The sequence below is a fragment of the Methylomonas defluvii genome (assembly GCF_033949435.1).
Taxonomy (GTDB): Bacteria; Pseudomonadota; Gammaproteobacteria; order Methylococcales; family Methylomonadaceae; genus Methylomonas; species Methylomonas defluvii.
Map to the genome: position 1 here is coordinate 115,343 of NZ_JAXARY010000007.1, position 109,207 is coordinate 224,549.

97 protein-coding genes and 1 tRNA gene (1 of these 98 only partly in view) are annotated in these 109,207 nt (G+C 52.7%); 52 read left to right on the plus strand and 46 right to left on the minus strand.

The genetic code is table 11. The annotated features are described in order from the left end of the window. The 4 genes from QLH52_RS09495 to rpoH all read right to left on the minus strand — a co-directional run. On the minus strand, positions 1–1,055 hold the 5' portion of the coding sequence (locus QLH52_RS09495; protein WP_319961375.1) for a YihY/virulence factor BrkB family protein. Its footprint begins 244 nt before the window's first position; only the first 1,055 of its 1,299 coding nucleotides appear in the window; the start codon lies at positions 1,053–1,055; its stop codon lies beyond the left edge, outside the window. Positions 1,056–1,207: 152 nt separating this feature from the next. Next, positions 1,208–3,007, minus strand: coding sequence for an ABC transporter transmembrane domain-containing protein (locus QLH52_RS09500; protein ID WP_101055746.1), 1,800 nt, complete (start codon positions 3,005–3,007; stop codon positions 1,208–1,210). Positions 3,008–3,122: 115 nt separating this feature from the next. After that, positions 3,123–3,207: transfer RNA gene (locus QLH52_RS09505), tRNA-Leu, on the minus strand. A gap of 48 nt (positions 3,208–3,255) precedes the next feature. Then, the gene (gene rpoH, locus QLH52_RS09510; protein ID WP_319961376.1) at positions 3,256–4,110 is read right to left on the minus strand and encodes an RNA polymerase sigma factor RpoH; all 855 of its coding nucleotides are present in this window, start codon (positions 4,108–4,110) and stop codon (positions 3,256–3,258) included. Positions 4,111–4,350: 240 nt separating this feature from the next. Between rpoH and QLH52_RS09515 the strand changes: the two genes are divergently transcribed. The 3 genes from QLH52_RS09515 (at position 4,351) to QLH52_RS09525 (ending at position 7,771) form a co-directional block, all read left to right on the plus strand. Beyond that, positions 4,351–6,012, plus strand: coding sequence for a glutamine--tRNA ligase/YqeY domain fusion protein (locus tag QLH52_RS09515; protein ID WP_319961377.1), 1,662 nt, complete (start codon positions 4,351–4,353; stop codon positions 6,010–6,012). Between the two features lie 14 nt (positions 6,013–6,026). Then, on the plus strand, positions 6,027–6,911 hold the full coding sequence (locus tag QLH52_RS09520) for a fructosamine kinase family protein (RefSeq protein ID WP_319961378.1): 885 nt from the start codon (positions 6,027–6,029) through the stop codon (positions 6,909–6,911). Between the two features lie 215 nt (positions 6,912–7,126). Beyond that, positions 7,127–7,771 (plus strand): response regulator transcription factor, encoded by a 645-nt coding sequence (locus QLH52_RS09525; RefSeq protein WP_319961379.1) that lies wholly within the window; start codon positions 7,127–7,129, stop codon positions 7,769–7,771. 17 nt (positions 7,772–7,788) lie between these two features. Here the strand turns inward: QLH52_RS09525 and QLH52_RS09530 are convergent, their stop codons facing one another. The 13 genes from QLH52_RS09530 to ilvA all read right to left on the minus strand — a co-directional run bounded on the left by QLH52_RS09530 (position 7,789) and on the right by ilvA (position 23,842). After that, positions 7,789–8,238 (minus strand): hypothetical protein, encoded by a 450-nt coding sequence (locus QLH52_RS09530; RefSeq protein WP_319961380.1) that lies wholly within the window; start codon positions 8,236–8,238, stop codon positions 7,789–7,791. Beyond that, entirely contained in the window at positions 8,239–9,462 is a 1,224-nt protein-coding gene (locus QLH52_RS09535; RefSeq protein WP_319961381.1) for a type II secretion system F family protein, read from the minus strand. A 1-nt stretch (position 9,463) separates the two neighbouring features. Beyond that, positions 9,464–11,116: a GspE/PulE family protein gene (locus QLH52_RS09540; RefSeq protein ID WP_319961382.1), complete on the minus strand. Its 1,653-nt coding sequence runs from the start codon at positions 11,114–11,116 to the stop codon at positions 9,464–9,466. Positions 11,117–11,120: 4 nt separating this feature from the next. Next, positions 11,121–11,846, minus strand: coding sequence for a hypothetical protein (locus QLH52_RS09545; protein ID WP_319961383.1), 726 nt, complete (start codon positions 11,844–11,846; stop codon positions 11,121–11,123). Next, the gene (locus QLH52_RS09550) at positions 11,824–13,638 is read right to left on the minus strand and encodes a hypothetical protein (RefSeq protein ID WP_319961384.1); all 1,815 of its coding nucleotides are present in this window, start codon (positions 13,636–13,638) and stop codon (positions 11,824–11,826) included. The genes QLH52_RS09545 and QLH52_RS09550 overlap by 23 nt, the downstream gene beginning before the upstream one ends. A 288-nt stretch (positions 13,639–13,926) precedes the next feature. Continuing rightward, entirely contained in the window at positions 13,927–15,033 is a 1,107-nt protein-coding gene (locus QLH52_RS09555; RefSeq protein WP_319961385.1) for a type II secretion system protein, read from the minus strand. Beyond that, a complete protein-coding gene (locus tag QLH52_RS09560; RefSeq protein WP_319961386.1) occupies positions 15,030–15,671 on the minus strand; it encodes a type II secretion system protein in 642 nt (213 codons plus the stop codon). Before QLH52_RS09560 ends, QLH52_RS09555 begins: the two co-directional genes overlap by 4 nt. Before the next feature lie 168 nt (positions 15,672–15,839). Further along, positions 15,840–17,582, minus strand: coding sequence for a PglL family O-oligosaccharyltransferase (locus QLH52_RS09565; protein WP_319961387.1), 1,743 nt, complete (start codon positions 17,580–17,582; stop codon positions 15,840–15,842). 291 nt (positions 17,583–17,873) lie between these two features. Beyond that, complete coding sequence (locus QLH52_RS09570; protein WP_319961388.1) at positions 17,874–18,812, minus strand: type II secretion system protein; 939 nt, start codon at positions 18,810–18,812, stop codon at positions 17,874–17,876. Between the two features lie 282 nt (positions 18,813–19,094). After that, on the minus strand, positions 19,095–19,298 hold the full coding sequence (locus QLH52_RS09575) for a hypothetical protein (RefSeq protein ID WP_201799028.1): 204 nt from the start codon (positions 19,296–19,298) through the stop codon (positions 19,095–19,097). A gap of 32 nt (positions 19,299–19,330) precedes the next feature. After that, positions 19,331–19,810, minus strand: a complete 480-nt coding sequence (locus QLH52_RS09580; RefSeq protein WP_319961389.1) for a tetratricopeptide repeat protein — start codon at positions 19,808–19,810, stop codon at positions 19,331–19,333. Then, positions 19,807–21,699: a hypothetical protein gene (locus tag QLH52_RS09585; RefSeq protein WP_319961390.1), complete on the minus strand. Its 1,893-nt coding sequence runs from the start codon at positions 21,697–21,699 to the stop codon at positions 19,807–19,809. The genes QLH52_RS09580 and QLH52_RS09585 overlap by 4 nt, the downstream gene beginning before the upstream one ends. Positions 21,700–22,303: 604 nt before the next feature. Beyond that, on the minus strand, positions 22,304–23,842 hold the full coding sequence (gene ilvA / locus QLH52_RS09590) for a threonine ammonia-lyase, biosynthetic (RefSeq protein WP_319961391.1): 1,539 nt from the start codon (positions 23,840–23,842) through the stop codon (positions 22,304–22,306). A 190-nt stretch (positions 23,843–24,032) separates the two neighbouring features. Between ilvA and rpiA the strand changes: the two genes are divergently transcribed. From rpiA to QLH52_RS09610, 4 genes are all read left to right on the plus strand, one after another. Then, positions 24,033–24,710, plus strand: a complete 678-nt coding sequence (gene rpiA, locus QLH52_RS09595; protein ID WP_192395538.1) for a ribose-5-phosphate isomerase RpiA — start codon at positions 24,033–24,035, stop codon at positions 24,708–24,710. A gap of 206 nt (positions 24,711–24,916) precedes the next feature. Next, the gene (locus QLH52_RS09600) at positions 24,917–26,590 is read left to right on the plus strand and encodes a formate--tetrahydrofolate ligase (protein ID WP_171694890.1); all 1,674 of its coding nucleotides are present in this window, start codon (positions 24,917–24,919) and stop codon (positions 26,588–26,590) included. 134 nt (positions 26,591–26,724) lie between these two features. Next, the gene (locus QLH52_RS09605; protein ID WP_319961392.1) at positions 26,725–28,602 is read left to right on the plus strand and encodes a methyl-accepting chemotaxis protein; all 1,878 of its coding nucleotides are present in this window, start codon (positions 26,725–26,727) and stop codon (positions 28,600–28,602) included. A gap of 24 nt (positions 28,603–28,626) precedes the next feature. After that, positions 28,627–29,010 (plus strand): bacteriohemerythrin, encoded by a 384-nt coding sequence (locus QLH52_RS09610; RefSeq protein ID WP_033156654.1) that lies wholly within the window; start codon positions 28,627–28,629, stop codon positions 29,008–29,010. A 110-nt stretch (positions 29,011–29,120) separates the two neighbouring features. Here QLH52_RS09610 and QLH52_RS09615 read toward each other — a convergent pair whose 3' ends face one another. From QLH52_RS09615 to QLH52_RS09640, 6 genes are all read right to left on the minus strand, one after another. Next, positions 29,121–29,666 carry a chemotaxis protein CheW gene (locus QLH52_RS09615; RefSeq protein ID WP_319961393.1) on the minus strand — a complete coding sequence of 182 codons (546 nt, stop codon included), beginning with the start codon at positions 29,664–29,666 and terminating at the stop codon, positions 29,121–29,123. A 17-nt stretch (positions 29,667–29,683) separates the two neighbouring features. Continuing rightward, positions 29,684–31,324, minus strand: a complete 1,641-nt coding sequence (locus QLH52_RS09620) for a methyl-accepting chemotaxis protein (RefSeq protein WP_033156656.1) — start codon at positions 31,322–31,324, stop codon at positions 29,684–29,686. Positions 31,325–31,444: 120 nt separating this feature from the next. After that, positions 31,445–33,637, minus strand: coding sequence for a chemotaxis protein CheA (locus QLH52_RS09625; protein WP_319961394.1), 2,193 nt, complete (start codon positions 33,635–33,637; stop codon positions 31,445–31,447). Then, a complete protein-coding gene (locus tag QLH52_RS09630) occupies positions 33,634–33,966 on the minus strand; it encodes an STAS domain-containing protein (RefSeq protein WP_033156658.1) in 333 nt (110 codons plus the stop codon). Before QLH52_RS09630 ends, QLH52_RS09625 begins: the two co-directional genes overlap by 4 nt. A 31-nt stretch (positions 33,967–33,997) precedes the next feature. Beyond that, positions 33,998–34,366 carry a response regulator gene (locus QLH52_RS09635; RefSeq protein WP_033156659.1) on the minus strand — a complete coding sequence of 123 codons (369 nt, stop codon included), beginning with the start codon at positions 34,364–34,366 and terminating at the stop codon, positions 33,998–34,000. Positions 34,367–34,386: 20 nt separating this feature from the next. After that, positions 34,387–35,595 carry a methyl-accepting chemotaxis protein gene (locus QLH52_RS09640; RefSeq protein WP_033156660.1) on the minus strand — a complete coding sequence of 403 codons (1,209 nt, stop codon included), beginning with the start codon at positions 35,593–35,595 and terminating at the stop codon, positions 34,387–34,389. Between the two features lie 182 nt (positions 35,596–35,777). Here QLH52_RS09640 and QLH52_RS09645 point away from each other — a divergent pair, with 182 nt between their 5' ends. The 3 genes from QLH52_RS09645 to QLH52_RS09655 are packed head-to-tail and all read left to right on the plus strand — an operon-like array spanning position 35,778 to position 38,286. After that, complete coding sequence (locus tag QLH52_RS09645) at positions 35,778–36,569, plus strand: CheR family methyltransferase (RefSeq protein ID WP_319961424.1); 792 nt, start codon at positions 35,778–35,780, stop codon at positions 36,567–36,569. Continuing rightward, positions 36,566–37,162, plus strand: coding sequence for a chemotaxis protein CheD (locus QLH52_RS09650; protein ID WP_033156662.1), 597 nt, complete (start codon positions 36,566–36,568; stop codon positions 37,160–37,162). Before QLH52_RS09645 ends, QLH52_RS09650 begins: the two co-directional genes overlap by 4 nt. A 29-nt stretch (positions 37,163–37,191) precedes the next feature. After that, a complete protein-coding gene (locus tag QLH52_RS09655) occupies positions 37,192–38,286 on the plus strand; it encodes a protein-glutamate methylesterase/protein-glutamine glutaminase (protein WP_033156663.1) in 1,095 nt (364 codons plus the stop codon). 13 nt (positions 38,287–38,299) lie between these two features. Here the strand turns inward: QLH52_RS09655 and fucP are convergent, their stop codons facing one another. The 3 genes from fucP to nhaR all read right to left on the minus strand — a co-directional run bounded on the left by fucP (position 38,300) and on the right by nhaR (position 43,021). Then, entirely contained in the window at positions 38,300–39,556 is a 1,257-nt protein-coding gene (gene fucP / locus QLH52_RS09660) for an L-fucose:H+ symporter permease (protein ID WP_319961395.1), read from the minus strand. A 21-nt stretch (positions 39,557–39,577) separates the two neighbouring features. After that, positions 39,578–41,770: a glycoside hydrolase family 3 N-terminal domain-containing protein gene (locus QLH52_RS09665; protein WP_319961396.1), complete on the minus strand. Its 2,193-nt coding sequence runs from the start codon at positions 41,768–41,770 to the stop codon at positions 39,578–39,580. A gap of 348 nt (positions 41,771–42,118) precedes the next feature. Beyond that, positions 42,119–43,021: a transcriptional activator NhaR gene (nhaR, locus tag QLH52_RS09670; RefSeq protein ID WP_319961397.1), complete on the minus strand. Its 903-nt coding sequence runs from the start codon at positions 43,019–43,021 to the stop codon at positions 42,119–42,121. A gap of 112 nt (positions 43,022–43,133) precedes the next feature. On the opposite strand from nhaR, the gene ppc reads away from it, so the two are divergent. From ppc to QLH52_RS09695, 5 genes are all read left to right on the plus strand, one after another. Continuing rightward, positions 43,134–46,055 (plus strand): phosphoenolpyruvate carboxylase, encoded by a 2,922-nt coding sequence (gene ppc, locus QLH52_RS09675; RefSeq protein WP_033156667.1) that lies wholly within the window; start codon positions 43,134–43,136, stop codon positions 46,053–46,055. Positions 46,056–46,164: 109 nt separating this feature from the next. Beyond that, on the plus strand, positions 46,165–46,605 hold the full coding sequence (locus QLH52_RS09680; RefSeq protein WP_033156668.1) for a hypothetical protein: 441 nt from the start codon (positions 46,165–46,167) through the stop codon (positions 46,603–46,605). Positions 46,606–46,626: 21 nt separating this feature from the next. Beyond that, positions 46,627–48,720, plus strand: a complete 2,094-nt coding sequence (locus QLH52_RS09685; protein WP_319961398.1) for a peptidase domain-containing ABC transporter — start codon at positions 46,627–46,629, stop codon at positions 48,718–48,720. Further along, positions 48,713–50,023, plus strand: coding sequence for an HlyD family secretion protein (locus QLH52_RS09690; protein ID WP_319961399.1), 1,311 nt, complete (start codon positions 48,713–48,715; stop codon positions 50,021–50,023). The genes QLH52_RS09685 and QLH52_RS09690 overlap by 8 nt, the downstream gene beginning before the upstream one ends. A 6-nt stretch (positions 50,024–50,029) precedes the next feature. After that, positions 50,030–51,841 (plus strand): TolC family protein, encoded by a 1,812-nt coding sequence (locus QLH52_RS09695; RefSeq protein WP_319961400.1) that lies wholly within the window; start codon positions 50,030–50,032, stop codon positions 51,839–51,841. Between the two features lie 75 nt (positions 51,842–51,916). Here the strand turns inward: QLH52_RS09695 and QLH52_RS09700 are convergent, their stop codons facing one another. Beyond that, positions 51,917–52,393 (minus strand): FKBP-type peptidyl-prolyl cis-trans isomerase, encoded by a 477-nt coding sequence (locus tag QLH52_RS09700; RefSeq protein ID WP_033156671.1) that lies wholly within the window; start codon positions 52,391–52,393, stop codon positions 51,917–51,919. A 57-nt stretch (positions 52,394–52,450) separates the two neighbouring features. Between QLH52_RS09700 and greB the strand changes: the two genes are divergently transcribed. From greB to QLH52_RS09730, 6 genes are all read left to right on the plus strand, one after another. Beyond that, positions 52,451–52,942 carry a transcription elongation factor GreB gene (greB, locus tag QLH52_RS09705; protein WP_319961401.1) on the plus strand — a complete coding sequence of 164 codons (492 nt, stop codon included), beginning with the start codon at positions 52,451–52,453 and terminating at the stop codon, positions 52,940–52,942. 1 nt (position 52,943) lies between these two features. Beyond that, the gene (locus tag QLH52_RS09710; protein ID WP_319961402.1) at positions 52,944–53,108 is read left to right on the plus strand and encodes a hypothetical protein; all 165 of its coding nucleotides are present in this window, start codon (positions 52,944–52,946) and stop codon (positions 53,106–53,108) included. Continuing rightward, positions 53,105–53,515, plus strand: coding sequence for a gamma-glutamylcyclotransferase family protein (locus QLH52_RS09715; RefSeq protein WP_205453982.1), 411 nt, complete (start codon positions 53,105–53,107; stop codon positions 53,513–53,515). Before QLH52_RS09710 ends, QLH52_RS09715 begins: the two co-directional genes overlap by 4 nt. Further along, the gene (gene dtd / locus QLH52_RS09720; protein WP_205453981.1) at positions 53,512–53,958 is read left to right on the plus strand and encodes a D-aminoacyl-tRNA deacylase; all 447 of its coding nucleotides are present in this window, start codon (positions 53,512–53,514) and stop codon (positions 53,956–53,958) included. Before QLH52_RS09715 ends, dtd begins: the two co-directional genes overlap by 4 nt. Positions 53,959–54,270: 312 nt before the next feature. Further along, a complete protein-coding gene (locus tag QLH52_RS09725) occupies positions 54,271–54,840 on the plus strand; it encodes a hypothetical protein (protein ID WP_205453980.1) in 570 nt (189 codons plus the stop codon). A 263-nt stretch (positions 54,841–55,103) separates the two neighbouring features. Next, on the plus strand, positions 55,104–55,616 hold the full coding sequence (locus tag QLH52_RS09730) for a hypothetical protein (protein ID WP_205453979.1): 513 nt from the start codon (positions 55,104–55,106) through the stop codon (positions 55,614–55,616). A gap of 62 nt (positions 55,617–55,678) precedes the next feature. Here the strand turns inward: QLH52_RS09730 and QLH52_RS09735 are convergent, their stop codons facing one another. Next, positions 55,679–56,074 (minus strand): CBS domain-containing protein, encoded by a 396-nt coding sequence (locus tag QLH52_RS09735; RefSeq protein ID WP_033156676.1) that lies wholly within the window; start codon positions 56,072–56,074, stop codon positions 55,679–55,681. A gap of 410 nt (positions 56,075–56,484) precedes the next feature. On the opposite strand from QLH52_RS09735, the gene QLH52_RS09740 reads away from it, so the two are divergent. Then, the gene (locus tag QLH52_RS09740; RefSeq protein ID WP_319961403.1) at positions 56,485–58,515 is read left to right on the plus strand and encodes a methyl-accepting chemotaxis protein; all 2,031 of its coding nucleotides are present in this window, start codon (positions 56,485–56,487) and stop codon (positions 58,513–58,515) included. 30 nt (positions 58,516–58,545) lie between these two features. Here the strand turns inward: QLH52_RS09740 and QLH52_RS09745 are convergent, their stop codons facing one another. Next, a complete protein-coding gene (locus tag QLH52_RS09745) occupies positions 58,546–58,902 on the minus strand; it encodes a hypothetical protein (RefSeq protein WP_101051892.1) in 357 nt (118 codons plus the stop codon). A 208-nt stretch (positions 58,903–59,110) separates the two neighbouring features. Here QLH52_RS09745 and QLH52_RS09750 point away from each other — a divergent pair, with 208 nt between their 5' ends. Further along, positions 59,111–60,280 carry a right-handed parallel beta-helix repeat-containing protein gene (locus QLH52_RS09750; RefSeq protein ID WP_101051891.1) on the plus strand — a complete coding sequence of 390 codons (1,170 nt, stop codon included), beginning with the start codon at positions 59,111–59,113 and terminating at the stop codon, positions 60,278–60,280. A 3-nt stretch (positions 60,281–60,283) separates the two neighbouring features. Here the strand turns inward: QLH52_RS09750 and QLH52_RS09755 are convergent, their stop codons facing one another. Beyond that, entirely contained in the window at positions 60,284–60,412 is a 129-nt protein-coding gene (locus QLH52_RS09755; protein WP_256438971.1) for an MFS transporter small subunit, read from the minus strand. Positions 60,413–60,431: 19 nt separating this feature from the next. Beyond that, the gene (locus tag QLH52_RS09760; protein WP_033156678.1) at positions 60,432–61,826 is read right to left on the minus strand and encodes an L-lactate MFS transporter; all 1,395 of its coding nucleotides are present in this window, start codon (positions 61,824–61,826) and stop codon (positions 60,432–60,434) included. A 298-nt stretch (positions 61,827–62,124) separates the two neighbouring features. Between QLH52_RS09760 and QLH52_RS09765 the strand changes: the two genes are divergently transcribed. From QLH52_RS09765 to QLH52_RS09820, 12 genes are all read left to right on the plus strand, one after another. Beyond that, positions 62,125–64,476, plus strand: a complete 2,352-nt coding sequence (locus tag QLH52_RS09765) for a TonB-dependent receptor (protein ID WP_101051890.1) — start codon at positions 62,125–62,127, stop codon at positions 64,474–64,476. Beyond that, positions 64,476–65,972, plus strand: a complete 1,497-nt coding sequence (locus QLH52_RS09770) for a PepSY domain-containing protein (protein WP_319961404.1) — start codon at positions 64,476–64,478, stop codon at positions 65,970–65,972. Before QLH52_RS09765 ends, QLH52_RS09770 begins: the two co-directional genes overlap by 1 nt. A 192-nt stretch (positions 65,973–66,164) precedes the next feature. Further along, on the plus strand, positions 66,165–66,689 hold the full coding sequence (locus QLH52_RS09775; protein WP_101051888.1) for a hypothetical protein: 525 nt from the start codon (positions 66,165–66,167) through the stop codon (positions 66,687–66,689). 358 nt (positions 66,690–67,047) lie between these two features. Beyond that, positions 67,048–67,530, plus strand: a complete 483-nt coding sequence (locus QLH52_RS09780; protein ID WP_205453973.1) for an MSMEG_0572/Sll0783 family nitrogen starvation response protein — start codon at positions 67,048–67,050, stop codon at positions 67,528–67,530. Positions 67,531–67,685: 155 nt separating this feature from the next. Beyond that, the gene (locus QLH52_RS09785) at positions 67,686–68,681 is read left to right on the plus strand and encodes a Nit6803 family nitrilase (RefSeq protein ID WP_319961405.1); all 996 of its coding nucleotides are present in this window, start codon (positions 67,686–67,688) and stop codon (positions 68,679–68,681) included. Next, positions 68,659–69,771, plus strand: a complete 1,113-nt coding sequence (locus tag QLH52_RS09790; protein WP_319961406.1) for an MSMEG_0568 family radical SAM protein — start codon at positions 68,659–68,661, stop codon at positions 69,769–69,771. The genes QLH52_RS09785 and QLH52_RS09790 overlap by 23 nt, the downstream gene beginning before the upstream one ends. Before the next feature lies 1 nt (position 69,772). After that, the gene (locus tag QLH52_RS09795) at positions 69,773–70,315 is read left to right on the plus strand and encodes an MSMEG_0567/Sll0786 family nitrogen starvation N-acetyltransferase (RefSeq protein ID WP_319961407.1); all 543 of its coding nucleotides are present in this window, start codon (positions 69,773–69,775) and stop codon (positions 70,313–70,315) included. Continuing rightward, the gene (locus QLH52_RS09800; protein ID WP_319961408.1) at positions 70,312–71,361 is read left to right on the plus strand and encodes a sll0787 family AIR synthase-like protein; all 1,050 of its coding nucleotides are present in this window, start codon (positions 70,312–70,314) and stop codon (positions 71,359–71,361) included. The genes QLH52_RS09795 and QLH52_RS09800 overlap by 4 nt, the downstream gene beginning before the upstream one ends. Before the next feature lie 2 nt (positions 71,362–71,363). Beyond that, positions 71,364–72,539: an MSMEG_0565 family glycosyltransferase gene (locus QLH52_RS09805; RefSeq protein WP_319961409.1), complete on the plus strand. Its 1,176-nt coding sequence runs from the start codon at positions 71,364–71,366 to the stop codon at positions 72,537–72,539. Then, on the plus strand, positions 72,532–72,819 hold the full coding sequence (locus tag QLH52_RS09810) for an MSMEG_0570 family nitrogen starvation response protein (protein WP_319961410.1): 288 nt from the start codon (positions 72,532–72,534) through the stop codon (positions 72,817–72,819). Before QLH52_RS09805 ends, QLH52_RS09810 begins: the two co-directional genes overlap by 8 nt. A 34-nt stretch (positions 72,820–72,853) precedes the next feature. After that, on the plus strand, positions 72,854–74,125 hold the full coding sequence (locus QLH52_RS09815) for an MSMEG_0569 family flavin-dependent oxidoreductase (protein WP_319961411.1): 1,272 nt from the start codon (positions 72,854–72,856) through the stop codon (positions 74,123–74,125). Between the two features lie 117 nt (positions 74,126–74,242). Then, a complete protein-coding gene (locus tag QLH52_RS09820; protein ID WP_319961412.1) occupies positions 74,243–75,676 on the plus strand; it encodes an aminotransferase-like domain-containing protein in 1,434 nt (477 codons plus the stop codon). Positions 75,677–75,794: 118 nt separating this feature from the next. On the opposite strand, the gene QLH52_RS09825 is transcribed toward QLH52_RS09820, so the two are convergent. The 6 genes from QLH52_RS09825 to QLH52_RS09850 form a co-directional block, all read right to left on the minus strand. Then, positions 75,795–76,469 (minus strand): hypothetical protein, encoded by a 675-nt coding sequence (locus QLH52_RS09825; RefSeq protein ID WP_319961413.1) that lies wholly within the window; start codon positions 76,467–76,469, stop codon positions 75,795–75,797. A 14-nt stretch (positions 76,470–76,483) separates the two neighbouring features. Next, on the minus strand, positions 76,484–77,038 hold the full coding sequence (locus tag QLH52_RS09830; RefSeq protein ID WP_033156690.1) for a cyclin-dependent kinase inhibitor 3 family protein: 555 nt from the start codon (positions 77,036–77,038) through the stop codon (positions 76,484–76,486). Between the two features lie 36 nt (positions 77,039–77,074). Further along, complete coding sequence (gene rlmN, locus QLH52_RS09835; RefSeq protein ID WP_319961414.1) at positions 77,075–78,136, minus strand: dual-specificity RNA methyltransferase RlmN; 1,062 nt, start codon at positions 78,134–78,136, stop codon at positions 77,075–77,077. Positions 78,137–78,202: 66 nt separating this feature from the next. Further along, the gene (locus tag QLH52_RS09840; protein ID WP_253734398.1) at positions 78,203–78,898 is read right to left on the minus strand and encodes a copper resistance protein B; all 696 of its coding nucleotides are present in this window, start codon (positions 78,896–78,898) and stop codon (positions 78,203–78,205) included. After that, positions 78,885–80,585, minus strand: a complete 1,701-nt coding sequence (locus tag QLH52_RS09845) for a copper resistance system multicopper oxidase (RefSeq protein ID WP_319961415.1) — start codon at positions 80,583–80,585, stop codon at positions 78,885–78,887. The genes QLH52_RS09840 and QLH52_RS09845 overlap by 14 nt, the downstream gene beginning before the upstream one ends. 161 nt (positions 80,586–80,746) lie before the next feature. After that, positions 80,747–81,154: a DUF2750 domain-containing protein gene (locus QLH52_RS09850; RefSeq protein WP_240348278.1), complete on the minus strand. Its 408-nt coding sequence runs from the start codon at positions 81,152–81,154 to the stop codon at positions 80,747–80,749. A gap of 255 nt (positions 81,155–81,409) precedes the next feature. Here QLH52_RS09850 and QLH52_RS09855 point away from each other — a divergent pair, with 255 nt between their 5' ends. Then, complete coding sequence (locus tag QLH52_RS09855) at positions 81,410–81,673, plus strand: RNA recognition motif domain-containing protein (RefSeq protein ID WP_319961416.1); 264 nt, start codon at positions 81,410–81,412, stop codon at positions 81,671–81,673. After that, entirely contained in the window at positions 81,666–81,899 is a 234-nt protein-coding gene (locus QLH52_RS09860; protein WP_205453960.1) for a VF530 family protein, read from the plus strand. The genes QLH52_RS09855 and QLH52_RS09860 overlap by 8 nt, the downstream gene beginning before the upstream one ends. 134 nt (positions 81,900–82,033) lie before the next feature. Here the strand turns inward: QLH52_RS09860 and QLH52_RS09865 are convergent, their stop codons facing one another. Both QLH52_RS09865 and QLH52_RS09870 read right to left on the minus strand, forming a co-directional pair. After that, the gene (locus QLH52_RS09865) at positions 82,034–82,843 is read right to left on the minus strand and encodes a bestrophin-like domain (protein ID WP_205453959.1); all 810 of its coding nucleotides are present in this window, start codon (positions 82,841–82,843) and stop codon (positions 82,034–82,036) included. A gap of 296 nt (positions 82,844–83,139) precedes the next feature. After that, positions 83,140–84,042, minus strand: a complete 903-nt coding sequence (locus QLH52_RS09870; RefSeq protein WP_101051880.1) for a MerR family transcriptional regulator — start codon at positions 84,040–84,042, stop codon at positions 83,140–83,142. Between the two features lie 91 nt (positions 84,043–84,133). On the opposite strand from QLH52_RS09870, the gene QLH52_RS09875 reads away from it, so the two are divergent. The 15 genes from QLH52_RS09875 to QLH52_RS09945 all read left to right on the plus strand — a co-directional run bounded on the left by QLH52_RS09875 (position 84,134) and on the right by QLH52_RS09945 (position 97,903). After that, positions 84,134–85,393: a sigma-70 family RNA polymerase sigma factor gene (locus tag QLH52_RS09875; protein ID WP_205453958.1), complete on the plus strand. Its 1,260-nt coding sequence runs from the start codon at positions 84,134–84,136 to the stop codon at positions 85,391–85,393. Positions 85,394–85,443: 50 nt separating this feature from the next. After that, positions 85,444–86,607, plus strand: coding sequence for an FtsH protease activity modulator HflK (gene hflK / locus QLH52_RS09880; protein ID WP_205453957.1), 1,164 nt, complete (start codon positions 85,444–85,446; stop codon positions 86,605–86,607). Then, entirely contained in the window at positions 86,604–87,470 is an 867-nt protein-coding gene (gene hflC, locus QLH52_RS09885) for a protease modulator HflC (RefSeq protein WP_033156700.1), read from the plus strand. The genes hflK and hflC overlap by 4 nt, the downstream gene beginning before the upstream one ends. A 17-nt stretch (positions 87,471–87,487) precedes the next feature. After that, entirely contained in the window at positions 87,488–89,392 is a 1,905-nt protein-coding gene (ftsH, locus tag QLH52_RS09890) for an ATP-dependent zinc metalloprotease FtsH (protein WP_033156701.1), read from the plus strand. Between the two features lie 68 nt (positions 89,393–89,460). Next, complete coding sequence (locus tag QLH52_RS09895) at positions 89,461–89,880, plus strand: hypothetical protein (protein WP_240348277.1); 420 nt, start codon at positions 89,461–89,463, stop codon at positions 89,878–89,880. Between the two features lie 165 nt (positions 89,881–90,045). After that, entirely contained in the window at positions 90,046–90,531 is a 486-nt protein-coding gene (locus tag QLH52_RS09900; RefSeq protein ID WP_205453956.1) for an SRPBCC family protein, read from the plus strand. Between the two features lie 42 nt (positions 90,532–90,573). After that, positions 90,574–91,029, plus strand: a complete 456-nt coding sequence (locus tag QLH52_RS09905) for a PAS domain-containing protein (RefSeq protein WP_101051876.1) — start codon at positions 90,574–90,576, stop codon at positions 91,027–91,029. A 38-nt stretch (positions 91,030–91,067) separates the two neighbouring features. Then, positions 91,068–91,898: a sterol desaturase family protein gene (locus tag QLH52_RS09910; protein ID WP_033156705.1), complete on the plus strand. Its 831-nt coding sequence runs from the start codon at positions 91,068–91,070 to the stop codon at positions 91,896–91,898. 35 nt (positions 91,899–91,933) lie between these two features. Continuing rightward, a complete protein-coding gene (gene msrP / locus QLH52_RS09915; protein WP_205453955.1) occupies positions 91,934–92,890 on the plus strand; it encodes a protein-methionine-sulfoxide reductase catalytic subunit MsrP in 957 nt (318 codons plus the stop codon). Next, positions 92,890–93,531, plus strand: a complete 642-nt coding sequence (locus QLH52_RS09920) for a protein-methionine-sulfoxide reductase heme-binding subunit MsrQ (protein ID WP_205453954.1) — start codon at positions 92,890–92,892, stop codon at positions 93,529–93,531. The genes msrP and QLH52_RS09920 overlap by 1 nt, the downstream gene beginning before the upstream one ends. Positions 93,532–93,590: 59 nt before the next feature. Then, the gene (locus tag QLH52_RS09925) at positions 93,591–94,502 is read left to right on the plus strand and encodes a TIGR01777 family oxidoreductase (protein ID WP_205453953.1); all 912 of its coding nucleotides are present in this window, start codon (positions 93,591–93,593) and stop codon (positions 94,500–94,502) included. A gap of 20 nt (positions 94,503–94,522) precedes the next feature. Then, positions 94,523–95,032: a hypothetical protein gene (locus tag QLH52_RS09930; RefSeq protein ID WP_205453952.1), complete on the plus strand. Its 510-nt coding sequence runs from the start codon at positions 94,523–94,525 to the stop codon at positions 95,030–95,032. Between the two features lie 4 nt (positions 95,033–95,036). Then, positions 95,037–96,428: a cryptochrome/photolyase family protein gene (locus QLH52_RS09935; RefSeq protein WP_205453951.1), complete on the plus strand. Its 1,392-nt coding sequence runs from the start codon at positions 95,037–95,039 to the stop codon at positions 96,426–96,428. Positions 96,429–96,431: 3 nt separating this feature from the next. After that, positions 96,432–96,950: a lipocalin family protein gene (locus QLH52_RS09940; RefSeq protein ID WP_319961417.1), complete on the plus strand. Its 519-nt coding sequence runs from the start codon at positions 96,432–96,434 to the stop codon at positions 96,948–96,950. 11 nt (positions 96,951–96,961) lie between these two features. Beyond that, on the plus strand, positions 96,962–97,903 hold the full coding sequence (locus QLH52_RS09945; protein WP_205453950.1) for a YbgA family protein: 942 nt from the start codon (positions 96,962–96,964) through the stop codon (positions 97,901–97,903). A 3-nt stretch (positions 97,904–97,906) separates the two neighbouring features. Here the strand turns inward: QLH52_RS09945 and QLH52_RS09950 are convergent, their stop codons facing one another. The 7 genes from QLH52_RS09950 to QLH52_RS09980 form a co-directional block, all read right to left on the minus strand. Then, a complete protein-coding gene (locus QLH52_RS09950; RefSeq protein ID WP_101051867.1) occupies positions 97,907–98,107 on the minus strand; it encodes a hypothetical protein in 201 nt (66 codons plus the stop codon). Positions 98,108–98,281: 174 nt separating this feature from the next. Continuing rightward, positions 98,282–100,780, minus strand: a complete 2,499-nt coding sequence (locus QLH52_RS09955; protein WP_205453949.1) for a GGDEF domain-containing response regulator — start codon at positions 100,778–100,780, stop codon at positions 98,282–98,284. Positions 100,781–100,796: 16 nt separating this feature from the next. Continuing rightward, positions 100,797–103,100, minus strand: coding sequence for a PAS domain S-box protein (locus QLH52_RS09960; protein WP_319961418.1), 2,304 nt, complete (start codon positions 103,098–103,100; stop codon positions 100,797–100,799). Between the two features lie 243 nt (positions 103,101–103,343). Beyond that, positions 103,344–105,524 (minus strand): EAL domain-containing response regulator, encoded by a 2,181-nt coding sequence (locus QLH52_RS09965; protein WP_319961419.1) that lies wholly within the window; start codon positions 105,522–105,524, stop codon positions 103,344–103,346. Between the two features lie 17 nt (positions 105,525–105,541). Further along, positions 105,542–107,395 (minus strand): ATP-binding protein, encoded by a 1,854-nt coding sequence (locus QLH52_RS09970; protein WP_319961420.1) that lies wholly within the window; start codon positions 107,393–107,395, stop codon positions 105,542–105,544. A 13-nt stretch (positions 107,396–107,408) separates the two neighbouring features. Further along, positions 107,409–108,221: an HDOD domain-containing protein gene (locus QLH52_RS09975; RefSeq protein ID WP_319961421.1), complete on the minus strand. Its 813-nt coding sequence runs from the start codon at positions 108,219–108,221 to the stop codon at positions 107,409–107,411. Between the two features lie 42 nt (positions 108,222–108,263). Next, the gene (locus tag QLH52_RS09980; RefSeq protein WP_319961422.1) at positions 108,264–109,076 is read right to left on the minus strand and encodes a response regulator; all 813 of its coding nucleotides are present in this window, start codon (positions 109,074–109,076) and stop codon (positions 108,264–108,266) included. Between the last annotated feature and the right edge of the window lie 131 nt (positions 109,077–109,207).

A 109,207-nucleotide genomic window follows, 5' to 3' on the forward strand; every position in this document is an offset into this window, starting at 1 on the left:
AGCACTTCCTGAATGATCGCTATAGGTATGGCCAGCTTGCCGGCGATGTCGGCTGCACTTAAGGGAGTCTGCAACTGGCTAAAGTTTTTGACTATCAAATGCATGACTTGTAAAGCCACCAGTTTTTTCAGCGCAAAACTTAAATGGGCAAAGCGATTATTGTTTCGATAGGTTTGGTAGTTTTGGGTAAAAAAAGCCATCTCGCAGCCGAACAAAACAATCATCCAGCAGCTTTGCAGCCAAACCACAAACAAGGGTAGCGCCGCAAAACTGCCGTAAATGGCGTTATAACTCGACACGCCGATCTGCAAGCTTAAATACGCCCATTGCAACAAATGATAACTAACGCCCGTCACTACACCGGCGATAATGCCGGCGCGAACGTGTATTTTATGATTAGGCATAAAAATAAACGTAAAGGAAAACAAGGCAATCATCAGCAGCACCGGCGACAAACTCAGCGCTTTGACCACCAGCCAGCTGGCAAACGCCGGCAATTGCATGACGGTAATAAACCAAGTGATTTGCGTACTAACAAAGACGGTGATGCTGCTGGCGGCGATCAGCAACACCGGCGCCAACAACATCAGCGACAAATAGTCACTAAATTTGCGGCCCAACGACCGGCTCTTGCCGATTTTCCAGATGTAGTTGAAAGACTCTTCGATATTGCCTATCAAGCTGATCACGGTCCAAAACAGCACGACAATCCCTATCCCGGCCACCACTTCACCCTTGGCGCTTTCCAACAGGTTTTTGGCAAAACCGATTAGCTGCACCACTAGCGCATCTCGCTCCGGCATGCGCTGCAACAGTTCTTGCTCCAGCATGCTTTCAAAGCCAAAGCCCTTGGCAATGCCAAACAACATGGCAATGACCGGCACTATCGACAAGATGCTGTACAAGGTTAAAGCCGAGGCACGTAGCTGACAAAGATCCAAACCAAAACTTTGCCAGGACAAAATAACGATTTTTAAATACTTGATCAGTTTTTCTTGAACATAAGGCAGATCTTGCTCGTGCAACAACCAAATATCGTCTCGGACAAACGTCATTAATTTGTGGTGCATGGCTGAACTTGACGGGTGGCGGTAACTGGGAAGATAGAATCCGTTCTCCGCTGACAGTATAAATTGAAAAAGCCAAGTTGATGGCTATACATCTTCTACCGCAACAGGTTCGCCCCAGGCATTAGGCTTATGCAGACTTATTGCACATCGAACTGTAGATTCGCCAGCCTAGCATAGAGTCCGCTTTGTTTGCGCAAATCCTCGGGCGATCCGGTTTCGACGATGCGTCCTTGATCCAACACCACGATGCGGCTGACCTTATTCACGGTGGCCAAACGGTGCGCGATAATCAGGGTGGTACGACCCTGCATGGCGGCATTTAAACCCCGTTGCACCAACACTTCCGATTCTGCATCCAGCGCGCTGGTCGCCTCGTCCAGCAACAACAGCGGTGCGTTTTTCAGAATGGCCCGAGCGATGGCGATGCGCTGTCTTTGCCCCCCGGATAAACGTGTACCGCGCTCGCCGAGAAAAGTTTGGTAGCTGTCCGGCAAGCGGTCGATGAACTCCGCCACCTGTGCCAATTGCCCGGCCGCAATAACTTCCTCGTCGCTGGCGTCGGGCCTGCCGTAACGAATATTCTCCAGCGCGGTGGTCGAGAAAATCACAGCATCCTGCGGCACAATGGCAATTTTGCCGCGCAGTTCCTGTAAGGATAGGTGACGAATATCCTGACCGTTAAGGCGGATGGTACCGTGGGTGACATCGTAAAAACGTAACAGCAATTGGAATAATGTGGTCTTGCCGGCCCCGGACGGGCCGATAAAGGCGACGCTCTCACCTGCGGCTATGCTCAGATCTATACTATCCAGTGCGGCGGTTTGTAAGCGCGAAGGGTAACTGAAGCTGACTTGTTGAAATTCAATCGCCGCTTTATCGCCATTTGCCAAAGGCTGAGGTCTGGCAGTATCGATGATCGCCGGTTGGGCATGTAGCAATTCCAGCAAGCGCCCGGTTGCGCCGGTTGCCCGCATCACGTCGCCCCAAACTTCCGCTATGGTGCTGACCCCGCCGGAAACCAGCGTGGCATAGAGCACGAAAGAAGCCAGTTGCCCGCCGGTCATGACACCCGCGTTGACCTGGTTGGCGCCTATCCACAACACGAAAATAATGGAACCCATTACGGCCATGATGACGATGACCGTCAATGCGGAACGAAACCGGCTGCGGCGAACAGCAGTGAGGAAACTGATTTCGGCGCGCTCGCTAAAACGTTTCGCTTCGCAGCTTTCTTGGGTATAGGCTTGCACGGTAGGCACCGCATTGAGAATCTCGCCGGCCAACGCCGAGGCATCGGCAATCTTATCCTGCGATTCCCGCGATAGCTTTTTCACTTTCCGGCCCATTGCCAGAATCGGCAAGGTCAGCAAGATCATCAAGCCCAATATCAATGAGAACAGATGCAGGCTAGTCACCGCCAGCATAATCATGCCGCCGACAAACTGGAATACGCTGCGTAAGCCCATGGAAATCGAACTGCCCACCACGGTCTGAATCAGCGTGGTATCGCCGGTCAGTCGTGACAACACTTCCCCGGTTTGCAAGGTTTCGAAAAACTGCGGAGACTGCGCCAAGACCCGTTCGTAAACCGCGCTGCGCAAATCCGCCGTCACCCGTTCGCCAACCCAACTGACAGTGTAATAACGTGCGGCTATCGTCACCGCCCACAGGCAGGCCAAGGCAAATAGCGCCAGAAAGTGTCCATCCATGCTCAGCGCACCTAACAACCCACCCTGCTCTGCCTGTCGCTGCCCAAATCCAAAATCAATCAGATCGCGGAACGCCAAAGGTACTAACAGAATCGTCGCCGAGCCGAGACACAATAGGCAAAAGGCTACCAGCATTCTAGCGCGATAGGGACGGATAAACGGCCATAACGCCTTTAAGGTTGATATTTTTCGGGTGGGATCGGTTTGCTTAGAACGGGAGAAAGGCATATCAATACCTCGTGGAGAACCTTGGCGCGAAAATGCATCGCTTGAAAATAAAAAACCCGCTAAGCCTTGCGGCTAGCGGGTTTTTTGAATTTCTTTGACTACCTTAAAAGGTAGATGGTACCGAGGGTCGGAATCGAACCGACACTCCTTTCGGAACCGGATTTTGAATCCGGCGCGTCTACCAGTTTCACCACCCCGGCAAAGAAAGCGTCATTATACTGATTTTTGCAGAAATGCCAAACTATTTTTTACGCTGCCAATATTACCGCTGCTTTCAGCTTTTTCATGGCGTTTTGTTCAAGCTGTCTGATACGCTCAGCCGACACTTGATAACGATCCGCCAATTCGTGCAAAGTGGCTTTTTCTTCCACCAGCCAGCGGCTAGCCAGAATATCGCGGCTTCTATCGTCCAAGCCGGCCATGGCGTCCATCAGCAACTCTTCCTTGCGGTCTTCCCAGTCGCTATTTTCCAGCAATAAAGCCGGATCGGCACCATGCTGTTCCAGATAAGCGATAGGCGCTTGCACATGGTCTTCGCTGTCGTCGCCCGTTGGCTCAAGTCCTATATCGCGACCATCCAAACGCCGTTCCATTTCGTAAACCGTTTTGACGTCCACGTCCAGGTTCTCTGCTATCGCTTCCGCATCGTCTTGCGATAGATAGTTCAAGTCGTTTTTAAACTTACGCAGATTAAAAAACAGTTTGCGCTGCGCTTTAGTGGTGGCAACTTTAACGATGCGCCAGTTTTTAATCACATACTCGTGAATCTCCGCTTTGATCCAATGTACGGCAAACGACACCAAGCGCACGCCCATGTCGGGGTCGAAACGTTTTACCGCTTTCATCAAGCCGATATTGCCTTCCTGGACAATGTCCGCCAACGGCAAACCATAACCGGCATAGCCTCTGGCTACATGCGCCACGAAGCGCAAATTGGACATCACCAGCTCACGCGCAGCATTCAGGTCGCCTTCATCCCGGTAACGTAACGCCAAGTCCTGCTCCTGCTCGACGCTGAGTTTGGGCATTTGGGCGACTAAGTTCAAGTAAGAATCAAACGTCCCAACCGATAAATTGATCGGCAAAGCCAAGCTGTTGTTCATATCACCCTCGTTTCCGCGGAATAAATTAACGTTAACCGAATTCTAGCACTCGAAACACGAGAGTGCTAATAATTTAGTAAAAATCTTTTGATACAGATAGTTACACTGACTTTTGCTTCAATTTTGCTGTGTAACCAGCTAACGATGCCGCCTTTACGAATTCCGGCCAAACTCGTTAAAATGCCGATTAAGTCAGAAATCTCCGCCTAACTCATCAAAACCACAGCCATTTACTCAAACATGTCAGCTTCCGATAGCCCCGTTTCATCCAACTTTATTAGACACATCATTGCCGCCGATCTGGCCGCCAACAAAAACAACGGCAAAGTTGCCACCCGCTTTCCCCCCGAACCCAATGGCTATCTGCACATCGGCCACGCCAAATCGATCTGCCTGAATTTCACCCTAGCCGCCGAAAACAACGGTACCTGTAATTTACGCTTCGACGACACCAACCCGGAAAAAGAAAGCGTCGAATACATGGAAGCCATCGAACGCGACGTGCAATGGTTAGGATTTAAATGGGCCGGCAAATATCACGCTTCCGACTATTTCGAACAACTCTACGCTTACGCGGTGCAGTTGATTAAACAAGGCGATGCCTATGTCGACAGCTCAACGCCTGAACAAATGCGCGCCGACCGCGGCACCTTGACCGAACCCGGCAAAGAAAGCCCTGACCGTAGCCGCTCCATCGAAGAAAACCTGGATTTGTTCACCCGGATGCGCGCCGGCGAATTCGCTGACGGCCAGTATGTGCTGCGCGCCAAAATCGATATGGCCTCGCCCAACATTAATATGCGCGACCCGACCATTTACCGTATCCGCCGCGTGCATCATCAACGTACCGGCGACGCCTGGTGTCTGTACCCCATGTACGACTACACCCATTGCATTTCCGATGCTTTGGAAGGCATCACCCACTCAATCTGCACCTTGGAGTTTGAAGATCACCGTCCGCTGTACGACTGGGTGCTGGACAAATTGCAAACCCCTTGCCATCCACAGCAAATCGAATTCGCCCGCCTGCAATTGGAATACACCATCGTCAGCAAGCGTAAATTGCTGCAACTGGTCATGGAAAAACATGTCAATGGCTGGGACGATCCACGCATGCCGACCATTTCCGGCCTGCGCCGGGCCGGTTTTACGCCGGAAGCGATTCGCGATTTCTGCGAACGCATCGGCGTCACCAAAAACGATTCCTGGATCGAAATGGGTGTTTTAGAAAATTGCATTCGTGAAGACTTGAACGAACGCGCTCCGCGAGCGATGGCCGTGTTAAGGCCGTTAAAAGTGGTGATCAGCAACTGGGAAGACGGTAAAACCGAAACCTACCAAATCGCCAACCATCCGCAAAAGCCGGAAATGGGCAGCCGTGAAGTCAGCTTTTCCAAAACCATTTTGATCGAACAAGACGATTTCATGGAAAACCCGCCTAAAGACTTTAAGCGTTTGGTGCCGGGCGGTGAAGTGCGCTTGCGCGGTTCTTATGTGATCAAATGCGAGGAAGTGATTAAAGACGCTGCCGGCAATGTCATAGAACTGCATTGCAGTTACGATCCGGCCACCTTGGGCAAAAACCCGGAAGGCCGCAAAGTCAAAGGCGTTATTCATTGGGTATCTGAACAACATGCCGTGCCTGCCGAGTTACGTTTATACGACAGGTTATTCAGCCATCCCAACCCGGACACGCTGGATAATTTTCTGGACGGCATCAATCCCAATTCGTTGGAAGTGTTGACTGATTGCCGGGTGGAAGCCAGCCTGGTCAATGCCACGCCGGATACCCGTTATCAATTTGAGCGCACCGGCTATTTTTGCCTGGACTATGCCGACAGCACCGCGGAAAAATTGGTGTTTAACCGTACCGTGACCTTGCGCGACAGTTGGGCAAAGTAGCAAGGTAATTAACCATGGCCGCGCTGCAACCCTTAGTTAGCCATCTCGAAACCCAAACCGGCCAGTCTCTTAACAACCACCGCCTCAGCACTATCGGCGGTGGCGACATCAATAGCGCTTACCGGCTGCAAGCCGCCAATATCGACTGGTTTATCAAATTAAACCGGGCAAGCCTGGCAGAGATGTTTGTAGCAGAAGCGGCCGGTTTACGCGAATTGGCCGACATTGGCGCGGTGCGCGTGCCCAAGGTGATTTGCTTTGGCGAATGTCAACAACACGCTTATCTGGTGCTGGAATTCATCGAATTGGGCGCGTTGCATAGCCGCAGCGCCAGCTTATTCGGCGAACAACTGGCCTTGCTGCACCAGCGGCCGCAAGCCTATTTCGGCTGGCACATCGACAACACCATAGGCTCCACGCCGCAGTACAACGCCAGACACGACGATTGGGTCAGTTTTTGGCAGCAACAACGCCTGGGCAAACAATTACAGTTTGCCGCCGCCAACGGTTATCGCGGAGCGCTGCAGAGCCAAGGGGGAAAACTGCTGGAAAGAATTGGCGATTTTTTTAGCGCTTACCGCCCACACCCATCCTTACTGCACGGCGACTTATGGGGCGGCAATGCTGCCTCGGATAAGCAAGGACAACCGATAATCTTCGACCCGGCTTGCTATTACGGCGACCGTGAAACCGATCTAGCCATGACCGAATTATTCGGCGGTTTCAGCCGCGATTTTTATGCGGCTTATCAAGCCCAATACCCACTGGACCCTGGCTACAAAACCCGTAAAACCCTTTACAACCTTTACCATATCCTCAACCATCTCAACCTGTTCGGCAGCGGTTACTTGAACCAGGCCAACAGCATGATCGCTCAGTTATTGGCCGAATTAAACTAATCGCGTTCAGCACCGAATGGCCAACCAAAGCGATAGGTTGACATAGCCAGTTGCAATTCCCCATCCTCCATTTTCCCGGCTCATAAAAAGAATTTTTCCCGCCTCAATCCAGGAATTTCCTCCTAGATAATAGCCGTCAATTTTAAGGCCGAAACAGCAGCTTATATCCAGAGCCGCGTTTCGAAATTTATGACACCACCCATTCCACCGCTGCCATGAGCAACACCCTAAAAATATTGTTAGTCGACGACCATGCCGTGGTACGCGCAGGTTTTCGCATGCTGTTGTCGGTTAGAGGCAATGTCGAAGTCATCGCCGAAGCGGAACGCGGCGAACGAGCGATTCAGCTTTATTGCGAGTCCAAGCCTGATCTGGTGGTCATGGATTTATCCATGCCGGGAATCGGCGGTCTGGAAGCCATTCGCCGGATCGTCGCGCGGGATGCTAATGCGCGGATTTTGGTATACAGCATCTATCACGAACAAGTTTACGTGCGGCGCGCCTTGGATGCCGGCGCGCAAGGGTACATCACTAAAAACATGGCGCCGAATCTATTGTTACCGGCGATAGAAAGCATTATGCAAGGTAAAGGTTATACGGAACCCGGCCTGCTTAAACCCGCGGACGAGCCGTCCGCCAATGCGCAATATCAAGCGCTGATCGATGCATTCTCGCCGCGCGAGTTCGATATTTTCCGGCTACTGGCCCAAGGCCTGACGGTCTCGAAAATTTCCATTCACCTGTGTTTGGGCAATAAAACCATCGCCAACTACGCGACGCAAATCAAGAAAAAACTGCAGGTGCAGACCACCACCGAATTGGCCCACATTGCCGTCAACCTAAACATACTCAATCAGTAAACCCTATCTAAAACCGCTCAGCGCAATACTCTGATCGAACCCAAGGTACCGGTTTCAACGGTCACACTCAGCCGGGTAATTTTACTGACGCGGATGGCGTTCTTGGGTTGCGAGGGGTCGAAATTGAATTCATCGCCCTCGCGCACCATAAAAGTACCGACACCGCTGACTTCCAACAGAGCAATAAAGGCCTTGCCGGTCGGATTCAATAAGCCGCGTAGTTTAAGGTTAGGCACCTTCATGGTTTCTTGATTCGGCATAAACCCATAAGCGCCAGCGGCGGTACCGCCCTGCGCGCCAGCCGTTTCGTACATCAGTTCGCTGGGCGTGAACGGATCGCGCAACTGCTTCGGCGCCGCAGGTGTCAACGGCAGCGGCGTGGCCGGCGCTTCCAGAGCCTGCGCGGCTAGTGCCGCCATTGAAAAAAAAAGGCCGGCAATCGGCTTGATTGAATTCGACAAACTCATTTAATGCCCCGATACCAAAGAGAATAAGGCTTGAAAGAATGCATAATAGACAAAGCCCACCATCAAGCCTATGACCAAAATCATCACCGGCTCGATCAAGGCCGACAGACGCTTGATCGCAATTTCCAACAGCTTTTCGTAATAAAGCCCCAGTTCCTGTAACACCTCGTCCAGCGCCCCGGTCCCTTCGCCAACTGCGACCATCTGCACCACCAGCGGCGGAATGCGCGGATGATCGATGCTGCGCGCAATATCCCGCCCCTCTAAAATCTGGTTCGATGCGGCCAGCAACTGATCGACATAAACCCGGTTGCCCAGCAAATTAGCGGTAATTTTCAACGCTTCAAACACGGTGACACCGCTGCGCAGCAGAATCGACAGCGCCCAGTTCATCTGCGCCATGGCACCGGTCACCAGCAGCGAGCCGATCACCGGCAGCCGCAGCAACAGCCGGTCTATCCACAAGCGGCCGTTACGGGTTTGATAAATCAACATCACCAGCAGCAGAAAAGCCGCCACACCACCTACCAGCCACAGGCCATGCTGGCGCACGAAGTCCGATATATCCACCAGCAACTGGGTAGACGGCGGCAAGGCTTTACCTTTGCCCATCAAAAACTTGCTGAATTTGGGGATGATTTTCACCACCATGAAAATGCCGACGCCGATTGCCGCCAGCACCACAATCGCCGGATAAATCATCGCGTTGATGGTCTGCGCCCGCAATGCGGCTCTTTTATCCAGATGTATCGCCAACCTTTCCATGATTTGGTCCAAATCGCCCGTGGTTTCACCGGCAACCACCAAATTGATCGCCATTTCCGGAAACACCGCCTTGTGCTTACTCATCGCCGACGACAGCGATTGGCCCACCCGAATGTCTTTCAGCATCAGGCGTAAAGTCAAATTCAAGCGCGGATTGGTCAATTGTGCCTGGGCCAGCTCTAAAGCCTGCGCCACCGGCAAGCCCGCCCGCAGCATAAAACTCATTTGCCTGAAAAAGAAAATCAGCGCCGTGTTCGTTACCGAACGTTGCGAGGCCAACCAGTCCGAGAAATTAGCCTGGCCGAGAAAGCCGCTGCTGCCGCGTCCCTGGCGCAACGCCAATACTCGCAAACCGCTCTGGCGCAATTGTGATGCTGCATTACCCATATCGTCGGCTTGCAAGCGGCCACCAATCTCGTTGCCTCGCTCATCCAAGGCGGTGTAAACAAATTCAGCCATCTCAGTTTACGCCGCGCATACCGCGGGTTTTGTGGACCGCTACATCGCGTAACTCGTCGAGCGTGGTCATGCCCAGCAGCACTTTACGGCAGCCGTCCTCCCACATAAAACTCAGACGCTCACCGGCACTGGCTTCCAAGGTTTCCTCATCGGTGCCGCGGGCCACCAAGCGGGCGAGGGTTTCATCCAGCCACAGGGTTTCGAACAATCCTAGCCGGCCGCAAAAACCGCTGCCCTGGCAGATCACGCAACCGCCCGGTTCGTATATTTGCACTGCATCGTCGTCCCGCCCCAATTCCGCCAGCTCGGCAGGCGTCGCCGAGCGTGGTTTGCGGCAATGCCCGCATAAGCGGCGTACCAAACGCTGCGCGATCACCGCCGCCACCGTGGAACCGATCAGGAATGGTTCGCAACCGATGTCGATCAAGCGCGTGACGGCGCTCACCGCGTTGTTGGTGTGCAGCGTCGAAAACACCAAATGCCCGGTCATTGCCGCTTTTACGGCCACATCGGCAGTTTCCGGATCGCGGATCTCGCCCACCATCAGCACGTCCGGATCGTGCCGCAGAAACGAGCGCAGGGCGTCAGCAAAGCTGACTTTCGGCCCGGTCTGCAATTGAGAAACCCCGTGCATCACATATTCAATCGGGTTCTCCACGGTCATGATGTTGATGTCGGCGCGGTTGATTTCTTGGAGCGCGGCGAACAAGGTGGTCGATTTACCGCTCCCGGTCGGACCGGTCAGCAGCACCATGCCGTAGGGGCGGTGTATCACCTTGCGAAAATGCTGCAAATCTTCTTCCATCATGCCCAGATCGGCCAGCGTCAAGCCAAACGCCTCTTGGCCGAGCAGCCGCAGCGTCATCCGTTCGCCCAGCCGGGTCGGCGCGGTCGCCACCCGAATGTTAAAGCCCTTGTCGATGGGCCGGGGCAAATGATAAGAAAAACCGCCGTCCTGCGGCATGCGCTGTTCGGCTATATCCAAGCCGGCCAGCACCTTGACCCGCGACACCAAAGCAGCCGCCGCGCCGGCGTTGGCGACCAACGGAAAGTCGCGCAATTTGCCGTCCACCCGCAAACGAACCCGCAGACCTTGCGCATCCGGCAATAAGTGAATGTCCGAGGCCCGGTAAAAATAGGCTTCGCGGATGATGCCGTCCAGCATGGCCACCAAATCGGTATCGGTCTCCGCTGTCACCGCGCCGCTTTGCTCGGGCGCCGATTTTCCGGCCAATGCCTGCTTTACCTTTAATTGCAATAGAGCCAGATCGGCCATTGCCAGCGGCAATACCTGCCCCAACAAGCGTTGCACCGAATCGATGCCGCCCCGGTCGCCCGGATCGCCGCAGATCAGTAACACCTGTTCGCCATCACTAACCGGCAACAGCAATTTGCGCTGTACCAGACTGGGCGGAATTTTTTTTAACAAGGTGTTTTCCACCTGTAGCGTATCCAGATCGACATACGGCACACCGTATTGCTCGGCCACCGCCCGGTGCAAGGCCGATAACGGAAAACGATAATGGGCCTGAACCATGCTTAGCAAACTCAAGCGTTGCCGGCGAGCTTCCAGACGTAGGCGTTCCAATTGCGCAGCTTCAATCAAGCCACAGCGCACACCGGCTTCCAGGAGATGTTCGTCATTGATAGCCATACGCTTACAACGCCAAAATCACTTCGGCCAACAAAGATTGCGGATAGCCGGGCATCGCCAACACCGGCATGCGCTCGACACTGATCCGCAGCACCGCCACTTGAAACGGCAGCCGATCCAAATCGTGAATGAAGCGGTTCAAAGCCAGATAGGTACCCTCCACCTCCAGGCGCCGCAACGGCCTTTCCAACAAGGAACCCGGCGACATCCGCGCCACCCAACCAGCACTCAGCGGCGGAATCACGGCAGCGATGGGCGCAGCGGCAGCGGCCGGCGTTACCGTCGCCGGTTTGTTTTTCCGGCTTTTCTTGGTGGTTGCCGGTGCCGCCGCTACCGGCGCGGCATTGTTGCTTACCGCCGCTTTGAAAACCTCGTTGGCGCGCACATGAATCTGCGCATCCCGCGCCACTTTGGAAATATTCACAATCAGAAACTGCGAGTCGTCCGGCGCCAGATGTTTTTCCACGCTGTCCGACTGCTCCTTGATAGCCGCCAGCAAACGCTCTTGTTCCGCTAATTGGCTCTTCAAACGCTCGATGTCCTCATCCGGTTCTTCCGGGATCTCGGCGGTACGCAGGCGCTTATCGGTGGCTTCCGCCGTTTGTTGCAATTGGCCGATTTCCCGGTTGGCCGGCACCCAGCGCAACCAGGCGTAAGCGCCGATAACGATCACGCCGATAGCCAAGGCCGACAACCATTGTTCGCGCTTACTCAAAGGGGGTAGTTTCATGGGTATTTGGATTGGATAAACGAATGATTTTGCCGTCCGGCTCGGCCAATTTGACCAGCCGCAAGGAAATACTGAAGCCGTTGCTCTGCAGCGGCCCTTTGCCGAAAGTCACTTTGGGCTCGCGAACCTGCAAATCCCAGCGGGCTGCGGCATCACCCACCCGTTTGATAAAGGTCTGCGCGGCGCTGTCGCTGAGCGCCCAGGCTTCCAGCACCAGGTTTTCCGCTTCGATGCGTTTGGCGTCGATAGGGTTGGGCGCCGCCGCGTTCGCTGCCGCGGCCGGTTTTAATGCCGACTTGTCCGGCTCATCCAAACGCTCGATCACCACCTCATTGTCAACCAGCGTTTGCAGCATACCCAACACGCCTTTCACCAAATCCATGCGCTCCGGAATATCTTCGTCGTAGAAGCGGGCCAGATTTTCCAGACGCGACTGTTCGGTGCGCAAACTCTTGATTTTGTCCTTGATCTGGGCGATTTCAGCCGCTTGGGCGTTGATGCGCTTAATAGCCTCATCGATACTTTGCCAGCTGGCGTCCACCTGCTGTTTGTAGCTCTCGACGCTACTTTTGCGCGCCCACAACGACAGCTCAGCCACGCCGACCACCACCAATAACAGCAGCACCAGCGCCGCGGCCCGCACCTCCAAGCGATCACGCAGTGCCGGCAACGGGCCGCCCAAGCGCACCCCCACGCAACGCTCAGATTCGGCCAAACCCAGTGCATGGTAAGCCGCTCCGGCCATGCCCGGCGAGACCTTATCGCCAACGGCAGCATGGCTTAGAGGATGCAAGTCCAGTTCCAGCATGTGTTCCAAATTGGCGGCCAGCTCCGGTGCCGGCGGCCAACTAGCCAGCCAGACCGGCTCGCGCGGCGGCGCATGCAGCGCGTGATAGCTTTCCAGACAAATATCCAGCGGCGCTTTGTGCAGATTCAAATAGTGGCGCAAGGCCGTAATCCCGCCAGCGGCTAGCCGCGTGCTAAACCCCAGACCGGGTTGAGTCTCCAGCAGCACGGCGTGGGTTTCTGTCGGGGGCAATAAGGCCGCGCTGCAACCGGTCAAGGGATACATGGTTTGCAATTTCACACCCTGCCGCGCGAAAGCGTCCGACCAGCGCTGCAATAAACTTTGATGCACGCAACTAATCAGCCAGTTAAAAGTACCGGGTATATCGTCCACCGCACTCTGCGCCGCCCAGCCGACTTCGATGGCCTCGTCGGCGGCTTTCAGCCACTCCTGCCCGGTCAAGCAGGCATTGAGCTGGCTGCGTTTGATATAACCCAACTCCACCGCCAGATCGCCGAAACGCCGTAACGAAAACTGCTCGGCCAACGCCAAACCTCCGCCGGCTCTGGATTTACCTTGCTGCAAATCCATCACCGCCCGCGCTTGTTCCTCGGTCATATAACCTTGGCCCACCAATAAATGCCCCACCGACCAGCGGGTGACGTGTTGCAACAACAGCGGCTCCGCTTCCCAGCGCGCCAGCTCCAACATCTGCAACAACGGCCGGGGTTTGCGGGGATTGACCGGTAACTCCACCAGCGTGGAAAACACCGCCGGCGACAACAGAATCGCCGAACCGCCGCCCTGCCAACCCTGGCTTTTTAGCGTAGTCAGCACATCGCTCAGGCCTTCGGCCATATCCACCTGCTCGGTTTTGGCCTGATACAGCAATTCCATATCCTGATCGGCACGGCGCAGCACGGCGGCGCGCAAGGAAAAACCGTCGGTCTCGCAGACCAATAACTGCGACGGGATAGCAAAAGGGATAAAACGGTTAAATTTCATGGATGCTTGGCATTTGAGATTGTTTAGCGGTTTCCGGACTGTGGCTTTTTCGGCGCTGCCGCTTAGCGCCCCGACGATCCTCGGTCATTGCCATTAAATTAGCAGCAGGTGATTCCCTCTCCCCCAGGGAGAGGGTTAGGGTGAGGGGAATAAATAAGGGAAAAAACGATATTTTGATCCCCTCATCCCAACCTTCTCCCGGAGGGAGAAGGAGCTTTTTCCTTAGCGTATTGGCAGTGACGGCCCGCACTGAAAGCACATGGCGAGACGGATTCGGACAAAGTGGACTCATGGAATGATCCAATTAAGGGCCAAATTCAGTGTCTGGCGGGGTGAGACGCTGAAACTGCGGATGTTGGCGATGTTTGGCTTCGGGTTGGGATTGGCTCCAGTGGTATCGCAATCGCCGTCGAAAATCACAAAATCGTCTGGGTCAACCGTCCCACCTTGGTAACAAACAATCGCATACCCGCGTTGTCCAATAGGCAAGAGTGGCGGCGTGCTCAACTTAAAGCTCTCGGTTTTTTGACCGCTCGCCGATACTGATAGGCTTGCCAAAACCAAGTAATCAGGAGTTCCCTCGTCCGAATCGACATAGTCGGTCAAATCGGATAAATAAAGGCGCAATACCAAGTTGACGTCTGACCCTGGCAATTTTGTCCCGCTTTGATTCTCAAACGTCACGCTCACTGCCGCCGGTAATGGCACCTGCCAATCGGCGCTGACAATCAGTTGCGGCGCGGCCACGTCATCGGTGGCAACAGTTAAATCCATGCCTTCGCTAGCTAAACTGGCGGTCGCTGCGGTTACGCTGTAATCCCATCCTGAATCCAGCGCATCAGCGGCCGCATTCGCGCCTTCGTTACCATAGCCGTCTCTAAAACGCAGGCCGCCGCCGGATTCCGGGATAACCTGTAAATAGGGGCCGCGCCAGCCTATGCCGACCCCCGTGTTCTGATCCAGATTCCATTCGCTAACGATTTCGGTGTCGTCGCACGGCGATTTAAAGGTTTTCGGAACGGTGGCCGGAAGCACCTCGTCACCGAGCCTCAATAACTCCGCCAAACATAGCGGCAAGCGCCCCATATCCGCCACAAAGCCGCTAAGCTCCGGCGCGCCGTTTACTGTGCGAGTCGGGTCGCCGACGATGGCTTTGCGGATCAGTTCCATCCGGCGTTTGGTTTCGTCGTATTTGGCTTGGTCTTCCACGCCCTCGGTCAATAGCAAACCGGTGGACGCCACCAGTGCCATCAAAAAAATCACCAGCAACATTTCCAGCAGGGTAAAGCCGCGCTCGGATTTGTGATGTATCGAACCGACCGCAGGTAGGGTGGATAAGCGGAGCGTGATAGCCTGCGCTTTGGCGTTTTTGGCGATTTCGATCAATAAGTTCATCGCAACAAACACAGCACGGTATCGTCACCACCGCCGGCCAGCTGGCAGGTGCCGGGCGTTGGGCTATTGTCGGTGTTATCCGGACCGAGGCTGACCAGCCGAGCTTTGTCGGCGTCATCCAAATCCAACATGAGGTAATTGGCTTGATAGGCATCGGTAATCACCCACAAATTATCGACACCGGCATAACTCATCAGGCCGCTTTTGCGTTGCAAATACGGGCCGTTCCAACCGCGATGGGTGTCCGGATTCCAGCCGTTGCCGGAAGGGTCGGCAAACAGCATCCAGAAATTGGCCGGCGATTCGCACCAGGCCAGTTTTGCGGCGTCCGTGCTGCCGGCTTCGCTGGGCAGATTAACCAAATCCGGATTGATTTTGCCGGGGTTTGCCGGGTCTTCGCAGACGTAAATCCCCTGCCCCGGTAAATCGTTGCTACCGCTATCGCGGCGAAACTGTAACAAAGCATTGCGGATTTCCGCGATTTCAAACCGGGTAGCATCTTGGCGGCCTTGATCCTGCACGCCTTCATAAGCCAGCACCGCCGTGCCGGCTACTACTGCCATCAGCACAATCACCGCCAATAATTCCAGTAGGGTAAAACCGGCTTGCGACCGAATTTTCAGAGTTTTGGAACGCACGACGGCAACATGGCGCCAGGCGACGGGCCGCAACATTCCGCTAAGAACAAACAATAAACACCTCATTTACTTGCTTGTGAAAATTAAAAACTTAGCCAGCCCTAGTTGCCGAGTCACTAGCATTAAGTTGGCGTCACGCCGGCATCGGCAGCCAATCAAACCTCTCAGTTAAAGTTGCTTGGCAGGCGCACCGCTGCTGGTGACCACTTTTGCACCTAGCGTGGAGGCCAGCATCGGCAACATGAAGTTGACTTTGACGCTGTCCGCACCTTTGAGATGGAAAAGATCGACAATAAACTTTGAGGCATCATTCGGATAAGCGGCCAAGGCCCGGCTTAACGTCTTTTTGGATGCTTGCTGATCGCCGTTCAGGGCTTGCATCAGCGCCAGCCGGTACACTAAATTGTTGGCCGGCACGAAACGCACGGCAACATCCGCCAATACGGTCAGTTGCGGCCGCATCGCCAAATCGTCGGGCTGACCGGTAAACGTAAAAATCATCGGCACATAAGGTGTTAGCAGCGGCGCTTGCGTCACCGCTTTTTGACAGACATCCACCAGATGATCGGAGCGTTGCTGAGAGGGTTGCGCCACCGTCGCTAACAAAGCCAATTCCATGCGCAGGTAGTGAGTTTCATGTACAACTGCCACGGACGCGGCGGCAGCAATGCAGAAGCCGGCTATGACAGTGCCGGTTTTTTTCCAGGCTATCGGCCGGCTCAACTCATCACCCAAGCCCAATACCATCGCGGCAACCCCTAAAAACGGCGCGTACCACAGCGGGTATTCCAACATGCTGTGAATGCCCAAAATGGCCGCCAACAACATCAGCCAGGTTTTAAACGCTTGCTGCGTTGTCCCCTCGCCCACGGCCAGCACCGGACGAATCCAGCGGCTGATAGCCAACAGCAGCAGCAACACCGGTAACAAACCCAGTTCGGCCAGCAAGTGCAAAATCAGGTTGTGCGCGTGTTCGATATAGGTAGGCAGTGCCGGAATATAGCGGCCAGCTTGAAAATACGCGGTGTCGAATTGCCCGAAACCCTGACCCAGCAAGGGCTGCTGCAAAAACAAGTGCCAGGCCACTTGCCAGATATGCCAGCGCGGCGACGCGCCGCTGGTTGGTTGTAGCATGCGTTCCGCCGAGCTCAGTTGCGCGTCCGGCAAAACACCCAGCGACCACAAACCCTGCAAGGCCAGATAGCCGAAAAGCCCTAAGCCGATGGGTTTCAACCAGGCGGAACGGTAGCGCCACGCGATGACAAAGATGGCTAGCCAATACAATAAAACACTGCGAGAAGGCGTCAGGCTCAAGCCCAGCATCAGGCTAAACCCGCAGAACGCAAATACCCCTCGAGGTAGCCGACCAAGCGCATGCCAGTACAGTAAAGACACACTGCCCAAGGCCAAGAAATCGCCGTAGTTGTTGGCTTGGCCGACGCCGCCCCAGTCGCCGATTTCCCCGGATAGCCGCCCGAATAGCTCACGCCAGGCCACCAGCGCGGCAGCCGTTACCAAACCGCCGGCCAGCCAGCCGCCGACCCGTTCGCTACCAAACTGTTGCCGCAAATGGGCCATCAAAACCATCATCAGTGCGGCCCAAGCCAAATAAGCCATCCCCATATAGGCATGCGGTACGACGACTTGCGGCAACAGTTTGCTTTGTAAGGCCAGATAGGCGGCCAGCGTTAAAGGCAACCACAGCGTGCGCGGCAACTGCAAATGCTCGCTACGCCACAAGCTTGGCAAAGCCGCCGCACAAGCCAGCAATCCGCCGACTACCGCCAGCCATTCCAGATGAAAGGTGGTTACCGGCTGCAAATGCCAGGGCGCCAGCCAAGGCAAAATCGGCAGCAAACCCAATAGCAACAGGCTGAGCGGTGGAAGTTTGGAGAAGTGGAGCGATTTCATCGTTTGTTGTCTGTTTTGGTTGTGTGGCGCTTGGCGCTTATGTGTTACGCAAGCCTGTGCGAACCAAGTGCCGTTAAGTTAAGCCGTTCGTGGAGAGCTTACCTCGTTCCCACGCTCCGCGTGGGAACGCATAAAGGCTTGCCACCGCCACAGCACGCCGGCTATCCGAGGCGCTACTCTTCGGTATTCCGAGAGGCCGAGGCCTACTAGCGCTAGACTCTTTAGCAAAGCCCAGCGCTAGTAGGGGTTCCCACGGCGGACCGTGGGAACCAGGGTTTACCTAGCTAATGATTAGTTAGGGTTTTGAGCGGCGATGTTCTCATCAATCATACGGCCTTCGGTGTCAACAACGGCCAGTAAGCGGGCTTTGTTGAATACTTCACTGTCAGCAAAGCTGGCATCTTCATTGGTATCTTGAGCGACGTGGAATAATGCGATGTAGCGCGCGTAACTGGTCGCCGGATTAATGGCTTGGCTGACGAAGGTCGGCGCAGTGGAGATTGCCACAGACGAGTTGCTGGTGCTGTGCGCGGCGTCGTGACCAAAGCCCAAAGCAATCACCAAGTTGCATTGATCGTCTTCCAGGGTGTCGTTGATGGTGTTTTGGCGCAGAGCATCAGTAGCAGTTATCGTAGAAGCATCCAACTTGGTCGTTGGCATACCGCCTGGCAACGTACATGCTGTGGGAGTGCCACCGACATCGCCATAAGTAGGCAGGATCGCTACGTTGGAGATAGCCGTCCAATCATCTTCCGATACGCCAACGCCTCCAACTGCACCTTCGTTATGCTGCAAGTTAGGTTCGATAGTGCCAGTCGCAGCAACTTGAGTACGTTGTTGCAGTTCGGTAATGCCGACTGATTCCAATGCAGTCACCACGGCAGCGCGGAATGTACTTGGGGAAGCAGGCAAAGCCCAATTGGCAAATTTGGATGCAGTCACAGTGGCCAAAAATGCCGGCGCCGCACCAGCACTAGCGCCCGAACCAACAACCAAGTTATCCCATTGGTCAGGATATTTTTGAGTAACCGCACGATAGTTACGGATAGCACCGTCAGCGGTTGAGGTGCTGTTGGAAGCCGCTGTAGCTTGGGCACTGTCGCCAATCCCTTCATACGCCACCAACGCCGCAGTCGCCAACGTAGCGATCAGCGTGATAACTACCAGCAGTTCCAGTAAGGTGAAACCCGCTTGTCTGTGTTGCAGTCTTTTCAGTTGTTTGCCTTTCATACTGTTTTCTCAAATCTAAATGCCGCAACTGCCTCACGCAGCCTGTTGGTCATCTTATTTTTTGGTTTTTTGATGTGACCCCATCACACTCGTTTAGTTATGCGCGTCCGTGCGCGGATTAGTCCTGAATTCTCTATATTCCTCGCGCCCACTGGGCAGAAGATGGGGGATTATTTAAAAAATTTCCCCCGGCCCCTCTTTGCTAAAGAGGGGAATTGATAAGGCTAAAGCGGCCTTATTCCAATCTCCCGCCTTCCACTCGGACCGTGCGAACCGCAAGCATCAAGCTTGGCCCGGTAAGCTGCTATCCACCACAAAGCGGTATTGTTTGCCGCAGTGCAGAATCACTTCTTTTTGCTGACGCTTGAGAATTTTGACCTCGACGCGGATTTCGCCGAAGCCGTCGTGCTGCAATACTTCATCAAGCAATTCCATGAGCTTGCTTTTGACGGGTTGGGCTTGCATGTGCTTATGGTTTCTCATCATCTCTATTTCTCCCTCATTCAATTCAAGCGTGTTCATTGCGCCGGCAAGGCCAGTTTGTAACCGCTATGGCGGGCCTGATTCAGCCAGTAATCGGCTTTTTCCTGTTGTTCCAGATTGGGACTGGTGGCGTGCACCCGGTACAGCATGTATTGCGCATGCGCATGGCCCTGGCGGGCGGCGGATTCAAACCAACGGGCCGCCAGTGTCATGTCCTGCGGGCCGCCAAGCCCCAGGTAATACAGTTCACCCAGCAGGGCCTGGCTGTTGGCGTCGCCAGTACCGGCGGCGCGATGGCACCAATCGAAGGCCTGGGCAAAATTGATCTTGCGCAATTTGTCGCCGTAGCGATAGGCGTAGCAATTTTCGGTGGCAATATCTGCCGGGGTATCCAGACCCATGTGGTTGGGCTGGCAGGCGGCGCAGGCCAACAGGAACAGGCTCAGCAAACTCCGGACATAGAATTGCTTCGGTAACGGGAATCCGCGCCGAGTTTTTAAATTGTTGCGGCTCATTGATCCGACTCCCGCAGCCGCGGCGGTGCGCAAAACTCGCCGCAAACCGGTTCGTCGGGATTTTCCGGTTTAGGCACCGGCTTGGCTTGCATGGCGGTATCCGGCGCGTAGCGGTGGTATTTGTCTGTGGGATCGTATTCTTGGTGGCTGTCGTTGCCTTGGTTCAGTACATAGGGCGTAATCAACAGCACCATTTCCGATTTGCTGTCGGCATCGACGGTCTGCCTGAACACCTGGCCAAGCACCGGGATGTCGGCCAGATAAGGCACTTTGCGGCGGTTGCGGGAAAAGCTGTCGCGAATCAAACCGCCCACCGCGACGGTATAACCGTGCCTAGCGAAGATTTCGCCTTGCATGCGGGCAGTGGTAATGGTGTCTATCGGTAAATCCAGCACCTTGTCATTATTGTTGCTGGTAATGGGTATCGTGGCTGCACCTTCGTTGAGGGTGGAATTCTCCTGATTCATTTGAATATGAATACTGCCGTCGGCATTAATATGCGGAACGATTTCCAAGGTGGTGCCGATATCGAGCAGTTCGGTTTCCGGGCTGGAGAACGTGGTAGCCGTATTGGTGTTTTGAACGTTGCTGACCGCATAACCGCGCACCATGACCCGTTCTTCACCCACAAACAAGGTGGCGGGGCGATGGTTGGACGCGACCAGCATCGGATTGGAGACGACGTTAACCCGGTTGTTTTTTTCCAGAAACTCGATGTTGGCTTTGACTTTATCGCTGACAAATTCATAGACAAAGCTACCACCGCCGGTCAAAGCGGCTGCACCGCCCATAACAAGCGGGTTAACGCTATCGCCTTGGGCTTTAGTATTTTTGATTTCGAAGTTAAAAAGTGAGGAGAAATCTTCGCCGACCTTGACGTCGATGATCTTCATTTCCAACATAACCTGAGTCTGGGGGATATCCATTTGCTGAACCAGATCGGCAATCGATTTGAGGATGTTTTGATCGCTGGTTTTAACGATTAACTGGTTATGCTCGTTATTGACGGTAACGGACACCACTTTATCGGCACCCGAGACTTCAGATAGTTTTTCCGTGTCGATGCGCTTGTCGTCGCCGGAACTTGAGGACAATTGCTCCAACTGATCAACGCTTAAATTGTCCGGCACCCGATCCTGGAAAGTGAGGTTGCCCCCCATCCCACTGGACTGGCCGTTACGACCGTCGCGGTAGCCGTAGGCGCGATTGGTGCCATAGGCGTTGCTGCCGCGCACGCCGCCAGAGCCCAGAAAGCCGCCGCCGTAGCCGCCTCCGGCGCCACCATAACCATAGCCTCCCATACTCATTCCGCCCATACCGAAGCCACCCATCCCACCCATGCCGCCGCCGAAGCTATTCGAACCAGACATCCCGCCAATTCGGCCACGATTTGCCGCACCGCCAAAGCCCATGTTGCCGCCCATCATTGGGTTGTAGCTGACACGTACCCGCTGCCCATAGAGGTTTTGAATAGCCATGGCTATGGCATAGACATTTGGAGTGCGAAGTTGGAACACTTTTATGTTGTCGTCCTGGCCCAACATTAAATCCTTCGAGTACTGCTCCTTAGTCATGAGCCGATAGGCACCTGTTTCGCCATCATCACGCCGGTACCAAAGATCGCTGATGCGGCAAATCGTGCGGATGGCGTCTTCCAAGCTGACTTTTTTTAAAAAAATCGTCACATTCTTTTTGCCGGCTTCCGGGGTAGCAACGATGTTGACATTGGCATCTTCGGACAGGACGCGGATGATGTCGGAGACCTGGGAGTTTTTGAACTCCAGTTCCTGAATTTCGAAAGACTTAGCGGCAGCAAGCACGGTAAAGCCTGCCGACAGCAGCATGAGCATGCATAACACCCTGATGTGCTTTGGTTTGACGATTTTCAATTACACCCTCAGTAACTTGATAATTCATGTTTTGCACTTATCGAAAACTTTGGCGTGCCCGAACGCATTAGCCCCAAGCCGCTTGTCGTTTGCGTATCAGCAGGCTGTTTAAAATTTGAATATAAAGATGCTTCCGCCACGCTGGAAAAACCGTTGATCAAGCTGTCCTTAGCCGAGCCCAAACCGCATGGATAAGTCGAAGCGTGCCCTCCATGGTTCCGGCTACCCGCACTTGTGCCCTGTGGGTATCCTGACGGGAAAGACGGTTTTTTGGGTCTGACAGAAGCATCTTTATATTCAAATCGCCATAGCACAAAATGGCGCGCATTGTATGTTGGCGAATTCCCAGTTGTCGTTAGGAGGAAATCCCGAAATGTTTGCCAATAATTCCGGGCGTTAAGATTTTGGGCGGAATAATTTGCCGAAGTACTTAAGGACATCAAGCACCTGGCATTTTTGGTTTAAGGATTTAATGGGAAATAAGGTCCGGCAATTCTGAGTGCGCCGAATTGCGAAGTTACTCTCCCCTCTTTGAAAAAGAGGGGCTGGGGGAGATTTTTTAAATAGATCCTAAGATTAGGACGCTAAACGGGAGCAGAAAATGTTAGCTGCCGATGTCGGCAGATTCGCTACCACCAACGAACAGGCGGTAGGCTGGATTACCGGTCTCATCCCGATAGGCAAGTCCTAAAACCGACAAACATTGTTCAAAACGCCCGCGTTGCTCACCGTCAATCTGCAAGCCTATCAACACTTTACCGAAGGCGGCGCCATGATTGCGGTAATGAAACAAACTGATATTCCACTGGCTACCCAGCGACAACAAAAACTTCAGCAGCGCGCCGGGACGCTCGGGAAACTGGATGCTGTAGACGCTCTCCTTCAACTCGAATGGCGCATGCCCTCCAACCATATAACGGATATGATCCTTGGCCAGTTCGTTGCCGGTCATATCGGTGACCGAAAAACCGTCTACGGTCAATTGCTCGATCAGATGCTGGCGGTCATTTTCCGCGCCGCTGCTGCTGATCCCTACAAACACTTGCGCCATGCGCGCGTCGAAATAGCGATAATTGAACTCGGTGATGCTGCGCTTGCCGATGACTTTGCAAAATCGCAAAAAACTGCCCGGCACTTCCGGTATTTCGACGGCCAGCAGAATTTCTCTATGCTCGCCTACCAACGTGCGCTCGGCGACATAGCGCAAGCGGTCGAAATTGATATTGGCACCGCTGTCGATGGCAATCAGGGTGTGTTGTTGTAGATGGTGTTGTTCGGCGTATTTTTTCAAACCCGCCACCGCCAGGGCGCCGGCCGGCTCGGCGACCGAGCGGGTATCGTCAAAGATGTCTTTAATCGCCGCGCAAATCTCGTCGGTACTGACGGTGATGACCTGATCGACGTGCTCACGGGCGATGCGGAACGGTTCCTCGCCAACCTGCTTGACGGCCACGCCGTCGGCAAACAAACCGACCTGCTCCAATATCACCCGCTGGCCGGCTTTTAAAGCTTGATTCAAACAATCGGCGTCGTCGGGCTCCACTGCAATGACTTTAATATCCGGGCGCACGAATTTGACGTAAGCGGCGATACCGGCCACCAGTCCGCCACCGCCGACCGGAACGAATATCGCGTGAATATCGCCGTTGTGTTGGCGCAGAATTTCCATGCCTACTGTTCCCTGCCCGGCTATCACTTCCGGGTCGTCGTAAGGATGGATAAACGTCATGCCTTTTTCCGCGACCAATTCCATGGCATGGGCATAAGCATCGTCGTAGGAGTCGCCGTGCAGCACGATTTTCGCGCCGCGTGCCTTTACTGATTTGATCTTGATTTCCGGCGTGGTTTTCGGCATCACGATCAGGGCTTTGATGCCCAGTTTTTTGGCCGCCAAGGCCACACCTTGCGCATGATTGCCGGCCGACGCGGCGATGACGCCGTGCGCGGTTTGTTCCGGTGTCAGGGAGGCGATTTTGTTATAGGCACCGCGCAATTTAAACGAGAATACCGGCTGTAAATCTTCGCGTTTCAGATACACCTTGTTGTTGATTTTCTCCGACAGCGTAGCGGCAAAATCCAATGGGGTTTCCTCGGCAACGTCGTAGACTTTTGCCCGCAATATCTTTTCTATGTATGTCTGCATTATTGTCCTCGGCAACTGCTGGCGCAGTTGCCGTCCATGCGTGGGTTCCGGGGTTGTTTAGGCGAGGCTGCCTGGCGCCGGTTCGGCGTAAAAACTGCTGAGAGATCAGCGTCAATCGGTTATTATCCCACACAATGACGGGTTAAACGCCGTGTCAGATTTATAAGAGTAATCCATCAGGACCATCACCATGACTCAAGACGAATTAAAAAAACAAGTCGCTCAGGCTGCCCTGCACTATTTGAAAAACGTACCCATCATCGGCATGGGAACCGGCTCCACCGTCACCCATTTAATTAATCTGTTGGCCGACTGCGATTTCAAAAGAGACATCGAAGGCGCGGTATCCAGCTCGGCGAAAACCACTGAACATTTGCAATCCATCGGTATTCGCGTCATCGACCTCAATCAATCCGGCGATCTGGACATTTACGTAGACGGCGCGGACGAAGTCACGCCGCATAAAAAAATGTTGAAAGGCGGCGGCGGCGCGTTGACCCGCGAGAAAATCATCGCCGGCGCCAGCAAAAAATTTGTCTGCATCGTTGACGAAAGCAAGTGCGTGGACGTGATGGGCAAATTTCCGTTACCGGTTGAAGTGCTGCCGTTATCGCGCAGCTTCGTGGCTCGCCAATTGGCTAAATTGGGCGGCCAACCTGAATTACGCATGAACAAAGATACCGGCGCCAGCTACATCACCGACAACGGTTGCGAGATTCTGGACGTGCATAATTTGAGCATCCTGGACCCTATCGAGTTGGAAAAAACCATCAACAATATCCCCGGCGTGATCACCAACGGTCTGTTTGCGATCCGCGACGCGGATGTCGTATTGGTCGGTAAAGGCAGCGAAGTCATTACTTACTAAACAGCGTTACCCGTTATTGCGATAGGTTGTCCGGCGCGACGACCTCAGTCGCCGAAAAGCCGGCAGCGCCTTACCCATAAAGCCTTGCCGGCTTTTCCCCATTAAATTTCTGGCTGCCCCAGCCTTAGAACTCTACAATATCCGCCCATCGCAGCCGCCGGCTGCTCTGCTTTTGCAACATTTCTCAGAGTATTTTAGGAACTACCATGTCTGACATTGAAATTGCCCAACAGGCAAGCATGCGCCCAATTATTGATTTGGCCGGCGAAAAATTCGGCATCCCCGCCGAACATCTGGACCCTTACGGTCATTACAAAGCCAAGATTTCCCTGGAATATGTCAACAGCCTGACCGATAAAACCGACGGCAAGCTGATTTTAGTCACCGCGATCAGCCCCACCCCGGCCGGCGAAGGTAAAACTACCACCACGGTAGGTTTGGGCGATGCCTTAAACCGCTTGGGCAAGAAAACCATTATCTGCCTACGCGAACCTTCGCTTGGTCCTTGCTTCGGTGTAAAAGGCGGCGCGGCCGGCGGCGGTTATGCGCAAGTGGTGCCGATGGAGGACATCAATCTGCATTTTACCGGCGACTTTCACGCCATCGGCGTGGCGCACAATTTATTGTCGGCGTTGATCGACAACCATATCAATCACGGCAACAAACTGGACATCGACCCGCGCCGCATCCAATGGAAACGGGTGATCGATATGAACGACCGGGCGTTGCGCAAAATCACCATCGGCCAAGGCGGGCCGGCGAACGGCTATTTGCGCGAGGACGGCTTCGACATCGTCGTCGCATCGGAAGTGATGGCGATTCTGTGTCTGGCCACCAGCCGCGCAGATTTGAAGGAGCGTTTGGGCCGCATCGTCATCGGCTACAAATCCGACAAAGTCACGCCGGTTTACGCAAGCGACCTGAAAGCGCATGGCGCGATGGCGGCGATCTTAAAAGACGCGATCAAACCCAACCTGGTGCAAACCCTGGAAAACAATCTGGCGATTATTCATGGTGGCCCGTTTGCCAACATCGCCCACGGTTGCAACACCGTCACCGCCACCAAAACCGCGTTGAAGCTGGCCGATTATGCGGTCACCGAAGCCGGCTTTGGTGCCGACTTGGGCGCGGAAAAATTTCTGGACATCAAATGCCGGATGTCGGGTTTAAAGCCCTCGGCGGTGGTATTGGTCGCCACGGTACGCGCTTTGAAATTCCACGGCGGCGTGGCTAAAGACGATTTGAACCAGGAAAACCTGGCGGCACTGGAACAAGGTTTTGCCAATCTGGAGCGCCATCTGCATAACATTACCCAGCATTACGGCCTGCCCTGCGTGGTCAGTATCAATCATTTCACCTTCGACACCGACGCCGAAATTGCCTTGTTGCAGCAGAAATGCGAAGCGTTGGGCGTGAAATGCGTAGTCGCCAAGCACTGGGCCCACGGAGGTGCCGGCGCGGAACAGCTGGCTCAGGAGATACTGAACATCGTCGATCATCGCGAACCCGGCTTTAGCTACGTTTACGACAGCGAACTGCCGCTGTGGAATAAGATCGAAGCCATCGCCACCAAGCTATACGGCGCGGCAAACATCAGCGCCAGCCCGAAAATTCGCGCCGAGTTGAAGGCGCTGCAAGCCAACTACGGTCATTTCCCGGTCTGCATGGCGAAAACCCAAATGTCGTTTTCCACCAACCCCAATGCCAAGGGCGCGCCGTCCGACCATACGGTGGAAATCAATGAAGTACGTCTGGCTAACGGCGCCGGCTTCATCGTGGCGATTGCCGGTGACATGATGACGATGCCCGGCTTACCCAAAGTACCGGCCGCCGAGCGTATCGATATTAGCGACGACGGCGTGATCAGCGGTTTGTTCTAAATATCGCTAGGCAAATTGGGTCGATTGTTCGAATTTTTTGCAATGCAATCGGCCCGTTTCCTTCAACCTTACACGTAGCAGGTATAAGCACCCTGGACTATGCTTGAGCATATGAATAGTCGCCGGGAGTGGACATGCTTGACCTGAAAACCGTTAAATTCAGCCACAAAATAGCGGCCCTATCGCTGATACCCTTAGCAGGCTTACTGCTAATGGCCTCCTTCGTGGTCTACACCCATATTGTGGAGATGCAGTCAGCGGCAAAGATTATCTCCTTAGCCAACTTTTCCGTGTACGCCAGCGATCTGGTGCATGAATTACAAAAAGAACGCGGCTTGTCGGTCGGGCATTTGGGTAGTGGCGGCCAGAAATTTAAACAAGAACTGGAGCAACAACGCTTAGCCACCGACGAAAAACTGAAACAACTGAATGCTTTTCTCAAAGCATTCGACACCAAAGCCGCCGCCACCAATCTGGCGGCTGGTTTGGCTGCGGTAGACCGGCAAATCGACCAACTCGACGAGACTCGCCAGTCGGTCACCGCTTTAAGCGCCAGCGGCGAAGTTACCATCAATTACTATTCCAATCTAAATGCCGCCTATCTGGCCATCATCGCCCAGTTGCCGCAATTGAGCACCAATGTAGAAATCAATCACAAGCTGGATGCCTATGCCAATTTTCTGAAAGGCAAGGAGCAAGCGGGCGTGGAGCGGGCCGTGTTGGCGAACACTTTTGCCAAGGACGCTTTTGGCCCCGGCATGTATGAAAAACTGGTGACCCTGATCGCTTTTCAGAATACTTATCTGGATATTTTCGCCTCTGTCGCCCCCCAGCAGTACCTGGATTTTTTACAACACACGTTGCGCGGACAGTTTATTGACGAAACGGCGGCGATGCGCAGCAAAGCTCTGAGCAATGCCGATAAAGGCGGTTTTGGGGTAGACCCGGCCCACTGGTTTGCCATGCAAACCGGCAAGATCAATCTGTTGAAAGACGTGGAAAACTATATCGCCAAAGACACCATAGACTCGTCCAAGGCGATTGAAAACAGCGCCAGTCGCCGATTGTTGTTCAACGGCGTGTTTATTATTGTGGTAGCGGGGTTGTCTTTTTCGCTATTTTGGATACTGCGTAAGGACATAGCCGCTCAGTTGGGCGGAGAACCGTGGCAGGTCAATAATCTGGCGGTCAATATCGCCGCCGGGAAACTGGAACGGCGCGGCATGCCGCAAGCGGAGCAACATGTCGGCATTTTTGCCGCAATGTTGACCATGCAAAAACGTCTGGCCGATGTAATCGGCACTATCGGCAGCTGTTCGGCGCAAATCGCTCAAGCCTCTACTGAAGTCAATAATGCCGCGCAAACACTCAGTCAAAGCAGCTGCGAACAAGCGGCCAGTATCGAACAAACCAGCGCCGCACTGGAACAATTGACCGGGTCGGTGGAACACAACCACGAGAATGCCCAGACTACGGAACAAATTGCCCTTACCGCCGCCGAATCGGCGCAAAGCGGTGAACAGGCGATCAGAGACACCGTGGAAGCGATGAACAAAATCGCCGAGAAAATCGGCTTAATCGAAGCGATTGCCTACCAAACCAACTTGCTGTCATTAAACGCTTCGATAGTCGCCGCCAAAGCGGGCGAACACGGTGCCGGCTTCTCGGTCGTAGCAACCGAGGTGCGGAAGTTGGCAACCCGCAGCCAGGATACCGCCAACGAAATCGGCGAACTCGCCAATACCGGCCTGGACATCGCTGAAAACGCCGGCCGTATCTTCAGCCAAATGCTGCCCAGCATTCAAAAAACCGCTACGCTGGTACAGGAAATAGCCATCGCATCTGACGAACAGGCTGCCGGCGTCCGGCAAATCAGTCAAGCGGTAGGACAGTTGGATACGGCCATTCAGCATAACGCGGCAGCTTCTGAGCAATTGGCCGCCACTGCTGAAGAATTAAACGATCAAAGCCAAACGCTCATGCGGGAAGTTGGCTTTTTTAAGATGCACTAACAGACAAAAGATAACGGAAATAACATGAACGAATTCGTTTGGGAAAATCAATATCTGCTCGGAAACGAAGCCGTTGACCAACAGCACAGAGAGATTTTCGATCTGGCAAACCAATTGGTGAGCTCGAAAGATACGCAAGCGCTAGCCGAAAATATTATGTTGCTTTATCAACACGTTAGAGAGCACTTTCAAGCTGAAGAAGCCTTTATGAAACAGCACGACTATCCGGAATATCAACATCATGTGCAGACGCATAATGTGATGCTGGAGAAACTGATCGCGTTTAGTGCTGGAATCCATCAGCAAAAACGACAGGAAATAGACGTGTCCGGCTTCATGCGCGACTGGATTACTCATATGGCAGAGGAAGATGCTGCCATTAATACTTATTTAAAAACCCAGAAATAGCGGAAGAACACCTAACAGGATAGCAACGAGTGCTGCTACCTAGCCGTGAAGAAGGCAAGCTGCTGGGAGAATGCCGGAAAATTCTTCCAGCATAGCTCCCAGATCAAAACCTAGTCCGCATTTGCGAGCAGATGGTCTTGAGATTGCGCCAAGTCGTTTAGTAACGATAGCTCGTCCAACGACAGTACCCGGCTAATCGCCAAAAGTATAATAAATACGTCGTCGACACGGGCCATGGCTTGAATAAAATCGGTACGAATATCGGTACCGAAATCCGGAGCCGGCTGGATATTGGCGGGCGGAATTTCCAAAATCTCCCGGACTTCGTCCACCAACATGCCGATCAGTTGCGAACCCTCGCCCGTTTCAACCGCCACCAACACAATGCAACTGCGCTTGCTGACTTCCGAGCAATGCCGGCTTAATCGTGCCGATAAATCGATTACCGGCACCACGCTGCCGCGCAAATTGATCACGCCGTGAATATAGTCCGGCGTCAACGGCACCCGGGTCACGTTGGCAATTTCGATAATTTCCTTCACATCCAGAATGCTGACGGCAAAACTTTCTGTCCCCACTAAAAAAGTCAGGTATTGGCCTACCTGCTCCTGAACCGCCACTGCCTGGCCGGTTTCTCTCCGAATCAGATTACTCATGGTCTGTTCTCCAGAGATTAAAAGCGCTCAAAGTCTTTGTCGTTAAAATTAATCGACCCATCCGCTAAAGCCGGAGCCGCAGGCTTAGCAGCATAGCTGGGACTTACCGGACCTCTATTTGGGCGAGGTGCAGGCGGAGTCGATCTGTAATTTTGCGCTCTTTTGTCCTCCTCCAATTTAAAGAAGGCCACGGCGTGCTGCAGTTGGGTCGCTTGGCCATTTAATTCTTCTGAGGTCGCTGCTAATTCTTCTGAACTGGCGGCGTTTTGCTGGGTAGCCTTATCCAATTGGCGCATGGCTTCGTTGATCTGATTGATGCCACTGGATTGTTCGATCGACGCGGCATTAATTTCTTGAACCAAATCGGCGGTTTTAGCGATATTAGGCACCACTGCGCTGATCAAACCACCGGCTTTCTCAGCTATCGCCACGCTATTAGTGGCCAATTCATTGATCTCTTCGGCGGTGACCCGACTACTTTCCGCCAACTTACGCACTTCTGCCGCTACCACCGCAAAACCTTTTCCGTGCTCACCGGCGGACGCGGCCTCGATGGCGGCGTTTAACGATAGCAGGTTTGTTTTGTAAGCAATGTCTTCGATTAAACCAATTTTTTTGGCGATGTGTTTCATGGCCGTTACCGTTTCGTTCACGGCATTACCGCCATCGCGGGCTTCGCTGGCAGATTTGGTGGCCATTTGTTCGGTGATGTGGGCATTTTCGGTATTTTGTTGTACCGACGAATTAAGTTGTTCAATCGACGAAGTCGTTTCTTCCACGCTTGCTGCTTGCTCGGTGGCCATTTGACTCATCGATTGCGCCGTGGCACTAACTTGCTGCGATGCGCTCAACAAGGCCTCTGAATTGGAACGCACTTCCTGCACCACTCTGACCAAATGCCCGCGCATATCTTTCAAGGCGTTGGCAACCACGCCGATTTCGTCTTCACGATTGATATTAATGGCGGTACTAAATTCTCCTTGCGCCAGTGCGTCCACTACCCGTTGCAGTTCATTCAAGGGCAGAATAATGCCACGAGTAATTACCCAGCCCAGAATCCCCGTGAATATCAAGATCGATGCACTGATCACATTCACTATAAAGGTTGCGCTTTCCTTTTCAGCCGCCGCTTCGTCAGCAGACTTTTTGCCCTCTTCAATGACATATTCTTGGAAACTATCGATTTTGCTGTTGAACTCCTCAGCGATTGGCGCACCCGCTGTCAGCGCCGCTCGACTATCGGCATCATTATTTTTTCGAGAGACCTCGATAATTTTATCGATAGACAACCCATACTCCTTATAGGTTTTTGTCATTTCCTCGAACAACTTGCGGTCTTTGCCCTCGTCGACCGTTTTTTCCACCAGTGCAAACGCCTTCTCAATACCATCCTGCGCATCCTTGATCGTTGCTTCGACTTTTGCCTTTTCAGCAATATCCTCGGTCAATACATGCCGATAGACCCGAACCCGCAAACGTCCCAGTCGCTGGCCGGCATCACCGAGGGCCGAGAGCGCCGGTACGGTCTTCAAATTTGCAAAATTTGTTTTTTCATAGACACTGGTCATACTGCGTTGGCCTATCCAGGCGACAGCCGCCAAACCAATAATGGCCACCACGACCAGTAAAATCATTTTTCTTACCACGGTCATTTTCATTTTCTTATTCCTTATAAATTAAAGCCGGAACAGAGTGCCTTCAAGTAACGGGGAATTCTCCCGACAAAAGTGCAGCCTTTCACTGGCAAAAATAGAATCTACGGTCTTAAAGGGGACAGTTCACTGTTCATACATTGGCACTTTTCGGTGCTTAAAACTGGTTGCCGAGTCAATCAGACCCTGCACATCTAAAATTAAAGCTACATTACCGTCGCCCAACACCGTAGCGCCGGTAATACCTTTAAGTTTTTCGAAAACCCTGCCCAAAGGCTTGATGACAGTTTGATGCTCGCCATGCAATTCATCGACAACAAACCCGGCTTTGCTTTGCCCGAATTTGACCACCACCACGCTCTCGCGCTTCCTAGTGGTGTCATGGGAACCGTTCCGAAAGTAATCCGCTAAACGCAAATACGGTAAAACCTGGCCGCGTAAATTAATGTAATGCTGTAATTCATCAATCTCGCATTCGTTGGCGTTCATCTCGATGCATTCGTCCACCATACTCAACGGGATGATGTAGCGGTCCTGACCGGTGCCGACCATAAAACCATCGATAATTGCCAGGGTCAGCGGTAAGCGTATGGAAATGGTGGTGCCCTCGCCTTCTACGCTGTCTATCTCGACGGAGCCGCGTAAGGCTTCGATATTTTTTTTCACCACATCCATGCCGACACCGCGCCCGGATAAATTGGTGGCTTGATCCTTGGTGCTAAGTCCGGCGGCGAATATCAGATTGTGAATGTCTTGTTGGGACAAATCGTGATCGGGTTTAATCAGGCCGTTGGCCAATGCTTTGTTAAGTATTTTTTCGCTATTCAAACCGGCGCCGTCATCAGCAATTTGAATGACGATATGCCCGGATTCGTGATAGGCGTTGAGTTGCACGGTACCTTGTGCCGGTTTGCCGGCAGCAAGCCTCTGCGCGGGACTTTCGATGGCGTGATCCAAGGCGTTGCGGATCAAGTGGGTCAATGGATCGTTGATTTTTTCGACAACCGTTTTATCCAGTTCTGTTTCACCACCACTGATATAAAGTTCGATGTCTTTATTCAACTCCTTGCTGACATCGCGTACGACACGCTTAAACCGGGAAAAGGTTTCGCCGATTTGTACCATGCGCAATTCCAAAGCCGTATCGCGGATACTACTGACCAAGGCATTCATGCTGGCGACCACATCGCCGGCATCGCTGAGGCCATGCTTCTCGACGATCAAATTCATCGCCGCACTGGAAATCACCAACTCGCCGACCAAATTGATCAAATGGCCCAGTTTGGTAGCATCGACCCGGATGTAATTGGCTTCGCTTGCCAGTTTTTGTTTGGTCTGTTCCTGTTTTTTCAGCGCTTGATCGACTAATGGCTGCTGTACGACATGTTGCTCGACCAGTATCTCTCCCAAGGGTTTGCCGGGGACGATAACCTGTTCGGAATCAATATTGGCCTGCTGACGTTGCAAAGCATGGTTGACATCATTTTGAGTCAGCGCCCCAACCTGCACCAACATATCGCCCAAGCGGCTGACATGATTGTCATCCTGGGCATTCAACAGATTTAGATATTCCTCCAGCTTGGAATTAGGCGGCAAAATTTTGATATCGCAATCGTCCGAGGCAAAATCAAATACCGCCTCTATCGTCTGTTTATTCGCATCACTCTGAAAAGCAATTTTGAAATGCAAATAGCAGCTTTCCGGGTCCATGTCGTCACCGACCGGCATTTCCGGGGCTACAGTAAGAATCTGTTTAATCTCACCCAAGGTGCGCAGATAGCGAATAAACGACAAGGGGTCCATGCCGTTTCTGAAGGCATCTTTCTGAAACTCTAGAGAAATTAGCCAGTTATCGTCCACCGATATTTCACCGCCGCCTTCAATTTCCAGCTGGACGCTATCGTCGCTTTGCTGCATGTCGGTCGTTTGCCGGCCGGTCAATTGCCGAATCAAACGCTCTCCGTCCGCCGCCAAGCTTGCCGGTAACTCGGCGTCTTTCTGTGTCAAACAATGTTCGATCAATTTAGCCGTGTGATCCTTGCTGTCCAACAAGACAGAAATCAATTCCGCGTCGATGCCGCGTTCGCCGTTACGCACTTTATCCAGGACCGACTCCGCTTCATGGGTAAAGCCGACAATGGCGTTAAAACCAAACAATCCGGAAGAGCCTTTGATGGTATGCATGGCCCTGAATAAACTGTTGATGGTTTCGCTATCGTCCGGTTTACTCTCCAGAGACAACAAAGCGTCTTCCATATCAGTTAACAACTCTTCAGCCTCTTGGGCGAAAACCGTTAAGGCCGCATCTAATTCGCTCATGATGTTTTCCAATCTGCGGAGATTACGATAGGGTCGCCGAAATGCTTACTCAGGTTGAGCAGTTCCAGCACTTCAACGACCGCCTCGCTATGCTGAATAAGACTAAAGCGGATATCGCGGCTGACGGCTTCCTGCTTCAGAAACATCAGCAGTTGCACACCGGCGCTATCGATTTCAGTGACATCGGCAAGATCGATTTGCACGTCTTTAGCCGAGCTTAGATACGGGGATAGTGCTTGTTTGTGTTCCAGCACCGAGTAGATGGTCAATTCACCCTGAATGGCTAGATGGGTGACACCCTTTTTTTGTTGTTTTAGGTGGATAGCCAAGGTTTTCTCCCCTTGTGCAATGGAGTTGTTTTTAAGGCAACACCAATTTGGACACCGCGTCGAGTAAAGTGGGGGCTTGAAAGGGTTTGGTCAGCCAGGCTTTCGCGCCTGCCGCCTTGCCAGCCTGTTTTTTATCGTCGGCAGCTTCGGTAGTCAGCATCATCATCGGAGTGAATTTGTAAGCCGGGAGTTTTTTGGCTTCCGTCACAAAGGTTATGCCATCCATATTCGGCATATTCACATCGGTAATGATCAAATTGATTTTTTGTCCGGTTAATTTACTCAGTGCATCCCTGCCGTCGCAGGCCTCAATCACATCGTAGCCGGCGCCCTTAAGGGCAATGCCGACAACCTGTCGAATGGATGCCGAGTCATCAACAATCATGATGGTTTTAGCCATTAGTCAATCCTTCATCAAATTTAGAAAAATGTAATCTCATCGTTGGCGGAAGTGCTTTGGTGACTGACCGCCGCACTTGAAGAGTGATTCAACAACTCTTCCGGCATCGTATAACTAAGCTCCATTCTCGACAATGTGGCGCCGACATCCAAGCTATTTGCTTGGCGCTCGCCGCTGCTGCGCGTGGCATCTACCGCAGTTTGCAGGCTGTTTAGATTATGTTCGACATGCGACAGCATTTGGCTGACCCGATCCTGAAACTGGAACGCCGTCAACACCGAGAAAATCTCGTCGCGAATTTGCGCGCTGTTGCCGCGTAACTGATCCGCATCGTTTCTGAACATATCCAAAGCCACCCGCAAATCGTCCAGAGCGGTGCGGATGGCGTGTTCGGCATCGCGGATCGCTTTGTCATCGGAAGAGCCGGATGCCTCGGACATTTTCAACGTCGAGGCCATGGCTTTGTTGATATCGGCAATGGCGTGGCTGATTTTTTCCCCGGTGGAAGACGAAAATCCGGCCAGTTTACGGACTTCGTCGGCAACAACCGCAAAACCCCGGCCATTTTCGCCTGCCCGGGCGGCTTCGATAGCCGCATTCAGCGCCAGTAAATTGATTTGTTCAGCGACCTTGCGCACTTCCTGCGCCATCGTGTCCAGTTGACCGGTATGTGCGGACAATTTACGAACCTCGTCGACTACCGCATGCTCAACGTCCTGGATTTCACTTAAAACTTTTAACACCGCCGTCAAAGCATCCCGGGTTTCGCCGAATAACACATCCACGCTACGACCTTGACGATTCTGCGCACCGCCGGAAATCAGTCTCTCCAATTGATTAACCATAGCGGCGAAACGGCTGGTCAGGACGGTGATTTCCTGTTCGGTATGCGTTCTGGATGTTTGTACTTGTCTGAGCAAAATGGGCACTACTTGCAGAAACAACCGCTCCAGCTCAATGGCGTATGCTTCAAGCTCTTGCAGTTTTAAATCTTCGTCGCCACGCCAGGCGTTATTAGCTTCATTCAGCGCGGTTTGCTGTTTATTGTACAAAGTAGACCCAATCAGGACGCCGGCAAAACCAAGCCCGGCAGTAGCTCCCAAGCTGATCAAACTGAAACCGGTTTGCACGCAAGCCAACAATCCACCTGTCACACCCAACCCCACCGTTAACAGATAAAAACCAAGTGGACCGGGGCTCTTGGCTACAGGATAAGGTTTTCGAAGCATGGGAATTCCGTCTGGGTTTTGGGTATGTTAAAGATAGTAGAGAGTTTTAAATTTGCATTCAACCCACTACCATCTTAGGTTTTTCGTTAATGTTAAGTTCTCAGCACTTCCTGTAATTATTTACTGACATAATTACGTCGCATATCCTTACTAACGGAGACGGTTTTATTACTATTGCCCCGATCACAACCGAAGAATTCGAACGCTTCAGACGTTTGATTTACGACCATGCCGGCATCGCTCTGACGCCGGAAAAGAAAGTCATGGTAGCCAGCCGGCTGGCCAAAAGGCTCGATTATTACCAGCTAGAACATTACGGGGAATACTACCAACTGGCTGTCAGTCCCGATTACCCCCATGAATTTCAAACGCTGGTCAACATTCTGACCACCAATGAAACGTATTTTTTTCGGGAGCCAAAGCACTTCGAATTTTTTCAACAGCACATTCTTAAGACCTGGCGCGGCGAGCATTTTAGGGTTTGGAGCGCGGCTAGTTCGACAGGAGAAGAAGCCTATACTCTGGCAATGGTATTAGCGGAGAACCTAGGCACGCGCAATTGGGAGATTTTCGGCTCCGATTTGAGCACGCGAGTGCTGGAAGTTGCCCGTCATGGCGTCTATCCACTGGATAGGCTGGACCATATGGACAAACGCCTATTGGAAAAATATTGTTTACGCGGCGTGCGCAGCCAGGAAGGTTTTTTTCGTGTGGACAACAAACTACGCAGCCGCGTCAAATTTGATCAGGTTAATTTGATGAGTTCACTGCCGCATACATTGGGGAGGTTCGACGTAATTTTTCTGCGTAATGTTCTAATCTATTTTGACCAAGACACCAAAAAGCAGGTCGTCGAACGACTGATTACCGCGCTAAAGCCTGGCGGACATTTCATCATCAGTCATTCGGAAAGCCTGCACCGGGTCACCGAACAGTTACAAATGCTGAAGCCTTCTATCTACCGGAAACCATGAAAATCCTGCCCTTCCGAGATACCCAGCGTATCGTCATCGATCCGGGCGAATTCTATGCCTCCCGCCAGCCGGAAGTCATTTCAACACTATTGGGCTCGTGCGTGGCTGCCTGCCTATATGACCCAATCAATCGGGTATTTGGCATGAATCATTTTTTGCTGGCTTATCGTTCCTACTCCAAAAACATGCCTATCATCGAATCCGAAGAGGGCCGTTACGGCATTTATGCGATGGAATTGCTGATCAACGAAATGATGAAACTGGGTGCCAACCGGCTCAATCTACAAGCCAAATGCTTCGGCGGCGGCAACGTATTAAAACTGCGAGAGGACAAAAACCGCAAGGAAACCGTGGGCGACGTGAATGTTTTATTCATCAAAGAGTTTTTAAAAAAAGAAAACATTCCTATGCTTAGTGCCTGTCTAGGCGGCAATATCGGCAGAAACGTCCATTTCGTCGGTACTGATTATTCGGTGTTTATCAAAAAAATCGACCACAATCAGCAACTGTCTCTTGAAAATGAAGAGCGCCGCTACTGGAAGAAAAATATCGACGAACATGAAAAATCCAGAAGCAGTGCCGAATTCTGGTAAATCATCCAAGACCATTAACAGGCAACACTATGACAGACACAAAAGTATTTATTGTCGACGACTCCGCCGTGGTCCGGCAGGTATTAACCGGATTGCTCGATAGCCTGCCTGGCGTCAAAGTGATCGGTGCCGCGCCGGATCCCATCTTTGCCCTGACCCGCATGGAAAAAGACTGGCCGGATGTCATCATCCTGGACATCGAAATGCCACGCATGGACGGCATCACCTTCCTGAAGAAGCTAATGCACGAACATCCCACGCCGGTCGTGATCTGTTCGACGCTCACGGCAAAAGGCGCGGAAGTGACGATGCAGGCCATGAGTGCCGGTGCCGTCGACATCATCACCAAACCGACCGTCAACCTGAAGGGCTTTTTGCAAGATTCGAAAACCCTGCTGGCGGATGCGATTAAAGGTGCTGCGCATGCCAGACTAAAAAAATCGGCTATCCCAAGCGGCAAACCTCTGGATGGCAGCCCGAAATTAACCGCCGATGCCGTCATTTCCCCGACCAGCCTGATCTCGATGACGGAAACCACCGATCGCGTCGTCGCCATTGGCACATCAACCGGCGGCACCCAGGCTCTGGAATACGTATTGACGCGATTACCCCGTACCACGCCGGGAATCGTCATTGTGCAGCACATGCCGGAGGCATTTACCGCCGCATTTGCCAAACGGCTGGACAGCCTGTGCCAAATTACAGTTAAAGAGGCCGAGCAAAACGACCGGGTCATTCCCGGCCTGGCTTTGATCGCGCCCGGCGGCAAACACATGCTGTTGCGCCGCAGCGGCGCCCAATACCGGGTGGAAATCAAGGATGGCCCCTTGGTAAGCCGCCATCGGCCATCGGTGGATGTGTTGTTCCGCTCGGCCGCGCAAGCTGCCGGCAAAAACGTACTGGGCATAATCATGACCGGCATGGGCGACGACGGCGCCCATGGAATGAAAGAATTACACGATACCGGCGCACTTTGCGTGGCCCAAGACGAAGCCAGTTGCGTGGTCTACGGCATGCCCAAGGAAGCAGTAAAACTGGGCGGCACCGACGGCGAATTGCCTTTATCAGCTATCCCGAATTTGATCATGCAATCGCCGAATCGGGCAAAATTCTTGAAAGGTTAAAGGCCGGTTTTATCTACAAGCGGCGACAGCGGTAACCGTAATAGGCGATATATAAATAACAGAGTAAAGGGATGAAAAAAGCCTGCTGAATGCCAATACGATCCGCAAACGCCCCTTGCAGCAAAGGTAAAATAGCCCCACCGACGATGGCGGCGCAGAGTATGCCGGAGCCTTGGCCGGTATGCCTGCCCAAGCCGGTCAAAGCCAGCGAAAAGATGGTGGGAAACATGATGGAATTGCACAAACCTACCGCCAGGATGGTAACCATAGCCAGTATGCCGCTGCCCAACATCGTCGCCAACACCAAACCAGCCGCCGCCAAAGCGTTAAAGGCCAACACTTTGCCGGGATGGATTTTCTGCATCACCGCCGACCCAATAAACCGGCCGACCATCGCCCCGCCCCAGTAAAACGACACGTATTTGCCGGCCTCCTGCTCAGCCAAACCGGCTATATGCGGCTCGCCCAGAAAATTAACCAGAAAGCTGCCAATCGACACTTCACCGCCGACGTAAACAAAAATCGCCACCGCACCCAACAACAGATGCGAATAGTGCCAGGCGCTGCCATCCACTGCATTTGGGCCGGTTGCCTCGGCTTGCTGGTTAATCTTAGGCAACTTCAACATCGCAAACACTGCCGCCATGAAAAACAAGACTGCCGCGAGACATAAATACGGATTCTGCACCGCCGCCGCTTCCGCGGCCTGATACGCAGACAATTGCTCGGCGTCGAGCAGCTTTATTTCCTCGGCGCTTTTCACCGCATTCGACAAAATAAACAATGCGCCAAAATACGGCGCCAGCGTGGTACCCAAGGAGTTAAACGCCTGCGTCAAGGTTAAACGACTGGACGCAGTGTGCGGATCGCCCAGCACAGTCACGTAAGGGTTGGCAGAAACCTGTAGCAAGGTAATCCCGGACGCCAATACAAAAAACGCCGCCAAAAATAAGGGATAGGAATGCAAGCCAGCCGCCGGATAAAACAGCAAACAGCCGCCACCGGCAATCGCCAAGCCGACGATGATGCCGCCCTTGTAATCGATTTTTTCCACCAGATAGCCGCTGGGCACCGACATCAGAAAGTAAGCGGTAAAGAAACAAAACTGGATCAGCATCGCCTGGGTGTAACTCAGCGTAAACACCGCCTTCAAATGCGGGATCAGGATGTCGTTAAGACAGGTGATAAATCCCCAAATAAAAAACAGCGAAGTCAGAATAGCTAATGAGCGCGTATATGACTGTCTATCAAGGTTTTGTTGATCCTGCATGAGTGAATCCCGCATATTGATTTAGGGTTTGAGGACCTGAAAACGTGCGGTCTCGTTACCGACCATCACCTCAAACTCGCCCGGCTCGACGATGCGCCGCATATCCACGCCAATAAAAGACATATCCTGCGGCGTTAAGCTAAATTGCAAGGTCTGCTCCGCGCCAGGTTTTAACTCAACTTTTTTAAACGCCTTTAGCTGTTTTAGTGGCCGCGAAACCGAAGCGGCGACATCGTGCAGGTAAACCATCACGGTCTCCTTGCCGGTCAGCGTGCCGGTATTTTTCACCTTAACCGTCAGGTCGATATTCTCGCCCATGACAATATTGTCTTTGCTCAGACGTAGGCCGCTGGTCTGGAAGGTGGTGTAACTCAAACCGTGACCAAATGGATACAAAGGCCGATACTGATTGCTCTCAAAAGCCTCTATCGGCTTGTGATCGTACATCACAATATCGTTAACATCGCGCGGATAGGAAATCGGCAACTTGCCGCTGGGGTTGGTGTCGCCGAACAGAATATCGGCCATCGCTGCCCCGCCTTCCATGCCCGGCAAAAAGCCCAACACCACCGCCTGCGCCTTGTTGGCCACTTCGGTAATGATGCGCGGCCGGCCGCCGAACGTGACTAAAACCACGGGCTTGCCGATTTCGAAGATCGCTCTGGCCAGTTGCAACTGTACCGGGTCCAAATGCAGGGATTCGATATTGCCTTCGGTTTCGGTATAGGTTTTTTCGCCCAGCGCCAAAATCACCACATCGTGTTGCCGGGCTTGCGTTACCGCCTGCTCGATATTGATTTCATCGCTGAAATTTTTGCCGCCCACGTACGTCACTTTGCCAGTGGTTTTCTGCTGAATGGCTTGTAACAAAGTGGGCTTGTCTTTGGGATACAAATGTTCGGTAGCGCCCTGCCAGGTGATGGTCCAGCCACCGTTCATCACGCTCAACAAGTTCGCGGTCGGCCCGGTGACCAGAATACTGGCCTGCTTGTTCAAAGGCAGAATATGCTGCTCGTTTTTCGCCAAAATTATGGCTTCCCGCGCCGCTTGCCGATTCGCGGTAACCGCGTCTTCGGTCAGAAAATTGCCTTCCACCGCCAACGCCGGTTCGTGCCTGTCAAACAAACCGCTTTGATATTTCACCCGCAAAATACGCGACACCGCCTCGTCGATACGACTCATCGGCACTTCGCCGGTTTTGGCTAAATCCAGCAACAAGTCGTAAAACGAATAATCGAACGGCACCATGCTCATATCGATGCCGGCCATCACTGCCATCTTGACCGCTTCGCGCGGCGAGGCCGCCAGCTTGTCGCGGGTGTATAAACGGCTGATGTCCGCCCAATCGGAGACGGTGAAGCCCTTAAAGCCCATTTCGCCGCGCAAAATCGTATTCAGATAATGATGGTTGACGTGACCGGGAATGCCGTCCACTTCGGCGGAATTGACCATCACCGTCGGCGATCCGGCTTTCACACCCGCTTCGAAGCTCGGCAGAAAATATTCGCGCAAAGCTCGTTCGCCTATCCAGGCCGGGGTGCGGTCCTTGCCGTTCAAGGGATAGCTGTAGCCGACGTAATGTTTCAAGCAAGTTGGCGCCTTGTCGGCGTCCGCAAAGTCGTCGCCGTGATGACCATGGATGTAGGCACTGCCCATGGTCACCGCCAAATGTACGTCCTCACCATAAGTTTCCCACAAGCGCGGCCACAACGGTTGCCGGCCGATGTCCATCACCGGCATGAAATTCCAATCCAAACCCGACGCCTTGACTTCCCGCGCGGTCACTTCGCCTTCCTTGAAAGCTAAATCCGGATTAAACGTCGCCGCCATGCTGATGGCTTGCGGAAACAGCACTGCGTTTTCGGTGTAAGTTGCACCATGAATCGCGTCGATACCGTACAGCACCGGAATTTTCAGCCGGCTTTTTGCCGCCACGTCGCGTATCGCTTGGGTCATCCGCCGCCATTTTTCGATGGGCTGAGTTTGGTTGTTCGGTGTGGTGGGCGTGTTGAGTATTGAACCGATATGCCGGTTCAAGATTGCGTCTTCCAGTTTGGCCTGATCGATAGGATTATCGGCTACCTCGCCATTCAAGACCGAAACCACGCTAAAGTCGATCTGCGTCATCTGTCCGACTTTTTCTTCCAGGCTCATTTGCGCCAGCAAGGCCTGAACCTGCATTTCAACATTGTCGTTTGTTTCTTCTGCACTCACGCCGGACTCCAAAGCCACGAATAGGGAAAGAATTAAGAAAGCTAATTTTGTTTTCAAGAGATTAACTTAAGGTTTGATTGATGCCCGCTCAATCGTTTTATCTACCTGCCGGCCTCACGGCAAAAATCCGATCAACGATAGCAAGGCATTCGTAGTTATCTGTAAAAATCGGCACATCATAGCCGGCGATAATTCGCTCATGTCAGCGGCAAGTGCCCATAAGAGACCCGGAATAGTTTATCCAGACCTGAAGATGCTGTCTCATATTTTAAGAGCAGCGGCGGCATAGAGACTGGCTTGGTGTTTTTCGTGGCAACTGCCACACCGGATGAACCATTCTCAGGATTGTCATTCCGGAAATAATTTAACCCGCGCATTCTCCAAAATCGCGGTCACGGCCGGATGCTTGAGTTTGCGGCGCATGGTGATGGCGTAAAAACGTTCATGCACCGACTCGATACGGCCGATGGCTTCCACGCCGTATTGGCTTTGGATTTCGGCTTCGACATTACTCGGTGCGACAAACAAACCCACGCCACCACTGCCAAAGGTTTTGATCAACGCGCTGTCTTCAATTTCGGCCTGGATAGCCGGGCTGATGCTTTCGGCGTCGAACCATTGATCCAGCGAGCGCCGCAACGAAGTATTGGCGGTGGGCAGCAGGAACGGTGCGCCACTCAAGCAGCGCGGGAAATTTTGCCTATAGGTCGCGGCCAAAGCCGGCGCGCCGAACACGGTAACCCCGCATTCGCCCAGCAGATGGTTAAACGCTTTGGCGCCACTGGTTGGTGTCAGCGGCGCATCGGACAAGACTATATCCATCCCTTGCATGACCATCTCACTCAAAAGCCGCTCGGTTTTGTCCTCGTAACACAGAATCTGCACCGACTCCGGTAAGCGAAAAGCCGGCGCCAGCAAGCGGTAAACCACCATTTTCGGTAACGCATCCGCCACGCCCACCACCAGACGCAGAGCCCTGCCGGTCGGTCGGCCTTTTAAGGTGTTACTTAACTCTCGGCCCAGCGAAAAGATTTCTTCCGCGTAATTAAATACCACCCGCCCGGTGTCGGTGAGCACCAGTTTACGGCCCTGTTTATAAAAAAGTTTTTCGCCGATTTGCTGTTCCAACACCGCTAATTGGCCGCTGATGGTCGGTTGCGCCAAATGCAGTTTCTCGCAAGCGCGAGTGATGCTTTCTTCACGCGCGACATTCCAGAAATAAAACAAATGTTGGTAGTTGATACGTTCCATAGCGCTCAATGTATAGGAATTTACGATGAATTAATTCTAAACATTCTATTTAACAATATCAAAATGCTGCGCTAGGCTATCACGCAACCCTAACCTACCCTGAGAACTGCACATGCAAAAGCTAAAAGCACTGCACAGCGAAGACATCGCGCCAAGTACCGGAGCCGCATTAGCGGAGTATGACAAGTCGGCGTTTGAATTGGATAACCTCGGCGCCAGCCAAATCCTCAGTGATCGCTTATCGGATGCTCACGGCGACGACAAAGAATTACGCAGTTCGATACGCCTGCTCGGTTCGATCTTGACTAAAGTGCTCACCGCCCAAGCCAAACCGGAGGTGGCCACCGCCGTCGCGCAGTTGCAACGCAAGTTTGCCAGCTTGCTCCGAGAGGGCAGCGCCAACCGCCGCCGCCAGTTTATGGAGATTCTGGAAGGCCTGGATGCGGAAGAAATAGGCGAAGTGGTGCGGGTGTTTAACGGCTATTTCAGCCTGCTCAATATCGCCGAAGAATCGCATAACCTAACGTTGCGCCGACAAAATCAGACCGGCCGCTATTGGCCCGGCTCGTTTCATGACACGCTGATTAAACTACGCGACAGCGGCGTCAGTGCCGATAAATTACAGGTGTTATTGGACGAAATGCTGTATTTGCCGGTGATGACCGCTCACCCCACCGAAGCCAAACGCCGCACAGTCAAAAGCGCGTTGCGCAATGTCTTCCTTAGCCAGGAGGCCTTGGACGATCCACGCCTACGCAGCCAGCAACGCAGCGAGGCCTTGGACAAACTGCAAGCACAGATTCAATTGCTGTTAAAAACCGACGAAGTGCGCGCCCGTAAACTGGGCGTAGCCGACGAAATCGACGCCGGTTTGTTTTATTTTTCGCTATCGCTATTTCAGGCTACCACCTTGGTTTACCGGAACTTGCAACGGGCGCTTAGCGATGTATTCGGCGCCGACGTTGCCGGCCAAATCCGCATCCCCAGCTTCCTGCGTTTTGGCTCATGGATAGGCGGCGACCGCGACGGCAATCCAAATGTCAAGCCGGAAACCACCGAACTGGCCTTGCGCATGCAGGCGCAAACCATCATGCAGGAATATTTGGCGCGCCTGGATCAATTGCGCGGCCAGTTGTCGCATTCTTATGGACTTTGTGACTTGACGCCGGAATTTATTGACAGCCTGCACGCCGACCGCGCCCTGCTGGGCGCGGCAGTCACGGACTTGGAAAAGCCTTATTTGCAGGAACCTTACCGGCACAAACTGATATTGATGAAATATCGCATGCAATCCACCTTGCAGCGCGTGCAACAACAGTTACAGGGCCAAGCGGAACAAGCCAATCGCCTTGCCTATGCCAGCGTGGCCGAGTTTTTACACGATCTGCGCTTGATTGATGCATCCTTGCGCAGCCACGGCGACGCCAATATCGCCGAGCTGGAATTAGCCGATCTGATCCGCTTGGCCGACGTGTTCGACTTTCACTTGATGCAACTCGACGTGCGGCAAGAATCGACTCGCCACAGCGAAGCAGTCGCGGAAATTCTGGCAACCGCATTGAACATTGACTACCTGGCGCTGGACGAAGCGCAACGCATAGCATTGTTAGCAGAGGCGATTGCCGCACCGGGTGGTTTGATGTTCGACGCCGCCGCGCTGACGCCGGCCAACCGCGAAACCCTGGAGTTGTTTACCGTGATGGCGAAAATGCGCCGGGAAATAGGCCCGAACTGCTTTGGTAAATACGTAATTTCCATGACCCACTCGGCCAGTCATGTCTTGGAAGTCTTGCTGCTGGCGGCGCAAGCCGGCCTGGTCGGCAAAATCGGCGGGCATTGGCATTGCCATATCGGCGTCAGCCCCTTGTTTGAAACCATCGACGATTTAAATCGCATCTCCGAGGTACTGACCCAGCTATTCGATACCGAGTGCTATCGGGAATTGTTGCGGGTCAGCGATGACCGCCAGGAAATCATGCTGGGCTATTCGGACTCCTGCAAAGACGGCGGCATCCTGGCGTCGGCCTGGGGCTTATCGCGCGCGCAACGGCAAATTATTGCAATCAGCGAGCGTTACGGTTTGAAATGCCGATTATTCCATGGCCGCGGCGGCACTGTCGGTCGCGGCGGCGGCCCGACTCACGAAGCGATTCTGGCCCAGCCGCCCGACACCGTGCGCGGCCAGATCAAATTTACCGAGCAAGGCGAAGTGCTGTTTTATCGGTATAACAATATGGAAACGGCGGTCTACGAATTAACCATGGGCGTTACCGGCTTGCTGAAAGCCAGCGTCAGCCTGGTGCAAGCCGTCCCGGCGGATCATGCGGAAGATCTGGCAGTGATGGACGAATTGGCGCGGATCGGCGAGCAAAGTTATCGCGACCTGACCGAGCGCACTCCCGGCTTTTTGGATTATTTCTACGAAGCCACCCCGGTCGGCGAAATTGGCGGCTTGAACATCGGTTCGCGGCCTTCGCACCGCAAAAAACTGGATCGCTCGAAAAACTCGGTGCGAGCGATAGCCTGGGTATTCGCCTGGGCGCAATCGCGGCAGACGTTTCCGGCTTGGTACGGCATCGGTTTCAGCCTGGCCAGCTGGTGCGCCGGCAAGCCGGAGCGCCTGGAAACCCTGCGGCGGATGTATCGCGACTGGCCGTTTTTCCGCAACCTGCTGAGTAACGCGCAAATGGCTTTGAGTAAATCCGACATGAACATCGCCCGCGAATACGCGCAATTGTGCAACGACCCGGAAACCGGCAAACGGGTTTACAACCTGATAGCCGGCGAGCATCAACGCTGCGTGGAGTGGATACTGGAGATAGCCAACACTGACCATTTGCTGGCGGAAAATCCGGCTTTGGCCGCCTCCCTGCACCGCCGCGATGCTTATCTGGGGCCGCTAAACTATATCCAGGTTTTTTTGATCCGGCGGCTGCGGGAAATGAATACCGAGAATCCCGCGGACAGTCCGTGGATGAAACCCTTGTTGCGCAGTATCAATGCGATTGCCGCAGGTATGCGTAATACCGGCTGATGTTATTAGCCCGGCCCTGAAATTCCGGCGTCCTGAACGGGTCGAAGGACGCGCCCCCCCCTGAAAAGGGGAAAGGGCTTTTCGGCAGACTCTAAAAGGGAGGAGAACCATGCAATACGCCTACGCATTGGCACACTGGTTTAGAGTAATCATCATTAACACCGGGCGCTGGCTGTTTGAAAACAAGCCTGCCATGGCAATCTTGACCCTGATATTTTTGTATAAATTTGGCGACACCTTGCTACCCTTTCTATGGCACATTGTGCACTTGGCCATTGAGGTGGTCGAGATGTTGTTCGAGCATTTTTTGGAACACGTGTTCGGGGTAACGCCCCGCCAAGCCGAATTCATCGTGTTCTGGTCCGGCCTAACGTTGCTCGGCACCGTCGTTTGGCGCTTGTCGTGCAAAGCTTACCTCGTGATCGCCCAGGGATGCGAAACTGCCTGGCTTAACTGGTGCGCCAAAGCCGGCCCGGCCAAATTACTTACCACATTAAAGGTTACACTTTTGCTGGGCATACTCGGCAAGACCATGCTGTTATTCGTTTAAACCGATAGGATTTCGTTACGTATGAGCATCAACGCCGGAAACAAGGAACACCCGCACAGAAAGCAGTCGACGCAAACCTTGCTGGGATTCTTATTCGACCTGCTGGAAATCCCCGGCCAAGCCCAAGGCATCCGCGAGCATTGGCTGGACTCAGTCAGTGACGACAGCCAGATAGCGCTGAGCCGCATCGGTGACCATTTGGGTTTGAATATGGAGAGCACGCTGCTTACGCCCATTGCAGCCGCCAACGCTTCATCCCCACATACGCCACTGCTCACCAGCCTCTCGGATGGCTGCGGCTGGCTAGTGTTGTGCGGATTTCGCGGCGGCAAAGTCAGAGTGGCCCTTGCTCAAGGCGAGGTGATCGAAGAGCGCTACGTCAAACCGACTGACATCGCCGCACTACTGGGCCGAAGCGACGCCGGCATCAGCGAGTGGCTTTTAGTGCAAGCCCAGGCGCCGCTGGAGAATGCCGTCAGCCAAGACCATCACAACCACATGCCGCCATTTAGCCGCTTGCTGGAGCTGTTACGCGCTGATCGCCACGATCTCTGGTTATTGTTGGGTTTGGCTTTGGGCTCCGGATTGTTGGCGCTGGCTTCGCCGGTGGCGGTGCAAGCGCTGGTCAATACCGTAGCGATGGGCGGTATGGGCCAACCTTTGATCGTATTGGCGACCATACTGTTTTTCTTTCTAAGCTTCGGCGGTGCGGTTTTTGTGCTGGAATCTTATCTAGTGGAGATCGTGCAGCGGCGGATTTTTGTACGGCTGGCCGCCGACTTGGCCTATCGCTTGCCCAGGGTGCGCAGCGATGCCTACGACAGTCAACACGGCGCGGAACTGGTCAATCGCTTTTTCGATGTATTGACCTTACAGAAAGCCGGCTCTGCACTGCTCTTGGACGGTTTGAGCACCGTGGTGCAAACTTGCGTCGGCTTAATCATGCTGGCTTTCTATCACCCCTTCCTGCTGGCCTTCGATGTGGTGTTGCTGTTATCTATCACGGCAATAATATTTTTGTTGGGCCGCGGCGCGGTCACCACGGCGATTCAGGAATCGATCAGCAAATATGCCTTGGTCGCCTGGTTGGAAAGCGTTGCCGGGAATATTCAAACCTTTAAATTCGGTAACGGTGCAGTAATGGCCGCCAACCGCACCGACCAACTCTCGCTGGACTATTTAACGGCCAAACGCCAGCATTACCGCGTGCTGCTGGGCCAAGTCATCGCCTCCGTGGCGCTGTACGCCATCGCCAGTACGGCCTTGTTGGCTATCGGCGGCTACTTGGTCATAGACGGCCATTTAACTTTGGGGCAATTGGTGGCGGCGGAACTGATCGTCTCGTCAGCTTTGCTAGCCTTGATCAAATTCGGCAAACACCTGGAAGGCTTTTACGACTTGATGGCCGGCACGGACAAGATCGGCCATTTGCTGGATTTGCCCTTAGAAGATTCGGCCGAGTTGGACGCAGAATTTAACGGTCCGGCGTCACTCACAATCAGCGGCTTAAAATTCGGCTTCGGCGCGCAGCGGCCATTATTCTCGGATTTTGCGCTGCACATTCAGCCTGGCGAAAAAGTCGCGATTTCAGGCGATCCCGGCAGCGGTAAAACCGCGCTGGTGTCGCTAATCAGCGGGATGCGGCAAGCACAAGCCGGCCGGATACAAATCAACGGCCAAACACTGGATGAATTGCGCCTGAGTACTTTGCGGCAAAACATCGCCGTCGTCAGCCGACTGGAGATTTTTCACGATAGCCTGCTGGAAAATATTAGGCTTGGCGATGCGAATCTGAGCGTTGCCGATGTCCAACGGGCCTTAGCCAAAGTCGGCTTAACCGACTTGGATTTGGATACCGTCATGAGTCCCGGCGGCTCGCCACTTGCCTACAGCCAAGCCATACAAGTCATGCTGGCAAGAGCCATCATCGCCCGGCCCACCTTGTTGATCGTGGATGGCATACTCGATGGCTTGGATAGCGGGTTACAGCAGCAGTTGGCATCAATACTATTGGCCGCAGACGCGCCCTGGACCCTATTGCTGCTGACCGGATCGAAAGAATTGGCCGCACTTTGCGGGCGCGAGATCACTTTGCCGGGAGCTGCCCATGACTGAGTTACATATTAGGCTGTCCGCGCTATCGGCGGCCCATACTCCTCGCCTGGTCAGCAGTTTAGCGCGCGCTTGCGTCTGGTTATTTCTGTTGACCCCTCCAGCCCTGCTGCTGACACCGTGGCAACAAAACATCAACGGTATCGGCCGGGTCTCCGCTTTTGCGCCGCTGGAACGCCAACAGAACTTGGATGCGCCGGTTTCCGGCCGTATCGTCAGTTGGCATGCTAAAGAAGGCGCCAAAGTGAAGGCCGGCGATTTGCTGATGGAAATCACCGACGTCGATCCGGAATTGCTGGAACGCTTACAACAACAACGCGCGGCAGCCGCCGCAAAATTGGCGGCCAAAGAAGACGAGCTGCGGGCCTATCGCCTGCAAATCGACAACTTGATTGCTACCCGCGATTTACAAGTGGCTACCGCGCAATACCGGCTGGATGTGGCAAGGCAACGTGCGCGCTCCGCCGGCGAAGCCATTGCCTCCGCCCGTGCCACGCTGGAAACGGCCAGCGTGCAAACCCAGCGTCTGCAACGCTTGATCGGCGACGGCTTGGTCTCGCAGCGCGATTACGAAGTGGCGCAACGCGACGGCATCGTCGCGCAACGCAGCTTAAACAGCGCCCAAGCCAGTCTGGAAGGCGCGTTGGCCGAACAACGCGCCGCCGAAGCGGAAATCGGCCGAATTCGCGCCGATGCCCAGGCCCGTATCGACTCGGCGACGGCGTCGGCTAACAAAACCCAAAGCGAACTGGAAGACAGCCGCAGCAGCCTGTTAAAGAGCGAAGTGGATGTTTCCCGCCAACAATCCCAACAAATCAGAGCGCCGCGCGACAGCAGCATCCTCAGGCTGCTGGCCAATCCGCAGAGCGACATTGTCAGACAGGGCGATCCCTTGCTGGTGTTGGTGCCTGATATGGATGTAAAAGCCGTGGAACTGTGGGTGGACGGCAACGATGCCGTATTGATCACCCCAGGCCGGCATGCACGTCTGCAATTCGAAGGCTGGCCGGCCTTGCAATTCGCCGGCTGGCCGGAAGTAGCCGTCGGCACCTTCGGTGGCTTAGTAGCCTTCGTGGACTCCACTGACGACGGCAAGGGTAAATTCCGGGTACTGATCGTGCCCGATCCCAACGACCGACCCTGGCCGACAGAACGCTTCGCCCGCCAAGGCGTCAGAGTAAAAGGCTGGGTGTTGTTGAACCGGGTAACGATGGCTTACGAATTGTGGCGGCAACTGAATGCCTTTCCGCCGCAAATGACTATGGAAGCGCCGGCGACCGATTTGGTCAGGCAAAAACTGAAATAAGCGCTTATGAATCGTTTCGCATCCCGTCAACACCCATCAGGGGCTACGGCCAAATACTTGCAAGCCTGCGGGCGGCATATCGGCGCACTCTTGCTGATACCTTTGCTAGCCAGTTGCGGACAATATCTCGACACCAGCCCCGACCGTAAACTGGTCAAGCGCGTCGAGGAGCGCCTGAAACCTGATGAGGGTTTACCGCTACCGGCCATTTCGCAACTGCCGCCGCAAACTGTGGAGCAGGCCTTGCCCAAGTTTAAGGAAGGCCGGCCCAAGTCAGCGACTATTCTGCCCCCTCCCAGCGCGACGAAGCCGGAATTACCCAAGGCAGCGCCGGAAGCGAGCAAGCAATTGTCCATCGCGGCGGTGCGCAGTATGGCTTTGGAAAATAACCTGGATTTAAAAATCGCCCAGGCCGATCCGAAAATCGCCGCCACCGCGGTCAGCGAAGAGCAAGCCAAGTTCGATGATTTAATCTTCGCCAAAGCCAAATACGGGAAGAAAAACACCCCGGCGCAAAATCTGGATGTCGTCAGCTTTACGCCGGTGGATCCCACTTCGCCGCTGAAAAATGAAATCGACAAACTCACCGCCGTGCCGCAGGAAACCGAGGTGCTGGATATGGAAGCCGGGATCGTGATTCCACTGCGTACCGGCGCGAAAATTACCGTCAGTTCACCGTTCGACGGCAAACGGCAGTTTCGCGGTGTCGCTTCGGACCAGTATCAAAATGCGCTGCGGTTTTCCATCAGCCAGCCCTTACTGCGCGACGCAGGGATTTCCAATAACGTCGCCGGCATCCGCATCGCCCGTTACGAACAACAAGCCGTCGACGTCAAAACCCGTCTGCAGGCGATTCGGGTGTTGGCAATGGTTGAGCGCGCGTATTGGAGCCTGTATGTGGCTTGGGGCGAATTAGATGTGCGCCGCCAGCAATACGAAAACGCCTCCAATAATCTGAGTATGGTCCGGAAGCGTGTGGCTGAAGGCTTGACCGCCAGCGTGGAAATCAACCGGGCCGAAATCGGCGTGGCCGAACGTCTGGAGTCTTTGATCATCGCCGAAACCAGCCTGAAAACCCGCCAGCGCCAACTGAAATTGTTATTAAACGCGCCGGGCCTGGATCTGGATTCACAAACGCTGCTGATTCCCGAGACCTCGCCGACCCTGCTGGAATTTAATCTGGACCGCGAGCAACTGGCGCAACGCGCGCTGGACGGCCGCCTGGAATTGCTGGAACTGGAGTTGAAGCTGGCCGCAGACTTGACCAAGATCGACTACCTCAGCAATCAAACCCTGCCAATGTTCATGCTGGATTACAACTACGCCGCACTGGGCCGCGACACGTCATCCTACGGTGGCGCTTTTGATCAGACCTTGAGCGGCAATTATTCGGATTGGTCGGTGGGCGTACGCATGGAAATCCCACTCAGCAACGAGCTGCGCCGTGCGCGTCTGGATCGAGCCGTGCAAGAACGCATGCAACGTCTGACGACGCAACAACTCAGGGAATTGAGTGTGCGCCGAGAAATCTACGACTCGCTGGATCAAATGAGCCAGAACTGGCAACGCATTTTAGCCACTCGGCAAAACGTGGTACTGGCCGGTTTGAATTACGACGCAGAACTGAAACAATTTAAAGAAGGCTTGCGGACCATGACCGAAGTACTGGAAACCCTAACCCGGCTCGGTGAAGCGCAATTACGCGAAGTGCGCGCCATCGGTGATTACCAAGTGTCGATGATAGACCTGGCGTTTGCCACCGGCACCTTACTCGGACATAGCCGAGTCGATTTGGGCCTAAGCGCCAGTGCTCAGTAAGCACTGTAGTGAGTGAATGTAAGCGATAAAAGCCGCGCGTTTATCGCTTACCGGTCTGATGTTGGAAAACGACGGTTAGTGATGGCAACCTGAACCGTGGATATGGCCGTGAGCCACTTCGTCGGCTGTGGCCGGTCTGACATCCATGACTTCCACGTCAAACGTCAAATCTTCACCGGCCAATGGATGGTTGCCGTCGATGGTAATATCGTCGCCGTCGATCTCCACGATGGTAATGATGCCCGGACCATGGCTGACATCGGCGTGAAATTGCATCCCGACTTCAATATCCATCCCGTCGAACATTTTCTTGGAAACAACTTGAATCATTTCTTCGGAGACTTCGCCGTAGGCTTGATCGGCAGCGATGGTGACGTTGAATTTATCGCCCGCTTGCTTGCCGTTTAAAGCGGCTTCCAAACCCGCAATGATGTTGCCCGCGCCATGCAAATACAACAAGGGTTCCTCGCCTCTGGAACTGTCCAGCTGCTCACCGTCTTGGTTGGTTAAGGTATAATGTATGGAAACAGCCGTTTTGTCTGTGATTTGCATATGCGTATTCGCTAGATGAAAAAAGCCGACATCATATAACCTTTTCCCCGAAAAAACATGTCACGCTGGCGACCGCCCCGCCCCAAATCTTCACCTTACATCACCGCCGAAGGCTATCGGACCCTGGAAACCGAGTTGAAACAGCTTTGGGAACGGCGCAAGCACGTAACCATAGCCCTGTCCGCCGCCGCTGCGGAAGGTGATCGTTCCGAGAACGCAGAATACATCTACCGCAAAAAAGAACTACGAGAAATCGACCGGCGTATTCATTATCTGCAAAAGCGCTTGCCGTCGTTGACTGTCGTGTCCGAGAAGCCGAGCAATCGCGATCAGGTATTTTTCGGTGCCTGGGTGACGTTAGAAACGATGGACGGGGAGGAAATCACTTACCGCATCGTCGGCGCCGACGAAATCGATACCACGGGCGGCTTGATCAGTCTGGACTCGCCTTTGGCGAAAGCCTTATTGAAGAAGATGCTGGACGACGAAGTGACAATCCGCCATGCCGAGCAGGAAACGCGGTATTACATTACCGCTATACGTTATTGAGATGAGTACGCAAGCCGCCTTTACCCGATTCAAGTGGTTCGTGATCATTCTGCTGCTGACCGTTGTCGAAATTGGCCCCTTTCCGCTGATGGGTTTGACGCTGCTGTATGTCATCGCGTTCCGCCCACGCTGGTTCAAGGCATTGGTCGATCAGATCTATTCATGAGCTGCGCGCAATACCTGTTTGTCTACGGTACGCTGCGCAGAGACCCGGACGATCAAACTCAACACCCATTCCTAGACGATTGCGAGTACATAGGCCCTGCGTTTATATACGGCAATTTGTATGAAATCGATAATTATCCAGGCGCTGTAACCAGCGGCACAGCGCAGATCAAAGGTGAACTGTATTTACTTCGCGCCCCCGAACACACGCTGTCTGTATTGGATATTTACGAAGAATGCGCCACGCATTTTCCGCAGCCGCATGAATACATTCGCCGCCAAGTTTTAGTAGACCTGCCCGACAGACAAAGCGTTTGCGCTTGGACCTATCTTTACAACCGTCCGACGACCGGTCTGCAGCGCATCTTAAGCGGCGACTATCTTCATCATCTCAAGGACAAAATATGATCAGCATTATCCAGCGTGTCACCCAAGCCAAAGTCACGGTCAACGGCAGCGACATCGGCGTGATCGGCACCGGCATTATGGCGCTGGTGGCGGTCGAGAAAGCCGACACCCCCAAACAAGCGGACCGCTTGCTGGAGCGGATTTTGAATTACCGCATCTTTGCGGACGCGGACGACAAAATGAATCTGAGTCTGCGCGATATTCAAGGCGGCCTGCTACTGGTACCGCAATTTACCTTGGCGGCCAACACCGATACCGGCAACCGGCCCAGTTTTGCCTCGGCCGCGCCGCCGGCAATGGGCCGGGAATTATTCGCGTATTTGCAAAAGCGCGCGCTGGAGATTTACCCAAGCAGCCAGTTTGGCGAATTCGGCGCCGATATGAAAGTAGCGTTGATCAACGACGGCCCGGTGACTTTTACCTTACGTTGTCTGGAAAAGTAATCTGCATACCTTGTGGATTCGGGAATCACTGCCTGACCGCTCACCCGGTCGAATTACCAACCCGCCCTCAAATATAATCGCTCCCGCAAAGGCGCAAGCCCAGCCGCTAGAGTGGATTCGCCGTAAAATTTAACGGCTCCCGCCTTCGCGGGCGTGACAAACCCAAGGAAATTGAGAAACGGCTTGGCAATCACTGTCAAACCGGCGCGCTCGCCAATAAATTATTCTGTGTTAAATAACACAATTTTATTTGCCTAACGTGCACCTTACCCCTACAATTGCGCCTCCTTTATCACCCACAGAGAAATACTTATGAAAATTCAACATTTGCTAATCGCCTTAACCTTGCCGGCTTTGCTGACCCTGACAGGCTGCGAATCCGCAAAACCGGTCGAAGCAACTGCTGAGCCTGCGGTCGTGACACCTGTAACCGCTGCACCGGCTGAAACCGCTGCCCCCGCGCCAGCGGCGGCACCCGCCATGTCTCCGGAACATTGCGCTAAACATAAAGCCGATGCCGCAGCGCACAATTGCGTTGAACATTGCGCCAAACACAAAGGTAAAAAAGGCAAAGCTTGCCTGAAACATTGTGCCGACAAAGCCGCAGCCGAACACGATTGCGCGAAACATTGCGCCGATCACCCAGGTGCTAAGGATAAAGTCTGCGCCCAACATTGCGCGCAAGATGCCCATGCCAGCGCCCACCAATGCGGTGCCGAGCATTGTGCCCATCACGAAGCCGCCGCTGCCGCCAATTGCAGCAGCCACCATTGTTCCCATCATCAAGGCGGCGCAGCCCATGATTGCAGTGCGGATCATTGCAAAAAGCACGGCGGTGACATGGCCGATTGCTGCGGCTCCGCGCATAAATGCGATAAATAATCTGTAATCTCAGATCCGATTGGGCCTCACTGCGGTCACCGCATCACCCGCAGTGAGGGCCCGATCAAACCAGTCCAGCCCGCTCGAAAAGCCCCCTACCGCCCTTCTTCACTCGGCTAGATCCAGCCTCTTAACTCTCTCCCATTTATTCTGTAGCCGACAAGCGCATCTTTTAGATTGCCGAATCGTTTACATCTGCGCTAAATTCTCAACCGGTGCCACGTCAGGCGGCCGGACATTTTTATTCAGCAACAGAGGAACTTATGGCCGAATCCAATCAAAATCCCGCTATCGCTGCAGCGATCATTGGTGTCATCGGCTCGATCAGCGTCGCTATCATCTCTAACTGGGATAAATTGACTGGACAACAAAAGACCGCCGAATCGCCGCCGACTCAGCAAACCGTGACGGCAATTTCTCCGCCGATGGCCCCGGCAAAACCGGCAGTAGTGGAGCCTGTGCCAGTCATCAACATCAGCGGCGACTGGTATAACCCGGCCGCGCCGACCGCAGGCGGCACCCACATCAACCAACAGAGCGACAGTTTTGAATTCCAGGGCTGGGGGATGTTGGCGCAAGGCGTGGGCTATACATCAAAAGGCAGTGGCAATCTGATCGGGCAAACCCTGACTTACGATTACACTGCACAGTACCAAAACGGCTGGGTTTCGAAGGGCAATTGCACCGGCACGGTAACGCCGAACGGCGCGAAGATTACCGCAACCTGCACTGATACCATCATGGGTACCTACGTGTCGGCAGGCGTGCGGCAATAAGGCAGGACAAGGGGCAGACCACCATCCCAGGGGAATGGCGGTCTACCCTTGAACTAAAACATCTAGCGAATGGCTAACAACGCTCTTAATACATCAACGCGGCTAATCATGCCGACAAATTGATCATTTTGAAAAACCGGGAAACTCCTGGTCGGCGATTCCTGAAATTTGCTGGCGACATCCACCAGACTGGCATCGGCACTGACAAATTGCGGGTCTTTGCTCATGAACTCACCTACTTTTCCAGCCATGCTTTGGTTGTAAGCGGATTCGACAAACACCTTCATGCCGTCTTTTTCGGAAAATATCCCCACCAACTTACCGTGTTGGTCCACAACCGGCACGCTGGTTACTTTGTGGTCCAGCAAAATCTTAACAGCCTGAGAAATTTCGGTATCGGGGGTAACGGTAACGATTTTGGTCGACATGTAATCGACTACAGCTATTTTGGCTAGCATGGTGTACCTCCTGTTATTATTTTTTATTCTACGCTTGGACAGCCTCGGGACCGACCGGTTCGGCGGCCAGCTGACTTCTGTCCTATGCGATTATTATAAAAATTCCCCACACTAGCTAGCTTTATTATTCCAAAGCAGCAGCCACCGAAATACCGGGTGATTTCGGCGTCGGCCACCCATTCCGGGCTAACGGGTTAACGCTGCCCTCCACCCACCAACTCCTTGTAACGGCCATTTTCAGTAATGTAGGAATTTTCTGCCAGACCGTTGGGATTTGCGTTCCCGGCCGTGCGGATACGACGACATTCAACGGCGAGCTTTGTAAGTTGCAAAATGACTATGCAACTCGCGTATCAGTCTAAACTTGTGAAACCGCACATTGACGTTTCTGCTGAAAATGGATACCGCTTATGCCTGATCTCCTTAGTAATCAGTCCGCACCTCAGGATTTTTCCTTACGCAAACTGTTGACCGTACTGACCGCCACGGTGGCTTTATTGCTGATAGTCGGCAATATGTTTGTGTGGCTTAGCCACGGCAAACTGGAAACAGCGGAAGCCGAAAAACAGCGTCTGATAAATGCGACGCTGGCATTTAAAAATGTTCGCTATCACGTCGTACAAATCCAGCAATTTCTCACCGATGCATCAGCGGTAGGCGAAGACGATTACAGCGACGCCTTGGCGGAAAAAAATGCCGCTCACGCGGAACTGACGAGTTTACTGGCGATGATGCCGGACATGAACCCGGCGATTAAGGACGCCGATAACGCCGTGACTGAGCTTTATGCCACCGGCGAACGCATGGCGAACGCCTATTTTCAGCAAGGCCGTGAAGCCGGCAACCTGATCATGAAAGCGCCGGAAAATGGCTTCGACGCGGCTTCGGAAATCTTGGCCAACAAACTCAATCAGCTTGCCGGCAGCGTGGAACAGCAAGCCAACGCCGCCTCACAGCAGCAAAATCAGATGCAAAGCCAGATGTTTACGGTCAGCGCCACCGTCGCCGGCCTGGCTTTGCTTTTGATAGTCACCGCCAATATCTGGCTGACGCGAAAATTATTTAGCGTGTTGGGCGGCGAGCCCAGCTATGCGTCGAAAATTGCCGGCAGTATCGCCAAAGGCCAATTAGACATCAAAGTCACCACTGAGAAAAACGATACCAACAGCTTATTGGCGACCATGAAGCTCATGGGCCAGGAACTGACCAGCCATATGCGCGAGATCAACGCGGTTAGCAAGCAAATCGGCCAGTCTTCCTACCAAATATCCAATATTTCCGGCGGCATTTCCAATGCCAACCGCTCGGAACAAGCGAGATCGTCCGAGGTAAAAACCGCTACCGAACAATTACGTAGCACCACCGAAGAAGTCGAACGCTTTTCCGTTGAGATTCGCCACCGCACCCAGGTAACGCAAAACACGGCGCAAAAAGGCATCATCGCCGTCAACGAAAATCTTGACGAAATGCGCCGGGTTGTGAAGGAAGTGGAAAACGCGGAAGCTAAAACCGTGGCACTGCGCCAAGCTAATCGGCAAATTCAGGATATTACCACCACCATCCGCAACATCACCGAGCAAACCAATCTACTGGCCTTAAACGCGGCCATCGAAGCCGCCAGAGCCGGCGAATACGGCAGAGGTTTTGCGGTGGTAGCCGATGAAGTGCGTAAGCTGGCGCAAAACGCTTCCGGCGCTACCGCCGAAATTGCCAGCATTATTGGCGAATTAACCAAAATCATCGAAGAAAATACTCTGGCGATGGGCTCCATCATCCAGACCACCAAACAGGGCATGGAAAAAGCCGAAACCACCAGTGTAGTCATCAACGAGATTGTGGGTCAGATAGCAGAAAATGCGGGTACGGCGCAGCAAATCTCCCAGGTATCCAAATATCAACTGGATAACGTCAACCAATTGCAGACTCGGGTATCAGCTTTATTCGACGCGCTGGGGCAGAACGAATCCAAAGTGCACATCACCAGGACCATCAGCGACGACCTTTACGTGGTGACCGAAAAAATGCGCACTATGCTGGAACACTTTAGCTTCGATGCGCAGTGGACGGCGACTCCCGCCGCCAACGAGAATCGTAAATTTCCGCGCAGCAGCCAATACTTGCTGGCCCATGTCGAAATCGCCGACTTGGTTCTCGACGGCGTCACTGCTGATTTCAGCATGTCCGGTGCCTGTTTGCGTCTGCCTGTGGAACTGCCCTGCCCGCTAAACAGCTCGATTGCTATTCAATTGCGTATTCCATATGACAATATTCAGCAATATGAATCGCAACTACCGCTGGAAATAGTGTGCAGCATAGTGTGGTACAAGCCTATCGATGGCGAGCACCACTACGGGGTTAAATTCAACGAATTCATGCCGCCGGAAACCGCGCAGAGCTTAAAAGCCTGTTTTGCCTTTTTCAATCACTCCGCAACCTATTAACCACGGCTTGGAAATACTTAGTGCAAAAATTCAATCGAATTCGTTGCAGCATGGACATTTCCAATCGACATCGGCTGGCCGCGTCGGATGCACGTGATTCAGCAGTTTTTTCGAGCCGCCGAAATCATGATAGTTTTGGCAGACTTTTTCGAATGCGGCCTTGGGCGATGCGGCATAGCTAAACTTAAATTTGGGATACCTGCCGACATGTTGCTTCAAGCGGGCGTTTAGGTCGGTTTCCGAACGGCCGACGTATTTGACGACAAACTTATTGGTTTTTTGATTAATAATGCCCAAGGCGTAATTGCCTTCGGCGCTTTCCGTAATTAATTCGTTGATTTTGGCATTGCTCAAATCGTAAGCCCCTTGCATATCAAGTGAAGCCATAGTTCCTCCAGTAGCGTCTCGCTATTCTTATAATCAAGTCGTAGGTCTGGCAAATATGCCTGATGACAGGATAATACTCTTATCTGGCCCAAGTATTACTTTAAATATTGCAAGTTCAGTCCGACGCCTTTGTAAGGCGCTGCCGATCAGACAGAACATAGCGCTTGGGATTAGTGAATTTTACAGCTGCCCACAACCAGGAGTCGGGATGCATCGCTTGATATTGTCGGGATGTTTGATCAGTGTGGTTAGTTGGCTGCTGGCCTTCCCGGCGCACGGCACCAATTGGCAAGTCGGCCCGCAGCGCGCGCTTAAGCTGCCTAGCGCGGCTGCAAGACTCGCCAAAGACGGCGATGTGGTCAGCATCGATGCCGGGCTATACCAGGGCGACGTCGCCAGTTGGCCGCAGCAGCGCTTGACCATACGCGGAATGGCAGGCGGCGCCCACCTGGAAGCACTTGGCAATTCAGCGGAAGGCAAAGCGATTTGGGTACTAAAAGGCAATGACACGGTCGTTGAAAATATCGAACTTTCCGGGGCCAGCGCACCGGCGCTGAACGGTGCCGGCATCCGCTTCGAAGGTACTCATCTGACTCTAAGGAATTGCCATTTTCATCATAACCAGATGGGTATCTTGACCGGCGTTAACCCTGACAGCGACATCTTGATTGAAAATTCGGAGTTTAACGACAACACCGTCGATTATCCGCGCTACGGTAAACTCGGCCATAACATCTACATTGGCAATATCCGCCGTTTTACCCTGCAAAATTCTTATATCCACGATGCCAGCACCGGCCATAACGTCAAATCGCGGGCCAGGGAAAACTATATTCTTTACAATCGCATCACCGACGAGCGTAACGGCTCCAGCTATTTGGTGGACTTACCGGATGGCGGTGCCGGCTACTTGATTGGCAATCTGTTTCATCAAAGCGCCAACACCGAAAATGCCGCGATGCTGGCTTTTGCCGCCGAACACAACCAAACTCAGCCGAATCAACAGCTATATCTGGTGAACAACACTTTCGTCAACGATTACCCCGGCGGCTCGTTTCTGCATAATCACAGTATTGCCACCGCGATGTTAATCAACAATCTGTTGATAGGCGAAGCCACCGCCATGATTGGCCCCAACCAGGAAAACCACGACCTCAAGGCTAAGGCCAACGTGTTACTTGATCCGGCAAGTTACGATTACCGCCTGAAACCTAATGCGCCGGCAATCGATCAGGGCATCTCCCCCGGACTCGCCGCCAACGGGATGCTGCTTAATCCCCAATTTGTCTATCGCCATCCGCGCGGCAGCGAAAAACGCCGCCAACAAGGACCGCTTGATGTGGGCGCCTACGAATTTATCGCCAAACAGCCCGATTAAACCTCAGCTGAACAAAGCCAAGGCCTTTTTCAACGTTGACCACACACCCCAACTGAGCGGGATCAGTACATAAAGCCAGAATACCGCCAACAGCCAGGGGCTGGAAGATTTGCCCGATTCGGAGTTATTCATAAAAAGTGCCCTGCCTTACTTAATGTTCGGCTTCGTCAGCCGGATAAATACCGTCCAGCTCGTCGAAATCGCCGTGTTTCATATGATGTTTCTCATGCACCGGGCGGATCGATAGATTGGCGATAAAACCCACCACCAATAGTCCGGCCATAATGTACATGGTGACGTTGTAGGCATCGGCCTTAGCCACGCCCTGGCCTATTTGATATTCGCGAATGTAATTCACCAACACCGGCCCCAACACGCCAGCGGTTGACCAAGCGGTTAATAAGCGGCCATGGATTCCGCCGACAAAGCGCGTGCCGAAAATATCCGCTAAATAAGCCGGAATCGTCGAAAAACCGCCGCCGTACATACTCATGATCAAGGCGTACAGCAACACGAACAGCGCCATATTGCCGCTCATACCCATGGTAGGTATGGTGGAATACAAGCCAGCGCCCACCGCGAAAAAAATAAAATAGGTGTTTTTACGCCCGAGATAATCCGACGCCGACGACCAAAAAAACCGCCCGCCCATATTGAACAAACTCAGCAAACCGACGAAACCGGCCGCCGAGGCCGGCGTTACCGAGCCTTTAAACATCTCCTGTATCATCACCGAAGCTTGCCCCAGCACACCGATACCGGCCGTCACATTCAGGCACAGTACCAGCCACAGCAAATAAAATTGCGGGGTTTTTAAAGCTTGGTCGATATGCACGTGCTTATCGGTGATCATTTTGTTTTGCACCAGCGGCGGCGTCCATCCCGCAGGCTGCCAATCAGGCGGCGGGATGCGGATGGTCAATGCACCTATCAGCATCGAACAAAAATACAGGCCGCCCATCACCAAAAATGTTTGCACTACGCCAACCGATTCGGCCGATTTAAACTGGTCCATCAGCAACACCGATAAGGGCGCGCCTATCATCGCCCCGCCGCCGAAACCCATGATAGCCATACCGGTCGCCATACCGCGCCGGTCGGGAAACCATTTGATCAACGTCGATACCGGCGACACATAGCCCAAACCCAAACCAATACCGCCAATCACCCCATAACCCAGATAAATCAGCCAAATTTCATGCAGGTGCACGCCCAGTGCGGAGATTAAAAAACCACCGCCAAAACAGCAAGCCGCAACGAACATCGTCAGGCGTGGCCCGACTTTTTCCAGCCATTTACCGCCGAACGCCGCCGACAACCCTAAAAACACAATCGCCAGGCTGAATATCCAGCCCAGCGTCGTCAGCTTCCAATCCTCCGGCGCGGAGGTACCGATGCCTATTACCCGAGTCAATGGATCGTTGAACACACTGAACGCATAGGCTTGGCCGATGCACAGATGCACCGATAAAGCCGCCGGCGGCACTAACCAACGGCTATAGCCGGGCTGCGCGACGCTATGTTGTTTGGAAAAAAATCCCGACATACTTGAATCCATTGTTTAACTAAATTTTTGATAGTGGCGTTTTACCGCAGCGCCGGCCCATGCGGCATTTTAGCATTGCCGGCCGGTGGGCTTTAAGTCAAATATCCGCGGACCTAAATCAGTACCAAGCCGGCGAAACAAGCCATATACCGCGAAACCGTCCATTTATCTAACATAGATTAATTAAAAAACTCAGCCCTTATGCCCTGCAACACCCGCCGTGTTGGGACTTCCGTTCCCGGCACACTAATTGCTGCCACCCAAAAGCCTTCTAACTTCTAAATACCTGATAAAAACAATGAAAAAAACCAAGTTACAGGATTTTCCAGTTGCCCAACCCGGCCACCTAGCAGGCGTCGCCGCCTTGCTGTTTTCGCTGCACGGCATCGCTCACGCTGCCGAGCCATCGCCGACCGAGGATCTAAAAACCAGCGAGACCAACAGCAAAACCAAAACGGCCAGAACCACTAGCCAAAGCCAAACCAGCGACACCACCACTACACTGGATACAGTCACCGTAGCGGGAACGGCTCCCTTTAATCCACCCAACCAAAAACCGCAACTGGATACCGAAGCCGCTACCGGCAGCCGCCTGGGCCTGACACCTCGCGAAACGCCGGCTTCGATCACGATTATTGATCGGGCAACTTTCGAAAAGCGCGGCGCGCAGACTACGCAGGAAGCCTTGGAAAGAGCCCCAGGCATAATCGTATCGTCGCAACCCGGCTCGGCGGGCTCGGTGTCGATGCGGGGTTTCACCGGTTCGCAAATCACGCAGCTGTTCAACGGCATTACCGTGCAATATGATGTCGTGGCCGCCCGCCCCATCGACAGTTGGCTCACTGATCGCGTCGAAGTCTTGGGTGGGCCGTCCACATTTTTATACGGCCAAGGTGCAGTAGGCGGCTCGGTCAACTATGTCAGCAAAATTGCGCATCGCGGCCCGGATGAACATCACGGCTTAGTTTCGCTGGGAGAATACTTAAATCGCCGGGCGTCCTACGGTTTCAACGGCCAACTCGGCAATACCGATAACTGGCTGCAAGCCGACATCAGCTATTTGGGTTCCGAAGGCTATATCGACCACACGGAAGCCGATTCCGGCGTGATGTCGTTTTCCTTGTTAAGCGACATTACGTCCAAACTGTCGCACACCATCGCCTTCGAGCATCAGATGGAAGACCGCGATTCTTACTGGGGCACGCCGGTGCTGAATCCGGTCGTCAACGGTAGAATAGTCCCCTGGGGTACCGCCGGTTTAGGGCCCACCGAAGGCCAAATAGACCCCGGCACCCGCTTTAAAAACTATAACGCCAGTGGTTCGGTATTTGATCAGCAGGTGTTTTGGTTACGCGACATTGTCGACTATCAACTGTCCGATAACACCCAATTCAAAAACACCTTTTACTATTACAAAGCGGATCGCCAGTATTTAAACGTAGAAGGTTACGACTGGAACAGCACGAATTCGCTGATTACCCGCAATAAATCGTTTGCGGTAAATCACGATCAAGCCTTGGTCGGCAACCGATTCGAAATCGTGCATAGCAGTAATTGGTTCAGCCTGCCTTCGAAAATTTCGGCCGGGGTCGACATTGCCTACAACAAGCAAACCCGCGCACCCAGCATGGAAAGCTCGACAGGCACCGTCAGTATCGTTAACCCATACAATTTCAGCACCGGCACCTACTACGACAACCCTCTGGCCACCGGGCCAATCTCCAACGCCCGCAACGAACTGTATACCGTCGCCGGTTATGCCGAAAACCGCCTGACTCTGGTGCCCGATTTAAACTTGATCACGGGCGTGCGGGTAGACGATATTCGTCTGGATGCGAAAAATTTACGTACTTCCTTTGTGCCTCCGACCGCCACCAGCCCCGCCGCTTTCGGCCGCCGCTGGACGGCTGTAACTTGGCGGGCAGCGTTGATGTACGACATCACCTCCACCTTTAACGTCTACGCACAATACAGCACCGCAGCCGATCCGCCGTCCGGCATTTTGACCACCGGCACCTTCGCCGCGCTGCAAGACTTCGATCTCACCACCGGCCGGCAAGCGGAGGTGGGTACCAAATTCGATTTTTGGGACGGCAAAGGCTCGGCGACACTGGCAGGCTATTACATCGAACGGAAAAATCTATCGATAACCGATCCGACGGACCGAAATCGGCAGTTACCGATTGGCGCACAGTCCTCTGGCGGTGTAGAGGCCAATATCGGGGTACAACTCACCGACGAATGGAGCGTGCAAGGCAACATGGCCTACGTCGATGCCCAGTACGACAAATTCCTGGAAACCGTCGGCACCAGCACGGTCTCAAGAAAAGGCAATCGGCCGGCCAATGTCGCCAAATGGGTGGCTAATGCCTGGCTGACCTGGGATTTCGATGCCGACTGGCAATGGAATTTTGGCTCGCGCTACGTCGGCGACCGTTTCGTCGATACCGCCAACCTGATCAAAACCCCGGCTTATGCGGTATTCGATACCCAACTGTTCTGGAAATTTAATCCAAAAGCCACGGTCACCGCGCGGGTTAAAAACCTGTCCGACGAGCAATACGTCGAATGGGGTAGCGGCGGTAACGCCCCGTTATTTTTCGTCGCCGCACCGCGTACCTTCATGATGGAATTGAAAGTAGACTTTTAATGCTCAACGGGCTAAAGCGCAATCTATATCTGGTTCACCGTTGGCTGGGTATAGCCTTGTGCTGTTTCATGGCCATGTGGTTCGTATCCGGCGTCGTGATGATGTATGTCGGCTACCCCAAACTGACACCACAGGAAAAGCTGAGCGCCTTGCCTGGCTTGGCGGCTGAGCGCTGCCGCATCAACCTTGCACAAGCATTGGAAGCTAGTGCTCAAGCCAAAAGTCCCGATAGCGTGCGCTTGACCAGCGTGGCCGGCGCGCCGCGTTATGTATTTGCTTACGGCAAAACCCAAATCGCCGTGGATGCCGAAACCGGGAACCGTGTCGATCAGGTGACGCCGGCCCAGGCCTTAGCGTCAGCCGGCAGCTTTCTGGCGACGGCTGACGGCTATTATCTGGATCGCATCGACGAAGACGCCTGGACGCATTCCAAAGCGCTGGACGAACATCGGCCGCTGCACCGCGTGCAAATGGCCGACGAGCAAGCCACGCTGCTTTATATTTCCAACACTACCGGCGAAGTGGTGCGCGATGCCACTCGCCACGAACGCACCTGGAACTGGCTGGGCGCCTGGATTCATTGGCTATATCCGTTTCGCGGCGGCGCTTTGGATCGTTACGCGGCGGACATTGTCATTTACACCGCGCTGGCCGGTTCGGTATTAAGTTTGCTTGGCCTAATCGTTGGCATACTGCGTTGGCGTTTTCAGGGCCGTTACAAACATGGCACAAAAACCCCATACCGCGAGGCCTGGATGCGGTGGCATCACCTGCTGGGATTGGGCTTTGGCGTAATCGCCTTCACTTGGATACTCAGTGGCTTATTTTCGATGAATCCGTGGAAAATATTCGACTCCACCGCCGCCAAACCCAAGCTCCAGACCTACATGGGCGGAGACATTTCGCCGCAGTATTTCCCGTTGTCCGCAGCGGAAGCCTTGGCGCGTTTTCAAAATACCGGGTTTCAGCCGCGGGAAATCGAATGGCGCGTACTGAACGGCCAAGGTTTTTACATTGCTTTTGATGGTCAGGGCCGCAGCCGTATCCAGACGGCGCAGACTGATAGCCGGGTTTTCGAGAAATTCGAGTGGCCGGCCCTGCAAACCGCAGCCGAACGGCTCATGGCTCCGAATAAAATTGCCAGGCAAAGCGTGTTAAACGAATACGATTTTTACTACTACAGCCGCGCCGCGCATACCATGACCGGGCACATCGACAAACGTTTGCCTATCCTGCGTTTGGAATTTGCCGACGCCGACAGCACCTGGCTGCATCTCGACCCCTACACCGGTCACTTCAGCAAACCCGATGCCGGTAGGCGCGTCAGCCGCTGGCTATTTGCCTTTTTACACAGTTGGGACTGGCTGCCTTTACTGAACAATCGGCCTGTCTGGGATATTGTGTTGATAGTATTCAGCACCGGCGGCTTGTTGATTAGCGCAAGCGGCATCGTCATCGGCTGGCGGCGTGCGAAGCGCAAGCTGGCTATTCATTAAGCCAACCCACGAACACCGATGCTTCCAAGCAGGCGGGAGCCACCCATCCCTTATCAGCGCTCCCCAAGCCTGATCGGCTTAGTCGATAACCGTTAGAAAACGTCAGCCAAAACGCTTATTCTGTCGGCACGTTTAACCTCGCCGGGTAGTCCCCTTCTACCAAAACGCCAAAATGCTACGGATACTAAAACCATGAACGACTCAAGAACCCGCTTGGACAGAATCAATACCCGGATTAGAAACAACCCGCTGCTGTCATTGTTGATTGCAGTCAGCACGCTGGTTATTGGCCTTTCGACGTTTACCAACGCCACCCGGAATCTAATAGATCTGTTAAGCGGCGCAGAACAGCGGCCGGCAATCAACGGATTATGGCAAGCCCAAGTCAGCTATGACTGGCCGAACGCTAATTATCAAGAGCGATTCGATTTCGCCGGTAGCGATACGCAGCTATATGGCAGCGCTACATTTACCGGCAGCCCAAACGGCATTTTAGAAGGCGAGATCGCCGGAGGCACCTTGCGTTTTATCACCAAAACCCCGGAATCGCTGGGATCAGGTCCCACACAACAGGCTATCCATCGGTATCAAGGCAAAATGGCCGGCGATGAAATTAAATTTGTGATGCAAACTGAAGGCGGTTATTCGACGCACGTGCCTGTTGAGTTTACCGCGAAGAGAACCGGCAATCCGGCGCTTCAGCCGTCAGCTAACTGATATTTGCGCAGAACAGCAAAGTGACAGGCTTCGCGCCGCTGCCCCTGGCGGCATTTCCAAGTAGACAGCACGATCCGGTGTTTGCGATCTAAAAATATGATCTGAGTTGATTGGCTCGCTCGCAAATTGAATGATTTGGCGAAATGCCACCATAACAGTTATGCGCTTTTTCAAGCCATACAGATTTCATTTCACTAAATCTGTACTTAAAAATTAGGCAATAAACTGAATCTGTTTGGCTTTTTCCTAGCTTAGTAAAGTATTCACCGTCGACCAGGCAACGCTGGCGGCCAGAAATACTTCCCTGCATCCATCCCGCCGATGCAGGGCATTTTTTACTAACATCCAGGAGAACTTCATGCCCGCAGTCACCGCACCGGCCCATCAAAAAGGCGATTGTTTTGTCGATTTCGAAGAAAAAGTATTTGAAGACGTCAAAGCCGAGCCCGGCCAGAAAGCCTTGGTCAAATTCCATACCGTCGCCTTCGAAGGATCTATAGGTTTCGTCAATCTGCTGCAGGCCACCCGTTTGCAACGTAAAGGCTTCGAAACCTCCATTCTGCTGTATGGTCCGGGTGTCACCTTAGGTCTGCAGCGTGGCTTTCCACGTTTGGGCGACGAGTCTTTTCCCGGTCACCAAAACTACGCCAATCAAATCGCTAAATTCATAGAGGAAGGTGGCAAAGTCTATGCCTGCCGCTTTGCCTTGCAAGCCCTGTATGGTCATGGCGAACCCAGCCTGTTGCCGGGCATCCGTCCGATCAGCCCACTAGATGTGTTAGACATCGTGTTACTGCACCAGCGCGACAACGCCTTCATCCTGGATACCTGGACTTTATAAACCGTAACGCCGAACCCTTCATCGAGAGGGCGTCGTAAAAACCAAAATGTAGGTTGGGTTAGCGTAGCGTAACCCAACAAAATCAAATTGTTGGGCTTCATTGCATTCAGCCCAACCTACGTTTTGAGCTTGTTGATCATCCACAGGAGAAAAAAGTGACCAATCCCAACATCGTCAGAGCGGCGGCGGTACAGATTGCGCCGGTGTTCGAATCCGCCACCGCCACCGGCGACAAGGTTTGCCAAGCCATCAGCGACGCCGCCGCGAAAGGCGCACAAATCGTGGTGTTCCCGGAAACCTTCGTGCCTTATTACCCCTACTTTTCCTTCGTGATGCCGCCGGTCACCCAGGGCCGAGAACACTTGAAGCTTTACGATTACGCGCCGACGGTACCGGGACCGATTACCGACGCGGTCGCGGCGCAAGCCAAGGCGCATGGCATTGTGGTGGTGTTGGGCATCAACGAGCGTGACCACGGCAGCTTATATAACACGCAACTGATTTTCGATGAAACCGGCCGCCTGGCGCTGAAACGCCGTAAGATCACCCCGACTTATCACGAACGCATGGTTTGGGGTCAAGGTGATGCCTCGGGCTTAAAGGTCGTGCAAACCGGCATCGGCCGTATCGGCGCGCTGGCCTGCTGGGAACATTACAACCCGCTGGCCCGCTATGCGTTGATGGCCCAGCACGAGCAGATTCATTGCAGCCAGTTTCCCGGCTCCTTGGTCGGGCCGATCTTTGCCGAGCAAATTGAAGTGACGATCCGCCACCATGCGCTGGAATCCGGTTGCTTTGTCATCAACGCCACCGGCTGGCTCAACGATGAGCAAATCGACGCGGTCACTACCGAGCCAGCCCTGCAAAAAGCCCTGCGCGGCGGTTGCTGCACGGCCATCATTTCGCCGGAAGGCCAACATGTGGTCGAACCGTTGCGGGAAGGCGAAGGCATACTGATCGCCGATCTGGATATGAATTTAGTCACCAAACGTAAACGGATGATGGATTCGGTCGGCCATTACGCCCGGCCGGAACTACTTAGTTTGCGCATAGCCGACAGGCCGGCGGTACCGATGTTCAGCGACCTGCCAGCCGTTTCATCTCACCCCATCCAAGAGAGCGACCGCGATGATGCTATCAGCACAAACTAAAGCCGGCGTGGCAGAGCTGATCGCCGATCTGCAATCCTTAGGCTTACGCCTGGAAGGCAGCGAAGTCGGCATCACAGGACGGCGTGGCGGTGCCGGCCCTTCTGACCACAAAGCCGTTAACTTGTCGGGCCGAACTGTGATGATACCGATTGCCACGGTCTCGGCTTGCGAGTCGCCGTTCGTCGCCAGTCGGCCCGATGTCAACGGTATCAGCGAGATTCGCCGAGACGGCGCTGTGGTCAGCCACGTTCAATTCCCGCGCCAGCCACGTTTTTATGATTTGCAAACGGTAGACGGCATTCCCTATTCGCAGATCGCCACGCTGCATTCGGCAGATGTGTTAGCGACCACGCTGCTGCAATCCTGCATCCGTTACGGCAACCGCAAAACGTCCTGCCAGTTCTGCGCCATCGGCCAGTCGCTGGCGGCGGGCAAAACCATCTTGCGGAAAACGCCTGGACAACTGGCCGAGGTCGCGAAAGCCGCGGTCGAACTGGATCAGGTCAAACACATGGTCATGACCACCGGCACGCCGAATCTCACCGACAGAGGCGCGGCACTGCTCTGCGAAAGTGCCGAAGCCGTTAAGGCGTTCGTCGATCTGCCGATTCAAGGCCAATGCGAGCCGCCGGATGACGACGTCTGGTTCGAGCGCATGAAGGCTTGCGGCATTGATAGTTTGGGCATGCATCTGGAAGCGGTGACGCCGGCAGTGCGCGAACGCATCATGCCCGGCAAGGCCGGCGTACCGATGGAACGTTACATGGACGCCTTCGACGCCGCGGTAGCGGTGTTCGGTAGCGGTCAGGTGAGTACCTATATCCTGGCGGGCTTGGGCGACACGCCGGAAGCGATTCTGTCGATTTCCGAACAGTTGATCGCCAAAGGCGTTTACCCCTTCGTGGTGCCGTTCGTGCCGATCAGCGGCACACCCTTGCAAAACCATCCGGCACCGACACCGGCGTTTATGGCGAAAATCCTGCCGCCGTTGGGCGCGATGCTGAAGCAGGCAAACCTGATATCCCAAGACATGAAAGCCGGTTGCGCCAAATGCGCAGCCTGCTCGGCACTGGCCAGTTATGAGGTGTGAGATGTGGAGCAACGACTTTAAACCGTATTTTGCCAACGCTTACCTGATCAAATTCGTCACCGAAGATTGGGAACGCAAGCAAATGCGGGCGCTGCGCCAAGCCGTGTTCTGTGAAGAACAAGGTATTTTTGCCGGCGACGATCTGGACGACATCGACCACATCGCCACCCCTATCGTCGCCATCGCCTGCGTCGCCGGCCTGCCGGATCGCGTTGTCGGCACTGTGCGTATTCATCAGGAACAACCCGGCGTGTGGTGGGGATCGAGGTTGGCGGTGGATCAGGACTACCGCAAACAAGGCAGTCTGGGCGCCGCTTTAATCAAACTGGCGGTAACCAGCGCCCACGCCCAGGGTTGCACCCGCTTTCTGGCGCAGGTGCAAAGCCGCAACCAATTGCTGTTCCGCCGACTGCACTGGAAAACCTTGCAGGAAATCGCGATGCACGGGCGGCCGCATTATCTGATGCAAGCGGACCTGGCTTGGTATCCGCCTTATGCCAACGGCGCTATCGGTTTTGTAACGACCAGTCGGATCGCGGCATGAGTTCATTGACTGAATTGACCAAGAGCATTCAACAAGGCTTGGGGCTGGCGCATAAGCGCGACATCGCCGAGGTGGTGGGGAAACTTTATGGTTCCCACGGTCTCCGTGGGAACCCAGCCCCGGACGCTCCGGCGTCCCGAACCGCGGAGCGGTTCAGCTTGCATTCCCACGCGGAGCGTGGGAACGATGTACCCGTGGGCGATGACTGCGCGGCCATCCCCGACGGCGACGGCTTCCTGCTACTGGCAAGCGAAGGGTATTTGAACGACTTCGTCGCCAGCCAACCCTGGTTTGCCGGCTACTGCGGCGTGATGGTCAACGTCAGCGATATTTACGCGATGGGCGGCCGGCCAATCGCGGTGGTCGATGCGATCTGGAGCGACGGCGCTGGCCAAGCCAAGCCGATACTGGAAGGCATGGCAACGGCCGCGCAAGTCTACGGCGTGCCGGTGGTTGGAGGCCACAGCAATTTGCGTAACGACCGCCCGCAATTATCGGTAGCTATCCTGGGTCGGGCGCAAAAACTGTTGAGCAGTTTCGCCGCCAAACCGGAACAACAACTGCTGGCAGCCATCGATTTGCGCGGCCATTTTCGCGAACCCTATTTGTGGTGGGACGCCAGCACCGGCGCGCCACCGGAACGTCTACGCCAAGATTTGGAAATCCTGCCAACACTGGCCGAAACCGGCCTATGCGATGCCGCCAAGGACATCAGCAATGCCGGCGTAATCGGCACCTTATTGATGCTGTTGGAGTGCTCCGGTTTGGGCGGCGTGATCGATATTAACGCCATACCGCGTCCAAGCCACATCGATTTGGCAAGATGGTTGCGCTGCTTTCCCAGCTACGGCTTCGTGCTGAGCGTCGATACCCATGACACCGGCGACGTGATCGAACTGTTTAGCCTGCGCGGCATCGCTTGCGCGGCCATCGGCAAGACTGACGACAGTGGCCGGTTGCGGCTTAAAGCCGGCGACGCAGAGCAACTGCTCTGGGATTTAAACAGCGAAGCCCTGATCGGCTGCGGCCCAAACCGGCAGGACTAGCCATGCCAAGACTACGCATTGCCATGCTGACCCATTCCGTTAACCCGCGCGGCGGCGTGGTGCATGCGATGCAATTGGCGGAGGCCTTGCAGGAGTTAGGACACGATGTGACCTTGATCGCCGCAGCGGAACCCGGAAAAAAATTCTTTCGCGCCGTACGCTGCAACACAATATTGATACCGCTGCCGATATTGAGCGGCGAGCTGGTCGCCGCTGTCGGTCAGCGCATCCAGGCGTATATCGATTACTTCAGCCAATCCGCTACCGACTTATTCGATATTTACCACGCTCAGGATGCCATCAGCGGTTGCGCGATGGCCGAACTTAGCGAACGCGGCATCATCAATGGCTTTGTCCGCACCGTGCATCATTTGGATAGTTTCGACGACGCTTCATTGGCGAACTGGCAAAATCGCTCGTTTCTGGCGGCACAACAAGTCTTATGCGTTAGCCGAGATTGGCAGGACAAGTTGCACAAGCAGCATCGGATTGCTGCCACCCAAGTCAATAACGGCGTTGATGTGCAACGCTATTCGCCCGCGCCGCAAGCCCACGATGAAACCCTGCGCCAATCGCTGGGCTTGACCCGTGGCGAGCCGATTTTCCTGGCGGTCGGCGGCATCGAGGCGCGCAAAAATACTTTACGCATCTTCGCCGCATTCCGACAAGTTTTGCAGCAGCGTCCCAATGCGCAGTTGATCATTGTCGGCGGCGCCAGCTTGTTGAATCATGATGAGTATCGCCAGCGATTCAATGACGCTGTTTTCGAGAGCGGTATTCAGGAGGGGCACGGCCAACCATTGATCATCACCGGCCCATTGCCCGATGCGAACATGCCGAGTTTGTTTCGTCTGGCTGACGCACTGGTGTTTCCATCATTGACCGAAGGCTTTGGCCTGGTGGTGCTGGAAGCCATTATCTCCGGCACGCCGGCTATCGTTTCGCTGCGGCCGCCGTTTACCGATTACTTGCAGGATCAGGACTGCATCTGGACCGATCCGGAACACAGCGCAGCGATCGCCAAAGCAATGCTGGCGGCCATCGATGATTTTCCCAAGGAAAACCTGCCCAACATCGCGCAGCGCTTAAGCCGCGAATTTTCCTGGGCGCAGTCGGCCAATACCCATCTTGAAATTTACCGTTCACTCATCAACGCCAAAGGAACTCAACATGCCTGAAATGCGCTTCCGCGTCCGCTGGCCGGACCAAATCGAAAGCCTGTGTTATTCGCCGTCACTGGTGATCAAGGATTATTTCCAACCCGGACAAAGCTATCCCTTGCCGGAATTCGTCAAGTACAGCCGCGAAGCGTTGGAAATAGCCAGCGAGCGGGTACGGCAGAAATACGGCTACACCTGTTCCAGCGCGATGAGCCAACTGGCGGAAATCGAAGCCAAGGCCAGCCAATTTTTGGATAGCGACAATCCCCAAGTAAGCGTGATCGAGTTCATCGAATAAGCCAACACACCCCACTCAAATAGACGAGGACGCCATGAAAGAAAAATCAGCAAACACCCGCCTGCACTATGACACGATTATCGTCGGCGGCGGCCAAGCCGGTTTGTCCGTCAGTTATAAGCTGCAACAACACGGTATCAACCACATCATCTTCGAAAAACACCGCATCGGCCATTCTTGGCGCAACGACCGCTGGGACAGTTTTTGTTTGGTCACCCCCAACTGGCAATGCCAACTGCCGGACTATCCTTATCAGGGCGACGATCCAAAAGGCTTTATGCTGAAAGATGAAATCGTCGATTACATCGAAGCTTTCGCCAAAAAAGTGAATCCACCCATCATGGAAGGTGTTTCGGTGAATCGAGTCTGGCGTGGCGAGCAAGACCAATTGCATGTCAGCACCTCGGCCGGCGAATTTTCCGCCGACCATGTCGTGGTCGCAACCGGCGGCTACGACATTCCTATCGTGCCCGACTATGCCCACAGCCTGCCCAAACACATCACCCAGATTCATTCCGTCAATTACCGCAATCCGGAGCAATTGCCCGACGGTGAAGTGCTGGTGGTCGGCAGCGGCCAATCCGGCGTGCAGTTAATGGAAGACTTGCATTTGGCCGGCCGCAAGGTGCATCTGGCAGTTGGTAGCGCCCCGCGTTCGCCGCGTATGTATCGCGGCCGCGAAACCACGGAATGGTTGTTTGACCTGGGTTTTTATCAATTGACCATAGACCGCCATCCCCTGGGCGACGAAGCCAAACATAAAACCAATCACTATCTAACCGGGCGTAGCGGTGGTCACGAAATCGATTTGCGCCGGTTTGCCTTGGAAGGCGTGAAACTTTACGGCAGCATGACCAATATCAACGGCAGCCTATTGGAATTTTTACCCGACTTGACCAAAAACCTGGACGATGCCGACGAAATCTACGTCAACATCCGCAATGACATCGACCGTTACATCGCCGAGCATAATATCGATGCTCCGGTCGAACCGCCGTTCCGCAAAGTATGGGAACCCGAGTTCGATCCTACCCGCATTGATGCGGATGCCGAAAACATCACCAGCATCATCTGGGCCATTGGTTTTAGACCGAACTATCGTTGGATAGAGCTGCCGGCATTCGATGGCCGCGGCTTCCCGCAATACGATCGTGGAGTCAGCAACGTGGACGGTCTGTATTTTATCGGCTTGCCCTGGTTGCATACTTGGGGTTCCGGACGGTTCCTGGGGATTGCCGACGATGCTCAGTATTTAGCGGACGTGATTCAGAGCAAATTGGCGGTTAAGGCGGTGGCTGAGCTTTAATAATTGGCCGTCAGTGCGGCAAGGCCAGCATAGAGTGGGCTTTATAATACGGCTTATTGATCGAACTTAAACGAGTGGATGCACGGTGCAAATGCATGGCTTAACCTGGATAAAAACATGAAACACTTGTACGAAAACGTCGCGGATACGGTGATTGCGCATATCGAGCAGGGTGTTTACAAGCCAGGCGAAAAGCTACCCGGTGTCAGGAAGTTGAGTCAGCAATTGCATGTCAGCATCTCAACCGCACTGGAAGCCTATCGGATGTTGGAAGACAGCGGCAGGATTCAGGCGCGCTCGCGTTCCGGTTACTATGTCAGCAGCTTTCGCCGGCAGGCGATTGTGGAACCGCAAGTTTCCGATGCGCCGGTGACGCCAGCCAAGGTCACCGGCCAATCGCTGACCCGGCAAATCCTCCGCGCCGCCAAGGACCCGTATCAGATCAACCTGGGTTCGTCGGTACCGCACGCCGATTTCTTGCCCACTCATGCGCTGCAACAAGCGACCGGCAAGGTGGCGCGCAGCTTTGGTAAACGCTGTTTCGACGCCGACGAATTGCTGGGTAGTCAGGAACTACGCCGACAAATCGCCAAGCGCATGGTGGAATTGCAATGCGCCGACAGCCCGGACGACATTGTCGTTACCCACGGCGCGCGCGAAGCGGTCAGGCTGGCGTTAATGGCTATTTGCGAACCCGGCGACTTGATCGCCATCGAATCGCCCACCTTTTACGGCTTATTGCAAGTCATCGAATCCTGCGGCATGGAAGCGCTGGAGATTCCTACGCATCCGCGCGACGGTTTGTCGCTGGATGCGCTGCAAATGGCCATCGAGCAATGGCCGATCAAAGCCTGTTTGCTTGTCTCCAATTACAACAATCCGCTGGGTTCGTGCATGAGCGACGAGCGCAAGCAAGCCTTGGTGGCCTTGCTGGAACAACATCAGATTCCGCTGGTCGAGGATGACGTCTACGGCGACCTGGGCTTTGGCTTGCGGCGGCCTTCGGTCTGCAAAGCCTGGAGCCGAAACGGCCAGGTGTTGTATTGCAACTCCTTCGCCAAGACCCTGTCGCCAGGCTTGCGGGTGGGCTGGCTGGTGCCGGGCCGCTATATGGCACGGGTGGAAAACCTGAAATACATGCAGCATCAGGCCGTGCCAACCCTGAACCAATTGATAGTCGCGCAGATGTTGGAGCAAGGCGGTTACGACCGCTACCTGCGGCATGTGCGTCAGGACTATGCCCGCAACGTGGCGTTGGCGGTGAACGCGGTCAGCCTGTTATTCCCGGAAGGCACGCGAGTAACCCAGCCCGAAGGCGGTTTTGCCTTGTGGGTGGAACTGCCGGCCGGCGTCGATGCCATGGCACTGCACCGCCGGGCCAGCCAGGAAAATATCATCATCGCTCCCGGCCCCTTATTCTCGGCCACGCAAAAGAAATACGGCAATTTCATTCGCTTGAGTTGCGCCGTGCCTTGGAACGACAGGGTAGAAAAGGCGTTGAAGAAGTTGGGCGATATTGCTGGGGATTTGCTGGCACAAAATCCCCAGTGACTGCAGTTAATTTGATAACGTGGGTATAGTTGTCTTAGCTAATGAAATTGGATGTTGACCGCGACCGGCGGGTTTTTGCCGCTCGTAACCAATCCATTAGCGCTGCCGCACAAACAGACTAGCGCCCTGCCATATCGGCTTTGCGTGCAATCATTTTGTCAGCCAAGGCCAGGGTACCGCCGCTGTCAAGAATGACTTGGCGGATTTTCTCGTCCGGAATCCGTAACACCACGTTTATGGCCTGCTTGATGTCGTCGGCGCTCATCTCGGCAAAGAGTTTGACGGCGTGCGGGTTATCGGTATCGCGGCGCAACAGCTCCAGTTCGTCGACGCAGGTACCGAATGCTTTGCCTTTCGGATCGCCCTGAGCCCGAAAGGCCAATGCGCCGCCCACATCCAATGTCAGCACTTTGCCACCGGCAACACCTTGGTTATCGCCATTGTAGCCGGCGACATCCCAGTTGGCGGTCCAGGCGTGCACACCGAACCAGTACCGTGCCTGTTTGCGTTCGCTGTCATTCAGATGAGCAATGCATTTTTTGGTGAGTTCGACCCATTCTGTCGCCACCTGGTCCGCCGCAATTGTTCTCACATAGGTCAAAGTGGGCGCTCCAGCCAGTTGATAGAGCTCGGCTGCGATCAGCTCATTGCGCGCATGCGCCGCAGATTCCAGTGTTTTCACGTAGTAGCGTCGACCGTTACTGTCCTGAAAAATGCCTGCTGGATTGCTACCCAATTGCCCGCCTATCCGTTGCAGGGTGGTGGTATCAATAGTCGCAGTATCGGCACACATCGTTATGCGCCGGCTTAAGGGATGGGTTTAGTGCGACGCACCAGCGCAAGCTGCGCCGGTGTTTCGATGGCGCCCTTACGCACGTGCCGAACGGCATTGATCGCTTCTTCGGCGTCCATGCCCAGTTCCACCAACAGCCGCGCCGCGATCATGCCCGCCCGACCCAAGCCGCCTTTGCAATGTACCAGCACATCTTGGCCGCTGCGCAACATCTCTCGGATCTCATGGCCTTGTGTGACCCACTGCTGTTCGAAAGCCAGAGTAGGCACGGAAAAGTCGGCAATCGGCAAATGGCGCCATTCGATGCCGCGTCGGCGAATTTCATGCCCGATCTGCGGCACCTTGAGGGCTTTAAGCTCTGCGGGTTCGACGAGTGTCAACACCAGTTTTGCCCCCCAGGCAGCGATGGCATCCAAATCGATACCGAGGTCGCGCTCCCAGGCCCCCGTGTAAGCAAAGTGGTCGTGCTTGCCGGGGCAGAAAGTAATGCCGATCCTTCCATGCGCAGGACTCGCACGCAGTTCTGCGATCTGCAGCGGATGTGTGTGGCTGGTCCGTACAGCTGTCATATTGCTATCCTGCCGGAATATTGAAGGGAGGAGTTTTTAATTTTTAGAATTGAGTTGTCCGCATGCCGCTAATACATCATCACCTTTAGTGCCTCTTATTAAGGTCGGGATTCTAAAGGTATCTAAAATTGCCTTAAAATTTTCGACTTCAATCAGATCAGGACTCTCGTAACGTGAGCCAGGGAAAGCATTAAATGGAATTAAATTTATATAAGCCCTTTTGCCTTGCAGTAACGCGCCCAATTTTTTAGCATCATCCGCAGTATCGTTTAAACCTTTTATCAGGATATACTCATAAGTAATAAATTGTTTCTTTTGCAAAGGTATGGCGTCAATATAATTTAATACTTCAGCGAGCGGATATTTTTTATTAATCGGAATAAGTTCATTCCTTTTTTCAGTGAACGGTGAATGCAGCGATAAGGCCAAGTTCACGCCGGGCACTTCCTGGAGCCATCTTTTCAGTCCGGGAATATAACCGGCCGTTGAAATCGTAATCTTTTGCACGCCAATTGACGTACCACGTTGCGATAAAAAAATTTCACAGGCTTTTTTAACGGCGTCAAAGTTATGTAAAGGTTCGCCTTGCCCCATAAAAACAATATTTAAAATCCGCTCTTCTCCTGGCCTGTTGCTTGCCAACCAACGCCAAGCCTGCAGAAATTGTCCAACCATTTCACTGGTAGTCAAATTCCGCTTAAGCCCTTGTTCTCCGGTAAAACAAAAAGAGCAATTCATGGCGCAGCCAACCTGCGAGGACAGACAAATAGAATATTTGTTGTTAAACGGAATAAGGACAGTTTCGACTTTGTGCTGGTCCTTGAGCTTAAACAGAAATTTTACTGTTCGATCTTTTGACGACTCTTGCACGGTATCGATTTCCGGCAAGGAAAAATCGAAATGTTTTTCAAAAAAAGCCAATGAGGATTTTGAAATATTATCTCGGCATTGCATGCTTTCTTTTTTCTTATAATGCCAATTAAATAGAATACCTGCTACCGATTGATTTAAATCATTCTGCTTTATAACGGCTTCTAAATCAGCATAATTTAAATCGTAAAAAGATTGTTTCAAAACTTCTCCTGGCAATGCCGACATTTTACCTATCCCTGCAGGCTTGAAAATTGGGTATTATTTTCCGAATCTACGCAGATCCGCAATGCCTCAATACCACACCCGCACCCCGACGACACCTCGTAGACTGTGTTGGTGCTCGCGGAGTGATTCTTCCTCGACATAGTCCATACCCACATAAGGCGCAAATTCGCGTGCGATCTCGTAACGCAAGCGAAAGCCGGCTTCAAACTCGGTAATGCCGGCCTTGACGCCGCGATTTTTTATATCTTCGGCCGCTACATTCACTTCCACCCGCGGTTGCAGAATCAGGCGTTGGGTCAAGAGCATTTCGTAACCCAGCGTCAATCGCCCCAGCACGTTGCCTTTCTCGTTAATGAACATCGCACTGTCCACTTCGATAAAATACGGCGCCAGCCCTTGAAAGCCGATCACCGCATCAAACGTGCGCTCCGGTTCTATCGCCCGCCGCGCACCGATTTGAAAGTCCCAAAACGTATCAATATTTCGGCTATACAGCACTTGCAAGTCGGCGCGGCCAAAGATGTTTTGATCGGCGGAATAATCGCCTTCTGATTTCAACCACAGTTTATTTTCGTCGGTGCCGGTCCAGTTTTGCACGTCCCATTTGAACAGATGCAAGTCTTGATTACCTTCGTATTCCAATCTGTCGGCCTTGAAATGATTAAAAATCATCGAGCTATCGTGCGCAGTAGCAACGGAACAGAATAAGGCCAAGCAAAGCCAGGCATTGCGAGCACTGAACAGGGCTTTAACGATGTTCATGCTCAGCCCTTTCCACGATCAATTTACGAAACATGCCGGTATCCATGTGATACAGCAGATGACAGTGAAAGGCCCACTCGCCTTCCGCATCTGCCGGCACATCGACGCTCACCGTCTGACCGGGCTTGACGTTGATCACATGTTTTTTCGGGTTGTACATGCCATTCCCATTGTCCAGGTACTGCCACAGGCCGTGGATATGGATGGGATGGTTCATCATGGTTTCGTTGACATAGGTAAAGCGAATCCGCTCGCCGAATTTGACCCGAATCGGCTCCGCATCCGCAAACTTGGTGTCGTCGAACGACCAGATATAGCGCTGCATATTGCCGGTTAGCCTGAGTTTGATTTCCCGATCCGGCGGCCCCATTAGCGCATGGTTGGGTTGCGCGGCGATTAACTGGCTATAGCTCAACGGTTTGGCGGTATCGCTGGCATCAGCCACTGGCATGACGTGGCCGGCATGTAGATTTGACTGCGCCTCGGCAGTGGCATGCTGATGGCCGCTGTGCTCCATCATGGTGGAATCTTGTGTAAGCGAGTGCTCTGCGTGCGAGTGCGCAACTTCCGCAGCGACCGCTGGTTCATCCGGCACTTCATGAGCAGAGTGGCCGGCATGCTCGCCACCCATGTCCGCCAAGGTCAACAAAGTCATGGGTCGCATTTTGGGCAGTTCAGCATGTAGATCCGCGCGTGGCGTCAGCGTCGCGCTGGCATAACCGCTACGATCCATCGCCTCGGCAAAAATACTGTAAGCCTGTTCGGTTTGCGGCTCCACCAACACATCGTAGGTTTCCGCGACCGCTATCCGAAACTCCTCCACATCAACCGGCTCGACGGGTTGCCCGTCGGCGGCAATCACCGTCATTTTCAGACCCGGCAAACGCACATCAAAATGGGTCATTGCCGAAGCATTGATAAAGCGCAAACGCACTGTTTCGCCAGGCTTGAACAGATAGTGCGGTTTCGCTTCCGCGGTTTGGCCATTGATCAAAAACCGGTAATTGGCGCCGGTCACGTCGGCCAGATCGGTAGGCTCCATACGCATTTCACCCCAGGCCAGCCGATCACTAACGGTCTCCCAAAAACCCAAGCGCTGAATATCGACGAAGAAATCGCCCACTGTGCGCTGCTGAAAATTGTAATAGTCGCTTTGCTTTTTTAAGCGGGCCATGGTCCGTTGCGGATCGGCACGCGGCCAGTCGGACAGCATGACCACATAATCGCGATCTACCGTTTGCTGCTCCTGTTGTGGGGCGATGATCAGCGCGCCGAACAAGCCCAGTTGCTCCTGCATACCCGAATGGCCGTGATACCAGTAGGTACCGTTTTGCTTGACTTTAAATTGATAGGTAAAAGTCTGGCCCGGCTCAATACCGTCGAAACTGATGCCCGGCACGCCGTCCATTTGGTAAGGCAGAATGATGCCGTGCCAGTGTATTGAAGTGGATTCTTTGAGTAGATTAGTAACCTCTAAGGTCACGTCCTCGCCTTCCCGCCAATGCAAGGTGGGCGCCGGCAAGGCAGCGTCCGCCAGCACGGCCTGCTGGGTTTCGCCGATTAGATTGATCGATTTTTCCGAGATCGACAAACGATAAACATCGGCCTGGGTCCCGCTGGACACCAAGCTAGCCAGCAATAGCCAAGCCGCCGAATACCTAGCGCCGGAGAAATCCCAATAGTGCATAACACCTCTAAAGACCGATTAGCAGGTGTTTACTCTAACATTTTTAAAGGGATCGATACTTTACTGAACGCCAACGCGGGTTTTGCTGGTGACTAATTAGCGCGGCCGCAATATCGTTGCTCCCACGTGCCGCAAGCTCGGTCAGGCTCTGGATTACGGCGTTAATCGTCCAGCACAAAGTCGCGCGAATCGCGCATACCTTCCAGAAAACTAAACAAGCGTTGCGGACTTATAAGACAGCCGGCCGCCGCTTTTCGGGGCATGATTTCTACTAATACGCCCTGTGCGGTCAGCTTGTTCAAGATTTGGTACATGAAAAAATCCAGCGTTTCCGCCACGCCTATCATGTTTTCCCATTCGCCGACCGCCGCCTCGTCGGCGTAACGCCGGTAGGGCCAGACCGGCAAGGTTTCGTGACCGTCCACCACCCGCAAGATCCATTGCCGGCTTTCCTTCAAGCCCCAGACTTCGTCCATTTCGACGATGCGATACATAAAATATTCCAACAGATCTTCATCGCTCATGGATTGAGCTGCATCATATTCTTCTTGGTAGGGTTCGTAGCGCATAGTAAAGATCCGGAAATGGAAAACCACTTTGCAGCAATAATCGCACCACGCTAATCGGCCACCATTTAGCCCGCCAAACTCGGCGAATTGTCGGGTTTGCGCACAAATAGGCCCTATCGCCGCGCGTTGACTAAGCGATTGATTGTCGCGTAAGCGACAAAACCTCAAGCTATTGCCGCACAGCGCGTATTTAGCAAAAAAGCCTAATCCGATAAGTTGTATAGTTGCGGGCCCTTAGCATAAACAAGTAAACCCATGAAATTACTGATACGCAATCTTCCCCGCACCACCACCGAAGCCGAATTACGGGCCATGCTCGCGGCACACGGCAGCGTGCAGTCCTGTTCGCTGGTGATGGATAAAGACACCCATAGCTCGAAAGGCTTTGGCTTTGTAGAGATGCCCAAAGCCGGCGAAGCCAAGGCCGCCATCAAAACCCTGAATGGTCTGGAAATGGACGGCAACCGGATTCGCGTGAAGAAGGCCGAAACCAACACTGGCGAAGCTGCCGATGACTAAACCCGGCAAGCAAGATCCGTTGCATGGCATCACGCTGGAAACACTACTGACCCGTTTGGTAGAAAAATATGGCTGGGCGGAATTGGCCAGCCGCATCGACATCAACTGCTTTGCCAAAGACCCCAGTATTAGTTCCAGTCTGAAGTTTTTGCGTAAAACGCCGTGGGCGAGGCAAAAGGTTGAGGCGCTTTATTTGCAGAGTTCGTGGACAAAAACTCAAGATTAGCGCGCTATGCGGATGCGGCCTTATTGGCCCAGGGCAACCAGACGTGCAAGTCTTTGTGGTTAAAAACGATTGCCGGCGACGCGACCATACTGATGGACCGGGAAACCTGGAAAGTATCCTGCTGTTAAAAACTGCTAACGCCGGCTCTCGGCACCGCCATCATCGCGAATAGCAGTCTGTAAATCGATCATGCTCTGCTGACTCACCCGGATTACGCCCCGATACGGCCGGTCCAAATCCAGAATAATGAACACCATGACCACAATCAGCCAGACCATGATGTAAGTGACGAACGATGTGCGATGTCCGGCCAGACCATTGGTATAACCCACCAGCGCCCCGCTCATGACAAAGGTGATGTACAACAAACCCAGCACCAACTCGGGTACATGCCGCTTCACCTCGGCATCGCGTTTGCCAAAATTATCGATCAAATCGTTCAAGGCGGGGATAAACAAACCGGTGGTAACCGGACTGGGTGCCTGTTCATTCACTTGCCGGGCGTAATCCCAAAGCTTCGTTTGCATGCGTCCGGCCTCCGCGATCAGCGCTTCCCTCTGCCCACGCTGAGTGAGATCAACAGTACCGGTTCTTACCCGCAAATCCAGGTAGTTGCGTATTAAGCTGCTGACTTCTGCACTGACCGGCTTCGGCAATAATTGCGCGCGCAAATAAGCAGTGCCGATAGCATTGGCTTCGTCGACCACCGCCTCGCTGCGACTATCGTAGCGCTGTAAGGACAAGGAGAAGGTAAACCCCAGCAGCAATGCCAGAATGCCGAGTAAAGACCCGGAGATCGAATTGACATGGGCTTTGAAATTATCATCCACCTTAGGGTTAATTTTTAAACCCAAGCGATAACCCAGTTCGATAGTGAGCGCCATGGATACCAGCAACACACAGGCGATCAGTAAACTATCGATGTCGTAAGTAATCTCGTTCATGATTTGAATTGGCAAAAGCAACTGACAGGAAATTTGGGCAAACTTACCGTGGCTTGATTATGGAGGACAGGTGAAAATTTGTCATTCCGGCATCTGCCGGAAGCGCAAAGTCCTTCAGCTATTAATTCGGCCTTGTTTAACACGGGTACACCATTGGGGCTGAGTCTGTCGACGCCTGATCTGGCATATCTTTCGACAAGGCTCTCCTGAGCGCAGCCGAAGGACTCAGAGATTAAGGCCCAAGCCAAGCTCGGTAAGCAGCCTCGCGGGTCCGCTGCCTGAGTTTAACCTATCATTCAGTTGGACAACTGCTGTTGCTGGGCCTTGGCGTTGAAATGATCAATATCGGTAATCAACTCGCAGTGGCTTAAATCATTTTGCAATTGCGTGTAATAAAAATAAGCGCCGCTGCCGCCCAACCATACTTGGGTGGGCTCACTGCTGACCGAATCTATGATCAGCTGTAATTCGTCAAGGGTCACTTGCTCCGGCGGCGTCTTGACCAAGCCCATGACTATGACGTCCGGCTTCAAATGCTGACAAGCCTCGATAATATCTTTGGCTGGCAGATCGGCACCCAAGTAGTAGCAGTTATATCCCTGGTTAGCGGCAATTAGGCAGCTCACCAATATGCCAAACTCGTGCGGATCGCCGCTCGGCGTGGCGAACAGCATGCCCGGATTGTTTTTCGAGTGGTGGTGCAAATTGTTCACCATGCTCAACACAATCCGCTTAATACAGCTGGAAAACATGTGTTCCTGGGCGATGTTCAACTTTCCGTCATGCCAAAGTTCGCCCACTGTTTGCAAGGCAGGCAACAAAATGTCTCTGGCGTAGTCCAAGGGCTCGGCGGCAATCAGAGCCTTCTTCAACAACTGTTCGCAGCGTTCGATTCTATATTGTTTCAACGAGTCGATGATCTGCGCTAACAAAGGCGACTGTTCTTTCGCCGGTTGTACGCTGACTTGCTTCTGGAAGTCTTGTAGTTGCTGGTTGTCCAGGGTCGCCAGCTTGCCGATGGGATGGCCCTTTCGGGTCAGATTGACCAATAGCGTCAATTTTTCCAAATCCTGTTGCGAATAGAAACGCCGCCCGGTGCTGTTCCGCGCCGGCATGATGCAGGCGTAGCGACGTTCCCAGGCTCTTAGTGTTTCCGCTGTTAATCCGGTTAAGGAGGTAATCGCTTTAATTGAGTACATTGTTCAACTTTTGTATAGAAAATACTTTGACAAACATTCTACATTCTAGTAAGTTATTTGCCAACAACTTAAATAACCAAGTGAATTGATTATGTCCAACTTAGCCGCATTGCCAATCGATAGCGAGATGGATTCGATAACAGAATCCCAACCCAACTCACTTGCCGTTCAAGTTGAACAGGCCAGGCAGACTTTGTTAGGGTTGCTACTGGAAAACAAGCAAACCAACATATTGATAATTAACAGGTTCTTGAACGACCTCAACTCCGGAGTGGACAGCTCGGACTTGATTGTCGCTAAGAACTCAGACGACTATAGAAGGCTGTTGCAATTACTGGTCAATAGCCAGTCGGTGTACAGGAACAACTCAGGCCTTGAAGGTGAGAATACCGGACAGGGCAAAGTTGTACAAGCCGAGAATGTTGTACAACTTATGGGTTCGGAGTTTGCACAACAATCCCTGATCGCCCGTTCAGTCAATCGCTTGTTGTACAGCCTGCACTTGTTACCGGTATTTTTGTTGGACAGTGCGGCGCAAGCAGAGGGCATATTGACCACGGACACAGAAGACGGCGCAGATTTCAAAAAACGCTTGGGCAAAGCCAAACGGGAATTAAGAAGCTTGCGCCAGGAAATGATATCCGCCAACACCGGATTGGTGGCGTTCGTGGCGCACAAGTACAAAACCAGTAACTTGAGCTTTGAAGATTTGATGCAGGAAGGTCTGGTCGGGCTAATTAAAGCAGTAGACAGATTCGACCCGGATCGCGGCATCTGCTTTTCCACTTACGCCATTTATTGGATCAGACAGGCCATATCCCGCCTGATCGTCAAACAAGAAAAAATTGTGCGTTTGCCGGTGGCTTTGGCCGAAAAAGCCGCCACCGTATTCGAAGCCATGCGCAGTTGCTACCTTAGATATGAGCGCTGGCCAAGCATCGCCGAATTAAAACTGGCTTGCGATTTATCCGAGCAAGAGATTAAAACCATCAGCAGCTACTATCAGGCCACGCATTCTTTGGATGCGTCTATAGGAGATGATGACGATAACCTGGAATTGATGGCAAAAATGCAGCAGCATCAATTCAGTCTGCCACTCGATGAACTAATTGATCAGGATCTGGCTCAATATGTCGACAAAGCAGTTGCTTCGCTACCGGAAAAACAGGCGGCGATATTAACCATGCGTTTCGGTCTGCGCGATCACACGGAAATGACCTTGCAGGCAGTAGCGGATCAGCTGCATGTTACTCGGGAGAGAGTCAGGCAAATTCAAAATGAAGCATTAAAAAAACTGAAACAACAATTTGGCTTTGACCTTATGCTATTTCTCGAACCCAAGGACGGCTAACAATAACAATCATTGACCCAGGTCAGGCTAACACTACAAGAGGAGTGATTATGTCATCAGAAAAACAAAACACCAGTAAGCAAACGCCGCAGTCCGACTGGAAGTTGGAACTGGATAAGCAGTGGAAGCACGTCTCTACCAAAGCGGGCGACTTCTTCAACGATCATAAGAGTATGTTTTCGTTAACCAACATCGCCGCCGCCGTAGGTGGCACGTTGACCGTGGTCTGGCTGGCCAGCGGCGTTTACATCGTGGACCAAGGCAATCGAGGCGTGGTAAGCCGCTTTGGCGCTTACACGGAAACCACCCTACCCGGCCCACACTGGCATATTCCCGCGCCTATCGAAAGCGTCGCCAATGTCAACGTAGAGCAACAACGGTTTATCGAAGTGGGCTACACCGACGCCAGCCGGGTGAACAAATCATCTGTGATTCCGCAGGAATCGCTAATGCTGACCGCCGACGAAAACATCATTACCGTGCGTCTGGCTGTGCAGTATCAAATCAATAACGCCCGAGACTACTTGTTCAATGTCAAAAACAACGAAAACACGTTGAAACAACTCACTGAAAGCGTGGAGCGCGCGGTGATCGGCCGCAACAATATGGACTTCGTGTTAACCGAAGGCCGTAGCCAAATCGTCGCCGAGATCAAAGAGCAAATCCAGGAAGCCATGGATGCTTACAAGGCAGGCATCAGCATTGCCAGCGTCAACTTGCAGGATGCACAACCACCCGAAGAAGTGCAAGGCGCATTTGAAGATGCGATCAGGGCTAGAGAAGACAAGCAACGTTTGATTAACGAAGCGGAAGCCTACGCTAACGAAGTGATTCCGAAAGCGCGCGGCGCCGCATCCCGGATTATTCAAGAAGCGGAAGCTTACGAAGCCGAGAAAGTCGCCAAAGCCAAAGGCGAAACCGAGCGTTTCGATCAATTGCTGGTGGAATACGAAAAAAGCCCTGCCATCACCCGCAAGCGTTTGTACCTGGAAGCCAAAGAAAAGCTGTACAGCAGCACCAATAAAATCATGCTGAACGAAGACCAATCCAGCCCGATGATGTATATGCCCTTGCCGCAAACCATGACTCAACATGCGCAGCCCGCGGCCAGCCATACGGAACCGGAAGTTAGCGCAGAACCGCACAACGGAGACAAAAACGCCGTTCGCAAATCAACCGGCAACGAATTACGTCCTAGCAGGAGCAAACCATGAGCAGCAAAACCACCCAAGTTTTAATTCCGGCCGGTTTAACCCTGTGCGTACTGGCCTATATGTCGGTTTTTTACGTCAAAGAAAACGAAAAAGCCATTTTGTTTCGTCTCGGGGAGATGGTCACGTCCGACTACACCCCCGGGCTACATTTCAAGACCCCCATCATCAATAACGTCAGTACATTTGATGCGCGTGTGCTGACCTTGGATGCCAAATCCGAGCGTTTTCTTACCTCCGAGAAGAAGAACGTTATTGTTGACTCATTCGTCAAATGGCGAATCGGTGATGTGGGTCTCTTTTACACCACGGTCGGCGGCGACGAGTTTCAAGCCAATCTGCGCCTGGACCAAATCATGAAAGACGCCATGCGTAGCGAGTTCGGTGTACGGACCATCAAGCAATTGATCTCCGAAGACCGCAACGAACTAAGGCAAACCTTGCTGGCTAAATTAGCGCCGGCCGCCGAAAAGTTCGGCATTGAATTGATCGACATCCGCGTTAAACGCATCGATCTGCCGCCGGAAGTCAGCAGCTCGGTGTACCAACGGATGCGTGCCGAACGCGAGCGGGTCGCCAGAGAATTCCGTTCTCAAGGTGCCGAAAGCGCCGAGCAAATCAGCGCGGAAGCCGATAAGCAAAAGCACGTGATAGTTGCCAATGCCCAGCGCGATGCGGAAAGCATTCGCGGTCGCGGTGATGCGCAATCCGCGGAAATTTACGCGAAAAGCTACGGTAAAAACCCCGAGTTTTATGCGTTCTACCGCAGCTTGCAGGCATACCAAACCTCATTTGAAAAAACTCAGGATACTTTGGTGTTAAAACCAAACTCCGACTTTTTCAAATACTTCTCCAGCGAAAAGTAAGTTAGGAGACAGCTATCATGAAAAAAATGTTTATTTTTCTCTCCATCCTGATCGTAGCAGGGTTGGTGGTGTCGGCGGTGATGAACCGCAACATGCCGCAATACGATCCGCATTATGAAATTTCGTACTCCGACTTTATCGAAGACGTGCGTAATAAAGTGGTCACGGAAGTGGTGATAGACGGCAACTACGTTGACGGCCAACGCCAGAACGGCACACGCTTTGCCACTTACAACCCCAACGACTCCCGGATGATCGACGAGTTGCTGGAATACGGCGTGAAAATCAAAGTCGAGAAGCCCCAACAACCCTCCACTTTGATGAACATCCTCATTTCTTGGGCGCCTACCCTGCTGCTGATCATGGTGCTGGTGTATTTCATGCGCAAGCAGGCAGCGATGGGCGGCCGCGACGGCCAGATGGGTTTCGGTAAAAGCCGCGCCAAGTTGATGGCTGAAGACCAGATCAAGGTGCGCTTTACTGACGTGGCCGGCGTGGAGGAAGCCAAGGAAGACGTCGTGGAAATGGTCGACTTCCTTAAAGATCCGGGCAAATACGAAGCCTTGGGCGGCAAAATTCCGCGCGGCGTGCTGATGGTGGGCCCTCCGGGTACCGGTAAAACCTTGTTAGCCAGAGCGATTGCCGGCGAAGCAGGCGTGCCGTTCTTCTCCATCTCGGGTTCCGATTTCGTGGAAATGTTCGTCGGTGTCGGTGCCTCCCGCGTCAGAGACATGTTCGAACAAGCCAAAAAGCGTGCCCCCTGCATCATATTTATCGATGAAATCGATGCAGTCGGCCGGCAACGGGGCGGCAGCGGTATCGGCGGCGGTAACGACGAACGCGAACAAACGCTCAACCAATTGCTGGTGGAAATGGACGGTTTCAGCGGCAATGAAGGCATCATCGTTATCGCCGCTACCAACCGCGCTGACGTGCTCGATAAGGCTTTGTTGAGACCGGGCCGTTTCGACAGGCAAGTTCAAGTCGGTTTACCGGACATCAAAGGCCGCGAGCAAATTTTAAGAGTGCACGGCGCCAAAGTCCCGCTGGCCGAAGATGTGAATATCAACGATCTGGCCCGCGGCACACCCGGATTTTCCGGTGCCGAATTGGCCAACCTGATCAATGAAGGCGCTTTGTTTGCTGCTCGTAACAAAAAGCGCGTCGTGACCATGAACGATTTGGATAAAGCCCGCGACAAAATGATTATGGGTGTGGAAAAACGCACCATGGTCATGACCAAGGAAGACTTGTTGATGACGGCTTACCACGAAGCCGGCCACGCCATCGTCGGTCGCAATGTGCCTGAACATGATCCTGTCTACAAAGTCAGCATCATGCCGCGCGGCGGAGCTTTGGGTATCACCATGTTCTTGCCGGAGCGCGACCAGTACAGCGCTTCCAAGGATAAGTTGGAAAGCCAGATCGCCAGTTTGTTCGGTGGCCGGGTAGCAGAAGCCTTGATTTACGGTAAAAACAAAGTCACCACCGGCGCGTCCAACGACATCATGCGGGCTACGCAATTGGCTAGAAACATGGTCACCAAGTGGGGATTATCAGACCGTTTAGGTCCCATGGATTACGGCGATAGCGAAGGCGGCTATATGGGTCCGCAATCCAAGCCGATGTCCGAAAAAATGGCCCAAACTATTGATGAAGAAGTGCGGGCGGTGATCGATGCTAACTACAACCGCGCCGAAGCTATTCTGAAAGAAAACATCGAAGTGTTGCACAACATGGCTCAAGCCTTAATGGATTGGGAAACCATCGATAAGTATCAGATTGACGAACTGTTACAAGGTAAAAAACTTGCACCACCGGAACCCGAAGTAGAAGAACCCAAATCGTTTGAAGAGATTGAAGACTCAATAAACGAAGAAACCGGCGGTCACCTGGATCAAGGACAAATATTGGCGTCCTAAAAGTCCTCCTCTATGTACCCTCCAAACGCTGTACTCCTGGAGGGTATCTTTTTTTCAGAGGTAGCAATATGCATACTCAATCGATAACCACAAAAACCATGAATTTCCTGCAATTGTTGTTGCAGATTAATTTTAATGCAGCGGTGATTTTATTATTGATCAGCGGTGCAGCCACCATATTCGGCAATACCCTGTTTTTTGAAGATAACAGCGACTTGTACGGTCCATTGGCAAACAATATGCGGTTAATGATGTTTTATTTGTGCTTAATCCAAATCGCAGCGTACAGTTTTTATAAATTAAGCAACAGCCCGGAAGCATTGGCGGCGTTAGGGGTTTTTCTGCTGCTATTAATCGGCTCCCTGGAGTTTTACTGCTCGATTAATCAAATTGAAATCGACGAAAACTACCGGCAATTATTTATTTATTCGGGCTTATCGCACCTGCTTTATGGCGGCTGCGCGGCCATGCGCCACCAGCAAAACTAGAGATTGGTAATTTTCCGGTAGAAAGCGGGCTAGAATTAGACATAAAAAGCCGAAGCGCCTGACGGTGATTTAATTGCACAGATTTAAATACCGTTTTATTGGCTTTACCTGTCCAGAAAAATAATAACAACGCTGAGCAGAAAGCTCCGCGAGGGGGAACATCAAATGCACATCAAATTTCCGTTTGACTCACACAAGCCCATTGCCGGCGAGGCCTGCATCGATATAGACAAACCTGTCGACGATGTTTTTCATTATGTTGGTGAAAATTTTTTTGAAAACTATCCGAAATGGGCTGTGGAAGTAGTCGATTTTGAACCTCTCGACGGCAAGGAAGTATTCATCGGCGCCAAGGCCAAGCAAATTCGTAACGACAACAACGGCGAAATAGAATCGGTTTTTGAAATTACTGAATATCAACCCAAATCCAAGCTGATCTTTCAAGGATTGACCCAACCTTACAAGCATAGCTATCTGCTCGAAGCCATTCAAGAAGATCGTCAACCTACCCGCTTGACGTTTCGTTTTGAGTTCTTGGAGTTGGAGGTATTTATGCGGCCTTTTGAAAAATTAATTCGTTGCGCGATCGAAGACGGTGCGGAAAACACCGTCGAAAACATCAGAAATTTAATATTAGTAGAATGCAACTAGCATTTACAAACTCATAATTATTATAAAACCCGGAGTTTAACCATGGCTTTTATTGTTGAAAAAGATAGCGGACTGATTCCGCAAGTACTTTCCGCTATTTTGGACGAATGCGTCAACGGCGTCACGCTAGCCGACCCTGACATTGAAGACGCGCCGATTATCTATGCCAATAAGGCATTTGAACGTTTAACCGGATATAGCCATGACGAGATCATCGGCCACAACTGCCGGTTTTTGCAAGGTGAAGACAGAGAGCAAGATGCGCGTTTTAAAATTGTGGAAGCTATGAAAAACCACGAAACAGTGGAAGTCACCTTAAGAAACTATAAAAAAGACGGCACTTTATTCCACAATCATTTGAAAATAACCCCGCTATTGGATAAGAAAAATAGAGTCATTTATTATCTGGGCGTGCAATACGACATTACCCAACAAATAAATGCCAATAACGAAATAAAGGAATTGACAAATTTATTAAACGCGATTCAAGGAAATTAAAAAACCGTTCGATAAATAGCTCATTACTGGGGACTTCCATGAACACCACTGCAAATAGCCAAGGCGACAGTAGCCTATTTTTTAACGAAGCCTTATTCGGCTTAGCGATACTGGCTTTCGTGCTGTTGCTGGTCATAGAGAAAACCAAACCTTATCGGCCATTCCCGGCCAAAACCTATAAAGAGTCGTTTGTCACCAATACTACGGCTTTCTTGGTCAACAATTTAATCTTAACCGCGCTCCGAGCCTCATCCTTATTTCTGGTAGCGCAACAATTCGCCAGTTACGGCTTATTAAGCGGCCTGAGTAACGGTCCGCTTAAATGGATTCTGGCGTTTGCTTTTTTTGATTTGGCCATTTATCTGTGGCATTACGCCAGCCATCGGTCCGAATACTTATGGCGCTTTCATAAAATTCACCACAGCGATAAATGCTTTAACGTTTCCACCGGTTTTAGATTTCATGTTTTCGATTTATTTCTGGAAATAATTTACAAATGTATATTCGTGGTAGTAATCGGCGTGGATGCTTATCTAGTGCTTTCCATCGAAATTATCGAGTTATTTTTCATCTTTTTTCATCACGGCAACATTCGCGTCCCCAACGAAACCGCCATATCCCAAATTATTATCACCCCTTCCCTGCACCGCACTCACCATTCCACTTTGCGTTCGGAACATGACAGCAATTACGGCATAGTGCTGGCGATTTGGGACCGGATGTTTGGAACCCGCAAGGAATTGGTACCCGCCAATATAGGATTGGATTTGATTGAAGCCGAGAATTTTATTCAATTGTTTTCTCTGGCATTTATTACCGAACGTAAAATCCGCCAATTGATGGGCTGGATTCCGAAAGGCAAAAAATAGTGGGACTTCTTCTATAAGTTACCGGTAATCAAGCCATGATTATAAAAACAATAAAAAATATCCCCGGCAGTGAAATTACCGATCCCCTGGTTTTTCAGCAACGCCGTACCCTCATCAAAGCGATGGCGGCGATGATGCTGACCGGCACCAGCATCCGCACCGGCTGGGCCGACGACTCAAAACCACTTTGGAGCGCCGCACCCAAAAGCCCGTTCTCAGCACCTGAGTTGGTGGTGACACCAGCGACAGCCGCAAAAAATTACAATAACTACTACGAATTGGCCTTCAACAAAGAAGACCCCGCCAGTCTGGCCCAAAGCCTGCGCATAGATCCCTGGTCCGTGGAGATCGGCGGTGAAGTGGAAAAACCCGGCATCTACCAGTTGGAAGATATTCTGAGCCGGCACACCTTACAGGAATACATCTATCGTTTCCGGTGCGTCGAAGCCTGGTCCATGGTAGTACCCTGGGTGGGCTTTGCGCTGGGCGATTTACTGAAAGCCGCCAAGCCTTTATCAAACGCCAAGTTCGTAAAGCTCACCTCGGTTCAACAACCGGACACCATGCCCAAGCAACGCGGCAAGGTCATGCTGGATTGGCCCTATGTCGAAGGTTTGCGTATCGACGAAGCCATGCATCCCTTGACCATACTGGCGGTGGGTATGTACGGCGACATTTTGCCCAAGCAAAACGGCGCGCCGCTGCGTTTGGTAGTGCCCTGGAAATACGGCTTTAAAAGCATCAAGGCCGTCGTCAAAATAGAACTGCTGAAAAGGCCGCCGATTAGCAGTTGGAACAAGTTTGCGCCCAACGAATACGGCTTTTACGCCAACGTCAATCCGGACGTGCCGCATCCGCGCTGGAGCCAAAATAGCGAGCGGCTATTGGGCAGCGGCTTTTTTACCCCCCGCCGGCAAACCGAATTATTTAACGGGTATGGCGAACAGGTCGCTCACCTTTATCGTGATATGGATTTGAGGCATTTTTTCTAATGATTATGCAAATTAATAATTTGCGGTCTTTAACCATCGCGGTGTGTTTTATCCCGCTGCTTTGGGTCGTTTTCGATATTGCCTTCGATAATCTGGGCTCAAATCAAATGCAAGCCCTACATATTCGTTTAGGTGACTGGGCCTTGCGGTTTTTATGGATAACCCTGGCGATTACTCCCGTACAAACCGTCACAAAATGGCGCGGCATGACCGAGTATCGGCAATTATTCGGTTTATATGCTTTTTTTTACGCCAGCCTGCACGTCCTGGTTTATTTAGCAGTTGACCAGGTTTTTGCCTGGCGAATAATTGGTATCGATATTCTCGAAAGCTCGTATATCTGGTTCGGATTGATTGCCTACATTATTGTTTTTTCGTTGGGCATTACCTCCTCTAAAGCGTCCAAAAAGCTCTTGGGCAAGAGTTGGAAAAAACTGCATCGATTTATTTACATAGCAGCCGGCGCGGCAATGATTCATTATTTCTGGCAACTTAAAGGGAATCTGGCAGAGCCCTTATTTTATTTGCTGCTGATATTTATGCTGTTGGGTTTTCGCGCAGTAATCTGGTTTAAAAATAAGCAGTTAAGTCAAATGATGATTCCGAAAGGCCGCGCATCCACCGATACCGAAGCCGATTAACCCACCAAGCCCTGAACAGACGCTAGGGTTTAGTCTTATTAGTTTCCGGAGCAGAACTTATGAACACGAACTCGATTTTAATTAGCGGCGGCACCGGCTTTCTGGGCAGTGCGCTTACTAAACAACTAATCCAAAAAAACTATGCGGTGACGATCCTAAGCCGTAGCGCCGAAAAAGTGTTCGCCACATTCGGCAACAGCGTTCAAGCGGTTAGCTCGATCACCGACTTACCGGATGCCGGCACTTTCAAAGCAGTGGTCAATCTGGCCGGTGCGGGCATTTTCGATCAACGCTGGACCGAGCCACGCAAACAGCTATTGCGCGATAGCCGCATTAAATTAACCAAACAATTGGTGGCCTGGATAGCATCAGCCACCCAACCCGCACCAGTACTGGTAAGCGGCTCGGCTATCGGCGTTTACGGCGATCAAGGCGACAAATTCCTCACTGAAAACAGCGCGAGCATTGCCGATTTCTCCCAACAGTTGTGCGCCGATTGGGAATCCGCAGCCTTAGAAGCGGAAAAATTCGGCAGCCGGGTCTGCCTGATACGCACCGGCTTGGTGCTGGGTGATAATGGTGGCATACTGAAACGCATGTTGTTGCCGTTTCGTTTGGGGTTAGGCGGCCGCCTGGGGAATGGCAAGCAATGGATGTCCTGGATTCATCTGCACGACTGGCTGGCTATTGTCGAAGCGATGATAGAACAACCGGCAATGCGCGGCCCATACAACGCCACAGCCCCCGAACCGGTCAACAACCAACAATTCAGTGCCAGCCTGGCCAGCGTGCTTAAGCGGCCGCTGCTAATGCCGATACCGGAAGCGCCCCTTAAATTATTGCTGGGCGAAATGGCGGCGCTAGTCTTGGGTAGCCAGCGCGTGCTGCCGGAGCGGTTACTGGCGCAAGGCTTTGCATTTAAATATTCACAGCTGGATACCGCATTGCGCGATATTTTGCATAAACCCTAGATTTAAAAACGGGCATCTTTATGTTGATCGACAGTCTTTCCCTGCTATTTGCCTTTACCTCGTTCGTCACCTGGTACGAAACCCTGTTGATCGCCCTCGCCCTGGGCGCGCTGGTATTTTATCTGACCCCCTCCCCGGCCCAGGAATGGGAAGAACGCACGCCGGCCACGCTATATTTTTACCTGCAATGGAGCTGGCTAGGTTACCTGCGGTTAAAAGACGCGTTCTATCCGTTTTTTATCCTGTATAACGCCGTACTGTTTTTCATCGACTATCGCATTAACGAAGGCAACTTCACCGTCGCCAGCTGGGTGACTATTCATATTATTATGGCCATGCCGCTGATTTACTGGACCGGCGCCGTGTGGCGTTGCTCCGACAAAGGCGCCAGCAGAGTTTGGGCCGCCGTGGCGCGACTGATGACGGTAGCGGCATATTTCGATTTGCTGCTGCGCTGGGTGATTTATCAGTATTACCCCAATATATTGTTTAATTGCCAACAAATGATTATTCATTGGGGCGACTGTTGAGCCGATGGCTAAAAAAACCTACAAAACCTCGCTGTTCATTTTCCGCCGCGATTTACGCCTGGAAGATAACACCGCTCTGAACGCCGCACTAAACCAGTCCGGGCAAGTCATTGCCTGCTTTATCTTCGATCCCCGGCAAATCCAAACCCATCCTTACCAAAGCACGCCAGGCTTGCAATTCATGCTGGAGTCGCTGAGCGATTTGCAGCAACAACTGCAACAGCAAGGCGCCCTGCTTTACATTTTCAACGCTCAGCCGGCGCATCTGCTCCAGCCTTTGAAGCAGGACTTAGGCATCGAAGCGGTATTTGTCAATCGCGACTACAGTCCGTTCAGCCGGCAACGTGACAACGAACTGCGCGAACAATGCAAAACACTGCATCTGGCTTTTCACAGCCAAGCCGATTTGCTGCTGACAGAACCGGAGCAAAGTTTAAGAAGCAACGGCAAGCCTTATCAAGTATTCACCGCGTTTCATCGGCAAGCCAGACTCCAGCCGGTATCGCCTCCGCAGCGCTTGGCACCGGGTAAACTATCGGCAAAAGCCTATGCCGGCCACAAACCGGAGCTGCTACAGCAACTGCAACAGCCGCACCAAAACGCGCTACCCGGTGGCCGACACGCGGCACTGGATCGATTAGCCATCATCGGCAACTGCAAAAACTACCTCGCCGTCCGCGATTTTCCGGCCATGGCCGCTACCAGCCAACTGTCGGCTTATTTAAAGTTCGGCTGCTGCTCGGTGCGCGAGGCTTTTTCCAGCATCCAAGCCGAACTCGATCCCGACCATCCCTTACTCCGGCAGCTGTATTGGCGGGATTTTTTCACCCATATCGGCTTTCATTTTCCGCATGTATTCGGTCACGCCTTTGATAGACGTTACGACGGCTTGCTTTGGCGCAACGGCCAAGAAGACTTTTGGGCCTGGGCCAACGGCCAAACCGGCTTTCCGATTGTGGACGCGGCCATGCGCGAATTGAACCAAACCGGCTGGATGCATAACCGCTTGCGGATGATCGTTGCCTCGTTTTTGGTCAAGGATTTACACGTCTCCTGGCGCTGGGGCGAACGTTATTTTGCCCAACGTCTGTTAGATTACGACCCTTGCGTCAATAACGGCAACTGGCAATGGGCCGCCTCGACCGGCTGTGACGCGCAACCGTATTTCCGGATCTTCAATCCCTGGCTACAGCAGAAAAAGTTCGATCCGCAATGTGTGTATATCAAGACCTGGATTCCGGAGTTGCAACGCTTCCCGGCAGAAGTCATCCACAAATGGGAAAAGCATCCGCAAGCCGGCGACTACCCTCGGCCAAGAGTTGACCACGGCTTACAAAGCCAGCTAATCAAAGCCCAATTCAAAGCCCTGGGCAATACCCCGGCGCCAGCGGAGTAAACCATGCGTTATCTACCCATATTATTATTGAGCTTGCTATGCGCCTGCACCGACATCCCGGACGGCGTAAAAGTGATAGACGGCTTCGAATTGAACCGCTATCTGGGCACCTGGTACGAAATCGCCCGCCTCGATCACAGCTTCGAGCGCGGCCTGACGGACATCAGCGCGGAATACAGCCTGCGCGATGACGGCGGCGTCAAAGTGTTAAACAGCGGCTACGACGCCGAGCAAGGCCAACGAAAAATCGCCGAAGGCAAAGCTTACTTCATCGACAAACCGGACATCGGTCGCCTGAAAGTGTCTTTCTTTGGACCGTTTTACGGGGCGTATAACATCATTGCATTGGATAAAACCACTTACAGCTATGTGATGATCGCCGGCCCGGATCGCGATTATTTATGGATACTGGCCCGCAGCCCGGAGTTGGAACCGAGCATCCAAAAAGATTTAATTGAACAAGCCAAAACCCTGGGTTTTGCCACTGACAAACTGATTTTTGACCAACACCCCAAGCAATAACAGGATTAAGTATGCAGAAAATTTCGGTGGGCATCAGCGCCTGTTTGTTAGGCCAAGAAGTGCGCTACGACGGCGCGCATAAATATCACAGCTACATCGAACGCACGCTGGGCCAATACTTCGAATTTAGAGCGTTCTGTCCGGAAGTCGAAGCCGGTTTGGGCATCCCCCGCCCCTGCGTACAGTTGCGGGAAACCCCGGACGGCATTCGTTGCGTCGGCGTGAAGGATCATAGTTTCGACGTGACGGAACGCTTGAAACAGGCCTCCGCCCGGCAACACGATTGGCTGGGCGGCTTGTGCGGCTACATTCTGAAAAAAGATTCGCCCAGCTGTGGCATGACCCGCGTCAAAATTTATAAAAACGACATCCCCGCGCGGCAAGGCACCGGCATTTTTGCCGACTATTTACAGCGCACTTTCCCTAGCCTGCCGGTGGAAGAAGAAGGCCGGCTGGGTGATCCGGGCCTGCGGGAAAACTTTATCCAGCGCGTGTTTGTGATGCGCCGCTGGCGCGACTTATGCGAGCAGGGTTTAACAGCGCATGGTTTGATTACCTTTCACAGCCGGCATAAATTGATCGCGATGAGCCACGAGCAAAACCAGGCCCGCGAGCTGGGAAGAATTATTGCCGGCGTCACTAACGCAGACATTGAAAACACCGCCGCTGCCTATATCACAGCCTTGATGACTTGTCTGAAAATCGTCGCCACCCGCGGCAACCATGTCAATGTCTTGCAACACATCCAGGGCTATTTAAAGCACAAGCTGGACAGCGACGACAAACAGGAACTGGTGGAAACCATCGAAAACTATCGAATCGGTTTATTGCCGCTGATCGTGCCGCTCACCCTGCTCCGCCATCATTTCCGCAGAGAGCCGGATGACTTTATCGACAACTCCTATTACATGCTGCCGCATCCGGCGGAACTGTCGTTGCTGAACAGTATTTAGCCGCTATTGCAGTTGCTCCCGCTCGCGCTGATAGGCGTCGTAACTTTGCCGCCGTTCGCAATCGTTAGCCATGGCTTTTTGGCACTGCAATTGTCCGGCGTTCTGCAGCACATGATAGCCAAGCCGCTGCGGCCAGTCCGCACTGCAAGCGCTGCACAAGCCCAACACCCAGGGCACACAGCTTATGGCTTTGATTCTTCGCATAATCCCGCCTCCACGTCCTCTGTATAAAAGACCCCTAGTTTAATCCTTGCCGCAAAAACGGTGGTGCCTGTCAGCAAACAGTCATTGACGAGATATTGGAACTGCTGCCTCACCCAAGACAGCTCTACCCCTAAATCATCTTTACAAGTTACCGGTTTTTGTTAAATTTTAATTTCAAGGTTGATCGTTTGAGGTATTCGGAAGGTAGGTCTTAAAACCGGAATTAATAAAATCCTGTTGAAATTGTTCCGCGCTCACGGGTCTGCTAAACATGTAGCCCTGCAGCGAATCGCATTTTTGCTCAGTTAGAAAGGATAATTGACCCTTGGTTTCCACCCCTTCGACCACGACCGACAAGTTAAGCTCATGGGCCAGAGCGGTGATGGCCCTGACAAGGGTTTTACTGCCGTCGTCGCCAGGAAGATCAATCACAAAGGATCGATCTATTTTGACGCTTTGTATCGGAAATCGGCGCAGGTAGGTCAAGCTGGAATAACCTGTACCAAAATCGTCGATGCTGAGCCGCACCCCAAGCCCTTGAAACTGATGCAATACCTGCAGCGTGTTCTCGGGATCTTGCATAATTGCCGATTCGGTGATTTCAAGCTCCAGCGCGCTGGGATTAAGGCCGGTTTCGGCCAGCGTTCGTTTTACTGTTTGAAACAGGTTGGTATCGAGGAATTGGCGCGCCGATACGTTCACGGCTACACCGCCGAATGGCCCATCATTTTCAATCCAGGTTTTGGCTTGTAAACAGGCCTCACGCAACACCCAGGCACCAATAGGCACGATCAGTCCGGTTTCTTCCGCCACGGTAATGAATCGGTCCGGATACACCAAGCCCCATTCCGGATGCTGCCAACGCACCAGCGCTTCCGCGCTGACCACCACGCCGCTGCCGGTACAGACCTGAGGCTGATAATGCAGCCGTAATTCATCATGGGCTAAGGCATGCCTCAGACCCCGTTCCACCTTCATGCGTTCGATCGATTTTTCAGTCATTTCCAGGGTATAAAACTGAAAGTTGTTTTTACCGCGGTCCTTGGCCAAATACATGGCCGTGTCGGCGTTCATTAACAGCGAATGGCTGTCTTTGCCGTCGTCGGGATGAATACTGATACCAATGCTGGCGGTGACCACAAGATCATTGCCTTCCAAGGTAAACGGCTGGGTGAGGATGTCCAGGGTCTTTTGGGCAATTCTGGCCACATCGTCGATTTGATTGATGTCGCTCAGCAACACGATAAACTCGTCACCGCCCAACCGAGCCAGAATATCGTTCGAGCGCACCGAGGCTCTCAGGCGGTCGCTGACGGCTTGCAGCAATAAATCGCCCAAGCGGTGACCCAGCGTATCGTTGATCAACTTGAAGCGATCCAAATCCAGATACATCACGGCCAATTTACGGTTATGCCTTTGACCGGTCGATAATGCTTGAGTAAGGCGGTTATGAAACTGGTCGCGATTCAGTAGCCCGGTCAAGGGGTCGTGATTGGCCAGATAGATCAATTGCTGTTCGGCGTATTTACGGTTGGAAATATTCTGAATTTGCACAATGAAATACTGCGGCTCGCCGCCGGCAGTGCGAACCAGCGAGGCGCTGATCATAGTCCAAATGGTCTTGCCGACCATTTTATGAAGGCACTCCACCTCAATCTGAAACGTCGGCAGTACGTCGGTTACCAATTGCCGCAAGTAAAGGTTTATCACTTTGTCATGATGGTCTGCATGCGTGAGTATTTGCAGATTGGAGCCCAGCAACTCATCTCGCGTGTAACCAAAAATTTCACAGAGGGCATTATTGACTTGCAGGAAACTGCCGTCCAGGGCTATCAGCGCCATGCCGATAGCGGCCAGTTCGAATGAGCTATGGAAACGTTCTTCGCTTTCCCGCAGTAAATGTTCCATTTGTCGACGGGCGGTGATGTCCCGAAATACCATCACAGCACCCAACAAGGTTCCATCGTCATCGAGTATCGGGGCGGCGCCGTCGTCCACCGGAATTTCCAAGCCTGACTGACTAACGAACAAAGTGGGGCAGTCAATGCCGGTCACGGTCCGATTCTGTAATGTACTGAGGACCGGGTTTTCAATGACACTGCGGCTCGACTCGGCTATCAGCGTCATGAGTTCGCTGACCCGTTTACCTTTGGCTTGTTCCAGACTGTGTTCCGTTATCGTTTCGGCTACCGGATTCATAAACCGGATGACCCCTTCAGCGTCGGTGGCAATGACGGCGTCACTGATACAGTGCAGGGTTTTGCCAAACCACTGTTCGCTTTCCTTCAGCTTGCGTTCCAGCTGATACTTATACAACGCGACTTCGATGGAAGCGTGCAGTTCATCCGGCCGGAACGGCTTGATCAAATAGCCGTATGCGCCTGTGGCTTTCGCGCGCAACAAGGTAGCCGGGTCGCTATAAGCTGTCAGAAAAATCACGGGAATATGCAGAGACTCCGTGATGGCATGCGCCGCGCTGATACCGTCCATCTCGCCTTTCAACACAATATCCATCATGACTAAATCGGGCTTATGCTCATTGGCCAGCGTAATGGCTTGGCCTCCCGAAAAAGCAGTCGCGACCACTTCATAACCGAAACCTTCCAACTGCCTACGAATATCCATAGCAATAATGCCTTCATCCTCGACGATCATAATTCTACTGGCTAACATACGGAGCCCCTCCCGCTTAACAAGTTTTAGTAAAACGCAGAGTAAAGGTGGATCCGTTTGTCTGATCCAGGCTCATCTGTCCCATGAGTTGATTGGTCAAGGTATCAACCAATTGCAGACCCAGCGAGCTGCTTTTTTTGAAATCCATTTCGCTGGGAAGGCCGATGCCGTTATCGGAGATTATCAGGATGTATTCGCCTTGCTCCTGTGTGAAAGCGATGCCGATTTCGCCGCGCCGATCTCCGGGAAATGCGTACTTAATGGCATTGGACAGTAATTCGTTGATGATCAGGCCGCAGGGTATCGCGGTATCGACATCGAGAAACACATTGTCTATCTTCATGTTGAGCTTGAGCTTGTCGGAATAGGCGCCGTAGCCGAACAGCAAATGGTCGGATAGGCTACGAATGTATTCGTTGAAATCTATCCTGGCCAAGTCTTTGGATTGATAAAGTTTTTCATGTAACAAGGCCATGGCTTTGATGCGATCAGCACTTTGTTTGAGTAAATCGGCGGTCTCCGGACTCGTTACATTGCCGGCTTGGAGGTTGATCAGGCTGGACACCACCTGTAGGTTATTCTTGACCCGGTGATAGACCTCCTTAAGCAACATTTCTTTCTCGTTGAGGGTTTGTTTCAGCTTATCGTGGGCACTCTGGCGCTCGGTAATGTCAACGATGGAGCTGAGGACGATGATGCCGTTATCGTCATCGATCAGACCCAGGCCGATTTCGACCGGAAATTCGGTGCCGTCCTTGCGTAGACCGTACAGATCGCGTCCGGCTCCCATCGGCCTCGAAACCGGATCGGCTAGGTAGGCCCGGCGGAAACCGACATGTCCGTCGCGAAATCGCTCGGGAATCAACATCTCCACCAATTGCCCGATCAGTTCGGTTCGCGCGTAACCGAACGATGCTTCCGTTTGCGCATTCACCATCACGATGGTGCCGGACTCATTCACCATCACGATGGCATTCGGCGCCGACTCCACCGCTTGCCGGAATCGTTGTTCCAGGCGCTTGCGCTCGGTAATGTCGACGATCGAACTGAGCACCAGGGTTTCTTCATGGCTTTCGATCAGACCCAGGCCGATTTCGACCGGAAATTCGGTACCGTCCTTGCGTAGCCCGTACAGATCGCGTCCGGCCCCCATAGGCCTAGAAACCGGATCGGCAAGGTAGGCCCGGCGGAAACCGATATGTCCGCCGCGAAAACGTTCTGGAATCAACATCTCCACCCTCTGCCCAATCAGTTCGGTTCGCGCGTAACCGAACGAGGCTTCCGTTTGCGCATTCACCATAACAATGGTGCCGGACTCATTCACCATCACGATGGCATTCGGCGCCGACTCCACTGCTTGCCGCAACCGCTCCTCACGTTGTTTATGTTCGGAAATATTGTCATGGATTACGATAAGCCGGGCTAAGTTCTGGTCGGGAAACAGGATGACTTTCCCTGCAAACCAAAGCTGACCGGAACCGGTGTAATAAGGATATTCAAGCGAAAAGCGGGATAAAGCGCCGTTCAAAACCGACCTAATCCCCTCTGCGAACACCTTTCCGCCTCTATCGTTGGTCAGCCCGGTGTCCAGCAGGGCCAGATAATTTTGTCCGGGTTGAAGGCTTGCTTTATCCCCGGCGTATGCCTGATCGAAATCAAGCCAAGGCCTGCTGACTTTCAAGATATTGGCAGCTCCATCCAACACACAGTATTGTTTTGACAAGGAATCCAATATGGCGCCGTTAAAATGTTCGGCGTTGTGCGCTGTATCTTGCCGGCCCAAGTCAGCCGGCAAGGCTTGGGCCGTGGGTTTTTCCAGGATGTCCGACCGGCTTTTTTCCTTCTGTCTGCGCGCCAAGGCTGCACCGACTTGGCGAGCAAGAAGCTTGAGGCCCTCAAGTTGATTGACGCTTAACGCTCGTTGCACAACGTCGAACACACAAAGTGCGCCTAATGCTTCACCGGTGGGAATTAGAATCGGGCTGCCCGCATAGAAACGGATATGCGGCTCGGAAACCACTAGGGGATTGGCCGCGAAGCGACTGTCATGCTCGAGATGCGGTACAACCAACACATCCAGGTGTGATAGGGTTGGTGTGCCGAATCCGCAGTCTCTGGGTTGTTCGTTGGCCGCTATGCCCTTTTTGGCTTTGAACCACTCGCGGTCACTATCGACCAGTGTGATCACCGCAAAAGGCGTATCGCACATTAGTGCCGCCAGCCGGACAATGTCGTCAAAGTTTGATTCGGGGGGCGTGTCGAGGATGCAGCATTCGTGCAGCTTTTGTATCCGCAGAGTTTCAGCTTTCGATTCAAGCATAGCGAGTACCCCACCTCGGTTTAGACACTAGGCCTAATCATAATCTATAATTCAAAGTCAGGTGCTAATGTCAGTATGGTAAAAATAGTCTCCTGGGGAACGTGCGGGCAGTCCGCCGAATGGCATTCATTATCGGTTTTTGTGCTACAAAAAACTTTTATTTGCCAAAGTTACGCGGCTTATTTCATGATCATTAGATGAAAAATCCCGTTATCCGCGAATAAGCGAAATTGGTCGTCCCGGTCAGTTGGTTTTTTTCAGCAGTTGCTCCACTTCCGAAGCCGGCAACGGTCGGCTAAAGAAATAACCCTGAATTTCATCGCAGCCATTCCGCGCCAAAAAATCCATCTGTGCCTGTGTTTCAACCCCTTCGGCTACCACTTTAAGTTTAAAGTTGTGCGCCATCGCAATAATGGTCAACACTAAAGTAACATCGCCCTCTCCCAGCGGAATATCGTTGATAAATGCCTTGTCTATTTTAAGATTATCGAAGGGAAATCGTTTTAAGTAGCTCAAACTTGAATAACCCGTACCAAAATCGTCCATGGAAATGCGAATGCCGATATTCTTTAGCCGGGTCAAAGTAATGGCTACATTATCCGGGTCTTGCATCACCGCGCCTTCGGTTATCTCCAAATCCAGAAAACTCGCGTCCAATCCACTTTGCCGTAAAACACGGGTAATAGTTTGATCAAACGTGGGACTATGCAACTGCTTGGGTGAAACATTGATCGCCATATTGATGGCGGGTAGTCCCGCCAACTGCCAAGCTTTAGCTTGCAAACAGGCCGTATGCAACACCCATTCGCCTATCGGCAGAATCAAGCCGGTATCTTCCGTCAATGGAATGAAGTGATCGGGGGGAATCAAGCCCTTTTCCGGATGGTTCCAGCGCAGCAAAGCCTCCATACCGCAAATTTGTTCACTATGCAAATCGAACTTGGGTTGATAATAGACGACAAATTGCTCCAATCGTAAAGCTTGGCGCAAGTCTTCCTCCAGCATCAAACGCTGCATAAGGCGTTGGTTAAACGCTTCAGTATAAAAACTAAAGCTATTCCTACCCTTATCCTTAGCGTCATACATGGCGGTATCCGCATGCTGAAGCAGGGTCTCTTTGTCCGCCCCGTCAGCAGGATAAAAACTGATGCCGATACTTACCGCCCCATGCAGGGTGTGCCCATTGAGCTGTAGAGGCTGAGAGATTTCGGTAATGATTCGCGCCGCGATCAAAGCAGCATCGTCCGTTTTAGCAATACCTGGACATACACAGACAAATTCATCGCCGCCATATCGCGCTACGCTATCGCAAGCTCGGACGCAATTCAGCAGTCGCCCGGCAATGATTTTTAGGAACTCATCCCCCACCGAATGTCCCATCGTGTCATTGATGACTTTAAAGTCATCGAGATCCATAAAAAACAGGCAGAATACTTTGTGCTCGCGTTGCGCGGTAGTGATGGCGTTATTTAGACGATCATTAAGAAGATTGCGATTGACCAGCCCGGTTAGATCATCATAGTTAGCTCGATATTCCAACTGTGCCTGGTTGGATTTGAATTCGGTAATATCGTCGACGATGGCGACAAAGTGCGTCACTTCATCATTGGCGTTTTTGATTGGCGCGATAGCCAGTTCATTCCAGAACAACGAGCCATCCTTGCGATAATTACGGATAACGGCATAGCCGGTTGTCTTCCGGCGAATTGCAATTCGGAGACTCTCCAAGCCAGGCTGATCATGATCCTCGCCCAGCAGAAACGAAAGGTTACGGCCAAGTACTTCCGCTTTGTCGTAACCGGTAATGCGTTGAAACGCCGGGTTGGCATAAACCAGGGGATTGCCGGCTTGTCTGGCATCGGTAATGGTGATGCCATTGCGTGCGGCTTCAATGGCTTGATTGTGGAGCAACAGGGTTTTATTGGCTTGCGCCAGCTCTGCTGTACGTTGTTCGACTTTTTCTTCCAGATGTTCGTTGATGGCTTTCAGTGCATCGTTCTGTTGCCGGATGATAGCCGATAAGCGTTCCCGTTCTTCACGCAAACGTTTTTCTTGCAGTGCGTTATGAATCAATAGTTTTAATTCTTCGCCATTCCAGGGTTTCGTGCAATAACTGTAAATCCGGCCTTTGTTGACCGCTTGGATAGTCGATTCTAAATCGGCATAGCCTGTTAACAAGATACGCACGGTATCGGGCCATCGCTCAAATGCTTGAGCGAAAAATTCGGCGCCGCTCATTGTCGGCATCTGCATATCGCAAACAATTATATCAACGGTATGCTCGCGCAAAACCGTCAAGCCCTCCGCACCGCCTTCCGCAAGATAAAGCGTGTAATTTTCATTCCGAAACAGTCGATGCAAGGCTTTGAGCACATTGGTGTCATCATCGACAAACAGTAAAGCCGCCCGCCGATCGTTGGTCATTGGTGATGGCGGCAAATTCATAAGTCGACCGGCTGTTCTTTTTTTGGCAATACCACGCGAAAGGTGGTGCCTTCGCCGATCCGGCTGTCTACCTTAATTTCGCCTTGGTGCTTTTTAACGATGCTGTAGGAAACGGACAGTCCTAATCCCGTTCCTTTGCCCACCGGTTTGGTGGTAAAGAAAGGGTCGAAAATTTTATTGGCGTGCTCGGGCAAAATACCTTGCCCCGTATCGCTCACCTCAACCCAAAGGCTGCCGTTTTCGCTGCCGGTACGGATGGTGATCGTACCTTCCTTTTCAATGGCGTGGGCGGCGTTGACCAGCAAATTCATAAATACTTGGTTCAACTGATGCGGCAAACACCAGGCACGCGGGATGTCCCCGTATGCTTTGACCACACGGGCTTTGTATTTGATTTCGTTATTGACGATATTCAGTGTGCTATCCAGGCAGTCGTGCAAATTCGTCCATTGCCACTCGTCGGCACCGCCAGCATGCGAAAAATCCTTGAGATCCTGAACGATTTTTTTGACGCGCGACGCCCCCTCGTGAGACTCAACCAATAAATCGAGTACATCGGTTTTTAAAAAAACCAGATCGATTTGCTGCTTGAAATCCTGAATTTGCCGAAGTTGTTCGCCGTCGGCGCATTCCCCCTCAGTTTTTTCATATTTTTCCACCAACGCCAGCAAATCTTCCACGTAGGTTTTCAATGAAGTGAGATTGGAGTTGATATAGCCGATAGGATTGTTGATTTCATGCGCGACGCCCGCCGCCAATTGGCCGATGGAAGACATTTTTTCGGACTGTACCAATTGCTGCTGGACTTCTTGTATGGTGTCGAGGGCTGTCTGTAATTCCTGATTGCGCTGTTTCAGCAAGTCTTCGGCATTTTTATGCTGGGTAATATCCACAGTGATGCCGTCGATGCGTACCGGTGAGCCGGCATCATCGCAAACGGCGCACATGCGATGAAACAACCAACGAAGCCCGCCGTCGGGGCGATGAATACGATAGATGACTTTCTGGATACTGTTAGTCTTTAAATCGGCCAGACTGGCTTCCACCTGCTTTCTATCAATCGGGTCAATAATATTCAGCCATAACTGCGGATCATTTAAAAAATCCTCGACCGGCCGACCGGATACCTCAGTGGCGGCCTTGTTGAGATACAGCAATTTCATCGTGGCCGGCTCCATCGACCAGACCACGCTATCCAGTGAATTTAAAATGTCGTTGAGGCGTTTTTCCGACTCATTCAAGCGTTTGTGAGCCTCTATTAATTGCTGGTTGGCATTGGCATAGCGTTGATTTGCGTTGGCAAGCTGCTGGATGCGCTTGCGTTGATCACCATGTAACCTAATGTTGTCGATCACGAGCGTGATCGGATTAACTAATTTTTGTCCGTGGTCTAAATCCGCTCCCGTGTAACTACACTCATCGTTAAAACTGTTGACCGATAATGCGCCAATCAAGCGCTGGCCTATCTGCAATGGCCAGCACATGGAGGCAACCGGTATGCGGGTTTTGGTTTTGGGTGGGTAGTGGAGAAAGCGCGAGTCTTTATTGATATCGCCCTTGATCAATAGCGCCTGCTGGTTGGCCAATACCCAAGCTATCACGCCGTTGCCATTGGGTATCGCGCTGCCGACACATTCCTCAGGCAAACCGAGCGCAGCGACTATGGTTAAACAGCTGCTGTCTTCGCCTTCATACAAGACTAATGAGCCGGTATCGGCTCTAAATCCCTCTACAATATGACGCAGTAATTTTTCGAATATCTTGTTTGTATCCTCTTCAAACGCATCGGATTGCCCTAATTGGTAGAGGTTATAAATCCAGTCCCATTGTTGCGATTCAGTTAATAACATAATGCTCCCGAATTTATAGACTGGCGACGACCTGATTGGCGAATTGTTGACTAGAATTAGCCCAGTCTATGGCTTGGTCAAGAGGAATGTTCAGCATCTCAAGTATCTGCACAATAGACTCCGGATACTCAAAAGCCTGGTCGTCGCGTTGTTTGGCAAGTACCAGAAAATTGGCCATATGGATCATCAATTCTAACGATTTCCCTTCATCTTGCCCGCGTGGGATTTCGTGCTGTTCGATAGCATGCTGAATCGCCATCGGTAAATTCCAATGCTTTGCGACATTGCAACCGATCTCCGCATGATCAAACCCCAAAACGTGCCGTTCCGCTTCAATTCTATTGAGATGTTGCCCCGTAGTAATACGGCTGAAATCGTCTGGAAATAACAAAACAATGGCCAGCAACCCGATGTCATGCAGCAATCCCGCCGTAAAGGCAATATCCTGATCCATACCGGTATGAATCGCCAATTGTCGAGCACACTCCGCGACTGCCATGCTGTGATGCCAAAACTGTGAGTAGTCGAAATCTTGGCGGTTCAACCGAAACAGGTTCATAAAACCAAGGCCTAACAACAGGTTTTTTACCCGGTTAAGTCCCAACACCACCACCGCTTCCTGCAAAGAACCAATTTCTCGAGACCTACCGTAAAAAGGCGAATTGGCGACGCGCAAAATGCGTACCGCCATGTGTGGGTCTTGACTGATTTTGTTGGCGAGATTGGACAAGTTTTGCTTGTCGGCCGTGAACTGCAAGGCATCCATGATTACAGTGGGTAAGGACGGCAAATCAGCCAGCAGGGTCGCTTGGGATTTCGTATTCATGTCGGCAAACTCCACCTCTGTACTTTTCTGAGACAGTCAACGTTATGTCTTGACTGACGAAAGCGCCACTATAGTGCCTTTTGATTGACTAAGTTCACCCATTGGGCTTATCCACACGTACAGGGTCTTGCTATTGCCTAAATCTAAGCAGCTGCCGTTAAATTCTGCTGCAGTTTCAGAATCCTTGGTTTGCTGTAATACATGCAATAAGGGGGCGGGCAAAACACTCTCTGCTTGCAGGCCAAGCAAGCATTCGTTGGGATAACGCTGGAATAGCGAGTCCGCAAGTCGATTGGAAGAGGCGATCATGTGTCGTTCATCAAGGCCAAGAATAGCCAACGGCAAATGTTCAAGTATTTCCTGAGATATTTCCAGCATTTTGATGTTATGTACGATTTCACGGGTTTTTTGCATCACTTGTTGTTCCAAACTTTGATTAAGTCTGGCAAGTAAATCGTTTGAATGTTGGAGCTCTCGAGTCAGCCGTTGATTTTCCTGTTCCATTTCATGATATTCAAACGCTTCGCGAACGTTCTTACGTAGCAACTCGTCATCCCACGGCTTAGTCATAAATCGGTAAATCGCCCCTTCATTGATGGCGCCAGTCACCGATTCAAGATCGGTAAAGCCGGATAACACCACCCGTACGGTTTTTGGATAGAGCTCTTTAACTTTGCGCAAAAATTCCACACCGCTCATCTTAGGCATACGCTGATCGGATATGATCAGGGCTATATTATGATCGACAAGTAAATCAAGCGCTTCTTCCGCACCATTGGCAGTGAGTATGCTGTAGCCATCTCTGCGCAACGTACGTTTCAGCGCATTAATAATGTTCGGTTCGTCGTCGACCAATAGCAACGTTCTAGGAGCCTGTCGGACTTTAGCGCAGTAGATCTAACCGCGACATCGGTTTGGTAAAATAAGGAGGGTCAAAAGATCAGATATACGGAGCCTGTGATGAGTCGATTCATTCCCGTCAACCG

Bases quoted from the DNA above. Each gene is read 5' to 3' on its own strand.
- QLH52_RS09500 (WP_101055746.1), bottom strand. From the start codon at position 3,007: ATGCCTTTCTCCCGTTCTAAGCAAACCGATCCCACCCGAAAAATATCA.
- rpoH (WP_319961376.1), bottom strand. From the start codon at position 4,110: ATGAACAACAGCTTGGCTTTGCCGATCAATTTATCGGTTGGGACGTTT.
- QLH52_RS09515 (WP_319961377.1), top strand. From the start codon at position 4,351: ATGTCAGCTTCCGATAGCCCCGTTTCATCCAACTTTATTAGACACATC.
- QLH52_RS09520 (WP_319961378.1), top strand. From the start codon at position 6,027: ATGGCCGCGCTGCAACCCTTAGTTAGCCATCTCGAAACCCAAACCGGC.
- QLH52_RS09525 (WP_319961379.1), top strand. From the start codon at position 7,127: ATGAGCAACACCCTAAAAATATTGTTAGTCGACGACCATGCCGTGGTA.
- QLH52_RS09530 (WP_319961380.1), bottom strand. From the start codon at position 8,238: ATGAGTTTGTCGAATTCAATCAAGCCGATTGCCGGCCTTTTTTTTTCA.
- QLH52_RS09535 (WP_319961381.1), bottom strand. From the start codon at position 9,462: ATGGCTGAATTTGTTTACACCGCCTTGGATGAGCGAGGCAACGAGATT.
- QLH52_RS09540 (WP_319961382.1), bottom strand. From the start codon at position 11,116: ATGGCTATCAATGACGAACATCTCCTGGAAGCCGGTGTGCGCTGTGGC.
- QLH52_RS09545 (WP_319961383.1), bottom strand. From the start codon at position 11,846: ATGAAACTACCCCCTTTGAGTAAGCGCGAACAATGGTTGTCGGCCTTG.
- QLH52_RS09550 (WP_319961384.1), bottom strand. From the start codon at position 13,638: ATGAAATTTAACCGTTTTATCCCTTTTGCTATCCCGTCGCAGTTATTG.
- QLH52_RS09555 (WP_319961385.1), bottom strand. From the start codon at position 15,033: ATGAACTTATTGATCGAAATCGCCAAAAACGCCAAAGCGCAGGCTATC.
- QLH52_RS09565 (WP_319961387.1), bottom strand. From the start codon at position 17,582: ATGAAATCGCTCCACTTCTCCAAACTTCCACCGCTCAGCCTGTTGCTA.
- QLH52_RS09570 (WP_319961388.1), bottom strand. From the start codon at position 18,812: ATGAAAGGCAAACAACTGAAAAGACTGCAACACAGACAAGCGGGTTTC.
- QLH52_RS09575 (WP_201799028.1), bottom strand. From the start codon at position 19,298: ATGATGAGAAACCATAAGCACATGCAAGCCCAACCCGTCAAAAGCAAG.
- QLH52_RS09580 (WP_319961389.1), bottom strand. From the start codon at position 19,810: ATGAGCCGCAACAATTTAAAAACTCGGCGCGGATTCCCGTTACCGAAG.
- ilvA (WP_319961391.1), bottom strand. From the start codon at position 23,842: ATGCAGACATACATAGAAAAGATATTGCGGGCAAAAGTCTACGACGTT.
- rpiA (WP_192395538.1), top strand. From the start codon at position 24,033: ATGACTCAAGACGAATTAAAAAAACAAGTCGCTCAGGCTGCCCTGCAC.
- QLH52_RS09600 (WP_171694890.1), top strand. From the start codon at position 24,917: ATGTCTGACATTGAAATTGCCCAACAGGCAAGCATGCGCCCAATTATT.
- QLH52_RS09605 (WP_319961392.1), top strand. From the start codon at position 26,725: ATGCTTGACCTGAAAACCGTTAAATTCAGCCACAAAATAGCGGCCCTA.
- QLH52_RS09610 (WP_033156654.1), top strand. From the start codon at position 28,627: ATGAACGAATTCGTTTGGGAAAATCAATATCTGCTCGGAAACGAAGCC.
- QLH52_RS09615 (WP_319961393.1), bottom strand. From the start codon at position 29,666: ATGAGTAATCTGATTCGGAGAGAAACCGGCCAGGCAGTGGCGGTTCAG.
- QLH52_RS09620 (WP_033156656.1), bottom strand. From the start codon at position 31,324: ATGAAAATGACCGTGGTAAGAAAAATGATTTTACTGGTCGTGGTGGCC.
- QLH52_RS09625 (WP_319961394.1), bottom strand. From the start codon at position 33,637: ATGAGCGAATTAGATGCGGCCTTAACGGTTTTCGCCCAAGAGGCTGAA.
- QLH52_RS09635 (WP_033156659.1), bottom strand. From the start codon at position 34,366: ATGGCTAAAACCATCATGATTGTTGATGACTCGGCATCCATTCGACAG.
- QLH52_RS09640 (WP_033156660.1), bottom strand. From the start codon at position 35,595: ATGCTTCGAAAACCTTATCCTGTAGCCAAGAGCCCCGGTCCACTTGGT.
- QLH52_RS09650 (WP_033156662.1), top strand. From the start codon at position 36,566: ATGAAAATCCTGCCCTTCCGAGATACCCAGCGTATCGTCATCGATCCG.
- QLH52_RS09655 (WP_033156663.1), top strand. From the start codon at position 37,192: ATGACAGACACAAAAGTATTTATTGTCGACGACTCCGCCGTGGTCCGG.
- fucP (WP_319961395.1), bottom strand. From the start codon at position 39,556: ATGCAGGATCAACAAAACCTTGATAGACAGTCATATACGCGCTCATTA.
- nhaR (WP_319961397.1), bottom strand. From the start codon at position 43,021: ATGGAACGTATCAACTACCAACATTTGTTTTATTTCTGGAATGTCGCG.
- ppc (WP_033156667.1), top strand. From the start codon at position 43,134: ATGCAAAAGCTAAAAGCACTGCACAGCGAAGACATCGCGCCAAGTACC.
- QLH52_RS09680 (WP_033156668.1), top strand. From the start codon at position 46,165: ATGCAATACGCCTACGCATTGGCACACTGGTTTAGAGTAATCATCATT.
- QLH52_RS09685 (WP_319961398.1), top strand. From the start codon at position 46,627: ATGAGCATCAACGCCGGAAACAAGGAACACCCGCACAGAAAGCAGTCG.
- QLH52_RS09690 (WP_319961399.1), top strand. From the start codon at position 48,713: ATGACTGAGTTACATATTAGGCTGTCCGCGCTATCGGCGGCCCATACT.
- QLH52_RS09695 (WP_319961400.1), top strand. From the start codon at position 50,030: ATGAATCGTTTCGCATCCCGTCAACACCCATCAGGGGCTACGGCCAAA.
- QLH52_RS09700 (WP_033156671.1), bottom strand. From the start codon at position 52,393: ATGCAAATCACAGACAAAACGGCTGTTTCCATACATTATACCTTAACC.
- greB (WP_319961401.1), top strand. From the start codon at position 52,451: ATGTCACGCTGGCGACCGCCCCGCCCCAAATCTTCACCTTACATCACC.
- QLH52_RS09710 (WP_319961402.1), top strand. From the start codon at position 52,944: ATGAGTACGCAAGCCGCCTTTACCCGATTCAAGTGGTTCGTGATCATT.
- QLH52_RS09715 (WP_205453982.1), top strand. From the start codon at position 53,105: ATGAGCTGCGCGCAATACCTGTTTGTCTACGGTACGCTGCGCAGAGAC.
- dtd (WP_205453981.1), top strand. From the start codon at position 53,512: ATGATCAGCATTATCCAGCGTGTCACCCAAGCCAAAGTCACGGTCAAC.
- QLH52_RS09725 (WP_205453980.1), top strand. From the start codon at position 54,271: ATGAAAATTCAACATTTGCTAATCGCCTTAACCTTGCCGGCTTTGCTG.
- QLH52_RS09730 (WP_205453979.1), top strand. From the start codon at position 55,104: ATGGCCGAATCCAATCAAAATCCCGCTATCGCTGCAGCGATCATTGGT.
- QLH52_RS09735 (WP_033156676.1), bottom strand. From the start codon at position 56,074: ATGCTAGCCAAAATAGCTGTAGTCGATTACATGTCGACCAAAATCGTT.
- QLH52_RS09740 (WP_319961403.1), top strand. From the start codon at position 56,485: ATGCCTGATCTCCTTAGTAATCAGTCCGCACCTCAGGATTTTTCCTTA.
- QLH52_RS09745 (WP_101051892.1), bottom strand. From the start codon at position 58,902: ATGGCTTCACTTGATATGCAAGGGGCTTACGATTTGAGCAATGCCAAA.
- QLH52_RS09750 (WP_101051891.1), top strand. From the start codon at position 59,111: ATGCATCGCTTGATATTGTCGGGATGTTTGATCAGTGTGGTTAGTTGG.
- QLH52_RS09755 (WP_256438971.1), bottom strand. From the start codon at position 60,412: ATGAATAACTCCGAATCGGGCAAATCTTCCAGCCCCTGGCTGTTGGCG.
- QLH52_RS09760 (WP_033156678.1), bottom strand. From the start codon at position 61,826: ATGTCGGGATTTTTTTCCAAACAACATAGCGTCGCGCAGCCCGGCTAT.
- QLH52_RS09765 (WP_101051890.1), top strand. From the start codon at position 62,125: ATGAAAAAAACCAAGTTACAGGATTTTCCAGTTGCCCAACCCGGCCAC.
- QLH52_RS09770 (WP_319961404.1), top strand. From the start codon at position 64,476: ATGCTCAACGGGCTAAAGCGCAATCTATATCTGGTTCACCGTTGGCTG.
- QLH52_RS09775 (WP_101051888.1), top strand. From the start codon at position 66,165: ATGAACGACTCAAGAACCCGCTTGGACAGAATCAATACCCGGATTAGA.
- QLH52_RS09780 (WP_205453973.1), top strand. From the start codon at position 67,048: ATGCCCGCAGTCACCGCACCGGCCCATCAAAAAGGCGATTGTTTTGTC.
- QLH52_RS09790 (WP_319961406.1), top strand. From the start codon at position 68,659: ATGATGCTATCAGCACAAACTAAAGCCGGCGTGGCAGAGCTGATCGCC.
- QLH52_RS09795 (WP_319961407.1), top strand. From the start codon at position 69,773: ATGTGGAGCAACGACTTTAAACCGTATTTTGCCAACGCTTACCTGATC.
- QLH52_RS09800 (WP_319961408.1), top strand. From the start codon at position 70,312: ATGAGTTCATTGACTGAATTGACCAAGAGCATTCAACAAGGCTTGGGG.
- QLH52_RS09805 (WP_319961409.1), top strand. From the start codon at position 71,364: ATGCCAAGACTACGCATTGCCATGCTGACCCATTCCGTTAACCCGCGC.
- QLH52_RS09810 (WP_319961410.1), top strand. From the start codon at position 72,532: ATGCCTGAAATGCGCTTCCGCGTCCGCTGGCCGGACCAAATCGAAAGC.
- QLH52_RS09815 (WP_319961411.1), top strand. From the start codon at position 72,854: ATGAAAGAAAAATCAGCAAACACCCGCCTGCACTATGACACGATTATC.
- QLH52_RS09820 (WP_319961412.1), top strand. From the start codon at position 74,243: ATGAAACACTTGTACGAAAACGTCGCGGATACGGTGATTGCGCATATC.
- QLH52_RS09825 (WP_319961413.1), bottom strand. From the start codon at position 76,469: ATGTGTGCCGATACTGCGACTATTGATACCACCACCCTGCAACGGATA.
- QLH52_RS09830 (WP_033156690.1), bottom strand. From the start codon at position 77,038: ATGACAGCTGTACGGACCAGCCACACACATCCGCTGCAGATCGCAGAA.
- rlmN (WP_319961414.1), bottom strand. From the start codon at position 78,136: ATGTCGGCATTGCCAGGAGAAGTTTTGAAACAATCTTTTTACGATTTA.
- QLH52_RS09840 (WP_253734398.1), bottom strand. From the start codon at position 78,898: ATGAACATCGTTAAAGCCCTGTTCAGTGCTCGCAATGCCTGGCTTTGC.
- QLH52_RS09845 (WP_319961415.1), bottom strand. From the start codon at position 80,585: ATGCACTATTGGGATTTCTCCGGCGCTAGGTATTCGGCGGCTTGGCTA.
- QLH52_RS09850 (WP_240348278.1), bottom strand. From the start codon at position 81,154: ATGCGCTACGAACCCTACCAAGAAGAATATGATGCAGCTCAATCCATG.
- QLH52_RS09855 (WP_319961416.1), top strand. From the start codon at position 81,410: ATGAAATTACTGATACGCAATCTTCCCCGCACCACCACCGAAGCCGAA.
- QLH52_RS09860 (WP_205453960.1), top strand. From the start codon at position 81,666: ATGACTAAACCCGGCAAGCAAGATCCGTTGCATGGCATCACGCTGGAA.
- QLH52_RS09865 (WP_205453959.1), bottom strand. From the start codon at position 82,843: ATGAACGAGATTACTTACGACATCGATAGTTTACTGATCGCCTGTGTG.
- QLH52_RS09870 (WP_101051880.1), bottom strand. From the start codon at position 84,042: ATGTACTCAATTAAAGCGATTACCTCCTTAACCGGATTAACAGCGGAA.
- QLH52_RS09875 (WP_205453958.1), top strand. From the start codon at position 84,134: ATGTCCAACTTAGCCGCATTGCCAATCGATAGCGAGATGGATTCGATA.
- hflK (WP_205453957.1), top strand. From the start codon at position 85,444: ATGTCATCAGAAAAACAAAACACCAGTAAGCAAACGCCGCAGTCCGAC.
- hflC (WP_033156700.1), top strand. From the start codon at position 86,604: ATGAGCAGCAAAACCACCCAAGTTTTAATTCCGGCCGGTTTAACCCTG.
- ftsH (WP_033156701.1), top strand. From the start codon at position 87,488: ATGAAAAAAATGTTTATTTTTCTCTCCATCCTGATCGTAGCAGGGTTG.
- QLH52_RS09895 (WP_240348277.1), top strand. From the start codon at position 89,461: ATGCATACTCAATCGATAACCACAAAAACCATGAATTTCCTGCAATTG.
- QLH52_RS09900 (WP_205453956.1), top strand. From the start codon at position 90,046: ATGCACATCAAATTTCCGTTTGACTCACACAAGCCCATTGCCGGCGAG.
- QLH52_RS09905 (WP_101051876.1), top strand. From the start codon at position 90,574: ATGGCTTTTATTGTTGAAAAAGATAGCGGACTGATTCCGCAAGTACTT.
- QLH52_RS09910 (WP_033156705.1), top strand. From the start codon at position 91,068: ATGAACACCACTGCAAATAGCCAAGGCGACAGTAGCCTATTTTTTAAC.
- msrP (WP_205453955.1), top strand. From the start codon at position 91,934: ATGATTATAAAAACAATAAAAAATATCCCCGGCAGTGAAATTACCGAT.
- QLH52_RS09920 (WP_205453954.1), top strand. From the start codon at position 92,890: ATGATTATGCAAATTAATAATTTGCGGTCTTTAACCATCGCGGTGTGT.
- QLH52_RS09925 (WP_205453953.1), top strand. From the start codon at position 93,591: ATGAACACGAACTCGATTTTAATTAGCGGCGGCACCGGCTTTCTGGGC.
- QLH52_RS09930 (WP_205453952.1), top strand. From the start codon at position 94,523: ATGTTGATCGACAGTCTTTCCCTGCTATTTGCCTTTACCTCGTTCGTC.
- QLH52_RS09935 (WP_205453951.1), top strand. From the start codon at position 95,037: ATGGCTAAAAAAACCTACAAAACCTCGCTGTTCATTTTCCGCCGCGAT.
- QLH52_RS09940 (WP_319961417.1), top strand. From the start codon at position 96,432: ATGCGTTATCTACCCATATTATTATTGAGCTTGCTATGCGCCTGCACC.
- QLH52_RS09945 (WP_205453950.1), top strand. From the start codon at position 96,962: ATGCAGAAAATTTCGGTGGGCATCAGCGCCTGTTTGTTAGGCCAAGAA.
- QLH52_RS09950 (WP_101051867.1), bottom strand. From the start codon at position 98,107: ATGCGAAGAATCAAAGCCATAAGCTGTGTGCCCTGGGTGTTGGGCTTG.
- QLH52_RS09955 (WP_205453949.1), bottom strand. From the start codon at position 100,780: ATGTTAGCCAGTAGAATTATGATCGTCGAGGATGAAGGCATTATTGCT.
- QLH52_RS09960 (WP_319961418.1), bottom strand. From the start codon at position 103,100: ATGCTTGAATCGAAAGCTGAAACTCTGCGGATACAAAAGCTGCACGAA.
- QLH52_RS09965 (WP_319961419.1), bottom strand. From the start codon at position 105,524: ATGACCAACGATCGGCGGGCGGCTTTACTGTTTGTCGATGATGACACC.
- QLH52_RS09970 (WP_319961420.1), bottom strand. From the start codon at position 107,395: ATGTTATTAACTGAATCGCAACAATGGGACTGGATTTATAACCTCTAC.
- QLH52_RS09975 (WP_319961421.1), bottom strand. From the start codon at position 108,221: ATGAATACGAAATCCCAAGCGACCCTGCTGGCTGATTTGCCGTCCTTA.